109 protein-coding genes, 1 tRNA gene and 1 riboswitch (2 of these 111 only partly in view) are annotated in these 111,807 nt (G+C 62.1%); of the genes, 41 read left to right on the plus strand and 69 right to left on the minus strand.

Annotation, left to right across the window (positions count from 1 at the left end; translation table 11 throughout):
- From FD715_RS04990 to FD715_RS05015, 6 genes are all read right to left on the minus strand, one after another.
- A protein-coding gene (locus tag FD715_RS04990) for an AMP-binding protein (protein ID WP_147106105.1) crosses the window boundary here: on the minus strand, positions 1-998 show its 5' portion. 469 nt of this gene lie to the left of the window's left edge; the window shows 998 of its 1,467 coding nt (coding positions 1-998); it begins with the start codon at positions 996-998; its stop codon lies beyond the left edge, outside the window.
- Positions 995-1,270 (minus strand): hypothetical protein, encoded by a 276-nt coding sequence (locus tag FD715_RS04995; protein ID WP_147106108.1) that lies wholly within the window; start codon positions 1,268-1,270, stop codon positions 995-997. Before FD715_RS04995 ends, FD715_RS04990 begins: the two co-directional genes overlap by 4 nt.
- Entirely contained in the window at positions 1,270-2,433 is a 1,164-nt protein-coding gene (locus tag FD715_RS05000; protein ID WP_147106110.1) for an isovaleryl-CoA dehydrogenase, read from the minus strand. The genes FD715_RS04995 and FD715_RS05000 overlap by 1 nt, the downstream gene beginning before the upstream one ends.
- A gap of 79 nt (positions 2,434-2,512) precedes the next feature.
- A complete protein-coding gene (locus FD715_RS05005; RefSeq protein WP_147106113.1) occupies positions 2,513-3,241 on the minus strand; it encodes an EF-hand domain-containing protein in 729 nt (242 codons plus the stop codon).
- A gap of 131 nt (positions 3,242-3,372) precedes the next feature.
- A complete protein-coding gene (locus FD715_RS05010) occupies positions 3,373-4,572 on the minus strand; it encodes a DegT/DnrJ/EryC1/StrS aminotransferase family protein (RefSeq protein ID WP_147106116.1) in 1,200 nt (399 codons plus the stop codon).
- A gap of 78 nt (positions 4,573-4,650) precedes the next feature.
- Positions 4,651-5,316 carry an HAD-IA family hydrolase gene (locus tag FD715_RS05015; RefSeq protein WP_147106118.1) on the minus strand — a complete coding sequence of 222 codons (666 nt, stop codon included), beginning with the start codon at positions 5,314-5,316 and terminating at the stop codon, positions 4,651-4,653.
- Positions 5,317-5,442: 126 nt separating this feature from the next.
- Between FD715_RS05015 and glmU the strand changes: the two genes are divergently transcribed.
- Genes glmU through FD715_RS05030 form a run of 3 tightly spaced genes read left to right on the plus strand, consistent with a single transcriptional unit; the run spans position 5,443 to position 9,290 of the window.
- On the plus strand, positions 5,443-6,798 hold the full coding sequence (glmU, locus tag FD715_RS05020) for a bifunctional UDP-N-acetylglucosamine diphosphorylase/glucosamine-1-phosphate N-acetyltransferase GlmU (RefSeq protein ID WP_147106121.1): 1,356 nt from the start codon (positions 5,443-5,445) through the stop codon (positions 6,796-6,798).
- Positions 6,799-8,619 (plus strand): glutamine--fructose-6-phosphate transaminase (isomerizing), encoded by a 1,821-nt coding sequence (gene glmS, locus FD715_RS05025; protein ID WP_147106124.1) that lies wholly within the window; start codon positions 6,799-6,801, stop codon positions 8,617-8,619.
- Positions 8,616-9,290, plus strand: coding sequence for a DNA alkylation repair protein (locus tag FD715_RS05030; protein WP_147106127.1), 675 nt, complete (start codon positions 8,616-8,618; stop codon positions 9,288-9,290). Before glmS ends, FD715_RS05030 begins: the two co-directional genes overlap by 4 nt.
- 100 nt (positions 9,291-9,390) lie before the next feature.
- Here the strand turns inward: FD715_RS05030 and FD715_RS05035 are convergent, their stop codons facing one another.
- Positions 9,391-9,825, minus strand: a complete 435-nt coding sequence (locus FD715_RS05035) for a hypothetical protein (RefSeq protein ID WP_147106129.1) — start codon at positions 9,823-9,825, stop codon at positions 9,391-9,393.
- 77 nt (positions 9,826-9,902) lie between these two features.
- On the opposite strand from FD715_RS05035, the gene moaA reads away from it, so the two are divergent.
- The 3 genes from moaA to FD715_RS05050 are packed head-to-tail and all read left to right on the plus strand — an operon-like array spanning position 9,903 to position 13,255.
- On the plus strand, positions 9,903-10,910 hold the full coding sequence (gene moaA / locus FD715_RS05040; protein WP_147106132.1) for a GTP 3',8-cyclase MoaA: 1,008 nt from the start codon (positions 9,903-9,905) through the stop codon (positions 10,908-10,910).
- A gap of 7 nt (positions 10,911-10,917) precedes the next feature.
- The gene (locus FD715_RS05045) at positions 10,918-12,213 is read left to right on the plus strand and encodes a 3-deoxy-D-manno-octulosonic acid transferase (RefSeq protein ID WP_147106135.1); all 1,296 of its coding nucleotides are present in this window, start codon (positions 10,918-10,920) and stop codon (positions 12,211-12,213) included.
- Positions 12,206-13,255, plus strand: coding sequence for a glycosyltransferase family 4 protein (locus FD715_RS05050; protein ID WP_147106138.1), 1,050 nt, complete (start codon positions 12,206-12,208; stop codon positions 13,253-13,255). The genes FD715_RS05045 and FD715_RS05050 overlap by 8 nt, the downstream gene beginning before the upstream one ends.
- A 50-nt stretch (positions 13,256-13,305) precedes the next feature.
- On the opposite strand, the gene FD715_RS05055 is transcribed toward FD715_RS05050, so the two are convergent.
- The 4 genes from FD715_RS05055 to argE form a co-directional block, all read right to left on the minus strand.
- Positions 13,306-14,472, minus strand: a complete 1,167-nt coding sequence (locus FD715_RS05055; RefSeq protein WP_147106140.1) for a M20 aminoacylase family protein — start codon at positions 14,470-14,472, stop codon at positions 13,306-13,308.
- Between the two features lie 15 nt (positions 14,473-14,487).
- Positions 14,488-15,654, minus strand: coding sequence for a M20 aminoacylase family protein (locus FD715_RS05060; protein WP_147106143.1), 1,167 nt, complete (start codon positions 15,652-15,654; stop codon positions 14,488-14,490).
- Positions 15,655-15,667: 13 nt separating this feature from the next.
- A complete protein-coding gene (locus tag FD715_RS05065) occupies positions 15,668-17,014 on the minus strand; it encodes an FAD-binding oxidoreductase (protein WP_147106146.1) in 1,347 nt (448 codons plus the stop codon).
- A gap of 102 nt (positions 17,015-17,116) precedes the next feature.
- Positions 17,117-18,271 carry an acetylornithine deacetylase gene (gene argE / locus FD715_RS05070; protein ID WP_147106149.1) on the minus strand — a complete coding sequence of 385 codons (1,155 nt, stop codon included), beginning with the start codon at positions 18,269-18,271 and terminating at the stop codon, positions 17,117-17,119.
- 77 nt (positions 18,272-18,348) lie between these two features.
- Here argE and FD715_RS05075 point away from each other — a divergent pair, with 77 nt between their 5' ends.
- Positions 18,349-18,798 carry an HIT family protein gene (locus FD715_RS05075; protein ID WP_147106152.1) on the plus strand — a complete coding sequence of 150 codons (450 nt, stop codon included), beginning with the start codon at positions 18,349-18,351 and terminating at the stop codon, positions 18,796-18,798.
- Here FD715_RS05075 and FD715_RS05080 read toward each other — a convergent pair.
- The gene (locus tag FD715_RS05080; RefSeq protein WP_147106155.1) at positions 18,792-20,624 is read right to left on the minus strand and encodes an ABC transporter ATP-binding protein; all 1,833 of its coding nucleotides are present in this window, start codon (positions 20,622-20,624) and stop codon (positions 18,792-18,794) included. The genes FD715_RS05075 and FD715_RS05080 overlap by 7 nt on opposite strands.
- A gap of 292 nt (positions 20,625-20,916) precedes the next feature.
- Here FD715_RS05080 and FD715_RS05085 point away from each other — a divergent pair, with 292 nt between their 5' ends.
- From FD715_RS05085 to FD715_RS05095, 3 genes are all read left to right on the plus strand, one after another.
- Positions 20,917-22,614 (plus strand): peptide ABC transporter substrate-binding protein, encoded by a 1,698-nt coding sequence (locus tag FD715_RS05085; protein ID WP_147106157.1) that lies wholly within the window; start codon positions 20,917-20,919, stop codon positions 22,612-22,614.
- A 78-nt stretch (positions 22,615-22,692) separates the two neighbouring features.
- On the plus strand, positions 22,693-23,700 hold the full coding sequence (locus FD715_RS05090; RefSeq protein ID WP_147106160.1) for an ABC transporter permease: 1,008 nt from the start codon (positions 22,693-22,695) through the stop codon (positions 23,698-23,700).
- Positions 23,693-24,688, plus strand: a complete 996-nt coding sequence (locus FD715_RS05095) for an ABC transporter permease (RefSeq protein ID WP_147106163.1) — start codon at positions 23,693-23,695, stop codon at positions 24,686-24,688. The genes FD715_RS05090 and FD715_RS05095 overlap by 8 nt, the downstream gene beginning before the upstream one ends.
- Before the next feature lie 21 nt (positions 24,689-24,709).
- Here the strand turns inward: FD715_RS05095 and FD715_RS05100 are convergent, their stop codons facing one another.
- The 6 genes from FD715_RS05100 to FD715_RS05125 all read right to left on the minus strand — a co-directional run bounded on the left by FD715_RS05100 (position 24,710) and on the right by FD715_RS05125 (position 31,814).
- Positions 24,710-25,414: a hypothetical protein gene (locus FD715_RS05100; RefSeq protein ID WP_147106166.1), complete on the minus strand. Its 705-nt coding sequence runs from the start codon at positions 25,412-25,414 to the stop codon at positions 24,710-24,712.
- Between the two features lie 251 nt (positions 25,415-25,665).
- The gene (locus FD715_RS05105) at positions 25,666-26,949 is read right to left on the minus strand and encodes a DUF3422 family protein (protein WP_147106169.1); all 1,284 of its coding nucleotides are present in this window, start codon (positions 26,947-26,949) and stop codon (positions 25,666-25,668) included.
- Between the two features lie 149 nt (positions 26,950-27,098).
- The gene (locus FD715_RS05110; RefSeq protein WP_147106171.1) at positions 27,099-28,013 is read right to left on the minus strand and encodes a hypothetical protein; all 915 of its coding nucleotides are present in this window, start codon (positions 28,011-28,013) and stop codon (positions 27,099-27,101) included.
- A 115-nt stretch (positions 28,014-28,128) separates the two neighbouring features.
- On the minus strand, positions 28,129-29,625 hold the full coding sequence (locus tag FD715_RS05115) for an NAD(P)(+) transhydrogenase (Re/Si-specific) subunit beta (protein ID WP_147106174.1): 1,497 nt from the start codon (positions 29,623-29,625) through the stop codon (positions 28,129-28,131).
- A gap of 15 nt (positions 29,626-29,640) precedes the next feature.
- Positions 29,641-31,215: a Re/Si-specific NAD(P)(+) transhydrogenase subunit alpha gene (locus tag FD715_RS05120; protein ID WP_147106177.1), complete on the minus strand. Its 1,575-nt coding sequence runs from the start codon at positions 31,213-31,215 to the stop codon at positions 29,641-29,643.
- 146 nt (positions 31,216-31,361) lie between these two features.
- Positions 31,362-31,814: an isoprenylcysteine carboxylmethyltransferase family protein gene (locus FD715_RS05125; RefSeq protein ID WP_147106180.1), complete on the minus strand. Its 453-nt coding sequence runs from the start codon at positions 31,812-31,814 to the stop codon at positions 31,362-31,364.
- Between the two features lie 174 nt (positions 31,815-31,988).
- Between FD715_RS05125 and FD715_RS05130 the strand changes: the two genes are divergently transcribed.
- Positions 31,989-32,756 carry an SDR family NAD(P)-dependent oxidoreductase gene (locus FD715_RS05130; RefSeq protein WP_147106183.1) on the plus strand — a complete coding sequence of 256 codons (768 nt, stop codon included), beginning with the start codon at positions 31,989-31,991 and terminating at the stop codon, positions 32,754-32,756.
- A 34-nt stretch (positions 32,757-32,790) separates the two neighbouring features.
- On the opposite strand, the gene FD715_RS05135 is transcribed toward FD715_RS05130, so the two are convergent.
- The 8 genes from FD715_RS05135 to FD715_RS05170 all read right to left on the minus strand — a co-directional run bounded on the left by FD715_RS05135 (position 32,791) and on the right by FD715_RS05170 (position 40,312).
- Positions 32,791-33,357, minus strand: a complete 567-nt coding sequence (locus FD715_RS05135) for a transposase (RefSeq protein WP_147106186.1) — start codon at positions 33,355-33,357, stop codon at positions 32,791-32,793.
- Between the two features lie 35 nt (positions 33,358-33,392).
- Positions 33,393-34,172, minus strand: a complete 780-nt coding sequence (locus tag FD715_RS05140; protein WP_147106189.1) for a gamma-glutamyl-gamma-aminobutyrate hydrolase family protein — start codon at positions 34,170-34,172, stop codon at positions 33,393-33,395.
- 111 nt (positions 34,173-34,283) lie between these two features.
- On the minus strand, positions 34,284-34,709 hold the full coding sequence (locus tag FD715_RS05145) for a heme-binding protein (RefSeq protein ID WP_147106192.1): 426 nt from the start codon (positions 34,707-34,709) through the stop codon (positions 34,284-34,286).
- A gap of 105 nt (positions 34,710-34,814) precedes the next feature.
- A complete protein-coding gene (locus FD715_RS05150) occupies positions 34,815-36,956 on the minus strand; it encodes a malate synthase G (RefSeq protein ID WP_147106195.1) in 2,142 nt (713 codons plus the stop codon).
- Between the two features lie 168 nt (positions 36,957-37,124).
- Positions 37,125-38,180, minus strand: coding sequence for an iron ABC transporter permease (locus FD715_RS05155; RefSeq protein ID WP_147106198.1), 1,056 nt, complete (start codon positions 38,178-38,180; stop codon positions 37,125-37,127).
- Positions 38,181-38,184: 4 nt separating this feature from the next.
- A complete protein-coding gene (locus tag FD715_RS05160) occupies positions 38,185-39,120 on the minus strand; it encodes an ABC transporter substrate-binding protein (RefSeq protein ID WP_147106201.1) in 936 nt (311 codons plus the stop codon).
- Complete coding sequence (locus tag FD715_RS05165) at positions 39,117-39,920, minus strand: ABC transporter ATP-binding protein (protein ID WP_147106204.1); 804 nt, start codon at positions 39,918-39,920, stop codon at positions 39,117-39,119. Before FD715_RS05165 ends, FD715_RS05160 begins: the two co-directional genes overlap by 4 nt.
- Positions 39,917-40,312 (minus strand): DUF1636 domain-containing protein, encoded by a 396-nt coding sequence (locus FD715_RS05170; protein ID WP_147106207.1) that lies wholly within the window; start codon positions 40,310-40,312, stop codon positions 39,917-39,919. Before FD715_RS05170 ends, FD715_RS05165 begins: the two co-directional genes overlap by 4 nt.
- A 121-nt stretch (positions 40,313-40,433) precedes the next feature.
- Positions 40,434-40,651, minus strand: a riboswitch (cobalamin riboswitch).
- 188 nt (positions 40,652-40,839) lie between these two features.
- On the opposite strand from FD715_RS05170, the gene FD715_RS05175 reads away from it, so the two are divergent.
- Complete coding sequence (locus FD715_RS05175; protein WP_147106209.1) at positions 40,840-41,580, plus strand: FkbM family methyltransferase; 741 nt, start codon at positions 40,840-40,842, stop codon at positions 41,578-41,580.
- Positions 41,581-41,589: 9 nt separating this feature from the next.
- Here FD715_RS05175 and FD715_RS05180 read toward each other — a convergent pair whose 3' ends face one another.
- The 4 genes from FD715_RS05180 to FD715_RS05195 form a co-directional block, all read right to left on the minus strand.
- A complete protein-coding gene (locus FD715_RS05180; protein ID WP_147106213.1) occupies positions 41,590-42,399 on the minus strand; it encodes a glycosyltransferase in 810 nt (269 codons plus the stop codon).
- A 410-nt stretch (positions 42,400-42,809) separates the two neighbouring features.
- Positions 42,810-42,962, minus strand: a complete 153-nt coding sequence (locus tag FD715_RS05185; protein WP_189799407.1) for a DUF2256 domain-containing protein — start codon at positions 42,960-42,962, stop codon at positions 42,810-42,812.
- Positions 42,962-44,491 carry a cryptochrome/deoxyribodipyrimidine photo-lyase family protein gene (locus FD715_RS05190; RefSeq protein WP_147106219.1) on the minus strand — a complete coding sequence of 510 codons (1,530 nt, stop codon included), beginning with the start codon at positions 44,489-44,491 and terminating at the stop codon, positions 42,962-42,964. The genes FD715_RS05185 and FD715_RS05190 overlap by 1 nt, the downstream gene beginning before the upstream one ends.
- Positions 44,492-44,544: 53 nt before the next feature.
- Positions 44,545-44,925 (minus strand): GFA family protein, encoded by a 381-nt coding sequence (locus FD715_RS05195; RefSeq protein WP_147106222.1) that lies wholly within the window; start codon positions 44,923-44,925, stop codon positions 44,545-44,547.
- Positions 44,926-45,086: 161 nt separating this feature from the next.
- Between FD715_RS05195 and pepN the strand changes: the two genes are divergently transcribed.
- From pepN to FD715_RS05220, 5 genes are all read left to right on the plus strand, one after another.
- On the plus strand, positions 45,087-47,630 hold the full coding sequence (gene pepN, locus FD715_RS05200) for an aminopeptidase N (RefSeq protein ID WP_147106225.1): 2,544 nt from the start codon (positions 45,087-45,089) through the stop codon (positions 47,628-47,630).
- A 75-nt stretch (positions 47,631-47,705) separates the two neighbouring features.
- Positions 47,706-48,221, plus strand: a complete 516-nt coding sequence (locus tag FD715_RS05205) for a DUF1993 family protein (RefSeq protein WP_147106228.1) — start codon at positions 47,706-47,708, stop codon at positions 48,219-48,221.
- A gap of 21 nt (positions 48,222-48,242) precedes the next feature.
- Entirely contained in the window at positions 48,243-48,986 is a 744-nt protein-coding gene (locus FD715_RS05210) for an SDR family oxidoreductase (RefSeq protein ID WP_147106231.1), read from the plus strand.
- Positions 48,983-49,414 (plus strand): hypothetical protein, encoded by a 432-nt coding sequence (locus FD715_RS05215; RefSeq protein ID WP_147106233.1) that lies wholly within the window; start codon positions 48,983-48,985, stop codon positions 49,412-49,414. Before FD715_RS05210 ends, FD715_RS05215 begins: the two co-directional genes overlap by 4 nt.
- Positions 49,411-50,295 (plus strand): alpha/beta fold hydrolase, encoded by an 885-nt coding sequence (locus FD715_RS05220; protein WP_147106236.1) that lies wholly within the window; start codon positions 49,411-49,413, stop codon positions 50,293-50,295. The genes FD715_RS05215 and FD715_RS05220 overlap by 4 nt, the downstream gene beginning before the upstream one ends.
- Before the next feature lie 110 nt (positions 50,296-50,405).
- Here the strand turns inward: FD715_RS05220 and FD715_RS05225 are convergent, their stop codons facing one another.
- Positions 50,406-51,074 carry a transglycosylase SLT domain-containing protein gene (locus FD715_RS05225; protein ID WP_147106239.1) on the minus strand — a complete coding sequence of 223 codons (669 nt, stop codon included), beginning with the start codon at positions 51,072-51,074 and terminating at the stop codon, positions 50,406-50,408.
- 402 nt (positions 51,075-51,476) lie between these two features.
- On the opposite strand from FD715_RS05225, the gene FD715_RS05230 reads away from it, so the two are divergent.
- Entirely contained in the window at positions 51,477-52,643 is a 1,167-nt protein-coding gene (locus tag FD715_RS05230) for a hypothetical protein (protein WP_223274740.1), read from the plus strand.
- On the opposite strand, the gene FD715_RS05235 is transcribed toward FD715_RS05230, so the two are convergent.
- The gene (locus FD715_RS05235; protein ID WP_147106242.1) at positions 52,631-53,119 is read right to left on the minus strand and encodes a hypothetical protein; all 489 of its coding nucleotides are present in this window, start codon (positions 53,117-53,119) and stop codon (positions 52,631-52,633) included. The genes FD715_RS05230 and FD715_RS05235 overlap by 13 nt on opposite strands.
- A 119-nt stretch (positions 53,120-53,238) precedes the next feature.
- Here FD715_RS05235 and gatB point away from each other — a divergent pair, with 119 nt between their 5' ends.
- Entirely contained in the window at positions 53,239-54,753 is a 1,515-nt protein-coding gene (gene gatB, locus FD715_RS05240; RefSeq protein WP_147106245.1) for an Asp-tRNA(Asn)/Glu-tRNA(Gln) amidotransferase subunit GatB, read from the plus strand.
- 60 nt (positions 54,754-54,813) lie between these two features.
- Here the strand turns inward: gatB and FD715_RS05245 are convergent, their stop codons facing one another.
- Positions 54,814-55,992: a bifunctional 2-polyprenyl-6-hydroxyphenol methylase/3-demethylubiquinol 3-O-methyltransferase UbiG gene (locus tag FD715_RS05245; protein WP_147106248.1), complete on the minus strand. Its 1,179-nt coding sequence runs from the start codon at positions 55,990-55,992 to the stop codon at positions 54,814-54,816.
- A gap of 84 nt (positions 55,993-56,076) precedes the next feature.
- On the opposite strand from FD715_RS05245, the gene FD715_RS05250 reads away from it, so the two are divergent.
- Together FD715_RS05250 and FD715_RS05255 are read left to right on the plus strand one after the other, a co-directional pair.
- A complete protein-coding gene (locus FD715_RS05250; RefSeq protein WP_147106251.1) occupies positions 56,077-56,550 on the plus strand; it encodes a thioesterase family protein in 474 nt (157 codons plus the stop codon).
- 66 nt (positions 56,551-56,616) lie between these two features.
- Entirely contained in the window at positions 56,617-57,093 is a 477-nt protein-coding gene (locus tag FD715_RS05255) for a DUF4177 domain-containing protein (protein WP_147106254.1), read from the plus strand.
- Positions 57,094-57,099: 6 nt separating this feature from the next.
- Here FD715_RS05255 and FD715_RS05260 read toward each other — a convergent pair whose 3' ends face one another.
- Positions 57,100-57,357, minus strand: a complete 258-nt coding sequence (locus FD715_RS05260; RefSeq protein ID WP_147106257.1) for a BolA family transcriptional regulator — start codon at positions 57,355-57,357, stop codon at positions 57,100-57,102.
- 87 nt (positions 57,358-57,444) lie between these two features.
- On the opposite strand from FD715_RS05260, the gene FD715_RS05265 reads away from it, so the two are divergent.
- Complete coding sequence (locus FD715_RS05265) at positions 57,445-58,071, plus strand: J domain-containing protein (RefSeq protein ID WP_147106260.1); 627 nt, start codon at positions 57,445-57,447, stop codon at positions 58,069-58,071.
- Here FD715_RS05265 and FD715_RS05270 read toward each other — a convergent pair.
- On the minus strand, positions 58,064-58,417 hold the full coding sequence (locus FD715_RS05270; RefSeq protein ID WP_147106263.1) for a hypothetical protein: 354 nt from the start codon (positions 58,415-58,417) through the stop codon (positions 58,064-58,066). The genes FD715_RS05265 and FD715_RS05270 overlap by 8 nt on opposite strands.
- Positions 58,418-58,739: 322 nt before the next feature.
- On the opposite strand from FD715_RS05270, the gene cobS reads away from it, so the two are divergent.
- From cobS to FD715_RS05295, 5 genes are all read left to right on the plus strand, one after another.
- Positions 58,740-59,726 carry a cobaltochelatase subunit CobS gene (gene cobS / locus FD715_RS05275; protein WP_147106266.1) on the plus strand — a complete coding sequence of 329 codons (987 nt, stop codon included), beginning with the start codon at positions 58,740-58,742 and terminating at the stop codon, positions 59,724-59,726.
- A 15-nt stretch (positions 59,727-59,741) separates the two neighbouring features.
- Complete coding sequence (locus tag FD715_RS05280; protein ID WP_147106269.1) at positions 59,742-60,443, plus strand: aspartate/glutamate racemase family protein; 702 nt, start codon at positions 59,742-59,744, stop codon at positions 60,441-60,443.
- Positions 60,440-62,317, plus strand: coding sequence for a cobaltochelatase subunit CobT (cobT, locus tag FD715_RS05285; protein WP_147106272.1), 1,878 nt, complete (start codon positions 60,440-60,442; stop codon positions 62,315-62,317). Before FD715_RS05280 ends, cobT begins: the two co-directional genes overlap by 4 nt.
- Before the next feature lie 46 nt (positions 62,318-62,363).
- Positions 62,364-64,154 carry an aminopeptidase P family protein gene (locus FD715_RS05290; protein WP_147106275.1) on the plus strand — a complete coding sequence of 597 codons (1,791 nt, stop codon included), beginning with the start codon at positions 62,364-62,366 and terminating at the stop codon, positions 64,152-64,154.
- A gap of 76 nt (positions 64,155-64,230) precedes the next feature.
- Positions 64,231-64,575, plus strand: coding sequence for a DUF427 domain-containing protein (locus tag FD715_RS05295; protein ID WP_147106278.1), 345 nt, complete (start codon positions 64,231-64,233; stop codon positions 64,573-64,575).
- Here FD715_RS05295 and FD715_RS05300 read toward each other — a convergent pair.
- From FD715_RS05300 to FD715_RS05380, 17 genes are all read right to left on the minus strand, one after another.
- The gene (locus FD715_RS05300) at positions 64,572-66,260 is read right to left on the minus strand and encodes a chloride channel protein (RefSeq protein ID WP_147106281.1); all 1,689 of its coding nucleotides are present in this window, start codon (positions 66,258-66,260) and stop codon (positions 64,572-64,574) included. The genes FD715_RS05295 and FD715_RS05300 overlap by 4 nt on opposite strands.
- 97 nt (positions 66,261-66,357) lie before the next feature.
- Positions 66,358-68,007, minus strand: coding sequence for a DNA repair protein RecN (recN, locus tag FD715_RS05305; protein ID WP_147106284.1), 1,650 nt, complete (start codon positions 68,005-68,007; stop codon positions 66,358-66,360).
- A 40-nt stretch (positions 68,008-68,047) separates the two neighbouring features.
- Complete coding sequence (locus FD715_RS05310; protein ID WP_147106286.1) at positions 68,048-68,917, minus strand: outer membrane protein assembly factor BamD; 870 nt, start codon at positions 68,915-68,917, stop codon at positions 68,048-68,050.
- A 107-nt stretch (positions 68,918-69,024) separates the two neighbouring features.
- The gene (gene lpxC, locus FD715_RS05315; RefSeq protein ID WP_147106289.1) at positions 69,025-69,948 is read right to left on the minus strand and encodes a UDP-3-O-acyl-N-acetylglucosamine deacetylase; all 924 of its coding nucleotides are present in this window, start codon (positions 69,946-69,948) and stop codon (positions 69,025-69,027) included.
- A gap of 195 nt (positions 69,949-70,143) precedes the next feature.
- Positions 70,144-71,775, minus strand: coding sequence for a cell division protein FtsZ (gene ftsZ, locus FD715_RS05320; protein ID WP_147106291.1), 1,632 nt, complete (start codon positions 71,773-71,775; stop codon positions 70,144-70,146).
- Between the two features lie 172 nt (positions 71,776-71,947).
- Entirely contained in the window at positions 71,948-73,282 is a 1,335-nt protein-coding gene (ftsA, locus tag FD715_RS05325; RefSeq protein ID WP_147106294.1) for a cell division protein FtsA, read from the minus strand.
- A 5-nt stretch (positions 73,283-73,287) separates the two neighbouring features.
- On the minus strand, positions 73,288-74,175 hold the full coding sequence (locus tag FD715_RS05330; RefSeq protein WP_370455358.1) for a cell division protein FtsQ/DivIB: 888 nt from the start codon (positions 74,173-74,175) through the stop codon (positions 73,288-73,290).
- On the minus strand, positions 74,142-75,062 hold the full coding sequence (locus FD715_RS05335) for a D-alanine--D-alanine ligase (protein WP_147106297.1): 921 nt from the start codon (positions 75,060-75,062) through the stop codon (positions 74,142-74,144). The genes FD715_RS05330 and FD715_RS05335 overlap by 34 nt, the downstream gene beginning before the upstream one ends.
- A 76-nt stretch (positions 75,063-75,138) precedes the next feature.
- The gene (gene murB / locus FD715_RS05340) at positions 75,139-76,062 is read right to left on the minus strand and encodes a UDP-N-acetylmuramate dehydrogenase (protein WP_147106299.1); all 924 of its coding nucleotides are present in this window, start codon (positions 76,060-76,062) and stop codon (positions 75,139-75,141) included.
- Positions 76,063-76,094: 32 nt separating this feature from the next.
- The gene (locus tag FD715_RS05345; protein ID WP_147106302.1) at positions 76,095-76,367 is read right to left on the minus strand and encodes a hypothetical protein; all 273 of its coding nucleotides are present in this window, start codon (positions 76,365-76,367) and stop codon (positions 76,095-76,097) included.
- On the minus strand, positions 76,364-76,612 hold the full coding sequence (locus FD715_RS05350; protein WP_147106305.1) for a DUF2484 family protein: 249 nt from the start codon (positions 76,610-76,612) through the stop codon (positions 76,364-76,366). The genes FD715_RS05345 and FD715_RS05350 overlap by 4 nt, the downstream gene beginning before the upstream one ends.
- A complete protein-coding gene (locus FD715_RS05355; RefSeq protein WP_189799408.1) occupies positions 76,609-76,869 on the minus strand; it encodes a DUF2484 family protein in 261 nt (86 codons plus the stop codon). Before FD715_RS05355 ends, FD715_RS05350 begins: the two co-directional genes overlap by 4 nt.
- Complete coding sequence (locus FD715_RS05360; protein ID WP_147106311.1) at positions 76,869-77,099, minus strand: hypothetical protein; 231 nt, start codon at positions 77,097-77,099, stop codon at positions 76,869-76,871. Before FD715_RS05360 ends, FD715_RS05355 begins: the two co-directional genes overlap by 1 nt.
- Complete coding sequence (gene murC / locus FD715_RS05365; protein ID WP_147106315.1) at positions 77,096-78,502, minus strand: UDP-N-acetylmuramate--L-alanine ligase; 1,407 nt, start codon at positions 78,500-78,502, stop codon at positions 77,096-77,098. Before murC ends, FD715_RS05360 begins: the two co-directional genes overlap by 4 nt.
- Positions 78,499-79,602, minus strand: a complete 1,104-nt coding sequence (locus tag FD715_RS05370) for a UDP-N-acetylglucosamine--N-acetylmuramyl-(pentapeptide) pyrophosphoryl-undecaprenol N-acetylglucosamine transferase (protein WP_147106318.1) — start codon at positions 79,600-79,602, stop codon at positions 78,499-78,501. The genes murC and FD715_RS05370 overlap by 4 nt, the downstream gene beginning before the upstream one ends.
- Positions 79,599-80,762: a putative lipid II flippase FtsW gene (gene ftsW / locus FD715_RS05375; protein ID WP_147106321.1), complete on the minus strand. Its 1,164-nt coding sequence runs from the start codon at positions 80,760-80,762 to the stop codon at positions 79,599-79,601. The genes FD715_RS05370 and ftsW overlap by 4 nt, the downstream gene beginning before the upstream one ends.
- Positions 80,763-80,884: 122 nt before the next feature.
- Positions 80,885-81,412 carry a redoxin domain-containing protein gene (locus FD715_RS05380; protein WP_147106324.1) on the minus strand — a complete coding sequence of 176 codons (528 nt, stop codon included), beginning with the start codon at positions 81,410-81,412 and terminating at the stop codon, positions 80,885-80,887.
- Positions 81,413-81,518: 106 nt separating this feature from the next.
- Between FD715_RS05380 and FD715_RS05385 the strand changes: the two genes are divergently transcribed.
- On the plus strand, positions 81,519-82,691 hold the full coding sequence (locus FD715_RS05385; protein ID WP_147106327.1) for an NAD(P)/FAD-dependent oxidoreductase: 1,173 nt from the start codon (positions 81,519-81,521) through the stop codon (positions 82,689-82,691).
- Between the two features lie 346 nt (positions 82,692-83,037).
- Here FD715_RS05385 and murD read toward each other — a convergent pair whose 3' ends face one another.
- The 9 genes from murD to mraZ form a co-directional block, all read right to left on the minus strand.
- Positions 83,038-84,432: a UDP-N-acetylmuramoyl-L-alanine--D-glutamate ligase gene (gene murD / locus FD715_RS05390; protein ID WP_147106330.1), complete on the minus strand. Its 1,395-nt coding sequence runs from the start codon at positions 84,430-84,432 to the stop codon at positions 83,038-83,040.
- 64 nt (positions 84,433-84,496) lie between these two features.
- Positions 84,497-85,153, minus strand: coding sequence for an SDR family NAD(P)-dependent oxidoreductase (locus FD715_RS05395; RefSeq protein WP_223274741.1), 657 nt, complete (start codon positions 85,151-85,153; stop codon positions 84,497-84,499).
- Entirely contained in the window at positions 85,153-86,235 is a 1,083-nt protein-coding gene (gene mraY, locus FD715_RS05400) for a phospho-N-acetylmuramoyl-pentapeptide-transferase (RefSeq protein ID WP_147106333.1), read from the minus strand. Before mraY ends, FD715_RS05395 begins: the two co-directional genes overlap by 1 nt.
- Before the next feature lie 32 nt (positions 86,236-86,267).
- Positions 86,268-87,710, minus strand: a complete 1,443-nt coding sequence (murF, locus tag FD715_RS05405; RefSeq protein WP_147106336.1) for a UDP-N-acetylmuramoyl-tripeptide--D-alanyl-D-alanine ligase — start codon at positions 87,708-87,710, stop codon at positions 86,268-86,270.
- Positions 87,707-89,200, minus strand: a complete 1,494-nt coding sequence (locus FD715_RS05410; protein ID WP_147106338.1) for a UDP-N-acetylmuramoyl-L-alanyl-D-glutamate--2,6-diaminopimelate ligase — start codon at positions 89,198-89,200, stop codon at positions 87,707-87,709. The genes murF and FD715_RS05410 overlap by 4 nt, the downstream gene beginning before the upstream one ends.
- A gap of 35 nt (positions 89,201-89,235) precedes the next feature.
- Positions 89,236-91,023 carry a penicillin-binding protein 2 gene (locus tag FD715_RS05415; RefSeq protein ID WP_147106339.1) on the minus strand — a complete coding sequence of 596 codons (1,788 nt, stop codon included), beginning with the start codon at positions 91,021-91,023 and terminating at the stop codon, positions 89,236-89,238.
- Entirely contained in the window at positions 91,020-91,367 is a 348-nt protein-coding gene (locus FD715_RS05420) for a cell division protein FtsL (RefSeq protein WP_039686188.1), read from the minus strand. Before FD715_RS05420 ends, FD715_RS05415 begins: the two co-directional genes overlap by 4 nt.
- Positions 91,367-92,329 (minus strand): 16S rRNA (cytosine(1402)-N(4))-methyltransferase RsmH, encoded by a 963-nt coding sequence (rsmH, locus tag FD715_RS05425; RefSeq protein WP_147106341.1) that lies wholly within the window; start codon positions 92,327-92,329, stop codon positions 91,367-91,369. The genes FD715_RS05420 and rsmH overlap by 1 nt, the downstream gene beginning before the upstream one ends.
- A gap of 3 nt (positions 92,330-92,332) precedes the next feature.
- The gene (gene mraZ / locus FD715_RS05430) at positions 92,333-92,824 is read right to left on the minus strand and encodes a division/cell wall cluster transcriptional repressor MraZ (RefSeq protein ID WP_147106344.1); all 492 of its coding nucleotides are present in this window, start codon (positions 92,822-92,824) and stop codon (positions 92,333-92,335) included.
- Positions 92,825-93,544: 720 nt separating this feature from the next.
- Between mraZ and FD715_RS05435 the strand changes: the two genes are divergently transcribed.
- Entirely contained in the window at positions 93,545-94,318 is a 774-nt protein-coding gene (locus tag FD715_RS05435; RefSeq protein WP_223274742.1) for a hypothetical protein, read from the plus strand.
- On the opposite strand, the gene FD715_RS05440 is transcribed toward FD715_RS05435, so the two are convergent.
- Positions 94,315-95,385 (minus strand): Mrp/NBP35 family ATP-binding protein, encoded by a 1,071-nt coding sequence (locus FD715_RS05440; RefSeq protein WP_147106349.1) that lies wholly within the window; start codon positions 95,383-95,385, stop codon positions 94,315-94,317. The genes FD715_RS05435 and FD715_RS05440 overlap by 4 nt on opposite strands.
- Before the next feature lie 271 nt (positions 95,386-95,656).
- Between FD715_RS05440 and FD715_RS05445 the strand changes: the two genes are divergently transcribed.
- From FD715_RS05445 to FD715_RS05455, 3 genes are all read left to right on the plus strand, one after another.
- Entirely contained in the window at positions 95,657-95,839 is a 183-nt protein-coding gene (locus tag FD715_RS05445) for a DUF1127 domain-containing protein (RefSeq protein ID WP_223274754.1), read from the plus strand.
- A gap of 493 nt (positions 95,840-96,332) precedes the next feature.
- A complete protein-coding gene (locus tag FD715_RS05450) occupies positions 96,333-96,881 on the plus strand; it encodes a hypothetical protein (protein ID WP_223274743.1) in 549 nt (182 codons plus the stop codon).
- Entirely contained in the window at positions 96,878-97,813 is a 936-nt protein-coding gene (locus tag FD715_RS05455; RefSeq protein ID WP_147106355.1) for a sigma-70 family RNA polymerase sigma factor, read from the plus strand. Before FD715_RS05450 ends, FD715_RS05455 begins: the two co-directional genes overlap by 4 nt.
- 234 nt (positions 97,814-98,047) lie before the next feature.
- On the opposite strand, the gene FD715_RS05460 is transcribed toward FD715_RS05455, so the two are convergent.
- Both FD715_RS05460 and FD715_RS05465 read right to left on the minus strand, forming a co-directional pair.
- Entirely contained in the window at positions 98,048-100,477 is a 2,430-nt protein-coding gene (locus FD715_RS05460; protein ID WP_147106358.1) for an ATP-dependent helicase, read from the minus strand.
- Between the two features lie 75 nt (positions 100,478-100,552).
- Entirely contained in the window at positions 100,553-101,035 is a 483-nt protein-coding gene (locus FD715_RS05465; protein WP_147106361.1) for a hypothetical protein, read from the minus strand.
- Between the two features lie 138 nt (positions 101,036-101,173).
- Here FD715_RS05465 and FD715_RS05470 point away from each other — a divergent pair, with 138 nt between their 5' ends.
- The 5 genes from FD715_RS05470 (at position 101,174) to FD715_RS05490 (ending at position 107,509) form a co-directional block, all read left to right on the plus strand.
- Entirely contained in the window at positions 101,174-102,313 is a 1,140-nt protein-coding gene (locus FD715_RS05470) for an alpha-hydroxy acid oxidase (protein WP_147106746.1), read from the plus strand.
- Between the two features lie 145 nt (positions 102,314-102,458).
- Entirely contained in the window at positions 102,459-105,905 is a 3,447-nt protein-coding gene (locus FD715_RS05475) for a pyruvate carboxylase (RefSeq protein ID WP_147106363.1), read from the plus strand.
- Positions 105,902-106,624: a phosphotransferase gene (locus FD715_RS05480; RefSeq protein WP_147106365.1), complete on the plus strand. Its 723-nt coding sequence runs from the start codon at positions 105,902-105,904 to the stop codon at positions 106,622-106,624. Before FD715_RS05475 ends, FD715_RS05480 begins: the two co-directional genes overlap by 4 nt.
- A 28-nt stretch (positions 106,625-106,652) precedes the next feature.
- Complete coding sequence (locus FD715_RS05485; RefSeq protein WP_147106368.1) at positions 106,653-107,126, plus strand: YqhA family protein; 474 nt, start codon at positions 106,653-106,655, stop codon at positions 107,124-107,126.
- Entirely contained in the window at positions 107,123-107,509 is a 387-nt protein-coding gene (locus FD715_RS05490; protein ID WP_189799409.1) for a VOC family protein, read from the plus strand. Before FD715_RS05485 ends, FD715_RS05490 begins: the two co-directional genes overlap by 4 nt.
- 186 nt (positions 107,510-107,695) lie before the next feature.
- Here FD715_RS05490 and FD715_RS05495 read toward each other — a convergent pair whose 3' ends face one another.
- Both FD715_RS05495 and FD715_RS05500 read right to left on the minus strand, forming a co-directional pair.
- Entirely contained in the window at positions 107,696-107,875 is a 180-nt protein-coding gene (locus tag FD715_RS05495; RefSeq protein WP_147106371.1) for a hypothetical protein, read from the minus strand.
- A 29-nt stretch (positions 107,876-107,904) separates the two neighbouring features.
- Entirely contained in the window at positions 107,905-108,267 is a 363-nt protein-coding gene (locus FD715_RS05500; RefSeq protein ID WP_147106374.1) for a hypothetical protein, read from the minus strand.
- Positions 108,268-108,387: 120 nt separating this feature from the next.
- Here FD715_RS05500 and FD715_RS05505 point away from each other — a divergent pair.
- Positions 108,388-108,462, plus strand: a tRNA-Gly gene (locus FD715_RS05505).
- A 214-nt stretch (positions 108,463-108,676) separates the two neighbouring features.
- Positions 108,677-109,387, plus strand: a complete 711-nt coding sequence (locus tag FD715_RS05510; RefSeq protein ID WP_147106376.1) for a porin — start codon at positions 108,677-108,679, stop codon at positions 109,385-109,387.
- A 63-nt stretch (positions 109,388-109,450) separates the two neighbouring features.
- Here FD715_RS05510 and FD715_RS05515 read toward each other — a convergent pair whose 3' ends face one another.
- Positions 109,451-109,690, minus strand: a complete 240-nt coding sequence (locus FD715_RS05515; protein ID WP_147106378.1) for an Lrp/AsnC family transcriptional regulator — start codon at positions 109,688-109,690, stop codon at positions 109,451-109,453.
- Positions 109,691-109,830: 140 nt separating this feature from the next.
- On the opposite strand from FD715_RS05515, the gene hisB reads away from it, so the two are divergent.
- A complete protein-coding gene (hisB, locus tag FD715_RS05520; RefSeq protein WP_147106381.1) occupies positions 109,831-110,418 on the plus strand; it encodes an imidazoleglycerol-phosphate dehydratase HisB in 588 nt (195 codons plus the stop codon).
- Entirely contained in the window at positions 110,415-111,053 is a 639-nt protein-coding gene (hisH, locus tag FD715_RS05525) for an imidazole glycerol phosphate synthase subunit HisH (protein ID WP_147106384.1), read from the plus strand. Before hisB ends, hisH begins: the two co-directional genes overlap by 4 nt.
- Before the next feature lie 260 nt (positions 111,054-111,313).
- Here hisH and FD715_RS05530 read toward each other — a convergent pair whose 3' ends face one another.
- Together FD715_RS05530 and hisF are read right to left on the minus strand one after the other, a co-directional pair.
- Positions 111,314-111,628, minus strand: coding sequence for a phosphoribosyl-ATP diphosphatase (locus FD715_RS05530; protein ID WP_147106387.1), 315 nt, complete (start codon positions 111,626-111,628; stop codon positions 111,314-111,316).
- A protein-coding gene (gene hisF / locus FD715_RS05535) for an imidazole glycerol phosphate synthase subunit HisF (RefSeq protein ID WP_147106390.1) crosses the window boundary here: on the minus strand, positions 111,625-111,807 show its 3' portion. Its footprint extends 579 nt past the window's final position; 183 of the gene's 762 nt are visible here — the last part of the coding sequence; the start codon falls outside the window, past its right edge; it ends in the stop codon at positions 111,625-111,627. Before hisF ends, FD715_RS05530 begins: the two co-directional genes overlap by 4 nt.

Genomic DNA, 111,807 nt, shown 5'->3' on the forward strand with positions numbered 1-111,807 from the left:
TCGCCCTCTCCGTCCGTTATGTTGCCATCGGCATCAATGACGGCAACGTCGAACCCCGGCACGGCGCGCCCCATGCAGCCCGGTTTTGTCTGGTAGCGGGCGGCGCAAGAGGTCACCACCATGTTGCATTCAGTCTGCCCGTAAAATTCGTTGATCGTCACGCCAAGCGCGTCGCGTCCCCAAGCGAGCATTTCCGCACCCAGAGGCTCGCCACCGCTCGCGACCGAGCGCAGGCCGGCGATGTCGGCACCTTCCGCTTTGAGCATCCTCAGTGCGGTTGGTGGAAAAAATACGTTTTTGACACAGGCCTGCGCGACGATCTTGATGCATTCATCGACGTTAAACCGGCGCATCCGCGACGCAACGACTGGCACGCCCATGGTGAGTCCCGGCATCAGCACGTCAAAAAGCCCGCCGATCCAGGCCCAGTCTGCTGGCGTCCAAAGGCAATCACCGGGTTGGCCCAGATCGTCGTGGCTGAGCCGCACGCCCGGCAGATGCCCGTCCAGCACGCCATGCCCATGCAACGCGCCCTTGGGTGCGCCGGTGGTGCCGGATGTGTAGATCAGCACGGCAGGCGTGTCCGCTGTGACAGGCGCGAAGGGCATCGGATTACCGGGGATACCGGCCTCATCTGTGATCCAGCATGTTGCGAGATCGCCGACCAATGCAGTACCCTCTGCGTCGGTCAGCACCAGTGCTGCGCCTGCGTCTTCAATGCGTGTTCGCAGGGCGTCTTTCTTGAACAACTTGAACAAAGGCACTGAAATCGCGCCGATTTTCCAGATCGCGAGATGAGCTGCCGCGCACCACGGCGTCTGCGACAACAGCACGCCCACACGGTCGCCGGACTGAACCTGCGCCTGCAGCGCGCGAGCGAGGTCATCCACCATGTCGGTCAGATCACCGAAGGTGACATTCGCAGGCGCGTCACCCGACAGATCAATGATTGCGACCTTGTCTGACAGATGGTCGAGGCATTGGGCAGCCATGTTCATATGCCGCCCTCCTGATCCACGACGGACAGGCTGCCCCAGCGGTCGACGGCGTAGAGTATTCCGGCACAGCGCACATAGAACACGGCCCCGTCTTCACCCGGCCAGCCGACGCACTGACTGCGGTCGCCACCGTGCTGGGCCACATGGGCGTCGGCCACGGATTCGATCACGCCGCTCGCGTCGAGGGTGACTTGCCGCTGGCCCAGCCAGAACCCGCCAAGGGCCGCCAGAACAACAAGCACAGCCGTGGTGATGACGACCTGCCGCGGCATCACAACATGGCCGAAACCAGTTCGCGGCCCACAAGCATGCGTCGGATCTCGGACGTGCCGGCACCGATCTCCATCAGCTTGGCGTCGCGGAAGATGCGGGCGACGGGTGCATCATTCAGGAACCCTGCACCGCCCATGGCCTGCACCGCCTGGTGCGCCTGCTTCATCGCCTCTTCAGAGGCGTAGAGGCAGCAGGCTGCCGCGTCCTGGCGTGTCACCTCGCCCCGGTCGCAGGCTTTCGCCACTTCATAGACATAGGCGCGAGCTGAATTCATGGCCGTATACATGTCCGCGATCTTGCCTTGCATCAGCTGGAAGTTCCCGATGGGCTGGCCGAACTGTTTGCGCTCGCTGACGTATGGCATGACCTCATCCAAACAAGCCGCCATGATGCCGAGGCCAATGCCCGCCAGCACGACCCGCTCGTAATCGAGCCCGGACATGAGCACGGCCACGCCGCGCCCCTCTTCGCCCAGGATGTTTTCAAACGGGACTTCGACGTCTTCAAAAATCAACTCGCCCGTGTTCGACCCGCGCATCCCCAGCTTGTCGAAATGCGGCGAGGTGGAAAAGCCTTTCATCTCTTTTTCGATCAGAAAGGCGGTCATGCCGCGCGGTCCGGCCTCGGGATCCGTCTTGGCGTACACAACCAGCGTGTCGGCGTCGGGGCCGTTGGTGATCCAGTATTTGGTGCCGTTCAGAATGAAGCGGTCGTTGCGCTTTTCGGCCTGCAGCTTCATCGACACGACGTCAGAGCCTGCGCCCGCCTCGGACATGGCAAGGGCACCGACATGCTGGCCGCTCACAAGCCCCGGCAGGTACTTTGCCTTCTGCTCTGGCGTTGCATTCAGCTTGATCTGATTCACGCAGAGGTTCGAATGCGCACCGTAGCTGAGCGAGACCGACGCACTGGCGCGCGCGATCTCTTCGATGGCGACGGTGTGGGCGAGGTATCCCATTCCTGCCCCGCCATCCTCTTCATCGACGGTGATGCCGAGTAAGCCCAATTCGCCCATCTCGGGCCACAACTCAGACGGAAAGTCGTTTTCACTGTCGATCTTGGCCGCCATCGGCTTGACACGGTCCTGCGCCCAGCGATGGACCATCTCGCGCAGAGCGCCGACGTCTTCGTTCAGATCGAATGCCATGGATGCGTGGAACATGGGCCCTCCCCCGATATTCACCCGTAAATTGAACGCTTGTTCATAAATAGCGGGAGAGGGTTGATATGTCGAGTCCCGGTCAGTGATCCATGAATTCGCGCATACTGACTTTGCCATCCTTGTCAGTGTCGAGAAATTCGATGATCTCGGGAACAGTCTCGGACCCGTGCATGCCGATGGCCGCGCGGCATTCGGTATGTATCTTTACCTCATCCACTTGGTATGCGGCGACCATTTCCTGGGCGTCCATATATCCGCTGCCGTCGGCGTCAGCTTCGGTGAACTCGGCGCCGCGTTTCGCTTCATAGGCGGAGATGTATTCGCTGAGCGTGGCCACGCCGTCGCCGTTGCCGTCGTAAAACTCCATATGGCCGTCCGCCAGCATCTCGGGCGTGGCGTTCCAGCGCTCTTCCCACTGCGTGCCTTTGCAAACGGGCGGCACATCGACTTCGGCGATGCGGTGGGCCATGACGGCGATCAGTTCCTCACGATCAAGGACGCCGTCGCGGTTGGCGTCCTTTCCGCGGAAATTACCTTTGAAGTCGGTGCGCGTGTCCGCCTCTGCACCGACAAGCGATACGGTGGCGAGGATCAATATGGTCAGCACGACAGGCGCGCTGGCAAAGGCTAGTCTGGTTCTCATGGGGGCCTCCTTGGGTACAAGTTGAGGCACGGCATCTTCGGCAATCATTCGGCGCAGGGCAGCACTCATGGATTCACCGCGCGCTGCCGCACGGGCGGCAAAGGCGGATTTTTCACTGAGGCTGACCCGGACTTCGAGCGTTTCGGATTTCTTTTCTTGGCGCATGATCGATGACTTGATGAAATGACGTGCTGCCTGACACAGGCCGCATGTGGTGCATCAATTTCTACCATCGCCATGCCCGGACGCACGGGATTTCGTGTCCGGACACGAGATTTCAGCGGAAATGCGTTGGGTTAGGCGAGGCTACGGTTGTGGGCGCGCGACACTTCATCCCGAATGATCCGGGCGATCAGCGCGCAGTCTTCGAGGCTGAAGGTGAGCGGCACGCGCAGATCGACGATGCCCGCCAGAACCCGGTCGCTTGCGGCCATGGGTTTTGACGGCGCATAGCGCCAGCTGTCATAGCGGCTGGTGAAGGCGACGGGTTCGGCTGCGCCAAACCATTTCAGTTCGACCCCCCGCGCCGCGCACTTGGCCACCACATCACGAACGGCGGACGCGGCCCAATCGAGCAGGAGGAACTGGAAGGAGGAGCCGACGATGGTCTCCGCTTCGGGCCGGTCAATGACTGTCAGACCGGGCGTGTCGCGCAGGCCGTTTTCCAGTGCATAGTAGCGGTCGTTCCAGCGCTGGCATTGCGTCGCAAGATCGGCCACTTGCGGGCGCAGGATAGCGGCACGCAGGTTGTCCATGCGGCCCGAGATGTTGGGTGTGTGGTACTTGATGTCGTCAAACGCCTCTTTGGGCGGGGCGGCGAGGTGGCGTTCGTAGAGCATGTAGCTGCCGGACAGCATCACCGCCTTGGCCGCGAGGTGCGGATCGTCGGTGACAAGGAACCCGCCCTCACCCGAGTTGACGTGTTTGTAGGTCTGGCAGGAATAGCAGCCGATGGCACCGTGCCGCCCCGAAGGCGTGCCGTTCCACGCCGCGCCCATGGTATGCGCGCAATCCTCGATCACTGTCACACCTGCTGCATCGCACATTGCCATCAGGCGGTCCATATCGCAGATATGCCCGCGCATATGGCTCAAAAGGAGGACACGAGCCTCGCCCAGTTTTGCCTCAAGGTCGTCCAGGTCGATGGTCAGGCTTTCGGTGACGCCGACAAAAACTGGGATTGCGCCAAGTGACGCGATGGCCCCCGGCACAGGTGCCAACGTGAAGGCGTTGGACAGCACCTTGTCGCCTGGCTTGACCCCAACCGCACGCAAGGCGGTGGCCATCGCGTATCCGCCAGAGGCGACAGCGAGGCAGTATTGCGATCCAACGGTCGCCGCGAATTCCTGTTCCAGAAGCGCGGTTTCGGACAGCTCGTCCGGGCCGGTGTTGTAACGATGCAGGCGGCCATGCCGCATGACGGCGACGGCGGCTTCGATCCCGGCTTCGGGGATCGGTTCCTGCTGGGTGAAATTGCCTGTGAAACGCTCTGTCATGGTCTGTTTGTGAAATGCGGCGCGGGTCCCGTCAAGGTACGGGTGCCCGATTTCGGAAACTGAAACCGCAACTGATGGTTATCCCAGCGGACGCAGCGCTGCGACCACCGCGGGCAGCGCGGCGAAGTCATCCAGCAGCGCTTCTGGCTCAAGCGCCGCCATGTCCTCTCCGGACGGGCCGAAGGTGACAAGGATCGACGGCACGCCTGCAGCGCGCGCCGTGTTGCGGTCGGTGTCACTGTCGCCGACCAGCAGGCAGGCGTTTGGATCGACTCCCAGCCGCCGCGTCGCCTCAAACAGTGGCTCGGGATCGGGTTTGCGCACGGGTAAGGTGTCGGCCCCCACCAGACTGCCAAAGGCATCGCGCACGCCGAGATCCTGCATCAATTGTTCCGCCAGCCCCTCGGGTTTGTTGGTGCAAATGCCGATGGCGTAGCCGTGATCCTTGAGCACAGCGATACTGTCCATCACGCCGGGATAGAGTGTGGTGCGGCTGGAAATGTCGGCGGCATAGGCTTCGAGCAGGACGGGGTAATAGCGATCCACTACTGCGTCATCCATCCGGTCCATACGCGCCAGCCCGGTGCGCAGCATCATCCGCCCGCCGCGCAGGGCCACGCCCGCGTCCTCTGGCCCTAGCACATCGCCCAGCCCCATGTCGCGAAAGCAGTGGTTGGCGGCAGCCAGCAGATCGCCGCTTGTATCCGCCAAGGTCCCGTCAAGGTCGAAAATCACTGCCGCCATACCCGCCTTTCCGGCGGATGACCGCCCTTTTCTGTTGCAGGCCGAAACCATGTTTGATGGCCCGCCCGCTTGCGCCTTTGCCCCCAGCGGATAAACAGGGCCAAACAAAAACACAAAGAGAAAGCCATGAGCGTCGCACTCATCATCCTGGCCGCAGGCAAAGGCACGAGGATGAAATCGGACCTGCCCAAGGTCCTCCACCCCATTGCCGGTGCGCCCATGCTGCACCACGCCCTGCAAACGAGCGCGGCCCTTGATCCTGCGCGGACAATCGTTGTGGCGGGTCACGGCGCAGAGCAGGTGCAAGCTGCCGCTCTCGCATATGACCCCTCGATTGAGGTCGTGATCCAGAAAGAACAGCTTGGCACGGGCCACGCCGTGGATCAGGCGCGTGGCGCGCTGGACGGATTCGACGGCGATGTGGTGGTTCTGTTTGGAGACACACCCTTTCTACAGCCTGAGACACTTTCGCGTATGGTGGAGGCCCGGCAAACCCATGACATCGTGGTCTTGGGCTTTGACATTGCAGAAGTGCAGCCGCGCTATGGGCGTCTGGTCATGGACGGCGACCGGCTGGTCAAGATCGTTGAGTACAAGGATGCGACGGAAGAAGAGCGCACCATACGCTTCACCAATAGCGGGCTGATTGCGTGCAACGCAAAGGTCATGTTCGACATGCTGTCGGAGGTCACCAACGACAACGCCTCGGGCGAGTATTACCTGACCGCCGTGCCGGAACTGGCGAACGCAAAAGGGCTCAGCGTCACAGCCATCAAATGTGACGAAGCAGAGACACTGGGCGTCGACAGCCGCACCGACCTGGCGGGAGCCGACGCAATCTTTCAGGCACGCGCGCGGGCCACTTTGCTGGATGGCGGCGTGACATTGATGGCGCCTGAAACTGTTTACCTGTCCTTTGACACGGTGATCGGGCGCGATGCGCTGATTGAGCCGAATGTGGTATTTGGACCTGGTGTGACGGTCGAAAGCGGCGCAACCATTCGCGCCTTTTCGCATCTGGAAGGGTGCCACGTGTCGCGCCGCGCGATCGTGGGACCATATGCGCGACTGCGCCCCGGTGCGGAGTTGGCCGAGGGCGTGCGTATCGGCAATTTCGTCGAGGTGAAGAACGCCACACTGGCAACCGGTGCCAAGGTCAATCACCTCTCCTATATCGGCGACGCATCGGTGGGCGAGGCCAGCAATATTGGCGCGGGCACCATCACCTGCAACTACGATGGCGTGATGAAGCACCGGACCGAGATTGGCGCGCGCGCCTTTATCGGGTCGAACACGATGCTGGTTGCACCCGTTTCTGTGGGCGATGAGGCAATGACCGGCTCCGGCTCGGTCATTACATCCGACGTGGATGATGGCGCATTGGCCATCGCGCGCGCCCCTCAGGTCGAGAAACCGGGCATGGCCCGCAAATTGTTTGAGATATTGAAGGCCAAAAAGGCCCGTCAGAGCAGAGGCAGCTAAATGTGCGGAATTGTAGGCGTTCTGGGCAACCATGAGGTCGCGCCCATCTTGGTCGAGGCGCTGAAGCGGTTGGAGTATCGCGGCTACGACAGCTCTGGCATCGCCACGATCAACGGCGGCACGCTGGATCGCCGCCGTGCCGTCGGCAAGCTGGTGAACCTTAGCGACAAGCTGGTGCATGACCCCCTGCCCGGCAAGGCCGGCATAGGTCACACCCGCTGGGCCACGCACGGGGGACCATCCGAAGGCAATGCCCACCCCCACCGCGCAGGTGCGGTGGCTGTCGTGCACAACGGAATTGTCGAAAACTTCCGCGAGTTGCGAGCCGAGCTGGCCAAGGCCGGGATCGGGTTCGAAACCGAAACGGACACGGAAACCGTCGCGCTGCTGACGCATCACCACATGCAGCAAGGGATGGAGCCCGTCGCGGCCGCTTTTAAGACCGTAGACCGGCTGGAGGGCGCTTTCGCCCTCGCCTTTCTCTTTGACGGGCAGGACAACCTGATCGTCGCCGCGCGCAAGGGCTCTCCGCTGGCTATCGGGTATGGAGAGGGCGAGATGTTCGTGGGTTCGGATGCCATCGCGCTTGCGCCGCTGACCGACCGCATCACGTATCTTGAGGAAGGCGACCGCGCCGTCGTGACACGTCAGGGCGTCGAGATTCGCGACGCCAACGGAACGCTCGCCAACCGCGCCGTCCGCCAAATCCAGATCGATGCGGCGCGTATCGACAAGGCCGGACACAAGCATTTCATGGCCAAGGAAATCGCCGAGCAACCTGCCGTGCTGAACAACACGCTCGCCAACTATCTGGGCACGGATGGGGAGATCACCCTGCCCGATCCCGGCATCGACTTCACAGCCATTGATCGGCTGACAATGGTGGCCTGCGGGACCGCATATTACGCCTGCCTGACCGCGAAGTACTGGTTTGAACAAGTGGCGCGCTTGCCAGTCGAGGTCGATGTCGCATCGGAATTCCGGTACCGCGAGCCGCCCGTTCCGGGCCGGACGCTGGCGCTGTTCGTCAGCCAGTCGGGCGAAACGGCGGACACGCTCGCCGCCCTGCGCTATTGCGAGGGCAAGGCGGACAAGATCGTGTCGGTGATCAACGTCCCCGAAAGCTCGATTGCGCGCGAAAGCGATCTGGCCCTGCCGATCCACGCTGGGGTCGAGGTCGGTGTGGCCTCGACAAAGGCCTTCACCTGCCAGCTTACCGTCCTGCTGATGCTCGCCCTGCGCGCGGCCAAAGATCGGGGCGCGATTGATGCAGAGACCTTTGCCGATCACGTATCGACACTGCGCAGCCTTCCGGCCCTGATGACGCATGGCATCGAGCGCAGCAGTGTCATGCAGGCGACAGCCCGCAAGCTGGCCGAAGCGCGCGATATTCTTTTCCTGGGGCGTGGCGTCATGTATCCTCTCGCGCTTGAAGGTGCGCTGAAGCTCAAGGAGATCAGCTATATACATGCCGAAGCTTACGCATCAGGTGAGCTGAAACACGGCCCCATCGCGCTGATCGACAAGCATGTTCCGGTTGTGGTCATGGCTCCGAAAGATGGCCTCTTCGACAAGACCGTCTCGAACATGCAGGAAGTCATGGCGCGCAAGGGCAAGGTCGTGCTGGTATCGAACGCTGCCGGGATTGCCGAGGCTGGTGACGGCGTGTGGGCCGAGATCGCGATGCCCGACTGTCCGGACATCGTGGCCCCTATCCTCTATGCTCTGCCCGCGCAACTTCTAGCGTATCACACTGCCGTTGCAAAGGGCACGGATGTGGACCAGCCCCGGAACCTGGCCAAGTCCGTGACCGTGGAATGACACCCAAGGAGGCAATGGCGGAGATCTCCGCCCACGCCGACGCGGAGCGGGCGAAGGGGGCTAAAGCCTATCACAAGTCGGACCGCCTGCATCTGGGGGTGCCGAACCCAGTTTTGAATGATCTGACAAAATCTTGGCGTCAAAGTCTGGACGTGCCGGATCGCGTGGCACTTGCGGATGCCCTTTGGCAAACCGACGTCTACGAGGCGCGGGTGACTGCCGCGAAACTGCTGACGCAAGCACGGATACGACCGGATGAGGCGGTCTGGGATCTGATCACGTCCTGGGTGCCCGATTTCGACAGTTGGGCCATTGCCGATCACGCCTGTATGGCAGGTCAGAAGCGGCTGGTGGCCGACCCTGCCCGCGTCGATCAGGTCGCGTTGTGGACCAGTTCCGATCACATGTGGACGCGGCGCGCGGCCCTTGTCATCACCCTGCCGTGGACCAAGCAGAACAACCCCAAACCACAGGACATCGCCATCCGGGAACAAGTCCTGGAGTGGGCAGCCGGTTACGTGCCCGACCACACCTGGTTCATTCAAAAGGCCATTGCGTGGTGGCTGCGTGAACTGTCAAAGCACGATGTTCCGCGCGCGACAGCGTTCCTAAACAAACATGGCGACGCGATGAAACCCTTCGCGCGGAAAGAGGCTGGGAAGTACCTCTAGGCGGAGTTCGACGCGAACTCCGTGGGCTTTCCCAGGCGGCAAGCAGGTACCGCGCTGGAAACCGCGCCGGTTTCCACGGGTTTTCTGTGTCAGAAAACCGTTACGCGCCAAACACATCCACCTCAGGCAGCCCGGTGAGCGGCGCACCCAGCGCTTGCATGGCCGCCAGCGACAACCGGCTGCCAGCCGTGGCGGGCCCATCAATCGGGATCAAGGTCACATCCACAGTTGTGTTTGTAGCATCATAGTACACACGCCCGGACTGTTCGACCGACACGAGCGGGGTTTTCAACCACAGCCCCGGCTCCGCCGCGTTGCCAAGAGACGCCACCGTACGGCCCAGCGTGCCGATGGAGACTTCGGCCACGGGTGTCTCCTCTGTCACCTCGTCCGCAGGTTCGACCGCACAATCGGGGCTCTCTGACACGGCATCATCCGCCACAACCGCTGCAGGCCGCGTCCCGCCTGCCCATTGCGGGACGACGTCACAGGCCGAAAGTGCCAGACCACATACCCCCAACATCATCCATCGCATCGCTTCCACCTCGACTTTGGTCCCTTATTCGGCAATCCCCCCTTGCGAGAGGGACGCGCCATGCCTACCACTATCTTATGACCGCCCCATTGATCGACCCCTTCCAGCGCGCGATTACCTACCTGCGTGTATCCGTCACCGACCGGTGCGATTTCCGCTGCGTCTATTGCATGTCGGAAAACATGACCTTCCTGCCGAAAAAAGAGCTTTTGACGCTCGAAGAGCTGGATCGCATGTGTTCGACCTTTGTTGGTCTCGGCGTTGAAAAACTGCGGATCACCGGCGGCGAACCGCTGGTCCGTCGCGATATCATGACGTTCTTCAACAGCATGGGTCGCCATCTGGAAGCCGGCACGCTCAAGGAGTTGACGCTGACCACCAATGGCAGTCAGCTCGAACGCTTTGCCAAGGACCTTTACGCTGCGGGCGTCCGCCGCGTGAACGTGTCGCTCGACACGCTGGATGAACAGAAATTCTCGGACATAACACGCTGGGGCCGCTTGCCCCAAGTGCTGCGCGGCATTGATGCGGCGCAAGCCGCAGGCCTGCGGGTGAAACTGAACGCTGTGGCGCTCAAAGGGTTCAATGAAGACGAGTTGCCGAAGATCACCCAATGGTGCGCTGAGCGTGACATGGACCTGACCTGGATCGAGGTTATGCCGATGGGCGACATCGGCAACGAGGACCGTCTTGGCCAATACTGGTCACTCAAGGACGTGCGCGCCCGTTATGCCGAGCACTACACAGTCACCGACCTCGCCGAACGCACGGGCGGTCCCGCGCGATATGTAAGGCTGGAGGAAACGGGGCAAAAGATCGGCTTTATCACACCGTTGAGCCACAATTTCTGCGAAAGCTGCAACCGCGTGCGGATCACGTGCACGGGAGAGATCTATATGTGCCTTGGCCAGGAAGACATGGCCGACCTGCGTGCGCCCCTGCGGGACTTCCCCAACGACGACCGCGCTTTGGAAGAAGCCATCCGAGCCGCCATCGCTCTCAAGCCCAAGGGGCATGATTTCGACTATTCCCGCCAACGGCTGGACGGGCAGATGCCACGCCACATGAGCCACACGGGCGGCTAACCTTACAATGCGGCCCACGGCCCTTTACCGGCTTTACCGCGCGCTCAGCGCGGTCGCTTTGCCCTTTGCTGCGCGCTCTGCCGTAGGAAAGCTGCGGCGCTCAGGCGTGCCTGTACACCGTGCCCATGAACGGCTGGGACATGCCACGCTCGAGCGACCGCTGGGGCCGCTGATCTGGTTTCACGGCGCGTCGGTGGGCGAGGCGAAGTCGGTCCTCCCCCTACTGGCCCGCATCCGCGATGTCGCGCCCGGCACACAGATCCTGCTGACCTCCGGCACTGCAACATCGGCAGAAGCGGTTGCCCCCCGGTTACCCGAAACCGCCATGCATCAGTTCAGCCCGCTGGATGGGATCGGCCCCCTCACCCGCTTTCTGGCACACTGGCGTCCGGACCTATGCGTTCTTGTGGAATCCGAGCTTTGGCCAAACCTTCTGAACCTGTGTGCAGAACGGGACCTGCCGGTCGCACTTCTCAACGCCCGCCTGTCCGATCGCAGTGCCGCCGGATGGAAGAAGTACCCCGGCACTGCTGCCTATGTGCTGCGCGGCATTGTCTGGGCCCATTGCCAGGACCGCCGCAGCCGGGATCATTTGCGCGACATGGGACTGGATGCAGCCGAGCAAGGCACCAATCTGAAATCCATCCTCGGCGCCCCGCGCGTGACATCGCAGGCGCTGGATTCTGCCCACAACGGGCTTGCCGGTCGCCCCGTCTGGGTCGCCGCCTCGACCCATCCGGGCGAGGAAGAACACGTGCTCGCCGCGCACAAGACGCTGCTGCGGGCGCACGCCAACCTGTGCCTGATCCTCGTGCCGCGCCACCCCGAAAGGGCCGATGACATTCTGGCCCTCATCAAAAAGGCGGGGCTGAGCGTCGCGCAGCGCAGTGCGGGCAGTGATCTGGACGCGGACTCCCAGGTCTATCTGGCAGACACAATGGGGGAGACGGACTTGTGGTACGCGCTCAGCCCCATGGTGTTTCTTGGCGGGTCATTTTCCGATGTTGGCGGGCACACGCCCTTCGAACCCGCCGCCGCGCATACGGCCATTCTGCACGGGCCGCACTACGCCAACTTTGCCGAAGCCTATGCCGCATTCCGGATGAAGGACGCGAGTGTGGAAGTCCGCGACGGTACAGCGCTGGCGGCAGAGGTCGAAACGCTGCTGACCCATCCCAGCCGCGCCGCACAGCTTGCCAACAACGCCCGCCCCCTCGCCCCGACAGGCACCGAGGCGCTGGATCAGATTGCTGGGCGGCTCTTTTCGCTGATGGACGACCACGCTATTGAGCCGCATGCCTGAACTTGCCCACATCGACATCATCGCGCCCAATTTCAAACGGCGTCTGTCGGGCGTGACAGCCACCGTGGCGCGGCTTGTGCCGCTGCAGGCGCAGTCCATCGCCATCACCGCCTGCGCACCCGAGATGCCGGACGAGGTTCCGAATGTGCATTGGTCCCGGCTGATCGGCATGTCGCGCAAGGGCCCCTCTGGCCCGCGCGTCTGGCATGCCCGCCGCAATGTCGAAATGATTGTGGGCCTCGCCCTGCGCGGGCTTCTCGGCAAACGGCTCAAGCTGCTTTTTACCTCAGCCAGCCAGCGCCAGCATACCGGGCTGACCAAGGCTCTGATCCGGCGCATGGATGCTGTCATCGCCACTTCGGCAAAGACCGCGGAGTATCTGGAACGGCCAGCAACCGTGATCCATCACGGCATCGACACGGACACGTTTTCGCCCCACCCGGACAAGACGGCGCTGCGGGCTGAACTGGGTCTGCCGGCCGGACCGCTCTTGGGTTGCTTTGGCCGCATCCGGGCGCAGAAGGGTACGGATGTCTTCGTCGATGCCATGATCCGCGTTCTTGCCGATCACCCGGATGCCGCCGCCATCGTCATGGGTCGTGCCGTGGATAAGGATCAGGCGTTTCTCGACGATCTCAAAGCGCGGGTCCAAAGCGCTGGCCTCGGCGACCGCTTGCTGTTTCTGCCCGAAGTGCCGGTGTGGGAGACACCGCGCTTTTACCAGGCGCTCGACATCTACGTCGCCCCGCAGCGGTGGGAAGGGTTCGGCCTCACCCCACTTGAGGCCATGGCATGTGGCGCGCCCGCCATCGCGACCCGCGTGGGCGCGTTCGAGGAATTGGTGAAAGATGGCCAGACCGGAACGCTGATTGACGCAGGTGACGTCGACCAGATGGTCGAGGCGGCCCAAGCACTTTTGTCAGATCCGGTCAAACGCGCCCAATGGTCCGAACAGGCGCGCGCGCATATGATCGACCACTTCCAACTCAAGCAGGAAGCAGACGCCATCATCGCGATCTACAAAAACCTTCTGAGCGACTGACGGGACGGTGGGTGGGGCGATCTGCCACCCGCAGGAGCGTCACCCGACCGTCACGACGCCAGTGGAAGCCTCTGTTCAACGATCTCGGCCCACCACGAGCAGCCCGCCGGGATAGCCTCGTCATTGAAGTTGTATTCGGGGTGATGGACCATAGCCGTGTCGCCGTTGCCCACGAGGATGTATGCGCCTGGCCGTTCTTCCAGCATGAAGGCGAAATCTTCGCCGCCCATCACTAGTGGTGCCTCGTCACACTGTCCCGACACTGACCGCGCAACCTCGGCCGCGAACTCGGTCTGGGCGTCATGGTTTACCATCACAGGATAGTTCCTGTTGTAGTTGACCCGCGCCACACCGCCAAAGGTGCGTGCGACGCCCTCGCAAATCTCGGTCACCCGCTTTTCGGCCAGGTCGCGCACCTCGGCGCTCATAGTGCGGACCGTGCCCATGATCTGCACCGTCTGCGGGATCACGTTGAACGCATTTGACGATGTCTGGAACGAGGTGATCGACACCACGATGCGATCAATCGGATCGGCGTTCCGGCTCGCGATGGACTGCAGCATCGTGACCGCATGAGAGGCCATGAGGGTCGTGTCAATTGTATCCTGCGGTTTTGCGGCATGGCCGCCCAGCCCCTCGAACTCGATCTCCAGCAGATCGGTTGCGGCAAAGAACGGTCCGGAGCGGATCGCAAACTCGCCCACAGGGCGTCCGGGCCAGTTGTGCATGCCATACACTTCCTGGATGCCCCAACGGTCCATCATCCCGTCATCGCACATCTCGCGACCACCACCGCCGCCCTCTTCTGCTGGCTGAAAGATGACCACGACCGTGCCATCGAAATTCCGCGTCTCTGACAGGTATTGCGCGGCCCCTAGCAGCATCGCCGTGTGTCCGTCATGGCCGCAGGCGTGCATGGCGTTGGGCGTTTGCGAGGCATACTCGACCCCGGTCTGCTCATGGATCGGCAGCGCATCCATATCGGCGCGCAGTCCAATCACCTTACCCGAGCCATCCGTCTTGCCCTTGATCACACCCACAACCCCTGTGCGGCCAATGCCCTCGACCACCTCGTCGCAACCGAAGGCGCGCAGCTTTTCGGCGACCAGTGCGCTGGTGCGGTGGGTGTCGAACAGAATCTCTGGATGCTGGTGGATGTCGCGCCGCCACGCGGTGATGTCGGCATGCATTTCGGCAAAACGGTTCTTGATGGGCATTCGTAAATCCTGTGACTACTGCGCGGGCATCCGTTGTTCGACCAGTTCGACAAACCAGCTGGCCCCGGCAGGGATCGCGTCGTCATCGAACTGGTATTCTGGGTGGTGGACCATCGGCCCGTCCCCATTACCCAACATGATGTAGGCCCCCGGACAGGCATTCAACATGAACGAGAAGTCCTCGGCGGCCATGATCGGCGGAATATCGGTGATCACATCACCCGCAACAGCGCGCGCGGCAGCGGCGGCGTATTCGGTGTGCTCTTCGTGATTGATGGTCGCGGGGTAGCCGACGGTATAGTCAACGTCGATCTCGCATTGGTGGGCCTGTGCCGTTGCCCTGGCAATCTCTTTCACCCGTGCCTCCACAAAGTCGCGCACGTCGGGGTCGAGGGCGCGCACCGTACCGGTCATGCGGGTGACGTGGGGGATGATGTTGTGTGTGTCGATATCGGAATGCAGCGCGCACACTGACACCACGGCAGAGGCGAGCGGGTCAACGTTCCGGCTCGTGATGCTTTGCAGGCCGAGGATGATATGTGCCGCAGCCACATTGGGGTCGATGGCCTGATGCGGCGCGGCTGCGTGCCCGCCCTTCCCGGTGACGGTCAGCTTGAACTCATCGGCTGCGGCAAGAAGTGCCCCGGACCGGATGGCAAACTGCCCTGTCGGCAGGCCGGGCATGTTGTGCAGGCCGTACACCTCCTGAATGCCCCAGCGCTCGATCAGCCCGTCATTGACCATCTCACGGCCACCCCCGCCGCCTTCTTCGGCGGGTTGAAAGGCCAACACCACAGTGCCATCGAAATTGCGTGTCTCGGCCAGGTACTGTGCGGCGCCCAGCAGGATCGAGGTATGCCCGTCATGGCCGCAAGCGTGCATCTTGCCGGGATGCTTCGAGGCATAGTCGAGCCCGGTTGCCTCCTCGATTGGCAGCGCATCCATGTCGGCGCGCAGTCCGACGACGCGGCCTTTCGTGTCGGTCTTGCCATTGATCACGGCAACCACGCCGGTCTTACCAACCCCCGTTGTGATGTCGTCGACGCCAAACTCGCGCAGCCGTTCGACCACGAATGCAGCCGTTTCATGCACGTCGAAATCAAGTTCGGGATGGGCGTGCAGGTGGCGGCGCCAACCAATGATCTCGGCATGGGTTTCTGCGAGGCGGTTCTTGATGGGCATGGGGCAGATCCTGTCAGACAGAGGGGCCGAGGCGCATCTTGCTGCCATCGGAGAAACGGCTCAGGCGGAACCGTGTCAGATCATGGCCCGGATCGTTGCCCATGACCAGAGCGGCCAGCACCTTTCCCATGCCTGGGCCAATGCCAAAGCCGTGCCCGCTCATCCCCGTTCCGATCGTCAGACCAGGCAGCGCATCAACCCGGTCCACGACAGGGACGACATCGGGCATGGTGTCGATCATCCCTGCCCACGCCGTCTTGATCCTAACGGGCCCGAGACCGGGCAGGACTTCGTGGAAGTCACGGGTCAGTTGTGACACTTTGCGCGCATTTGGCGCGGGGTTGAGGATGCGCATCGCCTCGAACGGGCTGGGGCCGTCGGCGTCCCATTTCCGCGGCGTGGACCAGGCATCGGGATAGCCTTTGGGTGCCTTGGCAAAGAAACGGGTGCCAAACGGATCGGCACGCAATTGCGCCACATACTTGGGCAGGGCACGGAACGCGTCCGGCCCGATGAACAATTCATGGAAGCCACCCGCCGCAAGGGAGTAGCCGCCGTCGGCCCGAGGGCGAAACGCGATGCGGTCATCGGTGGCCCCACCGGGATAGACCATTGGCATCGGTTCAGTCGCGGCCACGGTGGCACGAACGGACAGCTGCGGGATCGACACGCCATGGCGGCGCAAAAACAGCGCAGACCAGGCGCCGCCCGCCATGACCACCTGCGACGTCCTTATCCGCCCCGCCTCGGTCATCACGCCCGCAACGCGGCCCGCCTCGATGTCCAGCGTACGGACGGCACAGGCCTCAATGATCGTTGCACCGGCGCGTGCGGCCACACCCGCCAGCGCGGGCACAGCCACCCAAGGCTCAGCCCGCATGTCCGACGCCGTGTAAAGCGCACCGGTATAAGGCCGCGCCATGCCGGGGATCAGTTCCGCAACTTGCTTCTTGGTCAGAAGGCGGCTGTCGACACCATGCGCTTGCGCATGGGGCAGCCAATCGCCGTAGCGCGCCAGATCATCTTCGGTTTTGGCAAGGTACGTCACACCGCCTTGGGTCAGGCCGATATCCAGATTTGTCCGCTGTGCCAAATCACGCCAAAGGGCATTCGCCTCGACCATGATCGGCAACTCGTCCGGATCCCGGCCCTGTTGACGAATCCAGCCCCAATTGCGGCTGGACTGTTCGCCCGCGATCCGGCCCTTTTCCAGAAGCACAACAGACTGTCCCGCCTCGGCCAGATAAAGCGCCGTGCAGACCCCAATGACCCCACCACCGATCACAACCACATCCGCTGCCGCAGGTGGCGGGCCTGGCCACGTCACCGGTGTGGCATCACGGATGGGAAACCCGGTCACCGCAAACCGGCGCGGTTTGCGTCAGCTTTCCGACACGGAAAACTGCGCCTTGCTGGAAACCGTGCCGATTTCCAGAGGTTTTGTGCGTCACAAAACGGCCCGCTATGCAACGCGCGCCACCAGATCACGCATGAAGGCATGGCCTGCCTCGAACTGAGCCACGGTGATGAATTCGTTGGGCTGATGCGCCTGTGCAATATCGCCTGGCCCGCAGACAACGGCGGAGTATCCCGCGGCCTGAAATTGCCCGGCTTCGGTCCCGTAACTGACCACATGCGTGCCATTGTCGCCGGTGATGGCCCGCACCAGACCCTCCGCGACGCCCTCTTGCTCGGGTGTCAAGGGCGGCACCTCGAACCTGACATCAATCTCGACCCGTGTGTCGGGATGGACGGCCTGCATGCCCTTCTCGATCTCGGCCACATGGGCGAGGTAAGTGTCTTTCAGCGCGACCACGTCGTCGCCCGGCACGGCCCGGAAATCCATGGAGAACCGGCAATCCTTGGCCGTGATATTATGCGCAGTGCCGCCCGCGACCTGCCCCACGTGCCAAGTGGTGAACGGCGGGTCGAACATCGCCGCCAGCTCGGACGGCTTGGCCGCCATATTCTCGGCATTTCGGTGGTTTGCGAAGTCGATGATCTTCGCCCCCTCCAGGATCGCGCTCACCCCTTGCGGCAGCAGCGACGAATGCACCTCAAACCCGATCACATGGGTGTCAAAACCTTGCCCGCCCTTGTGGCCAGTGACGACCTTCATCATCGACGGCTCACCCACAATAACGGGGCCACCCTTGGGCACGACACCCTGCATCGCGGCAATCATGGGCGGCGCGCCAAGGCAGCCGATCTCTTCGTCGAAACTCAGCGCAATTTGCATGGGCTTGCCCGCATGATGCGCCTCGACCAACGCCCACAGGGCCAGGGCATCGAACCCTTTCATATCGCAGGTGCCGCGCCCAAAATACTTGCCGTCGCGCTCGGTCACGACAAACGGGTCCGTATCCCACGGCTGACCATCAACAGGCACCACGTCGGTGTGGCCGGACAAGACCACCGCACCTTCAACCTCCGGCCCCACATGGGCAAAAAGCGCGGCCTTCGGCTGATCCGGATGATAACACCGATGAACCCGGATGCCGTGATCGTCCAGATACCCCTCGACCCAATCCACCAGGGGCAGGTTCGTGTCCCGGCTCACGGTCGGAAAGCTGATGAGCTTTGTCATCAGCTCAAGCGGCGTCATCTTGCGTGTCATATGGATCCCGTTTGAAACGCCTTCAGCCTACGCATAGTCAGGCGCCACCTCCAGCAGAAAGCCAAGGAAGCGGCAGGATGAAGCATACCAATGCCCAATGCGTGTTCTGCGCAATCGTGGCCGGCACGTCCCCGGCCAGCGTTGTGCACCGCGATGCGCAGTGCATGGCGTTCATGAACCTGCGACCGCTGCACCGGGGCGAGTGCATGGTGATTCCCCTGGTCCACATTGACCACTTCACTGATATGCCCGACGATTTGGCTGCGCACATCATGGTGGTCGGGCGAAGGTTGGGGCGACGGATGATGCGGGCCTTTGCGCCGAAACGTGTGGGTTACGTCGTGCACGGATTCGGTGTGCCACATGCGCATCTGAACGTGGTACCCCTGCATGACAGCAGCGACATCGTATCGGCCAAACACATCGTCAGCACGGACAGCGGGCTACGCATTGCACATGATGCGGTGCCGTTACGGACACGCGCCGATCTTGACGCGGATGCGGCTGTTTTGCGGGGCGATCAATAACCGCTGTCGGTCGTCAGCACCAGGTGCCCGGGTTCGACTTCCCGGTATTCCGACGGCGCAGGCTCGTAGTCGACGGGATGGATCGGCGACGGGATCGGCTTGAAATTCAGGTCCTTCTCGGCCTTGCGGCGGCGCGGATCAGCGATGGGCACCGCCTTCATCAGTGCCTGGGTATAAGGGTGCTGCGGGTTCTCAAATACGCGCGCCCGCGGCCCCATCTCGACGATGCGGCCCAGATACATGACGCCCACATGGTGACTGACACGCTCTACAACGGCCATGTCGTGAGAGATGAACAGGAACGACAGACCCATCTCTGCCTGCAGCTCCATCATCAGGTTCAGCACCTGCGCCTGCACCGACACATCCAGGGCTGACACCGCCTCGTCCGCGATGATCAGCTTGGGGTTCAGGGCCAGCGCGCGGGCAATGGCGACGCGCTGACGTTGACCGCCCGATAACTCATGCGGATAGCGGCGCATGAAGCTGCGCGGCAACTCCACCCGGTCGAACAGCATCTCGACACGCTTCTTGCCCTCGTCGCCTTTGAACATGCCGTAATTCTGCATCGGCTCGGCAACCTGGTCCGACAATTGCATCTGCGGGTTCAGCGACGCGAACGGGTCCTGAAAGATCATCTGCATGTCTTGGCGCGCGTCGCGCAGGTCACGTTCGTTCAAAGCCATGATGTCGCGACCATCCAGCACAATCTCGCCCGACTGCGGCTCGACCAGCCGCAGAATGGACCGCCCGGCCGAAGACTTTCCGCACCCCGACTCGCCCACAAGGCTCAGGGTCTGGCCCTTATTCAGTGTAAAAGACACATCCTCGACCGCGTGAACATTGGCGACCGTGCGACGGAAGAACCCGCCCTTGACCGGAAAGCGCGTGGTCAGGTTGCGCACCTCCAGCAGCGTCTCCTCGGTTCCAGGGATCGGCGCAATCTCGGCCTGGTCGCGGCCAAGCAGCTTCATCGGTTCGGGATATGCCTTCCCGCGCATCTCGCCCAGTTTGGGCACAGCGGCCAAAAGCGCCTTGGTATAGGGATGCTGCGGGTTTTCGAAGATGTCGGCAACGGGCCCCTCTTCGACCTTGTTGCCGCGGAACATGACGACAACCCGGTCCGCCATCTGCGCCACGACGGCCATGTCGTGCGTGATGAACATCACCGCGGTGCCGGTTTCGCGCTTCAGCCGATCCATAAGAGCCAGAATCTCGGCCTGAATGGTCACGTCGAGAGCAGTCGTCGGCTCGTCTGCGATCAACAGCCGGGGCTCACAGGCAAGCGCCATGGCGATCACAACACGTTGCCGCATCCCGCCCGACAATTCGTGCGGATACTGCTTGAGGCGGCGCTGCGGTTCAGGGATGCGGACCTGCTGCAAGAGTGCGAGCGCACGTTCCTCGGCTTGGGCCTTGCTCAGCTTCTTGTGCAAGCGCAAGCCTTCGGTCAGTTGGCGGCCCACGGTAAAAACCGGGTTGAGGGCAGTCATCGGCTCTTGAAAGATCATGCCGATCTCGTTGCCGCGAATGGTGCGCATCAGGTCCTGATCGGTGCTGGCCAGGTCGATGGCGTCCTTTGCCTTTCGATCAAACAACAGGCGGCCGCCCGCGATTTCGCCCCCTCCAAACTCGACAAGGCGCATCAGTGACAGCGACGACACCGACTTGCCGGAGCCCGACTCGCCAACGATGCAGACCGTTTCTCCGGCACTGACGGTAAAGGATACATCCTCCACCCCGACGACGGGCCCGTCCTTGGTCTGGAATTCAACCCGCAGATTCTGGATATTCGCAATCGGTGCCGTATCGGTCTGATCAAGCATTTGTATCCCCGCGATTGAGCCTTTTTGGCTCGGCTTTTGCAAACAGTGGGCGAAGGGACAGGCACTGTCAAACATTGACCTACGAAATTCCTCGTTGACTGCACGCAACGCTTGCATTTTCGACAAAAGCTGTTTCGATATTAACGCACGCTTGGGGGGCCAAGAGTAAAAATCACGGGGAAACCGTGGGTTACATGGTTGTCTACACCTCCCTGGGCTGGACCTTTACCGCGCGCCATGCGGTGCGAAACTGACGCGCAGGACAAACCTGCGGTCCAACAAGGAGTATGACATGTCCCTGAAATCCATTCTGATGGGTGCCGTGGCCACCACCGCGCTGGCCCCCGCCGCCTTCGCCGAGCGCGGCTCGGACGGGCAGGTGAACATCATCTACTGGCAAGCACCATCCACCATGAACGTCTTTCTATCCGGCGGCACAAAAGAAGTCGAAGCGTCGTCTATGGTGATCGAACCGCTGATCCGGTTCGACGAAAATGGCGAAATCCAGCCCTGGCTCGTCACCGAAATTCCCAGCGTGGCAAATGGCGGCATCTCCGAAGACCTGAAGACAATCACGTGGACGCTCACCGAAGGTATCCTGTGGTCAGATGGCACCCCCTTCACATCCGAGGATGTGAAATTCACCTATGAGTACTGCACGCACCCCGAAGGCGGTTGTGCACAGATCACCAAGTTCGAGGGCATCGAAAGCATCGAGACGCCTGACGCGCAGACAGTTGTCATCAACTTTACCAGCCCAACGCCTTATCCGTTTGCCGCCTTCGGTGGCGCCGAAAGCCCCGTCATTCAAAAGGCGCAGTTCGAGCAGTGCGTGGGCGCAGCAGCCCCCACCTGCACCGAAGAGAACTTTAACCCCATTGGTACCGGACCGTTCGTGGTGGAAGACTTCCGCCCCAATGACGTGATTACGCTGACGGCCAACCCCAACTACCGCGACCCGGCCAAGCCCGCCTTTGCACGGATCAATTTCAAGGGGGGTGGCGACGCGGTGGGTGCCGCGCGTACCGTTCTGGAAACGGGCGAGTTTGACTACGCGTGGAACCTCCAAGTGGCGCCTGACGTACTGGCCACGATGGAAAGCGTGGGCAATGGTGAGCTGATGACCAGCTTTGGCCCCTCGGTCGAGCGGATCATGCTGAACAACACAAACCCCGACCCCGCCCTTGGCCCGGATGAGCGTGCGGTGATCCGGCCCCACCCGTTCCTGTCGGACCCGGTCGTTTACAATGCGATGTCGCTGGCGATTGACCGTGTGCTCTTGGCCGAGATCGGCTATGGCGCCGGTGGTCAGGTGACCTGCAACTGGGTGCCCGCCCCCGCGGCCTATAACTCCGACACGCTGACCTGCGACACGCAGGACATTGATGCCGCAAACGCCATGCTGGATGAGGCGGGCATCGTCGACACCAACGGCGACGGCATTCGCGAGAAAGACGGCGTGCCGCTCTCGATCCTGTACCAGACCTCGACAAACTCGATCCGCCAGGACTACCAGGCGCTGATCAAGGACTGGTGGAGCCAGATTGGCATCGAAACCGAGCTGCGCAATATCGACGCATCCGTGTTCTTCGGTGGTGATGCGGGCAGCCCGGATACGTTCCAGCGCTTCTATGCCGACGTCGAGATGTACACCAACACGTTCTCGGGCACTGACCCGCAGGCGTATCTGGCCAACATGCTTTGCGACAAGGCACCGAGCCCGGCAACCCAATGGCAGGGTGAGAACATCTCGCGCTTCTGCATGGAAGAGTATGACGCGCTCTGGAACACGCTGGCCCAAACCTCGGACCTGGACGAGCGGGCCCGTATCGGCCGTGAGTTGAACGATATGGCGGTGACCAACGGCGCCATGATCCCGCTGACGCACCGCGGTGACATCTCCGCCCGCTCCAACACATTGGGCGGTGTGCGCATGAACTCGTGGGACAGCGAGCTGTGGAACATTGCGGACTGGCATCGCACCGAGTGATCTGAAACACAGGGGTGGGCAGGTCTGCCCACCCCAAACCGCCACAACAATAAGACCCCGAAAAGAGGCCTGTGTGTCATGCTGACCTACACCATCCGCAGACTGCTCTTGTCGATCCCGACGCTGCTGTTCATCAGCCTCGTTATCTTTGGGCTACTGCAACTTGCGCCAGGCGATCCCATGGCACAGGTACCCCTGACCGTCCCGCCCGAGGTGAAGGAAAAGATGCGCCAGGCGCTGGGTCTGGGCGAGGCGTGGTACATCCAGTACTGGAAATGGCTGGTCCAGTTCTTCTGGATCGAACCACAAGTGCTGATCGACCACTGGTTCGGCACATCGTTCTCCGAAGGGAAGCAGCGCGTGATTTCATGGCAGACGCGTTCACCCGTCATGGACATCGTTGTGCAGCGGCTCCCGCAGACGCTGTGGGTCGTGGGGCTGGCTTACGTGGTGGGCATCCTGATCGCCCTGCCGATCGGCATCTATTCGGCCTACCGGCACTACTCGATCTTTGATCAGACCGGCACGTTCATCACGATGATCGGCTTTTCGATCCCGCCCTTCTTTACTGGTCCGCTGCTGATCGTCATCTTTTCGGTGTCGCTGGGCTGGCTGCCCTCAATCTATGACACCACCCATGTGGTCAATGATTGGGCCAGCTTTAAAATCCAATTCCAACAAATGATCATGCCCGTCATGGTGCTTGCCCTCCAGACCACGGCACAGATCTCGCGCTACATGCGCGGCGCCATGCTCGACAACCTCAACCAGGACTACGTGCGCACGGCGCGCGCCAAAGGGCTGAAAGAAAGCGTCGTGGTCATGGTCCATGTGGTGCGCAACTCGATGATCCCGGTGGTGACCGTGATTGCATTGGGTGTGCCTGCCATCTTCGGCGGCGCAATCATCACCGAAAACGTGTTCAAGGTGAACGGCATTGGCCAGCTTCTGCTCACATGGCTTTATGCGAATGACCTGCCCGGTGTGATGACGCTGACATTCATTTTCGCCATCCTGATCGTCCTGTTCAACCTGATCGCTGACGTGCTTTACGGCGTGCTCGACCCGAGGATCCGCTATGACTGACCCCGTCCCCTCCGGTCCCGAGGCCGACGCAGAATTCATCACTGCCCTGCAGGACAAGACGGTCACGGCCGCTCCGTCTAGCCAGTGGCGCGACGTCTGGCACCAGTTCCGCCGCCACAAGGGCGCGATGTTCGGCGGTGCGTTCCTGATGTTTGTCACTTTAGGCGTTCTGTTCGGCCCCTACATTTGGACCATCGACGCCCAGGCGCTGGACATCCGCAACCGCGACATGCGGCCCATCTGGGTGGCGCTGTGGGACAGCACGGCCAAGACGGGCTGGCATCGCCCGCTGGGCACCGACAACCTGGGGCGCGACATCCTCGCCACGATCATTGCGGGCGGACGGGTGTCCATGGCTGTGGGCTGGGCGGCGATGCTTCTGGCACTTGTGATCGGCACACTGATCGGGGTTCTGTCGGGCTATTTCCGGCGGCTCGACTTCTGGCTCATGCGCTTTACCGATCTGGTCCTGTCCCTGCCGATCCTGCCGCTGGTTCTGCTGGCAGTGACCTTGTTCCGCCAGCCACTGACCAGCACGTTCGGCGGGCCAGAGGCAGGCATGTTCGTTCTGATCGTGGGTGTCATCGGCCTGACCAACTGGATGCCCACCGCCCGGATCGTGCGCGGCGACATCCTGGCGCTGAAAGAGCGCGAGTTCATTCTGGCCGCACGCTCCATCGGCACATCGTCGGGCGCGATCATCCGGCGGCACCTGCTGCCCAATGTCATCTCGCCTGTGGTGGTATCGGCCACGTTGGGGCTGGCCACGGCCATCATCACCGAAAGCGCGCTGTCCTTCCTTGGCGTCGGCTTTCCGTCGGATTTCCCCACCTGGGGCAAGCTCTTGTCAGATGCGGTTCCAAGGATGCAGGACTATCCTGAACGGGTGATGCTGCCGGGCATCATGATCTCGCTAACGGTGCTGAGCGTGAACTATCTGGGCGACGGCCTGCGCGACGCGCTCGATCCGCGCATTCGGGGACGCTGAGGCGGTCATAGTGGTCAACGGTTACGGCGTGGCAGATTCCTGCAAGCCGTAGCCAGCAATTTTTTCGGCCCATACGGACGACCCGGCGATGCCTGGAACGGTGTTCTCGAGAAAGGTGTGAACGGCCTGCAGTTGTGGCTGCACGAGGATGAAGCGCTGATACGTCGAATGCGCCTGTTCGGCGACATGAACGGCGTCGCCCAAGCCAAGCTCGTTTACAAAATACCGAACGGCGGAGTCTGCGACGATCGCCACCCGTCCCCGGCTGCTGGCAATGAATTGCACCAGACTGCGCTCGGACCGCATATCAACCCGTTCAACGAGACCCGCGCGCACTAAACTGTCGACACCCGGATATCGGTGGCCCCGCACCCCGACCATGGTCATACCGGTCAGCGATTTTGGACCGTCATACTCAAACGCCTCTTCCGCCGGTGAGATGACGACGTTGCGGTCTCTCAGAACCGGGTCTGTCCACAAGAACGTTGTCCGCCCGGTGTCTCCAAACCATGCCGGGTTTGCCCACATCACCAGGCCGGGCATATCGCCTTGAAGCCGTTGGTTAAGCCGTTGTCGCGGCAGCACCATCACGTTGAACTGAAAGGCGCCATCCGATGCGTCAGTCAAGAGCCGGGCCAGATCGTAGCTCAGCCCCCGCTCCTCCGCGATGTCCACGATGAACGGGGGATAGTTGTGATAGACCCAGACGGAAACATCCTCTGCCAAGGCCCGCGACACCCCCGACAGAACCACCAACGCCGCCACAAAAAGGCTGCGGATGTGCGACAGTGAGTATGTATGCGCAGATCGCCTGATGCTTGATCCTCCTCATCCCCCCGTGCAGCGGGTGCTGCACAGGTCGCGCTGATCGTGGCGTTCGCAGCGTTAAGAAATCGTTTCAACCCCACATGTTCCACACGCGATCACTCGGCGTATGACACACCATCTGGGCCTGCCCACGGCGGCTGCAATACGCCCTACTTCTCCACGGCCTTGCGCAAACGCCGGATCAAACCCCAGACAAGCAAGACCACCGGCACGGTCACCAACGCAGTCAGGAACCCTTTCGACAGCCCTGTCGGCTCTTCCAGCGGATAGAGGATGTATCCCGCCAAAGACACGGCGTAATAGCTGATCGCCACCACCGAAAGCCCTTCGACCGTACGCTGCAGGCGCAATTGCAGGTCCGATCGCTTGTCCATGCTTTCCAGCAGTGCCTGGTTCTGTGCGGACCGCTCCACATCAACGCGTGTGCGCAGCAGGTTGGCCGCACGCACGCCACGATGCGACATCGCGGCAAGGCGCTCTTCGGCGGACCGCACGGTGCGCATGGCGGGTTGATAGCGGCGCATCATGAACTCGCCAAAGGTCTGGCGCCCCTCATACCGGTCCTCGCGCAGCGCCTCGATCCGTTCGTTCACGATGGCCTCATACGCCCAGGTCGCACCAAAGCGGAAGGACGATTGCGCCGCGAACGTCTCCAGCTCGGCCGAAATCTCCAACAGCGCCTTCAGCGTCGCTTCGGCCTCGGACCGTTCACCCGACATGGTTTCAACGAGTTCTATCAGCCGCGTGTCCAGCGCCGTCAGTTGCGCGCCCATCGACCGCACTCGGGCAAAGCCCAACATCGACATCGACTTGTATGTTTCGATCTCGCACAAGCGCTGCACAATCCGACCGACGCGGCGTTGCCCCGTTCCCTCAGAGGTGAAGACAGCAAATCGCATGTGGCCATTCTGGTCGATCCGGAAATCACCAGCCACCACGGCGGCGGCATCCAGAACCGAACTGACCGCCAGACTTTCGGGCACAAACCACTCGCCCAGACACTCGCGGATCTCATCGTCTGTCCGGCGCTTTTCCACTCGGATCAAAACAGAGGTCACGCGCTGCCCCGGCGCATCCTCCAGCCAGTCTTGCGGAAAGGGATCGAAGGCGCGTGGGTCAAACGGACGGTCCTCCACCCCTTCGGAAAAGATCGTGTAGGTCACGAACTCGGTATGCTGTTCCCACTTCAGCCAATGCCGCCCGATCTGACCGTAGTAATGCGTGGCCCCCGGCTGCGGGTGCGGCGCGCCATGGCGATCCAGCAGCGCCTGCAAATGGGCCAGATCCAGCGACCGATCACGATTGGCTGCCATCTCGGGCTGCTTGAACGCCACATAGGCTGCAGCACAGGGCGCACGCATCGACGGGAAGGGCCGCGCATGCAGCTCATTCGCCAGCTTGTAGCGCAAGGGGTGGTCTTCGATGGGGGCCATATCTGCTCCGGCGTCTCGTTTGTGGCCCATGTAACGCGAAACGCAGACATTGCAAACGCATTTCTGTTGAATTTCAGTGTGTTAACAGAATGCAATTGTATACGCGGGCAGTGAGGCGCACCACGAACAGCCTGGGAAAGCCCGCCTTTTCAGCGGTTTGCACTCTTGTCGCCGTCCGGGTACAGTGCATGACGCGCAGCCATGCGCAGCATCGGAAAGTCCCAGTCGGGATGGCTCGACCGCAGGCGCCGCAGCGTTTGCAAAACAAGGGCCGGATGCCCCCGCTCCAACCCGGCGCGCAGGCTCAGGCGCGCGCCCATGCCCGACCGCCCTGCCCCACGCACGACCCGACGAAACCCTTGCGCATCCAGGCGTCCCGCAAACGCAGCCTCAAGCACCTGCGCCAGCATTCCTGTCCGGCGCAGAACCGGACCCGCCTGATGGGTCGACCACGGCAGTCGCATCGGCACCAGGTTGGCTGGATCAAGCCGTGCTACGTGCTGCGCGTCCGGCGCGAAATAGGGATCGTACAGCACATAGACCGTCGCAGCGGCGCGCGCCCCGTCGACCCCATCAAGGTAACGTCCCCACCACCGTCCCCGCGCGCGCTCCTCGGCATAGCGCGTCTCAAACGGTACAACGGCAGGGTCCAGTTGCGTTTGCGGAACAAAGGCCACGACCCGGCAGCCCGGTGCAGCCCGCGCAAAGGTCAACGCGCCATAGCCACCCATGGAACTGCCGTAGAAAATCACCTCGGCAAAGCGGGAAAAGAACCGATCATCCTGTAGGATGTCAAAGAAATCCATGACATCCTCGTGCCGAAACCAGTCTTCCGGCCCGGACGTCACCAGCCCCAGATGGGACGCCCCGATCTGCTGAACGTAGGAATAGGCCCACGGATAATGCAGCAACGCGGCGTTGCGGCTGATGAGGTTGTCGAAGGTCACGACCAGACGCGCAGGCCCTCGATCAAAGAACATCGCCGCATGATTGCGCATCACGTGGCAAAAGCCTTCGCGCTCGGCCAGGGCGCCCGCTTCGCGATGTCTTTTTTCCAGTTTCATCCCTGCATGTCGTCCCGAACGCGCGCTAAAATCAATGCCCCTTGAAACGGAGAAAGGCGGGGCTGACCCCGCCTTTTCCTATCCTCGTAAGGCGGATCTAGATCCGCCCAGTCGATCAGTCGATCATCGGCAACAGCGTGTCGATGGACGCCTTCGCATCGCCGTAGAACATGCGCGTGTTCTCCTTGAAGAACAGCGGGTTCTCGATGCCGGAATAGCCCGTGCCCTGCCCGCGCTTGGACACAAACACCTGTTTGGCCTTCCAGCACTCCAGCACCGGCATACCCGCAATGGGGCTGTTCGGATCATCCTGTGCGGCCGGGTTCACGATATCGTTCGACCCGATCACGATGGCCACATCTGTGTCCGGGAAGTCCTCGTTGATCTCGTCCATCTCCAGCACGATGTCGTAGGGCACCTTGGCCTCGGCCAAAAGCACGTTCATGTGCCCTGGAAGACGACCCGCCACGGGGTGGATGGCAAAGCGCACCTCTTTCCCAGCGGCACGCAGCTTGCGGGTCAGCTCGGCCACGCCCTGCTGAGCCTGCGCCACAGCCATACCGTAGCCCGGGATGATGATGACGCTGTCGGCCTCGTTCAGCGCCGTTGCAACGCCGTCCGCCTCGATGGCGATCTGTTCACCCTCAACCGCCATCTGCTCGCCCGCAGGGCCACCAAAGCCGCCCAGGATCACGCTGATAAAGGACCGGTTCATGGCCTTACACATGATGTAGGACAGGATCGCACCGGAGGAGCCCACAAGCGCACCCACAACGATCAACAGGTCATTGCCGAGCGAGAAGCCGATGGCCGCAGCGGCCCAGCCGGAATAGCTGTTCAGCATCGACACCACGACCGGCATGTCGGCGCCGCCGATGCCCATGATCAGGTGCCAGCCGATGAACAGCGCCAGCAGCGTCAGCAGAACCAGCGGGATCAGACCACCAGAGGCAAAGTAGATGATGGCGAGGATCAGCGATGCACCCGCTGCCGCGGCGTTCAGCATATGCCCGCCCGGCAGCTTGGTGGCTGCGCTGTCGACCTTGCCCGACAGCTTGCCCCAGGCCACGTAGGACCCGGTGAACGTCACCGCACCGATCCAGATGCCTAGCACCAGCTCGATCTTGAGGATCGTGATCTCGACCGTCGTCTTCTTGGCGATCAGTTGACCAAAGGCCGACAGGGGTTCCAGCACCGATTTCTCAACCGATTGCACCCAATTACCATCGACCAAAGCACCACCCAGAACGGCTCCGTTCTCGGCCAGATGATTGTCAACATAGCCGATCATGATGTGCGCGTTGAACCCGATGAAGACGGCTGCCAGCCCCACAAGGGCGTGCATCCCGGCCACAAGCTCCGGCATTTGCGTCATTTCGACCTTGGTCGCCAGTTGGTAGCCGACAACGGCACCGCCCGCGATCAGGACCAGCGACAGCAGCCACAGGCCCGCGCCGGGACCCACAAGCGTGGCCACAACCGCAATGAACATGCCCACGATTCCATACCAGACGGCCCGTTTGGCGCTTTCCTGACCCGACAGACCGCCCAGCGACAGGATGAAAAGAACAGCCGCAACAGCGTATGCGGCAGTCGTAAATCCGAGTTCCATAGTTCCCGCCCCTACTTACGATTTCTGGAACATGGCGAGCATGCGCCGTGTCACGAGGAAGCCACCGAAAATGTTGATGGCCGCCATGAAGACCGCGAATATCGACAGGAAGGTGATGACCCCCGAAGACGATCCGATCTGGATAAGTGCGCCAAGGATCACGATGGACGAGATGGCGTTTGTCACCGCCATGAGCGGTGTGTGCAGGCTGTGCGCGACGCCCCAGATCACCTGGAAGCCGATGAACACGCTCAGCACAAAGACGATGAAATGCTGCATGAAGCTGGCCGGGGTATAAAGACCCGCGAGCAGCACCAGCGCACCACCGATGGCCAGCAGCGTGACCTGTTGTTTGGTCTGCGCCTTGAAGTCGGCCAGTTCCTTGGCCTTCTTCTCTTCGGCGGTCAGCTCCTTCGGTGCGTCCTTCTTGGGTGCTGCCGCAATGGCTGCGACCTTGGGCGGCGGCGGTGGGAAGGTGACCTCTTGCGCATGCGCAATGGTCGCGCCCCGGATCACGTCATCTTCCATGTCATGGTTGATGACACCGTCTTTTTCCGGCGTCAGGTCCGCCATCAGGTGGCGAATGTTTGTGGCATAAAGGCTCGACGATTGCGTCGCCATCCGGCTGGGGAAGTCGGTGTAGCCGATGATGGTCACGCCATTGTCGGTCACGATCTTCTCGTCAGCCACGGTCAGCTTGCAGTTGCCGCCCTTCTCAGCCGCAAGGTCCACGATGACGGAGCCGGGCTTCATGGCTTTCACCATGTCCTCGGTCCACAGCTCCGGCGCCTCGCGGTTCGGGATCAGGGCGGTCGTGATGACGATGTCCATCTCGGGCGCCAATTCACGGAACTTTGCAAGCTGCGCTTCGCGGAATTCCGGTGACGACACGGACGCATATCCGCCAGACGACGCGCCGTCCTGCTGCTCTTCCTCGAAATCAAGATAGACGAACTCGGCGCCCATCGATTCAACCTGCTCCGCCACTTCGGGCCGCACGTCGAAGGCGTATGTGATGGCCCCCAAGGAAGTAGATGTGCCGATCGCGGCAAGACCCGCCACGCCTGCACCGACAACCAGCACCTTGGCCGGCGGCACCTTACCCGCCGCGGTGATCTGACCGGTAAAGAAACGGCCAAAGTTGTTGCCAGCCTCAATGACAGCCCGGTAGCCTGCGATATTCGCCATGGACGACAGCGCGTCCATCTTCTGCGCACGGCTGATCCGGGGGATCATCTCCATCGCGATGACAGTCGCGCCTTTCTTGGCGGCCGCCTGCATCTTGTCTTCGTCTGCCACGGGGCTGAAGAACGAAATCAGCGTCTGGTCTTCCCGCAGCCGCTTCATCTCGGTCGCGTCGGGCACGCGCACCTTGGCGACCACATCAGCCGCTTTCCACAGGGCCGCAGCGGTCTTGACCACCTCGACGCCTGCCGCCTTGTAGTCCCCATCGGCAAAGCCCGCCTCGGCCCCTGCGCCCGTCTCGACCACACACTCATGGCCCAGCTTTTGCAGGGCAGCAGCGCTTTCGGGCGTCATGGCAACGCGGCGCTCTCCCTCAAATATCTCTTTTGGTGTTCCGATCTTCATTCGAAGAACCCCCGTCCGTTCGTGGCAGTCAATTTCGGGCAAGACCCAAAGGCTATGTGGCGCAGCGCCTGAGGGTGTCCACTACCCAACACGTATGGAAGTTACAAGAAGTGCTCCAACGTCACGGCAGTAATATTTGCAAAAATTTAGACCCAACGACGCACTTTTTGTTCGTAGCGCGCAAATTCGGCCCTGAAGGTGCGGCGCATCCGGTCCTCCTCAGGGACAATGAACTGACGCTCGATCCACCAGACAAAAATCGGGACCAGCACCAGCGACGGCACCGCATCAAACCGCAGGGTCAGTCCCGCCAGCAACAGCGCATCGCCCAGATAGATGGGGTTGCGTGTACGCGCAAAAATGCCGTCGGTGATCAACCGCTCCGGTGTCTGGTGCGGAATAACGGTGGTCTTGTTGCGCCAGAACGCCAGCAGTGCCGCCATGATCAGCAACAGACCGGCACCAATCATCAAACCGGCCATTGCATGTGTCACCGGATGGTCCACGCTCATACCCAGGGGCAAATAGCGACCCTGGCACCACGCGAGGAACACGCAGATCACAAGCCAAACCGGTGGTATGTGCAACAGATTGGTCATTTCAAAAGTGGGTTGCCCGAGTGTGATTGGATAGAAAAGTGCCCGTATCCAAAGTGTCAACGACACTTGGTGAGACCGCGACCAAAGGCCACCGCAAACGGAAAATTGTGATTGATCCTTCGGCATCGGCGCCTCAGTCTGATGCAAACGGAACATGCCAGAGGACGCGACCCCATGACCGATCAATCGACGCTTGCGGGCAAGCACGCACTGGTCACAGGGGGTGGCACGGGCATCGGGCTTGCCATTGCGCGCGCGCTCGCAGACCGCGGCGCACAAGTGACCATAACCGGGCGGCGGCAGGCGGTGCTCGACGACGTCTCGGGCGCGGGGATCCACGGCGTGGGGATGGACGTGCGTGACGAGGCCTCCGTTCAGGATGCAGTTTCAACCGCCATCGCAGCGCGCGGTCCGGTGCAGATCTGCGTGCCCAACGCTGGCATCGCAGAAGGGCGCACCGTGCCCAAGACCGACCTGGCATTCTGGCAGAACATCATGGCCACAAATCTGGACGGCGCGTTCCTGACCATCAAGGCCTGCCTGCCGGGTATGCTGGAGACAGATTGGGGCCGCGTGATCGCTGTGTCCTCCATCGCAGGTCTGCGTGGCCTGCCGGGCGCAGCCGCGTATTCCGCATCGAAACACGGCCTTATTGGCCTGATCCGGTCGCTGAGCGAAGAGTACATGGGGAAGCCATACACCTTTAATGCGCTGTGTCCCGGCTATGTCGATACGCCCATTGTCGACCGGAACCAGGAGGCGATCGCGCAACGTACCGGAATGAGCGCCGAAGCCGCACGCCAGTTGATGATCGACGCAAACCGCCACAAGCGCCTCATCGACGCCGATGAGGTCGCCGCCGCTGCGCTCTGGCTGGTTGGCCCGGGATCACAGAGCATCAATGGCCAAACCATTCAGATCGCGGGTGGGCAAACCGCGTAGGGCGAAGCAGGATCCGCCTTACGACTGCCGGCCCCTAGCGCGTCTCGACACCGGCATAGTAAGGCGCACGTGTCGTGCGCCCGCCCAAGGGCATGTAAGCGCGACCGACAGGGCCACCGGGTTTGAACTGACCTTGGGAAATGGCACGGTGGATTGACGAATGCGCCCACTGCTCGGGCCGGTTCACCAGCCCCGCCTGCACCGGCGCTGTCCAGATCATATGTCGATGTGCTGCCAGGTCGTCGGCATCCCGGATCGCATGTTCCCAGAACCGCCGCTGCCACAGCCCCTTTTCGCCCGGACACAGGCGCTGTCCGCTCACATCGCCCGGCGCGTCAACGCTGCGCGAAAACAGGCTTTTAACCATGCGCCAACGGGTTGAAAAATCAGCGTCATCCGGCGGCAGCCGCCATAGCGTGTGCATCACGTCGCCCAGAACAACGATCTCGGAAATCTCGAACGGGTACTGATCCTTGGCCTTGCGCATTGCCCCGCGCAGCGGATCAATCTCGCGCAGGAACAGGTCGGTGCCACGGCGCGCGGCACGGACAGTGAAGAAACAGATGACATCGGGGCGGTCAGAGCGAATGTCGCGGGGCATGGGTCTACCCTGCCCGCACTGTGGTTAACGGCCGCTTAAGCTGACCGCAGTACCGGCCGCGCCCGACCTCCGTCGGCCCAGTCCCGGCACGCCGCACCAAAGGCTTCGAACAGCGGGCGAGATACCGGATCGCATTTCGCGTTCCATTCAGGGTGCCACTGCACCGACAGGGTAAAGCCCGGCGCGCCGTCGATATAGATGGCCTCTGCCGTGCCATCCGGCGCATGGCCATCCACCACCACCCGCGGACCGGGATGCTTGATGCCCTGTCCGTGCAGCGTGTTCGTGGGCACCGACTGCCGTCCCATCAACTGGTGGAAAACCCCATTCTCGGAAAAGGTCACCTCATGGCGCAGCGCAAATTTTTCTTCCAACGTCCCTTCGGGCGGCATCCGGTGATTGTCGCGCCCCGGCAGATCCCGGATTTCGGGATATAGCGAGCCGCCCATGGCGACGTTCACTTCCTGAAAGCCGCGGCAAATCCCAAGGATCGGCTGGCCACGCTCCACACAGGCGCGGATCAACGGCAGCGTGATGGCATCACGGTTGCGGTCAAAGTCACCATGTGCCTCGGTCGGCGCTTCGCCGTATTCCTCAGGATGCACATTGGCGCGCCCGCCGGTAAAGACGAAGCCCGCGCAATGTTCCAGCAGGTCCGAGACACGCACACTGGCAGGTTCGGACGGAATGATCATGGGCACACCTTCCGCCACATCTGCCACCGCCGAGATATTGATCAGGCCTGTCGCCTGCACCTCATAGCTGTCGTGAATGACGTGATGGTTCGAAAAGATGCCGATGATGGGACGGGCCATATGGTCCTCTGCGCCGCTGCGTTTTTACGGGTATAGCCCACGCCAGCGCGCCCGGACCAGACAAACGGACGCGCAAGCCCCTGTGCAAAAAGCCGCAGGTCGCGGACATGCCTAAATTTCCGCCGCCAATGCCGCAGCCTCGATCCCGGCCACGGCTGCTGCGGCATCATTGTCGGAGGTATCGCCGGTGACGCCCACTGCGCCGATGACCGCGCCTTTCTTGTCGCGCACCAGCACACCGCCTGGCACCGGCACCACCTGCCCGCCATACACCCCGTTCACCGCCGTCATGAAATACGCCTGCTGTTCGGCACGCGCCATCTGCGCCGTGCCCGCCATGCCCAGCATCACCGCGCCATAGGCTTTGCCCTGCGCAATCGCGAACCGACCGGGTGCTGCCCCATCCTCGCGCTCGCAGGCCTGCACATGCCCGCCCGCATCCAGCACGACGACGGTCAGCGGTTTTAACTCCATCTCCCTGCCTTTCTCCAAAGCCTTGCGAATGATGGTCCGCGCCTTGCGCAATGAAATTGCCATGTGTCTTCTCCTGACAGACCGGAACCCGGTCTTCTTCCCTGTTTCAAAAAAATCCCGGGGAGTGTGAGGGGCTGGCCCCTCACACTCGCACTCTCAACCGGTGGCTCAGGCTGCCTTGAACTCCAGACGGCGCGCATGCAGCACCGGCTCGGTATAGCCCGAGGGCTGCGCACGCCCCTGCAACACCAGCTCGCAGGCCGCCTGAAACGCCACGCCGTCAAATCCGGGCGCCATCGGGATATAGTCCGCATCCCCAGAGTTCTGCCGATCCACGACCGCGGCCATCTTCTTCATGGCGGCCATCACCTGATCCTCGTTCACAACACCGTGGTGCAGCCAGTTCGCCATGGCCTGCGCCGAAATCCGGCAGGTCGCACGGTCCTCCATCAGACCCACATCGTTGATGTCCGGCACCTTGGAACAGCCCACGCCCGCATCAACCCAGCGCACGACATAGCCCAGAATGCCTTGCGCGTTGTTCTCCAGCTCACGCGTGATCTCCGTGTCCGAGAAGTTGCGGCCTGTTGCCACAGGAATGCTCAGGAGATCCTCAAGCGTTCCCCGCGCGCCGCCCTCTTTCAGCACATCCTGACGGGCCATCACATCAACCTTGTGATAATGCGTAGCGTGCAGCGTCGCAGCGGTCGGCGATGGTACCCAAGCACAAGTGGCGCCGGACTGTGGATGGCCGATCTTGGCCTCCAGCATCTCGGCCATACGGTCAGGCATCGCCCACATCCCCTTGCCGATCTGCGCCTTCCCCTTCAGCCCACAAGCCAGCCCAATGTCCACATTGCGATCCTCGTAGGCGCCGATCCAGGCCGCGCCCTTCATCTCGCCCTTGGGCACCATCGGCCCCGCTTCCATGGATGTGTGGATCTCATCCCCGGTCCGGTCAAGGAAACCAGTGTTGATAAAGGCAACCCGCGCCTTGGCCGCGCGGATGCACTCCTTGAGGTTCGCGCTCGTCCGGCGCTCCTCGTCCATAATACCCAGCTTGACCGTGTTGGCCGGCAGCCCCAACACCTTCTCCACGCGGGTAAACAACTCGTCGGCAAAGGCGACCTCATCCGGCCCGTGCATCTTCGGCTTCACCACATAGACCGAGCCGCAGACCGAGTTGCGCAGCCCCTCAGACTTCTTCAGGTCATGCATCGCGATCAGGGTGGTGATCATGGCGTCCATCAGCCCCTCGCCCACCTCATTGCCGTCCTTGTCGTGGATGGCGGGATTGGTCATCAGGTGGCCCACGTTCCGGACCAGCATCAGGCTGCGGCCCTTCACGGTCAGGGGCGAGCCATCAGGCGCGGTGTAGCTGCGGTCGCCAGCCATCCGTCGCGTGATGACCTTGCCGCCCTTCTCAAAGCTCTCTTCCAGATCGCCCTTCATCAGGCCTAGCCAATTGCCATAGGCGAGCACCTTGTCCTCGGCATCGACAGCGGCCACGCTATCCTCGCAATCCATGATCGTGGACAGCGCGGATTCGAGGTTCACCGCCGCAATGCCTGCCGGATCATCGCCGCCAATCACATCATTGCGGTCGACGACAATCTCGATGGCGAGGTGGTTGTTGCGGAAAAGATAGGTCTGCGCCTCCTCATCCCCGCCGTAGCCAACAAATTGCGACGCATCCGCCAGCGTTGCCCCCTGCAGCACCAGAGCACCATCAACAACGGAAAGCGCCGTTACATTGGCCCAGCTCCCGCCGGACAGCGGCAGAGCGTCGTCCAGGAACGCCTTGGCCCACGCAATCACGCGCGCCCCACGCGCCGGATCATACCCGCCCGCCTTCGGCAAATCGCCCAGCGCGTCCGTGCCGTAGAGCGCGTCATACAAGTTGCCCCACCGCGCATTGGCCGCATTCAGGGCAAAGCGCGCGTTCATGATCGGCACGACAAGCTGCGCGCCGGGGGTCCTGGCAATCTCGGGGTCAACATTGGCCGTCTCAATCTCGAAATCTGGGCCCTCGGGTACAAGATAGCCGATCTCTTCCAGAAACGCCCGATAAGCGGCGGGATCATGATCGCTGCTGCGGTTGGCGATGTGCCAGGCGTCAATCTGCGCCTGAATGTCCGCGCGCTTCTGCAACAACGCGCGGTTCCTCGGCCCCAGATCATGTACCAGCGCAGAAAACCCGGCCCAGAAGTCCGCCGACGGGACGCCTGTGCCCGGCAGGGCTTCGGTCTCGATGAACTGTGCAAGGCTGTCTGCGACCTTCAGATTGCTGCGGTCTACGTAAGCGGTCATTGGGCTCTCCGGGTCTGGGAAACACATGTTTCGGCAAGGCTTAGAGAATTTGTTTCCTATCGTAAACATCACTGGTCAAAGAATTTTACCAAAATAGGTGGGCGATCAAAAACAAGCCGGAACATGCCGCTGATACAGCCCGCAAAAGCAGCAAAGATGCCAGCTTTGTCAGGCGGTGCGTTTGCGCGCCAGAAGCCAGATGAACCCGACGCCGCCCACCAGCCCGGTCACAATGCCAATCGGCATATCCTCGGGCGCCATGACGGTCCGTGCCGCGATGTCGGCCCACAGCAGCAGGATGGCCCCCACCAGCGCGGAGCCGGGCAGCACACGCCGGTAATCCCCGCCAACGATCATGCGCACCACATGCGGCACCATCAGTCCGACAAATCCAATGATCCCGGAAAAAGCGACCATGACCCCGGTGATCAACGCGCCCACCACAAAGACGATCAGGCGAAACCGCGCCACCGGAATCCCCAGGGTCGACGCCGTCTCGTCCCCCACGGTCATGGCGTTCAGCACCGTCGAACGGGACACAAGCCACGCCCCGCACACAACCAGAATGACCAGCGGATAGATCAGCTGGTCCCATTGCGCGAGCCCAAGCCCACCCAGCATCCAGAACACAACCGTGTGGGTGGCGCGCGGATCGCCCAGAAAGATCAGCACATTGGCCGCAGCCATCACGATGAACGACACGGCCACCCCTGCCAGAACCAACCGGTCCGCGCTTGTCGCATCAGCAAAACGCGACACGGCCAGTACAATTGCCGTCGCACCCAGCGCCCCCGCAAAGGCCAAAAGCGGGACCGTCAGCAGCCCCAGAAACAGCCCCGTGTGCAACAGCGCCAGAATGGCGCCAAAGGCGCCACCCGACGAGATGCCCAATAGGTGCGGATCAGCCAGCGGATTGCGGGTCACGGCCTGCAAGCTGGCCCCCACCAGCGCCAGCCCTGCGCCTACCATCATCGCCAGCAGCGCGCGAGGAAAGCGGATGTCCCAGACAATCGCCTCCCGCCCCTGCGACCAGGTCTGCTCGACAAACCCCAGCGACAGCCGGTTCAGAAACACGCCCCAGACAGTGCCCGCGGGCACCGCAACGGCCCCTACGGAAATCGCAACAGACAGCGACGCGAGCAAAAGGGTCATACCGCAAAGGACAAAGGCGACTGTGCCGCCCCTACGCCGCGTCCGAACCGGAGTGCCCACGTCCGCCGTCATGGGCTCACTCACCCCAGAAGGCGTCAGCCAGTGTCTTGATGGCCTTAATGTTGCGCGGCCCCGGTGTCGCCTCGACATATTCCAGCGTCACGAACCGGTCGTTCTTGACCGCATCCAGATCGGCAAAGGCCGGGTTCGACATCATGAAATCGCGCTTCTGCTCCGCCGTCACCTCGCCGTAATTGACGATGACGATCACCTCGGGGTTGCGTTCCACCACCTCTTCCCACGTCACGGTCGCCCAGCTTTTCTCGAAATCATCCATGATGTTCACACCACCCGCCGCCTCGATCAGCGCCGTGGGCATCGCATAGCGACCAGCGGTAAAGGGCGTGTCCTCTCCACTGTCATAGACAAAGACGCGCAGCGGCGACCCGGTGCCCAGCTCCTCGGTGAATGCGGCAAGCTCCGCCCTGTAGCCATCAACCAGCGCAACCGCCCGGTCCTCGACGTCAAAGATTCGGCCAAGGTTCATGAGGTCGGCATACATGTCCTCGATACTGGCCTTGTCCTTCTCCATGATGTGAATGCAGCTTTCGGTGAGTTCATAGACGTTGATGCCAAAGGGCTCCAACGTCTCCGGCGTCACCTCGCCGCCGACCTTCATGCCGTAGTTCCACCCGGCAAAGAAGAAATCGGCGTCGGCGCCAACCAGCACTTCCTTCGACGGATACTTCTCGGACAACTCCGGCAATTCCTCGACACCCGCGCGCATCTCTTCATCCAGCGTTTTCCAGCCGGAAATGCCAGTGTAACCCACCATCCGGTCGGCCAGGTCCAGCACCAGCATCATCTCGGTCAGGTTGACGTCATTGGAAATCGCCCGCTCCGGCGGCGCGTCGAACGTGACGGTTCGGTCGCAGCTTTGCACTGTGGTTTCGGCCGCAGCAACAGACGCCAGGCAGGCCACGGCGGCGGATGCCAAAAGAACGGTTTTCATAGATGGGTTTCCTTGTGTGAGAGGTGAAAGGTCAGATGGTCAGCATTGCTGGGCGCCAGACGCTCGCGCCGCGCATCCACGCGGAACACGCCGGACAGTGCCGCCTCAGTCAGCACGTCGCTGGGCGGCCCGAAGCCGATGCAGGCCCCGGCGTCCAAAAGCAGCACATCGTCGCAAACGCCCGCAGCCAGGTTCAGATCATGCAGTGACGTCACAATGGTCAGCGGCAGGGTACGGATCAGGTCCAGCACCTCCAGCTGATGGCGAATGTCCAGATGGTTCGTCGGCTCATCCAGGATCAACAGCCGCGGCTCCTGCGCCAGTGCACGCGCAACCATGACGCGCTGCCGCTCACCGCCCGACAAGGTGCCCAGATGCCGGTGCGCTAAACGGTGCAAATCAAGCTGGGCCAGCGCAGCATGGATGACGTCGCGGTCCCGCGCCCCCGCCGACCCGCCAAACCCGCGGCGATGCGGCGTCCTGCCCAGCGCGACGATCTCGGCCACGGTCAGGGCAAAATCGCTCGGGTGCTCCTGTAAGACAGCAGCCACCCGCTGCGCAACGGCGCGGGCCGACAGGTGCCAAATGTCATCGCCGCCAATCGACACCGTCCCCGTACGCGGCTTGTGAAAGCGGTAGAGCAAGCGCAGCAAGGTCGTCTTGCCCGCCCCGTTGGGCCCCACGACGCCCAGCACGCGTCCCGCCCGCAATTCAAACGATGTCGGATGCAGCAGCGGCGTGCCGCCACGCGCGGGCGCCCAGGACAGATCCCGCACCGACAGGTCCGCTGCCGTGCTCACGACGCGCGCACCGCAGTCTCTTCGATGGCCACGATGGCGGCGGGGACACGGGCCAGCGTGGTCTGGCGCAGCTTTCCGGGCCGATCCACGGACGAACACCACCCGTCCTCTAACACCGCGTACTGCCGGGCAAAGGCCAAAAGATCGTCAATATCCGTCTCGGGATCAATGTCACCAAACAGATACGTCGCCTTGCGCGTCCCATGATAGGCGACAGTGCACGGCCTATCGCAGCCCGCCATGCAGGCCACGCCGGAAATCTCGAAATCATCCGCCACCAAATCGCCTGCATCAGCGATCGCGGCGCGCAAGCGTTCGATCAGCTCATATCCGGGCCGACACTGTGTGCCCTTGTGCTTGCACGATGTGCAGATTGTAATGCGATGGTCCATTAGTCCCTCCGACTATGGGAGGGGCCGAGGAAACAGAACCATGTCGTGGCGGCAAGAACCGCTGTGCCATCTTGTGCTCCTGACCAGGCGCCCCGCCTGCATCGAGTTGAGTTGCCGACACACACCATGCGCCGGTGATGGCAGGTCTCCTGACTTGCGGGTCACGGCTTCCCCGAACCTTCCCGGACGCTGCGGCATCCAGTGGTCCGTGTCGGGGTCGCTCTCCGCTCACAGTTGCGGGGGCAGTCGCGGATTTGGCACCAAAACAGCACCGCACCGCGTTCCCTTTTCATCTCGTCCGGCATAAGCCGTCCAAGAACCATCTTCTCCACGTGACCCAAATGACATGAGCAGGTCAATGCAAAATCATGCACCTTGGGCGCAATCACGACCAAGGTGCACATTTCCCTGCCCTTTTTATTGCGCACCTGTCAGAACCGGGCATTGCATGTCCTGCGGCGCAACGCCTTCTGGTCACGGCATGAATGGTGTAAGTCCATCTCACACCCAATAGGCCCGCGCCACACATGACACCGGACATCACCCGCCTCCACAAGCGCCTGCGCCTGGGCCGCCCCGTCCAGGCCGAAAACGTGCAGCTGACGCACACCCGGTTCCGCGACCGTCGAATCGTCTTCTGCACAGACATGGAAAACGACCCGATCCAGCGCCATCACCGCAAGGGGGTCTTCTACGAGCTTTCCGAATTGAAAGAGATCGAGGCCGTGTTCCCCGAGGGCGGCACCTTTGTAGACATCGGCGCAAATGTCGGGAACCATACGCTCTTTGTTGCCGCCTTCCTGGGGGCTGCACGGGTCATCCCGATCGAGCCGAACCCGGCCGCCTATCGCCTGCTGATCCAGAACGTCCTGCTCAACGGGCTGGATGACATGGTCGACCTGTCGCATCTGGGCATCGGCCTGTCCGACAGCGCGGACAGCGGCTATGCCGTTCAAAAGCGGACCCGGAACCTGGGCGCTGCGCGGCTGCAAAAAACCGGTAAAGGCGGACTGACCGTTTTGCCCGCGGACGATGTGCTAAAGAACGAAACACCGGCCTTTGTAAAAATCGACGTCGAGGGCATGGAGATGAAAGTGCTCGACGGGTTGCAGGATACCGCCGCGCGCTGCAAGCCGCACTTCATGGTCGAGGTCGATCTCGAAAACGATGACGCCTTTCACGCCTGGTGCAAGGCGACGGGCTATGACGTCCTCTCGTGCACGCAACGCTACAAGAAGAACCGGAACTACCTGCTGAAACCGAGCTGAAGCGCTGGATCACTCAGCCGCAAGGGCGATCGGCGCATGATCCGCCAACAGCGCATTAAGCATCGGAAAGCGCGCGGTCACATCTGCCATCTCGTCGGGCTGCACGAGATCATCGCCAAACATGGTCCGGCTGTCGTTCAGATCGTGAACCGCGCGGATGAAATACGGCACCCGGCCATAGATCGCCCGTGCCGGATGGCGCTGCCCGATCCGCTTGTGTGCCGTAAAGAATGGATTGCGCTGTGTCTGTGTCCGAGCCACCAACATCAGACCCTGCGTATTGAACGGCACGGTGCGGTGCAGAAGCTTACAGGTGCCGTTGTCAAACACCGCCGACAGACCCTGTGCCTGCGACAGGTAGCAATAGTCGTCTTCGGCCCGGAAGAGCGACGTCATCGCCAGCGCCTCGCGCCGCATGACATCCACGAAATCGGATGACACCGCATCGTCGTCATCCAGAACGATCTGCGCTGTATAGTCCTCGGTGTTCAGCGTCTCGTGCTGGTGCTTGCGAAAACATCGCCCGGCCTTTTGCGGCGGGCGGAAGATCACGTGCGTGCGATGCGCGCCAAGCGTGTCGTTACAGATCTCGGTGAGATACGTCTTGTGCTGTTCCGGCAATCCGGCCGAGGACAGCAAGACCAGTTTGAAATCCTCGTCCTGCTGTGATGCCAGGCTGGCCAGCGCGATCTTTTCAAAGAAGTAGGCTCGCTTTTTCAGCCGCTCTTCACTGAACAGCCGCGCAGGGTCACGGCTCGCCCGAGAGCGCCAGCCAGACTTGCCGAAATACGAATAGCGCATTTGGAACACGACCTGCATGACCCATTAATAAATCATTAACCAAAGGTTGAAAATGGCGCAGGGCGTTCTGTGGCTATTTTTGGGAGATACCCTCGACAATCGGCGGATCTGCGCAACACAAGCGATAACCCTGTCGCGCTGCACGCCTGTCCGTCACACCAATTGGGACGCCTGCGCACAACTGATCCACACAACGCCGCCCGGCACTGGCAAGATGGATATAGGCACTGTTCAAAGCCTACGCGCGCATCACCGTGCCGACCGCCTGGCTTCGGTCAGCAGCATGTGCGCGCCGTGGTTAAAATCCGGCAAATACGCCGCGCGCAGGGTCAAAGGCCTGATACGGAACGGCTTTCACAAATGGATAAAAATACCGTGCCCGCACCGAACAGCCTGTCCCCGCGGGGACAAATCCCGTACTCGCCAAGTTAGCCGCGTTTTTTCGCTTCTATCCGGCACCGGTCCGAGCAGTATTTGACCTCCTCCCAGACCTTCTCCCACTTCTTGCGCCAGGTGAACGGACGATCGCAGACCGGACACATCTTCTCTGGCAAGTCTGCCTTTTTCCGCATCCGCCCCATCAGAACTCAAACCCCATCTGGCGCGTGTCCTTGGCCGCGGATGTTGCCCCTTTCCGCGCCTTGCGCGGATTGCGATCATCCACGAAATGTCCCTGTGGATCCTTGCGGCTGGCGTGTTTGTGAACAACTCGCTTGGCCTCTTCCCTGAACGCCCCGCCGCGACGCACCGCCCACACTTTCTCCCGCGCCTCCCGCGCGGCCTGCAGCACGTCAATCACCGGCGCAGGATAGGTCTTGCCCAGCACCGTATCCGCCGCCTCCCACGTCCAAGGTTCCTGCAAAAACGCGTCCGGAACCGCCGCCAGTTCAGGGCACCAGCGGCGGGTGAAAACGCCCGTTGGATCCTGATCCTTGCCCTGTTTCACCGGGTTATAGATCCGCACGGTGTTCATCCCGGTCGTGCCCGATTGCATTTGGCTCTGCGGCCAGTGAATGCCAGGCTCGAAATCAGTGAACTGCCGTGCCAGATGCAGCCCCGTCACCCGCCAGTCGAGCCACAGGTGATAGGAGGCCACAGCCATCAGCATCGACCGCATGCGAAAGTTCATCCACCCCGTCGCCGCAAGGTAACGCATGCACGCATCGACAAAGGGCAGCCCCGTCTCGCCCTTCTCCCACGCCGCGAGGCGTTCTGCATCCGCCACCTTCGGGCGCATATCCTCATAAGCGGAATGCAGGCAGCGTTGCTCCAAGGCCGGTTCATCCTCAAGCTTCTGCATAAAGTGATCGCGCCACGCGAGGCGCGCTTGAAAGGATTTCAGCGACGCGCCCCACCCTTCACGCGTGCCCTTCACCTCGCGCTGGCGCGCTGCGGCGGCCTGGCTCGCCTCACGGCCCGACAGACAACCGAAAGCGAGGTAGGGAGACAGGCGCGAACACGACCACTCGCCCGTGACCGGAGACGACATGTCCTTGCGGTAGCTTTGCCCCCGCTCGGTCAGAAACGATCCCAGCAACGACAGCGCCATCTCCCGCCCACCGCGCTGCCGCTCCGGGCAATGATCTTCGGCCACAAGGCGCGGCACCTGATCCGACGGCAGCGCCGGACCGGTTATCCCCGCGGGGACATCGACTTGGGGCTGGCGCAGAAAAGCGTTGCGCTGTTTGGCCCAGCCGTCCCGACCGTTGAGGCGCCGCACCACACCGGACTGCGCCAATTCGGTCCATACGATACCGTTTGCACTGCACCAGGCAGCGACATCAAGATCGCGGGCGTAGGTCCATGCGTTCCCCGTTTCTTCATGGCTGACCAAGGCGGAAAAACCTGCACTTTCATGCAGATCCGTCAGCACATCCACAACGCGCCCGACCCGCACCACCAGCGGCACACCCAGTGCCGCCAGTTCATCAGCCAGCGCGGTCACGCTTTCGCACAAAAAGTCGAACTGGCGCCCCGAGACGTCGGGCTGAGCCCAATACTCGGGCTCGAACACATACAACGGCAGCGCAGCGCCACGCGCGGCGGCCTGCGCCAAGGCGGGATGATCCGTCACCCGCAGATCCCGTTTGAACCACACAACTGTCGTCATGCGCTGGCAGTTAGGTCGTTGGCGCGTGGCGCCAAGATCACAAGGTGCCGCACTCAGTCGGAGTCACGGTCGCGGATATGGCAGAGCGTGCCATCGAAGGCGGGCAGCCACGCCTCGCGGCGCTCGGTCCACAATTCATACTGAGGGACAAACTGATCTGGCGCATCAAAGGCACCGAGATGAACTTCAATTTCGCCCTCACTGCGGGCAAAGACTGAGCTGCCGCAATGGGGGCAAAAGGCGCGGCCCTCATATTCGGAGAACGTTCCGGTGATGTGCACGGCAGTTTCCGGGAAAATGGCGGCCGCGTAGAACAAGGCGCCGTGATGCTTGCGACAATCGAGGCAATGGCAGATGCCCACCCGGTCCGGTGCGCCAGTGGCGACAAGGCGCACTTGCCCGCACAGACAGCCGCCGGTGTATCTAAGTTCCATGACCGCGCTCCTATCGCCAACCGAAGCTGTGGCATGGCATGGGCAAGACAGGCGCGCAACCGGCCCCGGATCGCCGAAGCCAGCCGCGGGCCGTCAACAGCCATTGAAGTCCCCCGGACCCGGACCTACCGTTGCGACAGACCCCTGATTGAGAGTGCCCCATGCGCGACGCGTCCCCCCAGACCATCTACCTCAAGGATTACGCACCGTTCGGCTACGTCGTCGAAGAAGTGCACCTGACCTTTGACCTGGCCCCGTCGGCGACGCGGGTAATGTCCCGCATCCGCTTTGCGCCGAACCCGGACGCCAAGGACACCGCCTTCTTTCTACATGGCGAAAACCTGTCGTTGATCTCAGCCAAGATCGACGGTGACGCGGTCAAACCAACGCTGACGGACACCGGCCTGACCTGCGACGTTCCGAACGTGCCGTTTACCTGGGAAGCAGAGGTGCAAATCGACCCGGCGGCCAACACCGCACTTGAGGGGCTGTACCAATCAAACGGCATGTATTGCACACAGTGCGAGGCCGAAGGGTTTCGCAAGATCACGTACTACCCTGATCGCCCCGACGTGATGTCGGTCTTTACTGTCCGCATCAACGGCCCGCATCCGGTGCTGCTGTCGAACGGGAACCCGGTGGCGTCGGGCGATGGCTGGGCCGAATGGCACGATCCGTGGCCCAAGCCCGCTTACCTGTTCGCGCTGGTTGCGGGCGAGCTTGTCGCCCATCGCGACAGCTTCACCACAATGGAGGGCCGCGATGTCGATCTCGCCCTATACGTCCGTCCCGGGGACGAGGGCAAATGCGCCTTTGGCATGCAGGCGCTGAAGGATTCGATGAAATGGGACGAGGACGTCTATGGCCGCGCCTACGATTTGGACGTGTTCAACATCGTGGCCGTGGACGATTTCAACATGGGCGCGATGGAGAACAAGGGCCTGAACATCTTCAACGCCTCTGCCGTGCTCGCCTCGCCCGAAACCTCGACAGACAGCAATTTCGAGCGGATCGAGGCGATCATCGCGCATGAGTATTTCCACAACTGGACCGGCAACCGGATCACCTGCCGGGACTGGTTCCAACTGTGTTTGAAAGAGGGGCTGACCGTGTTCCGTGACAGCCAGTTCACTGCCGACATGCGGTCGGAACCAGTGAAGCGGATTTCGGACGTCATCGTGCTGCGCGCGCATCAGTTCCCCGAGGATCAGGGGCCATTGGCCCACCCGGTGCGGCCTGAAAGCTTTCAGGAAATCAATAACTTCTACACGGCAACCGTCTATGAAAAGGGCGCAGAAGTCATTCGGATGCTCAAGACGCTTGTGGGCGATGCAGGCTACAAAAAAGCGTTGGACCTGTATTTTGACCGTCATGACGGCGATGCGGCCACGATCGAGGACTGGCTGCAGGTGTTCGAGGATGCCACGGGACGCGATCTGACCCAGTTCAAGCGCTGGTATTCTCAGGCGGGCACGCCGCGTGTCGCTGTCACCGACAGTTTCGAGGATGGCACGTATACTTTGCATTTCGCGCAACACACGCCGCCCTCTGCCGCATCACCCAAGCCGCAGGCGCAGGTGATCCCGATTGCCGTGGGCCTGCTTGGTCCAGACGGGGACGAGGTGCTGCCGACACACGTGCTGGAGCTGACCGACGACAGCCAGAGCTTCAGCTTTCCCGGGCTTGCAGCAAAGCCGGTGCCGTCGATCCTGCGTGGCTTTTCCGCGCCCGTTGTGCTGGATCACACGCCGGACCACGCCTTTTTGCTGGCCCACGATACCGATCCGTTCAACCGGTGGGAGGCCGCGCGGAACCTGGCCAAAGCGTCGCTTCTGGGCACGATCATGCAGGGCACGGCCCCGGATACGGCATGGCTCGATGGGGTTGCGGGGCTTTTGACCGATGATGCGCTCGATCCGGCCTATCGTGGCTATGTCTTTGCGATGCCTGGCCAATCTCAACTGGCTGCAGACCTGCATGAGGCGGGCACGACACCGGACCCGGATGCAATCTGGGCGTCTGCCGAGGCGCATCGTAAAGCGCTTGCCGGGCATATGGCAGATGCGTTGCCCGACCTCTACGCCCGCCATCAGGTTGATGCGCCCTATGCCCCTGACGCCGGACAGGCCGGACAGCGCGCGTTGGGTAATACGGTGTTGTCCCTGCTGACGCTTCTGGATGGTGGTGAGGCCGCGCAAGCGCAGTTCGACAGCGCCACCAACATGACGCAGCAGCTGGCGGCCCTAGCCTGTCTGATCCGCGCCGGGCGCGGGGACGCTGCGCTGGCACAGTTCGAAGCGCAGTGGAAGCACGACCGGCTGGTCATGGACAAGTGGTTCGGCCTGCAGGTGATCGAAGCAGACCCTGACGACGCCGCAGACACTGCAAAGGCGCTGACCCAGCACCCGGATTTCAACTGGAAAAACCCCAACCGGTTCCGCGCCACGCTTGGTACGTTCTCCGCGCACCACGCGGGCTTTCACGCCAAGGACGGATCGGGCTACACCCTGCTCGCCGACTGGCTGATCAAGCTGGATCCCGTGAACCCGCAGACCACGGCCCGCATGTGTTCGGCCTTCCAGACCTGGCGGCGCTATGATGCGATCCGCCAGTCCATGATCGGCAAGGAGCTGGAACGCATCGCCTCCACCCCGAACCTCAGCCGGGACACGACCGAAATGATCACGCGCATCCGCGAAGCCTGATGTTTCTTCTGACTGAAAATACGACGGGGGTCCGGGGGTAGAACCCCCGGTCCTACCCGTGCCACAAGACCGACCATGGACCTCTACGACGCCACGATCCCGCCTCTCAAACGCCTGACCGACGCTGTGCAACGCCTGCTGGCATGCCTCGACGATCCGGCGCAGCTTGAGGCGCGGCTTGCCGCCGACAGCTTTTCCGCAGCCGAGCATTTCTGCGTGGCGCTTGGATATGTCGCCCGCACGGTAATGCCTCTGACGGGTGACGAGGTGCCGGAGATGCCGATGGACACCGACCCCGGTGCGATCCTCGCCCTTGCCCATGACATGCGCTTTCTGCTCGACCAGCTTGACCGCACTGCACTCAACGGTGCCGATACTCTCGAGATCACCCACGTGGCAGGAGAAGCCGAACTGACCCAACCGGGCTGCGACTATGCGCTACTCTACGCGCTGCCGAATGCGCAATTCCACCTGACGCTCGCCTATGCGACGGTGCGCATGGCGGGGGCGAAGGTCGGCAAAGGACACCTCGACGGGTTTCATGTCTACAGCCCAGGCACATCCTTCGTGTCCGATACGCCCCTGAACTAGTTGAAATTGAAAGGCCACTCCATGTCCCAACGCCCCGTTTGCCTGATCACAGGCGCCTCTGCCGGGATCGGCGCCGCCTGCGCCCGGCTCGGTGCTGCCGACTACGATTTCGTGCTGGCCTACCGCAGTGATGTGGATGGCGCCAATGCGGCCAAGGCCGCCGTCGAGGCCGAAGGTGCCACAGCCGTCACCGTTCAGGGCGACGTCGCCAATCCGGACGACATCGCGCAGATTTTCAGGGCCGCAGATGACGCCTTTGGCCGCCTCAACGTGCTGATCAACAACGCGGGGATCGTGGACCAAACAGCCAAGCTGACCGAGATCACCCACGCTCGCCTGACCCGCATGATGAACGTGAACGTCATCGGCGCTATGCTCGTCGCAAAAGAGGCGGTGATCCGTATGCAGGCCCAAGGCACGGGCGGGGCCATCATCAACATTTCGTCGGCCGCTGCACGCATAGGCTCTGGCAATCAATACGTGGATTACGCGGCATCCAAGGCCGCCATCGACACCTTTACCAAGGGGCTGTCGGACGAGGTTGCCCCAGACGGCATCCGTGTCATGTCCGTGCGCCCCGGCCTGATCGATACCGAGCTGCACGCCAAGGGCGGCGAGCCCGGCCGGGCCCAGAAGCTCGCCCATATGGTACCCATGCGGCGCGAAGGATCGGCGGAGGAAGTGGCCAAGGCGATCCTTTGGCTGGCCTCGGATGATGCAAGCTATGTCACCGGCTCGGCGCTGGAGGTGACAGGCGGTCGATGACGCCCTACCGGTTCGAAACAACCGGCCGGAACCGCCGGACCCTTGTGGCGTTGATCTTGGTCTGGGCGCTCATCCTCGGGGCCATCGCTCTGCTTGATGCCTCGCCCATTCTGATGGGCCTCATTGCCCTTTGCACGGCGCCTGCGCTCTACGACCTGATGTCGGGGCGCATATCGGGGCTGACGCTGGGACCAGAGGGCCTCGGCTGGTTCGCAGGCCGCCGCACCGGAGAGATCGCGTGGAGCAAGATCGACCATATCCGCCTCGACACACGGCTCGACTTTTCGGTCAGGGCAAGCGCAGTGCTCGTCTCGGGGCGCAAGGTGCGCCTCCCACTCGAGGCAACACCGCCCGCCGACACGTTCGAAGAGGTGCTGACCAAACGCGGCGTGACGGTGAAACGGCACCATTTCTCGCTTCTGGGATGAGGTGGCTCTGCGCCCTTGCTGCGGCCCTGTGGCTGGCCGGCTGTGCCGTGCCGGAAGCCAGCGCGCCGAGCGATCCACTGATCTACGATGCCAAAGCGATGGCGCGTGCCGACAGCGCGGTGCTGGCCATTCCTGGAGCCATGACCTCCATCCGCGTGCTGACCCCGATCGAGCGTTTTGCACGACCAAACCGCGCGATTGCCTATTTCCGTCTGCCCGGCTTTGATGGCCGTCCGAGCGCGGAAAGCGTGGATCTTGACCGCGCCGCCGCGCGCATCGCGCGCCTCGTGCAGACTTACAAGCTGAAGCGCATCGACCTCGTCGGTCATTCCACCGGCGCCGTCATCGCACTGGAAGCGGCAAAGGACATTCGCATGCTCAGCCCGGACACGGATGTGCGGGTGAGCGGCATCTCCACCGCCCTGCCCGCACCTCAACCTATCCTCGCGGGCCTGCGAGGCGCGGCAGGCACGGCCGCGGCAGCGGCCCGGACGCGCAGCCTGAACCCGCGGAAGGTCTGGCTCGAATACTACCGGCGCCTGGCCTACGGTCCGAATGTCGAAGAGGCACCAGAGACGGCGCGCGCCGCCGATGCGCTGGTCGCGGCCAACAATGACCGGATCGAACTGCCGGAAAACGGGCTTTACCGCAGGCATACCCGTGATCTGCGCCGCTGGACAAACCCCGATCCTGAAGCGCTAAGCGGGACGAGGATCATGTTCTATCACGGTGCGGTTGACCCGGTCTTCCCGCCAAAACCGACACAACGCTTTGTTAACACCTTACCGGGTGCCGGCATCACCTTCATCGACGGGCACGGCCACCTGATCCTGCTGACCTATCCAAAGGTCTGGGATCAGATTGGCGCCACGCTGGACTAGTTTTTCTTCTGGCTGAAAGTACTTCGAAGCGCGAGGCAGCGCCTCGCATCTCCGCATCTGGCGGAGCCAGATGCAAAACATCGTGCGCGCCCCTCTCGGGGGCGCCCCATTCAGTCGACGGCAGGCAGCGTGGCAGGGCGAGACACGGGGCGGACGTTGTCCAGCGGCGCGCAATAGCGCTGCTGCCTTAACCAGCCCGCCATATCAGCCCGCTTTAACGCCGACCGCAGCGGGCCCCAGTCGGCGGCCACGCCCTTGCCGCCGCGGCCATAGATCACCCCGTCACGCGGCACTGTCACCGCCATGATCCGAATCGCACAACTGAGGTTCGCGGCACCATTCTTCAACGCCTCGCCAGTGCCAACGTTGCAGCCATATCCGCGGGCGGTGGCAGGCAGGATCTGCAGCAGGCCGTACCACTTGCCGCCTCCACCCACAGCGCGCGGCTTATAGGTGCTTTCGTGCTTGGCCAGCGCGGACAGGAACCCCACCCAGAAGGCGCGGCGCTGTGCGTCGGTCCCATGCGGATACCGCGGGCACCAGTCCGCGATATCGGCAGGCACAAGATCGACAAGTGGTTGCCCATGGCCCTTGAGCGCCGAAAGGGCCGCCCGGTTCCACAGGATATGGTCGGGTTGATGCGTCCAGCGCGTGCGTGGCACGTCGCCCGAGCGCGCAGGCGGTCGCAACCCGTCATACGGGTCCGGCTGATCCTCGGCAGAGACCACGGGCGCGATCAGGCACAAAACGGCGAATAGCAACAAGCGGAAGCCAGACATGAAGCGCAGTATGCAAATCACAGCACCCCGCTGTCCACCCGAAGGACCGGCGGGATTCCGCAGCGCAACGCCCCTATGTGCGCCTACGTGCACGCAGTGCATGAATCGTTAAAACCCAAGCGAGAAAAACGGAAAATCATCTGACACTCGGCCCGAACATGTCCCGGCCTTGCCGCTTTTGTGTCCCAATTCCACGCCATTTTAGTCCCCGTAAACAGTATTGGATTGGTAACGATGGCTTTTGCAGAGCGCTTGATGGCCCCGTTGGTGCAGTTGCGCGGCAGGTTCGCACGACCGCAATTGAAATTGGCGCAGGATGGCGTTCTGCAGGTGCCGCCCCCGGGGCGCCACCCACATACCTTACATGACACAGACTTCGGCCAAAGCGAGGGGCAGTGCCCCGTGCCGGCACCACGGCGCGGTCACGTCTCGATCCCCAGCCCGGATCCCACAGCCGAAGACCGGGCCTGCGATACGCACCGCGCCCGTGGCCTCAAACTGGCGCGGCTGGATGATTGGGCGCGGTTGAGCGCGGAAATCAGCCGCACGAGCCGGGCGCGGCAGAAAACGCTGGGCGGCACGCCGGTGGCTGAGCTTCTGGCCTTTGGCGCGCGGGCCGATGTGGTGGGTGCCGCAGAACATGCGCTGTTGTCGGGGCGGCCTGATCCCAAGGCGCCGCTTCTCGACGGGATCGAGGCGCTGGAACAGGTTCTGGTGGAATATCCTGAGGATCCAGTGATAGCGGCAATCGTGGCTCATGCCCACATGGACATCGCCTGGGCCTGGCGCGGCACCGGCTGGGAGGTCGAGGTTCCGGTGCGCAACCGCGAAGCCTTTGCCGCTCATTTCGACCGGGCTGGTGACATCCTGATGCCGTTTGACGCCAAGGGCACGGATTGCCCCCTGCTGGCGGCCGCCTTTTGCGCACTGATCACGGGCCGGGGCGGATCCCCGCGCGAGGTCGTGTCGCGATACGAGACATGGATGGAGTTGGACCCCAGAAACCCGCGCGCGTACCGCGCGATGGGCATGCATCTGCTGCCCCGATGGCACGGCAGCTATGACCGGCTTGAGCTGGAAGCGCGCCGGGCGGCGGGGCGCAGCTATGATCTTTGGGGCACGGGTGCCTACACATGGGTCATGTTCGACGCGATTGCGCAGGACAGCGAAGCCTGCGCAAGGCTTGATCTGGACTTCTTCCTCGAGGGTCTCAGCGACATTCTGAAGCGCACCCATGATCAGCACACCGTCAACCTGCTGGCAGCATATTGCGCGAGCACGATGGGCGCCACACCCACGGGCCATGACGAGACCGACTATATCCGGATCCAGATTGCTGCGGCCGCCGACGGGATCGTGCGCGACCACCTGAGCGAACTGCACCCGATGTTGTGGGCCCATGCTGCGCGCGGTTTTGACAACGGATTGCGCGTGCGCTGCCCAGACATGTTTGCCGCATCAGGGCAGGCCGATGCGTTGCGATACATGAACCAGGTGTTTCGGCGCGAGCTGGCGACCGGCAAGAGCGTGGTGTTCACCGAGGATGGGCCGGAGCTTCAATCCGCCTGAACCCGCCGCGCGGCACCGGACAAAAGTGCGCGCGAGTAGACCTTGTGCGCCGAAAGCAGGCTGTGAAAGACGGGCCCGAGCGTCAACTTGCCCGATTTCGTGCGCTGCGGCACCACGACAGAGCCGAAGCGCAGGTGCTGTGCATCCACCATCAGCCAGGACATGGTGCGCCCCGACCTGTCGGCCATCAGGAGTTCGTGGTCCGTCCGCCCCGACACCGACCAGACGGCAAACCCGTCGGTCTGCCCATCCGCAAGCGCCTGCGCCTCTGCATCCGTTGACGGCTGCCGCGCGGCGAGGCGCAGCACCACGCGCTCGGCCTGAAACAGCGGCTGGGTGTAGAAGGCGTGGATGTAGGCGCACAGGGACACGGGCGCCGATACGGGCGTTTCGAAACAGTCGGTGTAGTGCGCCTCTTTCGCGGCAAAAGGTGCAATGAGGGTGCCCGGTGGCACGGAAGTTTCGTCGATCTTCATGGGTTCAGTTTGCACGGGCGGCACGTTCGGCAAAGACGCCGGATCGTCGCGCCCTCTTGCGAGCGAAGCGGTGGCGCATTACACGGCAAAAAGCCCCATGATCCTGATCCGGTGAGACCATGCTTGACCTGACCTACGACCTGCCCACCCCCAAAACCATTGCCGGTGCCAAGCACGACTGGGAACTGGTGATCGGGATGGAGGTGCACGCACAGGTGTCGTCCAACGCCAAGCTGTTTTCCGGCGCCTCGACCCAATTCGGGGCAGAGCCGAATTCCAACGTCGCTTTCGTGGACGCGGCCATGCCGGGGATGCTGCCCGTCATCAACGAATACTGCGTCGAACAGGCGGTGCGTACCGGGCTTGGGCTGAAAGCGGAGATCAATCTGAACTCCGCCTTTGACCGCAAGAACTATTTCTACCCCGACCTGCCGCAGGGCTATCAGATTTCACAGCTCTACCACCCCATCGTCGGTGAGGGCGAAGTGCTGGTCGAACTGGGCGACGGCACGGCCCGTCTGGTGCGCATCGAGCGCATCCACATGGAACAGGACGCGGGCAAGTCGATCCACGACATGGACCCGAACATGTCCTTCGTGGACCTGAACCGCACGGGCGTATGCCTGATGGAGATTGTCTCGCGCCCCGACATTCGTGGGCCGGAAGAAGCGGCCGCCTATATCGCCAAGCTGCGCCAGATCATGCGCTATCTGGGCACCTGCGACGGCAACATGCAGAACGGCAACCTGCGTGCGGATGTGAACGTGTCGATCTGTCGGCCCGGCGACTACGAGAAGTATCAGGAAACGCAGGACTTTTCGCATCTGGGCACGCGTTGCGAGATCAAGAACATGAACTCCATGCGCTTTATCCAGCAGGCCATCGACGTTGAAGCGCGCCGTCAGATCGCGATCGTCGAAGCGGGTGGATCAGTGGATCAGGAAACACGCCTCTATGATCCCGACAAAGGCGAGACCCGGTCGATGCGGTCGAAGGAAGAGGCGCATGACTACCGCTATTTCCCCGATCCCGACCTGCTGCCGCTTGAGATCGAACAGGCGTGGGTGGATGACATCGCAGCCTCCCTGCCCGAGTTGCCGGACGCCAAGAAGGCGCGCTTTATCGGAGATTTCGGACTGACCGATTATGACGCATCCGTGCTTACTGCGGATGTGGATACCGCCGCCTATTTCGAGGCTGTGGCCGATGGCCGTGATGGAAAGCAGGCGGCAAACTGGACGATCAACGAGCTGTTTGGCCGTTTGAAGCGCGATGACGACAAGGGCATCACCGAAAGCCCTGTGTCCCCCGCACAGCTTGGTGGCATCATCGACCTCATCGGCAAGGGCGACATCTCGGGCAAGATCGGCAAGGACCTGTTCGAGATCATCTATACCGAAGGCGGCGATCCGGCCGAGGTGGTCGAATCCCGCGGCATGAAGCAGGTGACGGACACCGGCGCGATTGAAAAGGCTGTGGACGAGGTCATTGCGGCCAATCCTGCGCAGGTCGAAAAGGCCAAGGAGAACCCGAAACTCGCGGGTTGGTTTGTCGGTCAGGTGATGAAGGCGACGGGTGGGAAAGCAAACCCCAAGGCGGTCAATGAAATCGTGGCCAAGAAGCTGAACGGATGACGTAGGGTGGGCAATCTGCCCACCATTCTTTGACCTTGTTCGGTGGGCAGATTGCCCGCCCTACGCCAGAAGTCGCGAATAGTGCATCATGCCCGCGTTGCAGAATGCGGTTTCGACCTGAGACCAGACCTGTTGATCGGCGTCTGACGGTGCGATATCACGTAGACGCCGTTTGCCATCAACACGTTCTATCAACGGCGCGGCCCGAGCCGGGATCTCAAAGCTGAAAGCCTCACCCGCAGTGTCAATCGTGACACCCTTGCCCTTCGCAAGATGGTCTGCCAGCGCTTTGACCTCAACATTGCGCAGGTGGGGAATGGCTTCCGGCTGGCCCAGCGGCGGAGAGATGACCTGCCCCCTGGGTCGGGCATAGACGACGTGGGTTTTGAATGTGCCGCGCAAATCTTCGGCCAATTGCATGCGCGCGGTCTGGTCCATAGCTGGTGGGGTGTCGAGAAGCGGTGTTGGATCGTAAAGCATAGCCTCGGGTGACCCGGCATAATCCAGTCCTGCCGCATTCAACGCCCCAATCAGTTCAGTGATCGTGAAGGTCCGGTCCTGGCTGTGCAGCAGCAGATCGTAGAACCCCGCATCGCCGTTCTTGTGATCGACCAGCCGCGCGTTGCGCTTGAACGGGTGGGCATCGGGCACGCGGTCAAAGATGCGCTTGGCCGCCTTGAGTTGCTTGTCCGGTGTCAGGTCACCAAGCAGCGCATTGAACGCGGACTGCAACGGATAGACCCCTGACCGTCCATGCGGGGCGTAGACCATGAGCCCGATGCCGCCATCCGGTGTCAGTGCGCCAGCCAGCGCATCAAACCCGGCCTGCGGATCGGGCAGATGGTGCAACACACCGCAACAGTCGATGTAGTCGAACGGACCATACTTACTCGCATGCAAGAGGGATGCGGTAATGAACGTGATGCCAGAGAGCTTGCGCACCTCGGCGCGCTTTTCCGCAATCCTGCGCGACGCCTCCGACAGATCGAGATAGGTGATGTCGTAAGGGCGCCCAGCATCTGTCAGCTGTTGTGCCAGCTGGATCAGCGCGTCACCGGTGCCGCCCCCGGCCACAAGCGCCTTCAAAGGTTGCGACCAATCGCGTGCGCCGCCCCACAGCCAATGATCCATCTCAACCGGAAGCGAGGGCGATCCGGTGATCATCCGTTTGCGTTCGTCCGTGGGCTTACGCTCGGGGTAGGGAAACGCCTCGTATTGGGCGCGCACGGTGTCGGTCATATTCTATCCGTTAAAAGAATGGTTTGACCTTTACCAGCCCTGCCCCCGCATGCAATCGGGGAGGTGACGTAAGAGGAGTGCGGGATGCAGGCGCCGTTTCAATCGACGGAGATGACCGTCAAGCCGGAGTGGATTGATTTCAACGGTCACCTCAACATGGCCTATTACGGGGTGCTGTTTGATCTCGGTGCAGACCAGATGTTCGAGCATTTCGGCTTTGGTCCCGATTATCAGGCGCGGACGGGCAACACGACCTATGCTGCCGAATTCCACGTGCGCTATGTGCGGGAATTGCACGTGAATGACCCGATTTTCGTGACCTATCACCTGGTGGATCATGACGAGAAACGTCTGCATTCGTTCCAGGAGTTGCGCCACGCAGAAGGATGGCTGGCCGCGACGGGCGAGACGATGACGTTGCATGTGGACCAGTCCGGGCCGCGCGTTGCTCCGATGCCTGGGGACGTACTGGACCGGGTGGCCGCGGTGGCGCGGGCCCATTCAGCACTGCCCAAACCCGATGCGGTGCATGCGCGCATCGGTATCCGGCGGCGGTAGGAACGGCCCTTTTCTTGGGCCGATGCGGGCGATATACGCGCCAAACGACAGACAAGGGAACGCGACATGCCGGGTTGGGAATACAAGGTCGTGCCCGCCCCCACCAAGGGGCAGAAGGGCAAGGGCATCAAGGGGGCCGAGGCCCGCTTTGCTCATGCGCTCGAGACGCTGATGAACGACATGGGCCGCGACGGATGGGAGTTTCAGCGTGCCGAAACGCTGCCGTCGGTTGAGCGGTCTGGCCTGACCGGCAGCACGACCGAATGGCGCAACATGCTGGTGTTCAGACGATCTGTCAGCGTCCCGCTTGACGATTTCAAGCCGGAGTTGCTGCCCTCCCCGGATGACACCCCAAACGTCGAAACGGACCCCGGCGCACCCGAGCAGGAGACTGCACCCGCGGACGATGAATTCGTGCCCGGTCCTGGCCCCACGCAGATGGCGCAGGACAACGGTGTGGAAGAGACAAGCCCGGTATCCGGAATGACGGCGTCGCTCAAGAAGCTGGCAGACTACCGCAAGGGTGCTGACACCAAGGACTAGGGCGTCTCAAACGTCTAGATCAAGCGCGAGGGCATGGATCCGGCCGATCAGGTCGGGACCCAGGGCAGCGTGTACAGCGCGATGGCGCGCTATCCGGTTTTTTCCTTCAAATTCAGGACTGCGCAGCATGACGTTGAAGTGACTTTGGCCGGCTGCCGGGGCACCTGCGTGGCCCGCATGGCTGGCGCTGTCGTCCACCACCTCGATGTCGCGCGCTTGAAACGCTGCGCGCAGCTTGTCTTCGATTTCTTGCCGAACGGTCATTTCACCTGACATTTTTTTCGCCCACCCTCTTCAATCTCTGGCACCAGACTCTAAACTTGTGGGCCTGAGTCGGAAAGGACCCCTTCCATGCCCAAGCCTGATCCCTTCGGTTTCGATATGTCCGTGTCGTCGGCCAAGAAGAAAAATCCGCGTGGACGCAGGGGTATGTCGGGGGCGTCGGAGACGTCGACCCGCATCTGCGATCATGAGGGCTGCAACGAGCCGGGCAAGTTCCGCGCACCCAAGGCACCGGACGTGCTGGACGACTATTACTGGTTCTGCCAGCAGCACGTACGCGAATATAATACCAAGTGGAATTTCTTTGACGGCACGACGGAGGCCGAGATCAACGCCCAGCAGTCCAAGGACAAGGTGTGGGAACGCCAGACCAAACCGTTGGGCGACCCCGAAGCGCGCGCCTGGGCTCGTCTGGGCATCGAGGACCCGCATCAGGTGCTCGGCAAGAACGCGACCCAGAACCCTGGTCGTGGTGGATCAGCGGCAGCACGTCGCCTGCCCCCGACCGAAAAGCGGGCCATCGAGATTCTTGAGGCCAAGGCGGACGACAGCAAGGCCGATGTGCGCAAGGCTTACAAGAAGCTGATTAAGGTGCTGCACCCCGACATGAACGGGGGCGATCGGAGTCAAGAAGAACAGCTGCAAGAGGTCGTCTGGGCCTGGGATCAGATCAAGGACAGCCGGAATTTCAAATAGATGCCGCGCTTGTGGCGCGGCCTCCGTGCCGCACACGCAGCAACCACATCTGCACAGCCGCCATTGATAGCGCCCAGGTGACGGCGACAGGTACGCTGTTGGTCAGCCCATCCAGGATCGCAACGAAGCCAAAGAGCGGCACTATTTCCAGCGCTTCGATCACTGTTGCATTTGGGACTGTGGCCGCCGCTACAGACAATGCGATGGCAGAGCCCACCAGCGCGCCCATCACAGTTGCCGCAATCGCGGACACAAGGCCGAGCACCTGCCCCCGCCAGCGCGCCCGGCCGAACCCGTCTGCAAGAAAAACCCCAGCAAAACCAGCGCCTGCGGCGGCCGAAAGCATAAAAAGCGGCGCTTCAGGCAATTGCCTTGTCAATTCTCCGCCCGCGGTTTTCATGGCACATGCGACACACAGACCAGCCGCCATGACGGCAAAGGTGCAAACGGATCGGGCCGAACGTAAAACTGGCATCACTATTTCCCCGTTTTGGACTGATGCCGATCCTGCACTTGCCTGTGTGCAGATGCCGTGCAGCACTTGTCGGGGAATTGCGCAAATAGCCTGCGATTGAAGCTCCCCTTCCCCTTGCCCTTTCCCGCCATATGTTGCACCACGACCCACGCGCCCATCCGGGGCGCGTTTTCTACGTTGAAGGACAGTTGAGATGGCGGACGGCGCGATGGACATCAATGCAAAACCAACCGAGGAAATCTCGGTCCGTGAGGTGTTTGGCATCGACACCAACATGGTGGTCAAGGGCTTTGCAGACCGTTCGGACCGCGTGCCGGAGCTGGACAGCACCTACAAGTTCGACCCCGATACAACGCTGGCGATCCTCGCAGGCTTTTCCCACAACCGCCGCGTGATGATCCAAGGCTATCACGGCACGGGCAAATCGACCCACATCGAACAGGTCGCCGCGCGCCTGAACTGGCCCGCCGTGCGCGTGAACCTCGACAGCCACATTTCCCGGATCGACCTGATCGGCAAGGATGCGATCAAGTTGAAGGATGGCAAGCAAGTCACTGATTTTCAGGAAGGTATCCTGCCTTGGGCCTTGCGCAACCCCACAGCCATTGTGTTCGACGAATACGACGCGGGCCGGGCAGACGTGATGTTTGTGATCCAGCGCGTGCTTGAAGTGGATGGCAAGCTGACCCTTCTGGACCAGAACCAGGTGATCAACCCGCACCCCTATTTCCGCATTTTCGCGACGGCAAACACTGTAGGTTTGGGTGACACGACGGGCCTCTATCACGGGACGCAACAGATCAACCAAGGGCAAATGGACCGCTGGTCGCTCGTGGCGACACTGAACTACCTGTCGATTGATGCCGAAACGGCGATCGTGCTGGCAAAGAACCCTCATTACAACACGGCGGAGGGTCGCAAGACCGTCAAGCAGATGGTGACCGTCGCAGACTTGACGCGGACGGCGTTTATGAATGGTGATCTTTCCACCGTGATGTCCCCACGGACGGTGATCGCGTGGGCGCAGAATGCCGAGATTTTCCGCAATGTGGGCTATGCCTTCCGCCTGTCCTTTCTGAACAAGTGCGACGAGCTTGAGCGCCAGACGGTGGCGGAGTTCTATCAGCGTCTGTTTGACGAAGAGCTGCCGGAAAGTGCCGCCAGTGTGAGCCTGGGATAAGCCAAAGGAGGCACGATGCATATCGGCCTGATTGGCGGCATTGGTCCTGCAGCAACGATTTCGTACTACAAGCGCCTGACCGATGCGATGCGGTCGCTGGGCGCGCCATTGGAGTTGACCATCGTCAACACCGAGGCGTCCACCCTGCTTGCTAACAACAAGGCCGGGAACAAAGAGGCACAGGCGCGGATTTACGCGAACCTTGTTGGCCGGTTGAAGGCGGCAGGCGCCGAGTGCGTCGCCATCACATCGTTGGGTGGGCACTTTTGCTTTGAGGAGACTGTGCCGCTGTCGTCCCTGCCTTTGGTCAGCGCGGTGAGCCCGCTTGACGCGTTTTTTGTGGCCCAAGGGTTAGACACCGTGGGTTTGCTTGGAACGGGTGTCGTCATGCGGACGCAGCTTTATGGCCAGCTTGAACACACAGCCGCTGTTGTTCCGCAAGACATCGACGGTGTCGGCACGGCCTACACCGACATGGCGCTCGCAGGCACATGCACTGACGCGCAACGCGCCTTTTTCATCGAAGAAGGGTGCAAGCTGATTGACGCAGGCGCGCAGGCCGTTGTTTTGGCGGGGACCGATTTGAACCTCGCCTTTGATGGGCGCGACGTGGGCTATGAAGTCATCGACGCGCTTGATATCCATGTGGATGTGCTGGTTGCCCTGGCGACCGGGCGCGCCACCCTGTCTGACCATTCTGTAGGCGGTTCTGCATGAGCACCCAAAACGACAACCCCGCCGATCCCTTCAAAAAGGCGCTCGCCGAGGCCACCAAGGTCATGGCGAATGACCCTGAACTGAGCGTATCCTACTCCGTTGACCCGGCGGGTGTGTCAGGCGACTCCATGCGCCTGCCGCAAGTGTCCCGCCGTATGACACGCGAGGAAGTGCTGCTGGCCCGGGGTACCGCCGACGCGCTGGCTCTGCATCGACGCTATCACAACGGGCAGACCCATGCGCGCTACTCCCCGCAGGGCGAGATGGCGCGGGATCTCTACGAGGCCATGGAAACGGCCCGTTGCGAGGCGATGGGCGCGCGCGACATGCCGGGCACCGCAGGCAATATCGACGCCAAGATCGCCAATGAGGCGATGCGCAAGGGTTATGACCAGTGCAAGCAGGCATCGGACGTGCCTTTGGCGGCGGCGGCGGGCTACCTGGTGCGCCATTTGGCGACCGGCCGCGATCTGCCCTCCGGGGCCGAGAACGCTATGGAGCTGTGGCGCGGGTTCATTGAGGATCAGGCGGGCGGGACGCTAGAGAACCTGAGTGACATTCTGGATGACCAGGCGGCCTTCGCCAAGTTCGCGCGGCAGGTGATCACCGATCTGGGCTATGGCGATCAGTTGGGCGATGACCCCGATCAGCTTGACGACGACATGGAAGACGAGGCCGAGGAAGGCCAGGAAGAGGATCAGGAGCCCGACAGCACCGGGCAGGACGACCAGGACGAGGAAAACGCCGAAGGTACGCCCGAAAGTTCGCAGGACGATACGCAGGATTCGTCGGAAGCCCAGGTCTCCATGGACGACATGGCGGATCAGGAGCTGGGCGAAGAGGCGGAGATGCCGGAGGGTGAGGCGCCGCTTGAACCCCCTGCCCCGCAACCGGTGTCCGAGGCTGATCCGGATTACCAAGTCTATCTGGATGCGCATGACGAGGAAATCGGGGCCGAAGATCTGGCCGAGCCGGTCGAGTTGGAACGTTTGCGCGCCTATCTGGATCAGCAGTTGGAGCCGTTGAAGGGGGCTGTTAGCCGTCTGGCCAACAAGTTGCAGCGCCGCTTGCAAGCGCAGCAGAACCGGTCGTGGGAGTTCGACCGCGAGGAAGGGATGCTGGATGCGGGCCGTTTGGCGCGTGTGGTGGCGAACCCGACGACGCCTTTGTCGTTCAAGGTCGAGAAGGACACGGAGTTCCGCGATACCGTCGTGACGCTGCTCCTCGACAATTCCGGATCGATGCGTGGACGTCCGATTTCCATCGCCGCCATCTGTGCCGACGTTCTGGCCCGCACGCTGGAGCGCTGCAATGTGAAGGTCGAAATCCTCGGCTTCACAACGCGCGCCTGGAAAGGCGGTCTTGCCCGTGAGGCATGGTTGAACGATGGCCGGCCAAGCCAGCCGGGGCGTTTGAACGATCTGCGCCACATCATCTACAAGTCTGCTGACGCCCCCTGGCGTCGGACGCGGCCCAATCTGGGGCTGATGATGAAGGAAGGCTTGCTCAAGGAGAACATCGACGGTGAAGCGCTGGAATGGGCGCATCGCCGCATGATCGCACGCCCCGAGGCCCGCAAGATCCTAATGGTGATCTCTGACGGCGCCCCCGTCGATGACAGCACCTTATCGGTGAACCCAGCGAACTACCTCGAAAAGCACCTGCGCGACGTGATCGCGATGGTCGAACGCAGGCGCGCTGTTGAGCTGCTGGCCATCGGGATTGGGCATGACGTGACACGCTATTACGACCGCGCCGTGACCATCACAGACGTGGAGCAATTGGCGGGCGCCATGACCGAGCAATTGGCGGCGCTGTTTGATAGTGATCCGCGGGCGCGGGCGCGTGTCATGGGGATGAAGCGCGCGAGTTGAGAGCGGCCCTCCGGGGGCGGTTTATTTGGCGAAATGAAGGTGGATCATGTTCCAGAGCTTTGAGGTCACTGCACGTCCGGAGCAAGGTCCACCGCGATTGAAGGCGTTGCGCACTGAGCTTAAGGCAGCGGGGTTGGATGGGTTCCTCGTGCCGCGAGCGGATGCGCATCAGGGTGAGTATGTCTCGGCCCGCGATGAAAGGCTGGCGTGGTTGACCGGGTTTACAGGATCCGCCGGATTCTGTGCGGCTTTGCTGAACGTAGCCGGAGTGTTCATCGACGGGCGTTACCGCACGCAGGTCAAGGCGCAGGTGGCGTCTGACTATACGCCTGTGCCTTGGCCTGAAACATCGCTGGCCGATTGGTTGAAAGAGCAGTTGCCGGAGGGGGGCAAGGTTGGCTTTGATCCTTGGCTGCACACGCCCGGCCAGATTGCGCAGGCCGAGGACGGATTGAAGGGCACCGGGATCACGCTGGTGCAATGCGAGAACCTCGTGGACCGCGTCTGGGAGGATCAGCCGGGGCCAGCCGCCGAGATGGCCAAGGTCCATCCCTTGGAGTTTGCCGGGGAAAGCCACGAGGACAAGCGCGCACGTTTGGCGAAGACATTGACCGAGGCCGGGGCGGCGTCCGCCGTGATCACCCTGCCCGACAGCCTGTGCTGGCTTTTGAACATTCGCGGATCGGACATCCCGCGCAATCCGATCGTGCAGGGCTTTGCCATCCTTCACGCCTCGGACACGGTTGACCTGTTTGTGGACGCGGCCAAGCTGGTCGAGGTGCGCGATCATCTTGGCGACGATGTGACGTGCTATGCGCCTGACGCCTTCCTTAGCGCGCTTGCTGAACTTGAAGGGCCCGTGCGTCTCGAAAAGTCTTCAGTCCCGGTGATTGTCGCCGATGCCATCGGAGACCGCGTGCAATGGGGCGATGACCCTTGTGCGCTGCCCAAGGCCTGCAAAAACGAAGCCGAGATCGCAGGCAGCGCCGAGGCGCATCTGCGCGACGGCGCAGCGGTGGTGGAACTGCTGGCCTGGCTCGATGCGCAAGCCCCCGGCAGCCTGCGCGAAACGCAAGTTGTCACGCAGCTCGAAACATACCGCCGCCGCGACAACGCTTTGCAGGACATCAGCTTCGAGACCATCGCAGGCACCGGCCCCAACGGTGCCATCATGCACTACCGCGTGACCGAGGAAACCGACAGCACACTCGAAGACGGGCACCTGATCGTTCTGGACAGCGGTGGTCAGTATCTGGACGGAACAACCGACATCACTCGCACGATCCCCATCGGCACGCCGCCCGAGGAAGCGCGCGCTGCATTTACCCTTGTGCTCATGGGCATGATCGGCATGTCACGCCTGATCTGGCCCAAAGGGCTCGCCGGTCGCGACATCGAAGCCATTGGCCGCGCGCCGCTCTGGTATGCACATCAGGATTTTGACCACGGGCTCGGCCATGGCGTCGGCGCTTACCTGTCGGTGCATGAAGGACCGCAGCGCCTGAGCCGGGTCAGCACAGTGCCGTTCCAACCCGGCATGATCCTGTCGAATGAACCGGGCTACTACCGCGAAGGTGGCTTCGGCATCCGGATCGAGAACCTGATTGTCGTGGAAAAGGCGGAATGCCCACCCGGTGGCGACGCTCACCGCGAGATGCTGTCCTGGCGCACGCTGACCTTTGCGCCCATCGACCGACGTCTGATTGTGGTGGACATGCTAGATGCGCCTTCGCGCGCGTGGCTGAATGCCTACCATTCTGAAACGCTTGAGAAAATCGGCCCCCGCGTCTCGGACGACGCGCGCGCTTGGCTAGAGCAGGCCTGCGCCCCACTCTAGCGCTGGCCGGGATGTCATTTCTCTGTTACACCTGCGCTTCATCACGATGGAAATGCAATGAGAAGGAGGCTCGGGCATGGCTGATCACATCAGGATCCGCAAAGCACCCGGCACATGGACTGTGCGCGCGGGTGGGGCTGTTCTGGGCGAAAGCAGCGATGCGCTCGAGCTGAGCGAGGGCGATTATCCTGCGGTCATCTACTTCCCCCGCGATGACATTGCGATGGCATTCCTGGACCGCACCGACAAGACGACGCATTGCCCTCACAAGGGCGATGCCAACTACTATTCGGTGGTCACCAAGTCGCAAACCTTGTCCAATGCCGTCTGGACCTATGAAGACCCGAAAGAAGACGTGGCCCGGATCAAGGATCACCTCGCCTTTTTCACGTCGAACGGCGTTACGGTCGAAGAGATCTAGCTGTGTTCTTCGGCTGCCGTGGCAGCCAGTGCGCGGTTGTAGGCTTTTAGCGCATCGACGTGGAACAGCGCGCCCTGCAGTTCGGGCGCGGCGTGTTCACCGGTGAGCGTCACCACCGGAATGAACCGGACCATGGTGCGGTCAAAGATCGGCATCGCGGCCTCAAGCGTGGCGCCCATATCGACATAAATTCCCTCGCCGATCATCTCCCAGCAGCGCGCCTCGTCGGCGGCGCGCGGGTCATCGGGTTTGCGCATGACAGAGCCGACGCGGAACATGGCCAGCAGGTAGGCTTGCGGCCCGGCCGCGAGGTGGACACCGCGCCGCTCAAGCTGCGTGAGAAAGAAGGATCTATCGACAAGGCGCGAGGACAATGCAGTGGACATGGAGACAGCGACCATGACCGCAAGGCCTGTCTGCCAGTCGCCCGTCAGTTCAAAGACAATCAAGGTGGTCGAAATCGGTGCGCCCAGCACAGCGGCCGCCACGGCCCCCATCCCAGCCAGCGCGTAGAGCGTGACCGACCCTGAGACATCGGGGAAAATGCCCGTTGCGACCAGCCCGAAGCCTAGCCCCGTCAGCGCCCCGATCATCAGCGAAGGCGAGAATACCCCACCGCCCATGCGCCCCGCCATGGTGATGGCGACGGCGGCGGTCTTCATCACGATGAACACCATTACCTCGTTCAGCGCCAACTGCCCTGTTAGGGCAAGCGATGTCGTTTCGTACCCGACGCCGATGATATGGGGATAGAAGATCGCCATGGCCCCCAGAAGCGCGCCCGCCACCGCAGGGCGCAGCCAGCGCGGCATGCCCGTACGGGCCTGGAAGGCAGAGCCCATGTCGTCGGTCCAGAAAATGGCCCGCATCAGCACGACAGCGACCAGCCCACAGAGAAGCCCCAGCAGCAGGAAGGCAGGTAATTCTTGGTAAAACACCAACTCGTTGGTTTCCGGCGCCATGAATTCGGTCACATCGCCAAATTCGAGCCGGTTGATGACTGTCCCTGCAACACTGGCGATGACGATGGGGGCAAAGGCGTGAACGGCAAAGTGGCGAAGCACGACCTCGAGCGCGAAGAGCGCGCCAGCTATGGGCGCGTTGAAGCTGGCCGATACGGCGGCGGCCACAGCACAGCCCAGCAGGTCGCGGCCTGTGACGCCATCCGCCTTGATCCAGCGGCAGACCTTGGTCGAGATGACGGCGGCCATGTGGACCACAGGTCCCTCGCGTCCGGTTGAGCCGCCGGTCGACAATGTGATGAAACTAGCAAAGGCCGAGGCGACGCCAGCGCGCGTGCCCACCTGTCCATCGCGCAACGCCGCCCCCTCGATCACATCCGCAACACTGCGGGCGACGCCGTCTTTGGTGAAGTTGTGCAGGATCAGACCCGTCACCAACCCGCCGACAATGGGGATGACCAGGATCCAATACCACGGCAGGGATGACGCGACGGTGTGCAGATATTGCACATCTTCGGTCCCGTAGAGAAACGCTTGCAGCGCCTCGATCCCCTTGCGGAAAAACAGTGCGGCAAAGCCCGCCGCGATCCCGATGGCAAGCGCGATGAACCAGAACTGCACCTGACTGGGCCCGCGATGGCGCAGCACCTGCCAGCCGCCCTTGCACGCGGTGACCGCGAGGTCGAGTTGCTGGGACAGGATGGATCGGTCGGGGGCGGACATGGGGACCGGGCTGCAAAAAACTGTGGCTGTCCAAGGGTTACGCCGATTGCCGCGGTCGCGAAAGCCCCCGTGGTGTCACAGAGCCGCGATTGTGGCCCTAACCGCTCAAAAGCGCGCGTGCAGCGCCGCGCGCCTCATCAGTGATGGTATCACCGGCCAGCATCCGCGCGATTTCATCGACGCGGTCAGGGTCGGCCAGTGGCACGACTTGCGAAGTGGTCATTCCTTTCGTCACTTTCTTTTCTACCCGCCAATGGTGCGCGCCAAGGGCGGCCACCTGGGGCGAGTGCGTGACGACCAGAACCTGCCCGGACGCGGCGATCTGGCTGAGGCGACGGCCAACTGCGTCAGCCGTGGCCCCACCAACACCTCTGTCGATCTCGTCAAAGATCATGGTCAGGCCCGTCTGTTCCCGCGTCAGGCACACCTTCAGGGCCAGCAAAAAGCGGCTGAGTTCGCCTCCGGAGGCGATCTTGTTCAACTGGCCCGCCGGCGCGCCGGGGTTCGTGGCGACCGTGAAGGCAACCGCATCACGGCCATCTGGGCCAGGGTCGTCATCGGTGATCTGGGTCTCGAACACCGCCCGCTCCATCTTGAGCGGGGCCAGTTCGGCCATCACGGCCTTGTCGAGCGTCTTGGCCGATTTACGCCGCGCCGCACTCAGCTTGTCGGCAGCGGTGTCATATGCGCTTTGGGCTGCTTTCAACTCCGACCGCAAGCGCCCGAGGTCGGCGTCGCCTGCGTCAAGCGCCGAAAGTTTGCTTCGCAGATCCTCAGCAAAGGCGGCCAATTCGTCAGGGGCAACATCATGCTTGCGGGCAAGGCCGCGAATGGCAAACAGCCGTTCTTCGGTATCCTCAAGTTCCGACGGGTTGAAGGTCAGGGTCTCGAGTGCCGAAACGATGCCATCAGTCGCCTCGTCCAACTCGACCATCGCGCGGGACAAGGCAGCCAACGGTGCGTCAAGCTGGCCCTCGGCGCTGTCAGCCACGCCGTCCAACCAGCGGATCGCATCACTTACCGCCCCTTCGGCACCGTCGTGACCAAGCACCTGGTGGGCGCGCTGCACATCCTCGCGGATCCGCTCCGCCCCCTGCATCAGACGGCGCTTGGTATCGAGCTCCGCGTCCTCACCCGGCTGGGGATCCAAAGCGTCGAGCTCAGCCACCGCGTGGCGCAGAAATTCTTCCTCTTCGCGAATGGCCGCCATCGCAGCTTCTGCTGCGGCCAATGCCTTTTTAGCCTGCCCAACGGCGCGCCATGTCTTGCGCGTCTTGTCACGGGCAGCGTCAAGTCCGGCAAAATCGTCAAGGATCGCGCGGTGCCCGCGCGGGTTCAATAGACCCCGGTCATCGTGCTGGCCGTGCAATTCGATCAGCGTATCGGACAGCGCACGCAGCACCTCGCCCGAACAGCGACGGTCATTCACCCAAGCCGTCTTGCGTCCATCGGCGGTGTTCACGCGGCGCAGGATCAGCTCGTCATCTGCAGGCAGGCCCGCCGCATCCAACACGGCACGCGCTGGATGGTCATCGGTGAGGTCGAACCACGCCGTCACCTCGCCCTGTGCCGCGCCCTGCCGCACCAGATCGGCCCGCCCGCGCCAACCAAGAACAAAGCCCAGACTGTCCAGAAGGATCGACTTGCCCGCACCCGTTTCGCCGGTCAGCACGTGGAGACCAGGCTGGAATTGAAGCTCCAACCGGTCGATGATCAGCATGTCGGATATGTCCAACCCGCGCAGCATCAGCAGACCCCAGTGGCGCGCGGCGGACCGCGCCGGTTGATCAGAGCCACCGGCCCCGGATCATCTGACGGTAAATCTCGGACAGCCAGTTGTTGCCGCGTGGGTTGGGTTCAAGCCCCTGTCCGGTCAGCAGATTGAAGCTGTCCTGATACCACTCCGTCGACTGGTAGTTATACCCCAGAATGGCACCAGCGGTCTGCGCCTCGTCGGTCAGGCCAAGCGACAGGTAGGATTCGACCAAACGGTGCAGCGCCTCGGGTGTGTGCGTGGTGGTCTGGAAATCCTCGACCACGACCCGGAACCGGTTGATCGCAGCGGCGAAGTTGTCGCGACGCAGGTAAAAGCGCCCGATCTCCATTTCCTTGCCAGCGAGGTGATCGAAGGCGAGGTCAAACTTCAGAATGGAGGACTTGGCGTATTCGCTGTCGGGATAGCGCTCGATCACCTCGCGCAGGGATTGCAGCGCCTGAAAGGTCAGGCCCTGGTCGCGGCCAACCTCGTCGATCTGATCATAGTAGCTGAGCGCAAGCAGGTACTGAGCGTAGGCGGCATCGTCATCATCGGGGTAAAAGTCGATAAACCGTTGCGCCGAAGACCGGCTGTTGGGGTAGTCCCGATCCCGGTGATAGGCAAAGGCCTGCATGATCAATGCACGGCGGGCCCAGTCGGAATAGGGATAAAGCCGCTCAATCTCTCCAAAATAAAAGGCGGCGTCGGTCAGGTCGCCCTGCTCTAGCTCGAACTCACCACGCTCAAAGATCTGTTCGGCAGAAAACGTCTCAAGCGGGACGTCCTGGCGGTTAAAGAAGCCGCCTGTGGTTGGACGCCCGTCATTGCCGCCGCACGCCGCCAAAAACGCCGTTGTGGTTATCACTGCTGCAAGACGCGCGATGGAGTTTCCGCGGATCATCCCTTGCCACCCCTAAATGCTTTGGCACCGCCCATTTCGGGCTGTTTGCTCGTCTCTAGCACAAAGTTTTCGTGGGGTGAAATGACGATTTACCGCTCAGGCGCCGTTCAGGCGACTTCGGGAATTTCGTCCCAGACCAGGCCCGCGCCAGGCAGGCGCGCCGTCATCTCGGGATCGCATGTGACCATGCGAACCGCATCAGGCGTGGCGAAAAGTTCGCGCAGCAACTGGTTGGTCATGGTGTGGCCTGCACGGATGCCGGTGTAGTGCCCGATCAGGGGCGCACCGGCGAGCGCCAGATCGCCCAAGGCATCAAGCATCTTGTGGCGCACAGGCTCGTCCGCGTGACGCAAGCCGCCAGGGCTGGACACGCGGTCGCCATCAAACACAACGGCGTTCACGCCGGGTGCGCCGCCCAAAGCCAGGCCGTTGGCCTGCATGTTTTTGACATCGTCCTTGCGGCAGAATGTCCGGCTGTCGCTCAACTCACGCGCAAAGCTGCCGTTTGCCATGTTCAGCGACTTCGACTGGCGCCCGATAGCCGGGTCAGCAAAGTCGATGTGGAAGTCGATACGCATCTCTTTCGCAGGTGCGATGCTGGCAGACGCATCATCTTGTGTAACAGTCACCGTCTTGAGCACCTCAAGCGCGCGCACACGGGCTGGCAAACGGCGCAAGCCGCGCTGCATGATACCCCGCACGAATGGCAGGGCAGACCCGTCGACAATCGGAACCTCCGGGCCGTCGATCTCGATCAGCGCGTTGTGCACGCCGCAGCCCGCGATGGCTGCCATGATATGTTCAACGGTGCCCACAGACACGCCAGCGTCGTTGACAAGCGTCGTGCACAGTGGCGACTGATGGACGGCATCGTAGCGCGCCGGGATCAGCGCATCGCGATCAGTGATGTCAGTGCGGCGGAACCAGATGCCATGTTCGGCCATGGCGGGGCGGATCGTCAGACGCGCAGACTTGCCGGAATGCAGTCCGCATCCGGTAAACACCACAGATCCTTTGACAGTTGTTTGCACGGGCCCCACCCATATTGTTGTTGTGTCATCACAGCTAAGGGTGCGCAGGGCAACACACAACTCACTCTTTGCAACGGTCTGAAACATCATTGTAACAGATGCGCAGCAAGACGCTCGACCGCCCGTAAGCCTCTGTTATATAGAAATAAAAGAGGCCGCTCAAAGGCGGCCTCCGCGCTGGTTTGTGACCAGAATTCAGTTCGCTTGACGTCTCAGGAAGGCTGGGATTTCAATCCGCTCCTGATCGGGGTCGGCCACGTCCGCCGGACGCGGGGCCGGTGCGGGCGCTGGTGCGGCACCACGGGTCTGGACTGGAGGTTGCTGACGCGCGGGGCGTTCGGCAGCAGGCGCACCTTCGTTGGTGCCGGTCATCCGATTGATCAGCGAGTTGATGCCAAAGCGCGGCTTCTCGGCGGACGCTGCCGGTGCGGCCTGCTGCGGTGCAGGTGCTGCGGCAGGCGCGGCCTTTTGTGTCGCGGCGCGAAGACGGGCCAACGCCTCGGGCGATGGTGTCCCTGGTGCAGGTGCACGCGGCGCAACGAACTCTTCTGCGGCGGGCAATTCCGGCTCCGGGCGCGGCTCAAACGCGGCCACTTGCGGCTGGTAAGCGGGCGGCGGCAGGTCATCGTCTGCAACGGCGGGCGCCTCATCGGCAAACATATCATCCGAGGTATCATGCGTCGCGGCGGGTGCTTCCATCTCCTGGAAAAGCGACGGCTCTTCTGCGGCGGCAGCGACCGGCGCAGGTGCTGGTTCCGGCATGGGCTCAGGCGCAGCGGTGGCAGGTGCCTCAGTCGCAGTGCTTTGCGGCAGCGGCGCGGCCATGGAGCGGCGCGGCACCGGAATGTCGGTCTGCACGTCCGTGGCGTCGATCCCGGTGGCAACGACGCTCACGCGCATCATGCCTTCCATCGCGGTATCCAAGGTCGATCCGACGATGATGTTTGCATCCGGGTCAACCTCCTCGCGGATGCGGTTGGCGGCCTCGTCCAGTTCGAACAGGGTCAGGTCGTGCGCGCCTGTGATGTTGATCAGCACACCCTTGGCGCCGCGCAGGGAAATCTCGTCCAGCAGCGGGTTGGCAATGGCCTTCTCGGCCGCCTGGATCGCGCGATCTTCACCGTCCGCCTCGCCCGTGCCCATCATGGCCTTGCCCATCTCATCCATCACGGCACGCACGTCCGCAAAGTCGAGGTTGATCAGACCCGGGCGGACCATCAGGTCGGTGACGCCTTTGACGCCCTGATACAGCACGTCGTCGGCCATCGAGAACGCCTCGGTAAAGGTCGTCTTTTCGTTGGCAAGGCGGAACAGGTTCTGGTTCGGGATGATGATCAGCGTATCGACCATCTTTTGTAGGCTGTCGACACCGTCTTCGGCCTGACGCATCCGCTTGGCGCCTTCGAACTGGAAGGGCTTGGTTACAACACCAACGGTCAGAACCCCCAACTCACGCGCGGCTTGTGCGATAATTGGCGCAGCGCCTGTGCCAGTGCCGCCGCCCATACCGGCGGTGATGAAGCACATGTGAGCACCAGCAAGGTGGTCCACGATCTGTTCGATTGATTCTTCGGCTGCAGCGGCACCGACACTGGCCCGTGCACCGGCGCCAAGTCCTTCGGTCACCTTGATGCCCAACTGGACCCGGTTCGTCGCAGCGGACTGTTGCAGCGCCTGAGCATCCGTGTTGGCGACGACGAAATCGACGCCATCCAGTTGTTTTTCAATCATGTTATTGACGGCATTGCCCCCTGCGCCACCAACACCAAACACGGTGATGCGCGGTTTCAGCTCGTCATGTCCGGGCATGGAGAGGTTCAAGGTCATAGTCAGGTCCGCCTGTCTGTTGCCGCATTCGCGGGTGTTTTTGTGCCTAAATTTTTCCAACCGTAGCGTTTCAGGGGTCAAACGTCACCCATTAATCGCAAAAACACCGCAAAATATGGGCGAATTCTCGCTGTTTTTTACCGGATGTCCGCATCGACACCAGATGTCGCTACTACCAGTTGTCGCGGAACCATTTGACCGCGCGGCGCAGGCTGCGTGCTGGATACCGGTCCATCGGAATGTCGAAATCCCACCATTCGTCCTGCGGATGCGCTGCAAACAAGGCGAGGCCTACGGCAGAGGCAAAACCAGGACCCGTCGCCGCCTGCGGCAAGCCATGCACGCGCAGCGGACGGCCCAAACGCACCTGTTGGCCAAGGATCTTGGACGCCAGCCCATCAAGGCCCGGGATCTGGCTGCCCCCGCCCGTCAGCACAATCTGCTGGCTCGGCAGGTGATCAAAGCCCGCCGCATCCAGACGGGCGCGTACTTCTTCCAAGATCTCTTCCACACGTGGGCGCATGATGCCGATCAGTTCGGCCCGACTTGCTGTGCGGCGATCATGCTCGTAATCGCCCGTATCGCCGCCGATCTCGATCATCTCGCGGTCATCCATGCCGGTGGCATGTACCCCGCCATAGAACGTCTTGATCCGCTCGGCATTGGTCATGGGCACCTGCAAACCCATGGAGATGTCGCTGGTCACGTGATCGCCGCCCATGCGCACCGCATCGCCGTAAATCATATGTTTTTTTATAAAGATCGACACGCCGGTCGATCCACCGCCCAGATCAATACAGGCCGCGCCCAGCTCCTGCTCGTCCTCGACCAACGCCGCAATCCCCGAAGCATAGGCAGAGGACGCAATGCCCGCCAGCTCCAGATCGCACCGTTTGATGCAATGGGCCAGATGCTGCACGGCCTGCGCATCAACGGTCAGCATATGCAGATCCACCGCCAACGCGTTGCCAATCTGACCGCGCGGGTCCGACAGACCCGACCGATGGTCAAGGGCAAAGTTTACCGGCTGGGCATGTAGCACTTCGCGCCCCTGCCCGTAGTCGGGCACATCGCAGCGGGACAATACACGCGCAACATCCTGTTCGGTGACAACGTCATTTTCCAGATCAATCCGCGCGTCCAGCCCATAGCTGCGCGGTTCGGCCCCGGCAAAGCAGGCAATCACATGATCGACGCGAATGCCCGCCATCTTCTGGGCCGCCTGCAAAGCCGTACGTATCGCGCGCTCGGTTTCCTGCATGGCGCAAATCTCGCCAAAGCGGACCCCGCGCGAGCGTGTAGTCGCTGCTCCGATGACACGGAAACCCGACTGCCCGGCAAGTGAGCCGATCTCGCCCTCCTCGCCCAGCGTGGTCGTTCCGTCAAACCGCAATACGAGGCAAGCGATCTTGGAACTGCCCACGTCGAGAATAGCCACCACACCCCGCTGCATCGCGATCTTGCGCATGTTCCGCATGCTGCGTTGGCTGGCGTATAGGTCGGTCATCACTGTCACTCGGTCCCGGAATTCAACTGTCGGATGCGCCACCATTCTTCGGTGGAGTAGTCTGTCATGCGCACGGTGGGGCGGTCGGTCAGGCGCAGGTCAATGCGGGCAATGTCCCGTTTGAGAACCTCGTCAACACCGTCAAGGGCGATCACACGTTCCAGCGCCTGTACGGCGCCTTCAGTCGGGAGCATGATGCGTTGATTGCGGTCCAAGACCACGTCCCAACGCCGGTCGCCCAAACGGACCAGACCGCGCAAACGGTCGCCAAGCGGTGCTCCCGCAGCGATCAGCTTCATGGCCTCGCCCACGTGAGATGCAGCGCCCTCACCCGCGATCACAGGCAGGTCGGGGCGGATGTTTCTGCGCGGGATCGGGCGCACATGTGCCCCGCTGGCATCAATCAGGGTCAGTCCCTCGGGTCTGCGCCAGATTGCGACCGGCACCCGGGGCGTCACATCGACCTGCAGCACGCCGCCCGGACGGATACGTACGGACGCCTCCTTGACCGGTGACATCTCAAGCACCGTCTCGCGGATGGCCGCGGGGTCGATGTCGAATGACGACATCGGGAAATCGAGCGGCACAGCCACCCGGATCGCCTCGGCCAGTTCGGTGTCGGCCCCGTCGATGGCCATCAGGTTCACCCGGAACTCCGGCCGCTCCTCGATGCTGGCGCGTGCCTCGGCCACGGTGGCCTGAATGGCGGCCTGCGTGTCGGGGTCCGACAACCACCAGCTGGCGCCGCCAAAGCACACGGCAAAGGGAATGCCCGCCCGCAAGAGCAACCGCACGCCCGGTGTCAGCATCAGGCGCTGCATGCGCCAGGACCAGCGCGACGGGGCGGGATCGGGGCGCTTCACCTGTTGCACGAGGCGTCCTCCACCATCCATGCGCACAGCTCGCCAAAACTCATGCCCGCCGCCTGCGCCTGTTCCGGCGTCAGCGATGTGGGCGTCATGCCGGGTTGGGTGTTGGTCTCCAGCAGGATCAGGCCCGCAGCGCCCTTGCTCTCATCCCAGCGAAAATCCGTGCGGCTCACACCACGGCAACCAAGCGCCTCATGAGCGCGCAGCGCATACTCAAGGCAGAGGTCGGAAATCTCCTTCGGCACATTGGCCGGGATCTCGTGCCGCGATCCACCGGGCTTGTACTTGGCATCGTAATCGTACCAACCATCGGTGATGATGTCGGTCACGCCAAGGGCACGATCCCCCATCACGGTCGTGGTCAATTCGCGACCATGGGCGAACGCCTCAACCATAACATGATCGGGCATCTGGTCATCCAGCTTCGGTGGACCGTTCGCGCCATCGTGGACGAGGTAGACACCCACGCTCGACCCTTCATTGTTGGGTTTGACCACATAGGGCGGCGCCATCACATGGTTCGCCGTCACATCGGCCTTGGGACAAATCACGCTGTCCACAACCGGCAGGCCAACCGTGCGATACACGTCCTTGCTGCGCTGCTTGTCCATGGCAAGGGCCGAGGCCAAAACACCGGAATGCGAATAGGGAATGCCCAGCCATTCAAGGATGCCCTGCACGCAGCCATCCTCGCCCCAACGGCCATGCAGGCAGTTGAGAACGGCATCGGGCGCAACGTCCTGCAAAACCGACGGAAGGTCGAGGCCTGCATCGACCTCGACCACTTCATAACCCATGTCCCTCAGCGCGGCTGCGCAGGCCTGTCCCGTTGACAACGACACCTCGCGCTCAGCCGAGGGGCCACCCAATAACACCGCCACTTTGGAACGTCTGCTCGACTGCCCCGCCATGTGCCTCTAAGTCCCGGGGTCCTTTTGCGGACCCTCGATTTTTCGCCGATTTTCGGCCTGCCGTGCGCCCGCGATCCTAAGCCGGATCACCGATGCGCATAATTTCCCATTCTAGCGTGATGCCGCTGGAATCGTAAACCTTTTTTCGCACGTCTTCGCCCAATCCTTCGAGATCGGCGGCGGTTGCCTGCCCGGTATTGATCAGGAAGTTCGAGTGCTTCGCGCTCATCTGCGCCCCACCCCGACGCGCGCCGCGCATGCCTGCATCATCTATGACCTTCCAGGCCTTCAGATCATGGACATCATCGTCCCGCCCGGTCGAGGAAAAGCCCGCCGGATTGCGAAAGGTCGACCCCGCGCTGCGGTCCTTGGTCGGCTGGGTCGCGTCGCGTTTATCGAGTTGGTCCGCCATGCGCGCGTGCAGCGCATCCGGCTCCGCATTTGACCCGCGCAGGGTCACATGGGTCAGGACGGCGCCCTCGGGCAAGTCACTCTGGCGATATTGAAAGTTCAGATCCTCAGCGTGCAGCGTCGTCACGGTGCCATCCCGCAGCACCGCCTGCGCCTCGACAAACACGTCCGCCGTATAGCTGCCATAACACCCGGCATTCATGCGCACCGCCCCGCCGATGGCACCTGGAATCGTGCGCAAGAAGGTCAGGTCAATGCCCGCATCCGCCGCCTTGCGGGCCACATGGGCATCCAGCGCCGCCGCACCGACCGTCACCGTGTCCTCGCCTACCTCAATCCCGTTAAAGCCGCGCCCCAACCGGATCACAACAGCGCGCAGCCCACCGTCCCGTACAATCAGATTGCTGCCAACGCCCATGGGAAAGACCTGCACCGACGGATCAAGGGCCGCCAGAAAATCGCTCAGATCCTCGACATCGGCGGGCTGAAACAGCCAATCCGCGGGCCCGCCCACACGCAACCACGTCAGGCCGGACAAGTCCTTGTTCGGGGTCAGAGTGCCGCGCACAGGCGGAAGATCATAGGTCATGACGCTGGCAATGCCGCCGTGGGCCACCAAGGTCAAGACGCTGCACGGCTCCTGCGGAACAACCACGACATGATCGCGCCACCAACCATGCCAGCCGCCATGGGCAAGCCCACGAGATATGTCGCCACAACCACAGCAAACCCATCGCCGGGCAAGCTGTCGGGCGACATGCCCACCCACACAACAGCGGCCACCAGCAAAAGGAACACGCGAACCATGCGCCGCAGCACAAAGCGTGACGCCATGCTCCAACCAGCGGCAATGCCCAGCCCCAGCGCTGCAAATGAAATGACATACATCGTCATCGGATCAGCCTCCCCTTGATCCAGCGGCTCAGATAGATAACGGGCCAGCGCAAGATGCTCATGCCCGCCACCATCACCGCAATTCCGACCCACGGCCCGTGCTGCCAGGTGACATATCCGATGATCGGAATGCCCACAGTGATCAGGCCATAGGCGTTGGTCCAGTGATTGTCCCGGCTCGGCATCATCGCCATCACGTTGGCGGCAACAGCCCAAAGGCAGGCAAGGATCAGAGACACACTCATGAACGCAACTCCGGCGGAAGTTGGAGGTTTTGACCACGGGCCTTGGCCCAGAAATAGCGGAGCGGATTGCGGAACATCGAAACGAACGCGGCAACGGCCAGCAGACCCGCCCACCAGGCCACAGCCACGCTGATCCACACGATCAGGACGGGTGCCGCGATGAGCAAAGCAACACCCGGCACATATTGCCGCCGCATCGGAAGCATCGCGACGCACGTTGCCGCGAGCACCCACCCGATACACAGCCACAAGAGCATCACCCGCGCCCCCCGATCCGACCGCCAACGGTCCAGCCCAGCATCAACGCCAGCGCCGCAGGTCCTGCAAAAAACAGAGGCGATCCCGGCCCACCGGCAAACAGGTGATACAGGCTCAGAACCACGCACAGAATGACAAGCACGCCCAACACTTTCACCAAGTTACGCATACGCAGCAGGATGCCGATCGGCAGCATCAACAGCGCGAATATGATGGCGAGGGTGGTCACGCAGCCCCCTTGTGCAACCGCGCGGGCAACCCGTTGGCCCAGGCGCTGATCGACCCGGCCCCAAGGCACACAACCATATCACCGGGGCGGGCCTGCTCGCGCACCAGACGCTCCAGATCGTTCTCGTCCACGACCGCACGGGCGTGACGATGACCGTGGCGGATCAGGCCAGCAACCAGATCATCGCGGCTTGCGCCCTCAATCGGGTCTTCACCAGCGGCAAATACATCGCCAATCCCCACGACATCCGCATCATTGAAGCAGGAGCAAAACTCCTCAAAATGGTGATGCAGCCGCGTGTAGCGGTGCGGCTGATGGACCGCGATCACGCGGCCTGTCGTGGCTTGGCGCGCAGCTTTCAACACGGCGGCAATCTCGGTTGGGTGGTGGCCGTAATCGTCGATGATCGTGATACCCTCAACCTCGCCCACACGGGTAAAGCGCCGGTTAACGCCCCCGAAATTGGCCAGGGCCGTCCGAATTTCATCGCCCTTCATGCCCAGATGCCGGGCCACAGCCACCGCACTCAAAGCGTTCGACACGTTGTGATCCCCCGGCATCGGCAGGCTGCACCCCTCGATCACCACGTCCTCCGCCTGCAACGCAATATCAAAATGCGCCACACCATTCTCATAGGTCAGGTTCATCGCCCGCACATCGGCCTGCGCGTTGAAGCCATAGGTCACAACCCGACGATCCGTGATCTTGCCGACAAGGCTCTGCACATCCGAATCATCGGTGCAGCACACCGCCAGCCCATAGAACGGAATGTTCGACACAAACTCGTAAAAGCCCTTGTGCAGCGCCTCTTCCGTCCCCCAATGCTCCATATGCTCAGGGTCGATATTGGTCACGATGGCAATGGTCGCGGGCAAGCGGTTGAAGGTGCCGTCGCTCTCGTCGGCCTCGACCACCATCCACTCGCCGTCACCCTTGCGCGCGTTCGAGCCATAGGCGTGGATGATCCCGCCATTTACGACAGTCGGATCAAACTTGCCCTCATCCAGCAACGCCGCAACCATGGTCGTCGTCGTCGTCTTCCCATGCGTACCCGCAACGGCAATGTTCGACCGCAACCGCATAAGTTCCGCCAGCATCTCGGCCCGCCGCACGATGGGCAGGCCGCGCGCCCGCGCCGCGTCCAGCTCCGCATTGCCCGGCTTAATGGCGGACGAGATGACCACAACCTCCGCCTCTTCGATATTCTTCGCGTTCTGGCCCACGAACACCCGCGCGCCCAGTTCTTCCAACCGCTCGGTTATGGCCGTGCGCTTCAGGTCAGAACCCTGCACCACGTAACCATGGTTCAACAGCACCTCGGCAATGCCTGACATGCCAATCCCGCCGATGCCGACGAAATGAATGGGACCCACGTCTCCGGGCAATTTGGTGGCTGCATTCATTGGGCATTCCCTTTCTGGCTGAGGGTTTCGACCATGTGTACAAGGTTTTCGGTGGCGTCAGGCTTGCCTGCAGTCAGCGCTGCGAGGGCCATCTGCAACGCACCGTCGGGATTGTCCAGCACCGCGTTGATCTGTTCGGCCACACTCTCGACACTCAGCTGACTTTCGGGGATCAGAATGGCGGCACCGACGTCGACCAATCCGCGCGCATTTGCGGTCTGGTGATCGGACGCGGCCGCAGCATAAGGGATCAGGATCGACGGACGCCCCACAACCGAAATGTCGGCCACCGACGACGCGCCCGACCGCGAGATGATCAACTGCGCCTCAGACATCCGGCGCGGCACGTCGTGGAAGAACGGCTGTACATCCGCGTTGATCCCGTTTTCAGCATAGAAGGCGCGCACACGCTCTTCATCCTCGCCTCGGGCCTGATGGCTTACACGCAGATTGCGCAGGCGGTCCATGGACAGGCTGGCAATGGCGGGCGGGATGACATCGGACAGGATCCGCGCACCCTGGCTGCCGCCGATCACCAGTATCTCCATCGGGTAGTCGCCAGGCGCGATATAGCCAGCCCCTGCCCGCTCCAACACGGCATGGCGCACCGGATTCCCGACATAGGTGCCCTCAACCCCCTCGGGCAATTCCGTGGGCCATGTCCCGCAGGCGACCGCATCAACACGCTTGGCAAACAGCTGGTTCACGCGGCCCAGAACACCGTTCTGTTCGTGTATCATGCGCGGCACGCGCAGAATGGTCGCCGCAGCTAACGCCGGTATAGTGGGATAGCCACCAAAGCCCACCACGGCGGCAGGCCGATCCCGCAACATCTTGATCTTTGCCGCAGCAATGCCGCCCGCGATGCGCAAGGGCACCATCGCCTTGGCCAGCGGCCCGCCGCGCGCGAAAGTGGCGGACGACACCTGCTCAATCTCGGTCGTATGCGGAAAGCCGCCGGTATAGAGCGCACCGCGCGCATCCGTGCTCAACTTCACCCGCCAGCCGCGCGCCAACATCGCCTCGGCCAGCGCCTGAGCGGGGAACATATGCCCGCCCGTGCCACCCGCAGCCATGAGGAGAAGCGGCTGTTTCGTCATCGGCGACGCCCCAAAAGATCAGAAATCTCGCCCTGCGGACGGCTCCGGGTAAAGGCCAGAAGCATACCCACGGCGATACCCGACGCAATCACCGACGACCCGCCATAGCTGACAAAGGGCAAGGTCATGCCTTTGGCAGGCAGCAGTCGCACGGCAACGCCCATGTTGATCATCGCCTGCACGCCGAACATGCAGGCAAGCCCGGTACCAGCGAGCCGAATGAACGGATCCCGCTCGCGCATCAGACGCAGCAGCGACCGCACGACGATCCCCGTGTAAAGCGCAATGATGCACAGAACGAGGATCAGGCCATATTCCTCCGCCGCCACGGCGATAATGAAGTCCGTATGCGCATCCGGCAGCGACCATTTCACCTGCCCCTCGCCGACACCCACGCCGAACAGACCACCCTCTTGGATGGCGTTGGTGGCATAGCCCAACTGCGTGCGCGGATCGACATCGGGGCTCAGGAACCCGTCAATCCGGCGGGCAAAGTGCTCCGAATTCGAATAGGCAATCGTACCGCCAAAGACGACCAGCCCAGCCATGCCCACCAGCAGGATCATCGGCGCACCCGCCACGAAATACATCACGCCCCAGCCAAACAGGACAAGGCAGGCTTGGCCAAAGTCAGGCTGCAGCGCCAGCATCAGCACGATGGAGATACACAAGGCAAAGGACCACGTCCGCCCCGGCGGGCCATTCAAATCCTGGCTCGCCGCCAGCATCCACGCGGCAGCGACAACAAAACCGGGCTTCAGAAATTCCGATGGCTGGATCGCGGCAAAGCCAAGCGAATACCACCGCACGGCGCCCTTACCGAAATCAGTGCCAAAGAAGGGCAGCATCGCAAGCGCCACGAAAGACACAAGGAACCCTAGCACAGCCAAACGCCGCACCACAATCGGCGACATCATCGACGTGACAATCATCACCATCAACGCCAACACGCCAAACAGCGCCTGCCGCGTCACATAGTGAAAGGGAGGAAATCCGTTCTTCTCCGCCAGCGGCACCGACGCTGCGAGCCCCAGAAGCAGGCCAATCGCAAAGAGGAACAGCACACAACTCAACGACCACTTGTCGACCGTGCGCCACCACTTGGGAAGAATGGGTTCGCCGTCCCGCACGGGGACCGCGCCATAGACCATCTCAGTCATGATCTGCCGCCTTGCTGCCTGTCTCTGCCTCACGCCGCGGGTTGATCCCGCGTACGTTAGCGTCGATCATAGCGGCAAAAGAACGCGCGGGCCAGCCTTAGTTTACTGGCCCGCAGGCAAGGTTACGCCGCCTTATGCGTGCCCCGGATCGGATAGTCATTGGCGCGGATGAACTTGATGCCGTTCAGCACCGCTTGCAGATCGGGACGCAGGAAGGGCGCATTCGACACATCGACCATCCGGATCGCCCCGTCCCCGTTCACGACAAACAGACCGGGTTCCGGAAACGGACGATCCGTCTCCTGCGGGCTGCGCGGATCGGACACGTACACACCCAGCTCCACCATCTGCGCAACGCTCAGACCATAGCCCATCGCCAGCGACAGCTCTTTTTCATCCACCATCGCTTGCGCCTTGTCTTCGGGATCGCCAGAGACGGCAACAACATCGACACCTTCAGCATTGAACGCGCTTTCCAACTCCTGCAACTGCGCCAGATACTTCTTGCACAGCGGGCAATGCAGCCCGCGATAAACGACGACGAGCTGCCAGTCGTGGTCCCCACGCGGCGCACCCAGCGTCAATGTCCCGCCGCCCAACTGCGCGACGTCAAGTTTCGGAAAGTCAGAGCCAGCGGCCAAAGCAGTCATATGCGGTATCCCGTAAAATGTTTCACTCCCTGTCAGGTAAGCGAGCGACATTTGCGCACAACCCCGCCTGCTTGACCCTTTCTGTGCAATGCTGCACGGGGACGTCATGGATTTTGATACGCTGATCATCGGCGCCGGAGCGGCGGGCATGATGTGCGCGGCCCACGCAGGCGGGCGCGTGCTGCTGGTCGATCATGCCAAGGCGCCCGGGGAAAAGATCCGCATCTCCGGCGGCGGGCGCTGCAACTTCACGAACCTCTACTGCGGTCCGCAGGCCTTCATCAGCGAGAACCCCCACTTCGCCAAATCCGCCCTCGCCCGCTACTCCCAATGGGATTTCATCGACCTCGTCGACCGGCATGGCATCGCCTGGCACGAGAAAACCCTGGGCCAGCTTTTCTGTGACAATTCGGCCAAGGACATCATCGCCATGCTGCGCGGCCTCATGCAATCCGCCGGGGTCGAGCTGCATTTGCAAACCGAGGTCACGGAATTTGCAAAGAGTAACGAAGGGTTCACCTTCACCCTCAACGGCACCCGCACGCTCACGGCCCGCAACGGCGTCATCGCCACGGGCGGCAAATCCATACCAAAAATGGGCGCCACCGGCTTCGCCTACGACATCGCCCGCCAATTCGGCCACCGGGTCACCACCACCGAACCGGCCCTTGTCCCCTTCACCTTCCCCGACCGCCGCTTCGCCGACATCTCCGGCGTCTCCTGCCCCGCGCGCGTCACGGCAAACGGCACCAGCTTTGACGAAGGGATGCTCTTCACCCACCGCGGCATGTCGGGCCCCGCAATCCTGCAAGCCTCCAGCTACTGGGATGCAGGCGACGCGATCACCATCCACCTCGCCCCCGAAACCAACCTCGCCGCCAGCTTACGCGACAAACGCACCAGCGACGGCAAGAAGGCCCTGACAACGGAACTCTCCCGCCACTTGCCAGCCCGCCTCGTGGACCACCTCAGCACCCAAATGGACCTCTCAGGCCGCCTAGGAGACCTCTCCGACGCGCGCATCGACGCACTTACCCACGACCTGACCCAATGGCAGCTCACCCCTGGCGGCACCGAAGGCTACCGCACGGCCGAAGTGACACGCGGCGGCGTCGCCACCGACCAGATCAGCTCCAAAACCATGGAATCCCAAACCACCCCGGGTCTCTATTTCATCGGCGAAGCGCTCGATGTGACCGGCTGGCTGGGTGGCTACAATTTCCAATGGGCCTGGTCCTCGGCCGTGGCCACGGCGCGGCATCTGTCGGAACAGGTTTGAACTCGGCCAAGAGTTGCCGGCACCCAGTTTCTCCACGGGGTGGCCGACAGCTTTTGCAAGCAAATGCTGTCCTTGCCACTGATTGCGCCTGCCTTCGCAGTCGCAATCTCTTTGTTTGGGAGCCGCCCTCGCTTGATCTTCGAGAGACGGGGCCGACGGGCTTTGACAAGCAAAATCGCCGAGGGGCCCCGCCCAGCGGGGATACGGCTATTTTGTTTGGGAAAGGCGGTCGGGGCTGTCACGCCAAAGATCATGCGTAGGGCGGATCAGAGACAAAGACTTCGTTTTGGTGGGTCCGAAGCCGGAACCAAAAAATGTCGTGCGCGTGCACGAGCGCTCCGCTGGATCACAAGCGCTTGTTCACTTCCGCCACGAAATCCTCACCGCGCCGCTCGAAACTGTCATACTGATCGAAACTCGCCGCCGCGGGCGCAAGCAGAACAACATCACCCTCTTCCGCCTCAGCCATCGCGGCCTCAACGGCAGTCTCCATCGTCCCGCACACCTGCGCATCCACGTCAATCTGCATGGCAAACTGCACCGCCTCGCGCCCGATGACATAGGCTTTCTTAACCTTGCCCAAGGATGATGCGAGGCCCTCCAGCCCGCCCTCTTTCTGCAAACCGCCGCAAATCCACCGGATGTTGTCAAAGGCGGCCAACGCCTTGGCCGCGCTGTCGACATTGGTGGCCTTGCTGTCGTTGACATAGCGCACGCCAGCAGCTTCTGCGATGGTCTGGCTGCGATGCGGCAGACCGGCAAAGCTGTGAAACGCCTGTTCGATCACCTTGGGTGCCACACCAACCGCACGCGCCGCAGCATAGGCAGCACAGGCGTTTTGATGGTTATGCGCGCCCGGCAGACCGGCCACGCTGCGCAAGTCAACGGACGCCACCTGCCGCCCCTTCCGGTACTCCGACAGAAACCCTTTCTTCGCAAAGACCTGCCAACCGGGGCCGGTTAGCTTCTCAGCAACGGACACCCGGATCACCCGGTCATCCGTCGGCCCTTCGGACAGCTGCCCCGCCAGAAAACGGCCCTCATCCTCGTCCACGCCGATCACGGCCCGGTCCGGCCCGCCCTCGGCAAAGAGCCGACGCTTGGCCGCGAAATAGCCACCCATGCCCGCGTGACGGTCGAGGTGATCGGGTGAAAGGTTGGTGAACACCGCCACATCCGGCGTCAGGCTGCGCGCCAGATCGGTCTGATAGCTGGAGAGCTCCAAGACCACAACCTCGCCATCATGGGGCGGGTCGATGTCCAGCACGCCGCGCCCGATATTGCCAGCCAATTGGCTGGGCCACCCAGCCACCTCCATGATATGGTGAAGCAGCGCGCAGGTCGTGGACTTGCCGTTGGATCCAGTAACGGCAATGACGCGCGGCGCGGTATCAAAACGATGCCAGTCCGAGGTGGCAAAGGATTGGAAGAACAGTCCAATGTCATTGTCCACCGGCACACCGGCCGCCAAGGCCGCCGCAATGACAGGGTTCGGCGACGGGTAAAGATGCGGAATACCCGGGCTGACAATCAGCCGCGCAATGTCATCGAACGCACCGTGTTTTTTGAGGTTGAGGCAAGTGAACCCCTCCGCCTCGGCCCGTGCCTGCGCCTCCGGGTTGTCGTCCCAGCACACCGGCGTTGCACCTCCGGCAGCCAGCGCACGGGCCGCCGACAGGCCAGACCGGCCCAGGCCAAGCACCGCGACGCGCGCGCCGGTCAGACCTTGCACCGGTATCATAGCGTGGCGCCCTGGGGGCTCTGCCCCCAAACCCCAGAAGTATTTCCAGACAGAAGAAAGATCATCACCACGCCTTTTCCTCTCGGTCGCGAAAGAACTTGCCTGTCAGATATGGGGGTGCATCGAGCGCCAGCCAGATGGCCGTGTCGGACCCTTCCTCCGGCGTGCGCGGCGCGGCCTGACCGCCCATGCGCGTATGCACCCAGCCGGGGCACATCGCGTTGATGCTGACGCCTTTCGGCAGATCCCGCGGAAGGGCATTGGACAGCGCGTTCAGCGCGGCCTTGGCGACGCCATAGCCCCCGGGGCCTTCCAACCCTTCGTCAAAGGCACCCCAGCCGGAGCTGACATTGATGATCCGCCCCTGCCCGGCTTTCGCCATATGCGGCAGGCACAGTAGGATCAGTTCAAAGGGCGCATGGAACATGACCTGCATCGACCGGCGTAACCCGTCGGGATGCGTGATCATGCTGTCTTCGATCAGGATGCCCGCATTGTTGATCAGGATGTCGATTTCGCCTACGTCCGCGATGGCCGGGACAAAACTCTCGGGCGCCTCAAGATCCAGATGCACCCAATCGCACCCAATGGCGGCGGCTGCCGCAGCGCCTGCCTGTGCATCCCGCACCCCGATGACCACGTCCACGCCTCGCGCGCACAGCCCCTCGGCCATCGCATACCCGATGCCGCGATTGCCGCCCGTGACCAGCGCGCGCGGCACTAGCGCACCTTGAGCGTGGCAAGGCCAATCATCGCCAGGATCAGCGAGATGATCCAGAACCGGATCACGATCTGCGGCTCGGCCCAGCCCTTCTTTTCATAGTGGTGGTGAATGGGCGCCATCAGAAACACCCGCTTGCCCGTGCGCTTAAAATAGAGGACCTGCACGATCACAGACAGCGCCTCAACCACGAAAAGACCGCCCACGATAGCCAGCACCAATTCGTGTTTGGTCGCGACGGCAATAGCCCCCAAGGCACCGCCCAGGGCCAACGACCCGGTATCGCCCATAAACACTGCCGCCGGCGGCGCATTGTACCACAAAAACCCGAGCCCGCCGCCAAACAGGCCCGCAGCAAAGATCAACAGCTCACCCGTGCCGGGCACATAGTGCACGTCGAGATACTCGGTGAAGTCGACCCGACCCACGGCATAGGCAATGATGCCCAGCGTTCCGCCTGCAATCATCACCGGCATGATGGCCAGCCCATCCAGCCCATCGGTCAGGTTCACCGCGTTGGCCGAGCCCACAATCACGATGATCGAGAACGGGATGAACAGAAAGCCCATGTTGATCAGCAGATCCTTGAACACCGGCACCGCCAGCTGGTTCTGCAGCAATTCAGGGTGGTTAAGCGTCGCAAAAAACGCCGCGACGCCCGCAATGAGAAAGCCCAACAGCAGGCGCACCTTGCCCGGCACACCCGCGGTCGTCTGCTTGGACACCTTGGCGTAGTCATCGGCAAAACCGATCAACGCAAAGGAGAGCGTAACCCCGAGCACAATCCACATAAACGGATTGTCCCACCGCGCCCACAACAAGGTCGAGGTCGCGAGCGCGCCCACAATCAGCAAACCTCCCATCGTCGGCGTGCCCGCCTTGGCGAAATGCCCCTCGGGCCCGTCGTCGCGAATGGGCTGCCCCTTGCCCTGCTTCTTGCGCAGCACCGCAATCAGTGGCCTCCCAAACAGAAACCCGAACACGAGCGCCGTCATGAACGCTCCACCCGCGCGGAAAGTGATGTAGCGGAACAGGTTGAAAAAGTCCCCGCCATCCGAAAGTGCCGTCAACCAATAGAGCATACCTGCCTGTCCCTAGTTATTACTTTTGGGCCTTATCTTTGTGGGTCTTCGCCCTTGGCTACCGGATGGCCCATTTTGCGGATCGCGTCAACGACGCGGGCCAGTTTCATGCTGAGGGATCCCTTGACCAAGACCACGTCGCCACTGTCCAACCGACGGGCGACCTGTGCCGCCATCTCTTCGGACGTCTCGGTCCAAAGTCCCTTTTTCTCGACCGGAAGCGTGTCGTGCAAGTGCTTCATCAAAGGGCCGATGCAATGCAGCGTGTCGATGGGCAGTATGGCCTTCAGCTGCGCCAAATTGGCATGCATGGCCGGGCCGTCCGGGCCCAACTCCTTCATGTCGCCCAGAAAAGCGATCCGCCGCCCCTTGCTGACGCGCCCGATGTCGTGTGTGACTTCCGCTGCGGCCAAAACGGTCAGAGCCGCGGCCATCGAAGTCGGGTTCGCATTGTAGCTGTCGTCGATAAGCTCCAGTGTCATCTCGGTCTCAATGGCATCAAGTGCGATGACTTCACGCGCGCCCCGGCCCTCGTAAGGCGACCAGCGTCCGAGCGACTGCGCCGCCAAAGCGAGGTCAGCGCCCAACGCCTCTGCCGCCGCGAGGGCACCCAGCCCGTTCATGGCATAGTGCTGGCCTGCGGCACCGATCTTGAACAGCAGTGGTGCCTCGTGCGCTTCGGCCTGCACGATCGTCGCGTCGCGTTGCAAGTCCACCGATTTCAGTTTGAAATCAAAGCCATGTTCGCCAAAGCCAATGTCGCGACGCTTCATGTCAAGGGCCTTGGCCTGCAGGATGGCAGCTGTCGAACAGTCGTTGTTCAGGACTGCCGCGCCGCCGTGTTCCAGCCCTTCGAGGATTGATGCCTTTTCAACCGCGATCCCCTCGATGCTTTCGAAGGCTTCGAGATGGGCCGCCGCGACGGTCGTGATCATCGCCACATGCGGGCGGGCCATCTTGGCAAGCGGCGCAATCTCACCGGGGTTGCTCATCCCGATTTCGATCACGGCATATTCGGTGTCCGCAGGCATCCGCGCCAGCGTCAGGGGCACACCCCAATGGTTGTTATAGCTGGCGACGCTGGCATGTGTACGGCCCTGATCGGACAGCACCGCGCGCAACATTTCCTTGGTCGAGGTCTTGCCGACCGACCCGGTGATCGCCACCACTCGGGCCTTTGTACGGGCACGGGCTGCGATGCCAAGCGCCTCCAACCCCTCCAGGACATCCGTCACAATCAACAGCGGCGCATCCTCTGCCACGCCTTCGGGCACATGGGATACCAGCGCTGCTGCCGCCCCCTTCTCCAACGCTTGCGCAACGAATTCATGCCCATCGCGCGCCGCCTTCAAGGCAACAAATAAGTCCCCCGGCTTAAGTGTCCGCGTGTCAATCGACACACCCGTTGCCGCCCAATCACAGGTCGCGCGGCCACCCGTGGCCGCCGCAGCCTCGGCTGATGTCCAAAGCGTCATGTCAACCGTCCTTCCAGCGCCGCCACGGCCACGCTCGCCTGCTCGGCATCATCAAAGGGCAGCACATCATCGCCCACGATCTGCCCCGTCTCATGACCCTTGCCCGCAATCAGCAGCGCATCGCCGGGGCCAAGCGCATCGACCCCGCGCAGGATCGCTTCGGCACGGTCGCCCACGTCGGTCACGCTGGCGGACCCGCCAACACCCAGCGCACCTTCCATAACTGCGGCCCGGATCAGGGCCGGGTCTTCGCTGCGCGGATTGTCATCGGTGATAAAGACAATATCGGCATTCTCCGCCGCCGCCTGCCCCATCAGGGGCCGCTTACCCACATCGCGGTCGCCACCCGCGCCCACAACCGTGATCAATCTGCCCATCACGTGCGGTCGCATCGCCTTAAGCGCGGTGGCCACCGCATCTGGCGTGTGGGAGTAATCTACAAACACTGCCGCCCCGTTCTCGCGCGTTGCCGCCAATTGCATACGCCCCCGCACAGTGCCCAGATGGGGCAACGTTTCAAACACACGCGCAGGCTCGGCGCCGCAGGCGATGACCAGACCACAGGCCAACATCACGTTGTCCGCCTGAAATCCGCCAATCAGCGGCAGACGGGCCGTGTAAGCCTTGCCGTCGTACTCGAACCGCACATCCTGTCCGGTTGCATCAAAGCGCTGCGCGGTCAGACGTAAATCACCGCCATCCCGGCCCACGGCCAGCACAGTCTGACCCCGCGCCCGCGCGATTGCAGCCATGTCAACGCCACGGGCATCATCAAGATTGATGACCGCAATGCCGTCCTCGGGCAGTACGCGGGAAAAGAGCCCTGCCTTGGCGTCGAAATAGGCTTCGAATGTCTTGTGATAATCCAGGTGATCTTGGCTGAAGTTGGTAAATCCGGCAGCCTTGAGCGTTACGCCGTCCAAGCGGCGCTGGTCGAGCCCATGGGATGACGCCTCCATGGCCGCATGGGTGATGCCGTTGCCCTGAGCTTCGGCAAGGGTGCGGTGCAGCGTGATCGGCTCCGGCGTGGTGTGCGCAAGCGGCGCGGTCCATGCGCCCTCGACCCCGGTCGTGCCCAGATTGACAGCCGGCACCTCCATCTCGATCCAGATCTGGCGGACGAACGTGCTGACGGATGTTTTGCCGTTTGTGCCAGTCACGGCGACCATCACTTCGGGCTGTCCGCCAAACCACAGGGCTGCGGTTCTGCTCAACACCTCTCGCGGGGCATCTGTCACGACGACGGCGACATCGCGCAGCCAGTCTGCGGCGATCTCGACGCCTTCTGCATCTGTCAGAACAGCCGAAGCGCCCATGCGCACCGCATATTGAATGAACTCCGCCCCATGCACCCGGCTGCCGGGCATGGCCGCGAACAGGAACCCGCCCTTTACCTCGCGGCTGTCTACGGCGATGCCTGTGATATCGGGATTGGCTCCACCCTGGGCCGTCAGGCCCAGCGATGAGAGTGATCGTGCCTGCGCGCCCATGTTGTCGGCCCTATGGTTCTGCTGCGATGCGCAGCTCAGTTGCTGCTGGTCAGCGTTATATCAGCGAGCGAGACAGGTTCAACGCTTGGCCGCAGGCCCAACAGCGGCGCGACACGGCCAATGATTTCGGCAGCCACGGGCACCGCCGTCCAACCAGCCGTCCGGCGCGGCTTATCCCCGCTTGTTTCAACCGGTTCATCCAACGTGACCACGAGCACGTATTTCGGATCATGCGCCGGAAACATCGTGGCAAAGGTCGCGATGACCTTGTCATCATAGTAACCGCCGCGCGGCTTGGGCTTGTCGGCCGTGCCGGTCTTGCCGCCCACGGAATAACCCGGCACCTCGGCCATGCTGGCCGTCCCATCGGTCACGACCTTGCGTAGCATCTCGCGCGCTGCCCGTGCCGCACCCTCGCTCATCACCCGTTCGCCCAAGCGCGGGCCGTCCTGCTTGAGGATCGTAGGCTTTACGACGCGCCCGCCATTGGCGATGGCGGCGTAGCCTGCCGCAAGGTGCATGGGCGACGACGACAACCCATGACCATAGCTCACCGTCACCGCGCTGAGGTCGGTCCAGCGCCGCGGCAACAGCGGCTTGCCGGTGCGCGCCTCCACAATTTCGAAATCGGTCGCTTCAAAGAAGCCAAGCGACTTGAGGAACTCCTGCTGCCGCTCCTTCCCGATCTGCAGAACCAGCCGCCCGGTGCCCCGGTTTGACGAATGCACTATAATGTCCGCGACACTGATCTTGCCGTAGTTCTTGTTGCGGAATTCTCCGATGCGGAAACCGCCCACACGCATCGGCCCAGCCGTGTTGATGATGGTCGAGGGCGTCACAATGCCCAGATCAACCGCCTGCGCGGCCGTGAAGATTTTGAAGGCCGAGCCCAGTTCATAAACACCCTGCACCGACCGGTTGAACAGCGGGCTGTCACTTTGGTCGCCAGTCGTGGCGGGGCGCGGGCGGTTGTTCGGATCAAAATGCGGCAGGGACACGACCGAGATCACCTCGCCCGTTTGCACATCCATCAGCACCGACGTCGCGCCTTTGGCGTTCATCAGGCGCATGCCACCGTACAGCACACGTTCAGCCGCGGCCTGCACGGTCAGGTCCAAAGATAATTGTAGGGGCTTTTGCCCGTTGGCGGGATCGCGCAGATACTCATCGAACTGTTTTTCGACGCCCGCCACACCGATCACCTCGGCGGCACTCACGCCCTCTTTACCAAAACTGGCCCCGCCCAACACATGTGCCGCCAGAGACCCATTGGGATAAAGGCGCATGTCGCGCGGCCCAAACAGAAGACCGGGATCGCCGATCTCATGCACCGCCTGCATCTGTTCCGGGCTGATCTTGCGCCGGACCCACAAGAATTTCCGCTTGCCGGTAAAGTCCTTGAGCAGCTTCTTCTCATCCAGATCCGGGAAAATCTCCGCCAGCTTCCTGGCCGACGCCTCAGGATCAATCATATGCGGCGGCTGCGCATAGAGCGCATGCGTCTCAAAGTTCGTGGCCAAGAGCCGCCCATGCCGGTCCACAATATCCGCGCGGGCCGCAGAAATAACGGCTCCCTGCGCACTGGCACGCGGCTCCACCGGCTCGGACGTCGCCAGCATCCCCATGCGGACACCCACGGTCGCAAAAGCGCAGAAAAAGAAGAGGCCCAGCACCAGCAACCGCCCCTCGGCGCGCTGGCGCGCACGATCGCGCATCTCCTCATGGCGGTTGCGCAGGTTCTCGCGCTCAATCGCCTCGGTGCTTTCACCGGCGGCACGGGCGGGCAGGATACGGGCCAGCGGGCGCAGCGGGGTACGGGTCATGGCTGCTGCTCCAACTCGCCGGACACTTCAACGGCATTGTCGATCACAAGGGTCCGCTGCGCCGGATAGGCCACCTCATCCACGTGCCCGAACTGATCGGGGCGAAACGGCAACAGGCCCAGACTGTCGAAATTGATGTCGGCCAGATCGCGCAACCGGTCGGGCCGGTTCAGATAGGCCCACTCCGCCTTCAACACCGCCAGCCGCGCATGCGCCTCGCGAATGTCGCGGTGCAGGCGGTCCGTCTTGGCCAGCGCATCCTGCGTTGCGTAATTCTCGCGATACGCCCAGAAGGCGAGGCCAATCACAGCCATCGTCGTCAAAATATACAAAACCGTGCGCATCAGATGGCCCCCCTGACCTGCGGCATCCCAATACTCTTTGCGTCAATCTCACCGGCGGACGCGTCAGTGCGCACCGCCACCCGCAGCTTGGCCGACCGGCTGCGCGGGTTCATCTCCAACTCGCCCCTATCCGGGCCAATCGCCTTGCGGGTCCGCAACTCGAACTGCGCGGGGGCAGCCTCCACCTCCGGCGCATAGCGGCTCGGATTGGACTGCCGTCCGCCACGAGCGGTCATGAAGCGCTTCACCATCCGGTCCTCGACCGAATGAAAGGTCACAACGGCCAGCTGCCCACCGGGTTTCAACGCGCGCTCAGCCGCCATAAGCCCCTGATACAGCTCATCATATTCATTGTTCACCGCAATCCGCAGCGCCTGAAAGCTGCGGGTCGCGGGATGCGACTGACCGGGCTTCGGACGGGGCAAGCACTTCTCAATGACCCCCACCAATTCCAGCGTCGTGGTGATCGGCCGCGCCGTGATGATCGCGCGGGCAATGCGACGCGACGCCCGCTCTTCCCCGTACTGAAACAGAATGTCCGCCAGCACGCCCTCGTCAGCCTCATTCACGATGTCAGCGGCAGAGGGCCCATCCTGCGACATGCGCATATCCAGCGGCCCGTCTTGCATGAAGGAGAACCCGCGCTCCGCCCGGTCCAGCTGCATCGACGACACGCCCAGATCTAGCACAACGCCATCAAGGCCCGCGCCATATTCATCCAGCTTCGAAAACACACCCGGCTGCATCACGATCCGGTCGCCATACGCCGCGGCCCATTCCCCAGCCAATTCAAAAGCCAACGGATCACGATCCACCGCAATCACGGTCTCAGCCCCGGCCTCCAGCAAAGCGCGGGTATACCCACCCGCACCAAAGGTGCCATCCAACCATGTGCCGTGAACAGGTGCGCATTCCCGCAGGATTGCGTCGATCAGAACCGGAATATGAGGCCCCCCAGCCATTCCCTACTCTATGTCCCCATCAAGGTAAGCTGATGGGTCCAGATCAGGATCGAACCCATCATCATCCAGAGCGGCGATACTCTCGTCATAAGCGTCAGGCTGCCAAATCTCGAACGTGTCACCCGAGGACACGAACCGCGCCATGCCATCCAGACCGATCTTCTCGCGCAGCTTCGCGGGCAATACGATACGGCCCGTGTCATCCACAACCGTCTCGATGGATTGCGCACTATACAGCCGCTCCATCGCCTTCCGCTTGGCCGAGCCACGCGGGAATTTGGAAATCTTCTCGTCCACCTCGTCCATGGCCTCGACCGTGAAGCCCTCGAGGTAGTCGCGGGTAGCACCCCCATAGACGATGATGATGCGGGGCGGCAGGCCCTCGGTCCAATCGGGGTCGCAGGCTTCGATCACACGACGAAACGAGGCCGGGATAGACACCCGCCCCTTTGCGTCCACCTTGTGGTCGCTTTCGCCTCTGAACCTGCGTGCCACCGTTTTGGCCCGTCCCTATGTCTTTTCCGCGCCCCCGCGCATTTCTCTTTCCCCAGTCAGTTGCCCTCTTGGCGGGGCTTGAAATGGAAACGGCGGGTTGATCTGCTGCCACTGATCAACCCGCCGCCCTCGTCCCGCCTCGCGGGATGTCCAGCTGCGCGCGCCACCTGGGGGGATGTCTGCTCGCTCGCGCGCCGGATCTCTGGTCTGATGAAAGCGAGGTGCCTGTATGAAACCTGCTAGAGTTTTGTTGTTTGCTTGGGGTCGTTTTGTGCCCCGTGCTCGTTCTCATCTGATGTCATTAGGTATGACGTGGGAAAACATGGGACGCAATGGTTTTTTGAGGGCGCGACACACTATAGCTTGTCTTTGCAGGCGCTGAAAAACAACATATTGTGGCAAAATCAGCCACTCAAGCGGATTATGATGTTACATACGCGGACATATGCACAATATATTGTGCCACCACTTCAAGCCGCATCGTATCCCACAAATTCCCAAGAAATGCGCAAACATCTGCACATGGGCAGAAATGTTCTGCCTATGTTCCACACACATCATGTCAAAATGCAAGAAATTGATTCGAATCACATCTGTTTTCGGCATGTTTGCCCATGATTTCCCATGGCTGATCCCATATCGGACCATCCGTCCCATGAAATCCCTTGCGCACCCGGCGCAGACGCGGCAACAGCACGGCAAGACCAGACAGGAGCCGACATGTCCTACGCCGTCCGCATCTTCACCCATGCCGTCTCCATGGTGTTCCGCGACTTCTCCGCCACCGTGCGGGCCACATGGGCTGGCCTGGCCGTACTCGCCATCGGATCGGCGATCCTCTTCGTGGTCGAACCCGGCCTCGCCACCGGCATGACAACTCTGGAAGACCCCTTTACAGATTCAAGCATCGAGGTGAGGGATATAAACTTCGGGCTCCTCTTCCCCGCCGCCCTCATGCTGATCGTCGGCTACATCATGATGATCGCCGCCTGGCACCGCTTCGTCCTGCTGCCACCCGACCGGCGGCACGAGGGGTTCACGCCAAGCGCAGGCATCGTGCTGGGCTATCTGGGCCGCAGCCTTCTTCTGGGCATTGTCATCATGCTGCTCGCCATCCCGATCTTCATCCCGGTCGGCCTTGCTGCAGCAGGTGCAGGCGACGTGATCGCCAGCCTCGTGGCCATACCCGCCTTTGCCGTGCTGGGCTGGATTTTCTTCCGGTGGAGCCTGATCCTCCCCGCCTGCACCATCGGGCACAAGATGAGCTTCAGCGACAGCTGGCAAGCCACCAAGCCACTCGCCGCCACGATCTTCGGGATCATGATCATATTGGCCGTGGTCGATTTCCTTCTGAACCTCGCAGGCGACGCCATCCTGACGGACAACATCGTCAGCGGGCTCATCTCGGTCATTGTGTCCCTGCTCTACGCGCTCATCAGCGCGAGCATCCTGACAACACTCTACGGCATCGCGGTCGAGGGGCGCGCGGTCTAGGCCATCCCACCCTTGATCAAACCCTCGGCAATACGCGCATAGGCCTGCGCCATCGCCCCATCGCCAACAGCAACAGGCGTGCCGCCATCGCCCGCCAGCCGGGTCTCAAGATCAATCGGCAAGGCCCCGAGCAGCGGCACACCCAGCTTGTCAGCCTCAGCCGCCACACCACCCTGACCAAAGATCTGATGCTCCGACCCGCAGTCGGGGCAAACAAACAGCGACATATTCTCGATCAACCCCAGCACCGGCGTCTTCAACGTCGCAAACATGTCCAGCGCCTTGCGCGCATCGATCAACGCCACGTCCTGCGGCGTCGACACCACGATGGCTCCCGACAGCTCTGACTTCGTACACAGGGTCAGCTGCACATCCCCCGTCCCCGGTGGCAGATCGACCAGCAGCACATCCAGCTCGCCCCACTCCACCTGCCCCAGCATCTGCTGCAACGCGCCCATCAGCATCGGCCCACGCCAGACCACGGCCTTCCCCTCCTCCAGCATGAAACCGATGGACATCAGGGTCACACCATGAGCGTGCAGGGGAATGATGGTCTTGCCATCAGGTGACGCGGGGCGCTTGTTCACGCCCATCATGCGGGGCTGGGAGGGACCGTATATATCTGCATCCAGCAACCCGACCTTCCGGCCCTGCTTGGCCAGCGCTACGGCCAGGTTCGACGACACGGTCGACTTGCCCACACCACCCTTGCCCGATCCAATCGCCAGAATGCGCTGCACGCCCACAGGCTTCGTCGGACCCTCCTGAGGTTTCGGATGTCCCCCGATCTTCAGGCTGGGGGCCGGCGGCTTCTTGGCCGGACCATGGGCAGTCAGCGCCACACGCACGTCCCCCACACCCGCCAGCCCGCGCACGGCAGCCTCGGCGGCTGCGCGCACAGGTTCCATCTTTGCCGCCAACTCCGGCGTCGGTGCCTCGATCACAAACTGAACCGCATCCCCCTGAATCTGCACGGCACGAATCAAGTCGCGACTGATCAGGTCTCCGCCATCCGGCATGCCGATCCGGGCCAGCGCTTCCATGACGTGATCCTTGGGTATCGACATGCTCATTCTCTCCGCTTTGTGATGCAAGAGATGGCAGTTATTTCACCAGTGGCAAGGGGCCGCCGATCAAACCCAGGCAAACGCCGCATTGGTGTGCGCACTGCCGCTCAATTCAACTTCAGGTCTATGCAATTGCTGCATGGCAGCATTGATCTGGTATGTATTGTGCAGATGCAGCATGGGCCTATATAACCGTCAACGAAACGAGCAAGAGGCAAAAAACATGGCCTATTACAATGACGTAGCGCAGCGCAGCGATCTGGTCGAACGTATGTTCGGCACCGCTGCACGTGTCTTTGAAGCTGCTGCAGAGCGCCGCGCAAAACAGCGCGTGTACCGCACAACGCTGAACGAATTGAACGCCCTTTCGAACCGTGAACTGGCAGATCTTGGCCTGCACCGGTCCGAACTCAAACGGGTGGCTTGGGAATCTGCGCAAGACGCGGCAGCCTGAGACTGAACACACGAGATCAGATCGCCCTCTCCTCCTCCCTGAGGGCATCTGAAATTGGCGGCGGCGCCCTCCTCCTCCCTGGCGCCGCCGCACTTTGAACAAGAGCGATACATCGCACCCCGGTCCTCCTCCTCCCTGACCGACGCGATGTTGCAAGAGCGGCGGCATTCACCTCCTCCCGGATGTCGCCGCACGAATACGGCACCAAGTGGTGCACCAGATGTGTCCGATCCGGTCCTCCTCCTCCCTGACCGGCGGGCATCAAGACGGCGGCGATCCCCTCCTCCTCCCTGGGATCGCCGCTTTTTCTTTTTCGGCCCCCAAAAATTGTTGCCCGTGATGTCACATCCACGGGCCGCGCTGCGTCACAGGTTCCAACAGCAACAGGAATCAGGACTGGCCACATGCCGCACATCTCCCCCCGACACACCCCGCCTCCGGTCTGGACAAGCCGTACCTTCGCCCCCTCAATGGACCCCAAGGAGCAGACCCAATGATCCGCGCATTTCTCCATGCCAGTACCCGCCGCTTTGCCCGCGCGTTCAACTACAACGCCCAATACCAGCACGACATGATCGACACGGACCCGCGCGCCGGTGTCCGCCTCGCACTGTTCCAGATGGTCAGCAACTACGCAGGCCCCGCCAGCGCACATCATGTCCGCATGGGGGCGATGGTCGGCTCAGCCTTCGAAGGCGACTGCGGGCCCTGCGCCCAACTCACCGTCGATATGGCGCTAGCCTTCGGCGCAAGGGCGGCAGACATTCAGGCCTGCCTCAACGGCCAAGCCAACGCGGCAGGCGATTTCGGCCTCGGCTACCAGTTCGCATGGGCCGCCATCCGCGGTGACGACAATCTCGACGCCCTGCGCGCACAGATCGAAGGCGCCCATGGCCCCCGCGCCATCATCGCCGCCTCCTTCGCCGCCGCCTTCACCCGCACCTACCCCGTGCTCAAACGCGGCATGGGCCACGGCAAGCTCTGCCAACGGCTCGACGTCGGCGGCACGCCCGTCACCCTTACGGACCCGACACCCGCATGAACTGGACCCAACAGTTCGAAGCACAGCGGCCCATGCTCACGGCCCTGTGCTACCGGATGCTGGGCGAACGCGCACTGGCCGAGGATGCGGTGCAGGACACATGGCTCAAATGGTCCACCGCCGATCACGCCGCCATCCTCACCCCCGCCGCATGGCTGCGCACCGCCGCCACCCGCGTCGCCATCGACAGCCTGCGCCGGGCCAAGGCGCGGCGCGAGAGCTATGTCGGCCCGTGGCTGCCCGAACCGCTGCTCGTGGATGACAACACCGCCGAAGACAGCTTTGCCTTGGCGCAAGACTGCGAACTGGCACTACTGTGGATGATGGACACACTGCCAAGCAGCGAACGTGCCGCTTTTGTCCTGCGCGAAGCCTTCGATGCCTCCTATGCCGACATCGCCGAAACCCTCGGCAAATCCGAAGCCGCCTGCCGCCAACTCGTCAGCCGCGCCCACCGCCGCGTGGCACAATCCGCCCCGGACCTCAGCCAACCGGTCGGCAAACGCGCCGCTCAGATCAGCGGCTTTCTGGCCGCCATCGCCACCGGCGACGTCGATGCGGCCAAGGCGTACCTGTCAGACGACGCAATCTCAATCTCCGACGGCGGGGCCAAGGCGCGCGCTGCACGCCGCCCGCTCATCGGCCCGGACGACATCGTGCTGGTCTCGCACGCGGTCACACTGAAACACGCAAGCGGCCTGACGCCCGTCCCGGTCACCGCCAATGGCCATCCCGCCCTGTTGATGGCGGAAAACGGCGTGGCGCATACGCTTTTCACCGCAGCCCTCAACGCGCAAGGTCAAATCTGCTGGATGTACACCTTGCGCAACCCGGACAAGCTTTGGCCCGCGCTCGCACACCGGGTCGGCGGGCGGGCGCCTTTGCGTCAGCAAACAGAGCCGCCCGGCGGCCAAACCCTTCAAAACAGTTAAGCTCGAAACGCAAACGTTAACCGGAGGCCATCCGTAACCGATCCGTTAACGTCAAAGCGCCGTGCACAGCCCTGCAAAACACGCAGTTTCAGCCCCAAAATATGCAGTTTCGCCAAATCACCCGAAAAACATCCCGTCTCACGGGGTCGCAAAATACGCAGTTTCCAGATGAAAATGTGCAGTTTCGCCAGAACCGGCCACCGCACGCCCCGTTAACCAACCGGTCCGCAGGCCTCAAAACGGAATGTCATCCGTCCCCGACACAAAGCGCGAGACAACCTTCTTCAGCCCCGCCTTTTCAAAGTCGACCTCCAGCTTGTCGCCCTCGATCCCGACAATCGCACCATAGCCGAACTTCTGATGAAACACCCGCTCGCCCACGGTAAAGGCCGACACAGCATTGAGATCAATCACCGTATTCCGGCTCTCCTGCGGCTGGCTCAACGGCCGCTCGCCAGCCCGCGCCTGCAGCCGTTTCCAGCCTGGCGAATTGTAGACATTCGCCTCCGCCGCCGCCTGATGCAGCCGCGATTCTGCCCCCATATTTGGTGCAGCCGCCCCAAAACCACCCCCATATAGGCCCGGTGGCGTCAGAACATCCACATGATCCTCAGGCAGCTCATCGACAAAGCGCGACGGCATCGACGACTGCCATTGCCCGAAGACCCGCCGGTTCGAGGCAAAGGAAATCGTGCACACCTCCTCCGCCCGTGTGATGCCGACATAGGCCAGCCGCCGCTCCTCTTCGAGCCCCTTGACCCCGCTCTCATCCATCGACCGCTGCGACGGAAACAGCCCGTCCTCCCACCCCGGCAAAAAGACTTGCGGAAACTCCAACCCCTTCGCCGCATGCAGCGTCATGATCGAAACCTTCGCCTCATCATCCTCTGATGCGTTGTCCATCACCAGCGAAACGTGCTCAAGAAATCCTTGCAAATTCTCAAAGGATTCAAGGGCTTTCACCAGCTCCTTCAAGTTCTCCAACCGCCCCGGCGCTTCCGGAGTTTTGTCGTTCTGCCAATGCGCCGTGTAGCCGGACTCATCCAGAATGATCTCCGCCAACTCAATATGACCCACCGGCGGCGGCCCATACTCAACCCGCAGCGGCCCTTCGCCATCATCCAGAACGCTGTCGTCCTCAGCCACCTCGATCCGCGGCCCGCGCAGCTTCGAATGCCACCGCGCAATCCCATCAACAAGGGCGCGTAGCTCATTGCCGCCCTTGCCTTTTATCAATCCCTGCTCAACCGCCAGCCGCGCCCCTTCGACCAGCGGCAACCCATTCGCCCGCGCAGTGATCTGAATGGTCTGCTGTGCCTTGTCACCCAGCCCCCGCTTCGGCGTGTTCACAATCCGCTCAAACGCCAGATCATCATCGGGCGATACGACTACCCGGAAGTAAGCCATCGCATCGCGGATCTCCATCCGCTCATAGAAGCGCGGCCCACCTATCACGCGATAGGGCAACCCAATGGTCAGAAACCGATCCTCAAACGCGCGCATCTGATGCGACGCGCGTACCAAAATTGCCATATCTTCCAGAGACATAGAGCGCACACCTCGTGTGCCCTTCTGGGACGCCTCGATCTCTTCCCCGATCCAGCGCGCCTCTTCCTCGCCGTCCCAATGGCCGATCAGGCGCACCTTCTCGCCATCGTTCTTGTCGGTCCAAAGCGTCTTGCCCAGCCGGTTCTCATTCCCGTCAATGACACCGGATGCGGTCGCGAGAATGTGGGGCGTCGACCGATAATTCTGCTCCAGCCGCACCACATGCGCGCCCGGAAAATCCTTTTCAAACCGCAGGATGTTGCCCACTTCGGCCCCGCGCCACCCATAGATCGATTGATCGTCATCGCCCACACAGCAGATGTTCTTGTGCCCCTGCGCAAGCAGCCTAAGCCACAGATATTGCGCGACATTCGTGTCCTGATACTCGTCCACGAGGATGAAGGCGAACCAGCGCTGATATTGCGCCAACACATCCTGATGCGTCTGAAAGACGGTGACCATGTGCAAAAGCAGATCGCCGAAGTCGCAGGCATTCAGCTCCTTCAACCGCGCCTGATACTGGGCATAGAGATCAACACCCTTGTGATTGTACGCCCCCGCATCCGCAGCGGGCACCTTGTCCGGGGTCAGCGCCCGGTTCTTCCACCCGTCGATGATCGACGCCAACTGCCGCGCTGGCCACCGCTTGTCGTCGATATTGGCGGCGGAAATCAACTGCTTGAGCAACCGGATCTGGTCGTCCGTATCCAGAATGGTGAAGTTGCTCTTCAACCCAACCAACTCCGCATGACGGCGCAACAGCTTCACGCAGATCGCATGAAACGTGCCCAGCCAAGGCATCCCCTCGATCTGCTGACCCAGCATCTGGCCCACGCGGTTCTTCATCTCGCGCGCAGCCTTGTTGGTGAAAGTCACGGCCAGGATCTCGTTGGGTCGCGCGCGTCCAGTGTTCAGCAAATGCACGATCCGCGCCGTAAGGGCACGCGTCTTGCCCGTGCCTGCCCCTGCCAGCATAAGCACCGGGCCGTCCAGCTTCTCAACCGCCTCACGTTGTGCGGGGTTCAAGCCGTCCAGATAGGGCTGCGGGCGCGCCTGCATGGCGCGCGCCGACAACGAAGCCCCTTCGAATGCGTCAAATTCGTCATAACTGCTCATGGGCCAAACATAGCGCGGCCCATGGCAAAGCGAAAGCTGTTCTTGATCTGTTCCGATGCCGTTTTGGCGGCGCGGTCAGACGGCCTCGGCAAAAATATTGTCGACGTCACGGGTGCGGGCCGCGTAGGCCGCGCGCGCCGCCTCAAGATTAGGTTTGTTCACCCGCACCGCCCGCGCCGGCATCACAGAGCGTGTCGCCTGCGCCCGCAGCGACGCAAGACCCAGCTTAATCGCCACCTCATTCGACACCTCTTGCCCTACGATGCAGTGCAGGGACGGGAAGTGCGGAGACAGGGCATCTTGATCCTCGCCGACATCCGGCGTGCGCAGGATCGACACAAGATGGCTGTTGCGGTCCTCTGCCATGCCCAACGTGTCGCCCAGCGCATCCCCGATGGTCGACTTCTCGATCACAAGCAGATCAACACCAAGGCGCTGAATACACGTTTCGGCCACCAGCAGGCTGCCGGTGCCGGTGACCTGGATGCCCGCGTTCATGAGGGCAATTTGGCTTTCGTCCAAACGGTCCGCTTGCCGGTCGATGATCAGTGCTTGCATGGTAACTTCCTTCCCAGGGGTGTGTGATGAGCGACGAATCCACTTTTGCGAAAATGTCCTTAAAAAATGATTTAACTCAGCCACTGATCTGCTTGGTTTGCTGGACATCCCCGCATGGCGCTCGTCATAAACGCGCGCATGGACCTGAACACCCGATTTCCCGCCCTCAGCGATCTGCGCACACGCGCACGCACTCGCATCCCGAAATTCGTCTGGGAGTATCTCGACAGCGGCACGGGCGACGAGGCGACGCGCAGGCGCAACCGCGCAGCACTCGACCGGGTGGGCCTCATGCCCTCGATCCTGCATGGCGAGTTTGACCCGGACCTCTCCACCTCTTTTCTGGGCCGCGACCGCCCACTTCCTTTTGGCATCGCACCAGTGGGCATGTCCGGCTTGATGTGGCCGGATGCGGAACGTCACCTGGCGCGTGGCGCCGCGCGGCTTGGGGTCCCCTACACGCTTTCCACCGTCGCCGCAGCATCGCCCGAAGACCTCGCGCCCGTGCTTGGTGACGATGCCTGGTTTCAGATGTACCCACCCCGCGATGAAGGCATACGGCGCGATATGCTGCATCGCGCGCGCTCTGCCGGGTTCAAAACCCTGGTGCTGACGGTCGATGTGCCGGTGGCCTCGCGGCGCGAACGGCAAACGCGGTCGGGCCTGACAAACCCGCCCCGCCTGACGCCACGCCTACTGGCGCAGGTCGCCATCCGCCCGGCCTGGGCGGTGGCGATGGCGCGCAAGGGCATGCCACACATGCGGATGCTGGACGCCTACACCACCACTGCAACGGAAAACCTGCCCGTTACGGCGCATGTGGGCTATCTGCTGCGCACCTCGCCGGACTGGGACTATGTCTCGTGGCTGCGCGACGCCTGGGATGGGCCGTTCGTGGTCAAGGGCGTGATGCGCGGCACGGATGCGGGGCAGCTGGAAGAGTTGGGCGTGGATGCGATCTGGGTGTCGAACCACGCGGGGCGACAGTTTGATGCGGCGCCCGGCACGATCGAGGTGCTGCCTGCGATCCGCCGCGCCACCAAGCTGCCGATCATTTTCGACAGCGGGGTCGAGGGGGGCCTCGATATCCTGCGCGCCATGGCCTCGGGCGCGGATTTCGTGATGCTTGGCCGGGCCTGGCACTATGCACTTGCGGCCCTTGGACCAGATGGGATCGACCACCTCGCCCACATCCTGCGCGAGGATCTGAAGGCCAATATGGGCCAGCTGGGTGCGCGCACCTTGCGTGACCTGCCCAAGCCCTTCCAACACGTCTGACGGGCGGATGACGCATCCGCCTGACGGAGTAACGCGCATCCCGATGCGCCCCTCTCCGCCATACCCATAACCACGTATTGTTTGCGTCACGTAAACGTCATAGAGAATGCCGCAACTGCAAAATACGGCCCCGGGGGGGAACGACATGCCCGATTTCAAGAAGATTCTCATCGCAAACAGAGGTGAGATCGCAATCCGCATCATGCGTGCGGCCAACGAAATGGGGAAGAAAACGGTCGCCGTCTTTGCAGAGGAGGACAAGCTGGGCCTGCACCGGTTCAAGGCCGACGAGGCATACCGTATCGGTGAGGGTCTGGGTCCCGTCGCCGCCTACCTGAGCATTGATGAGATGATCCGCGTCGCCCGCGAAAGCGGTGCGGATGCGATCCACCCGGGCTATGGCCTGCTGTCCGAGAACCCGGAATTCGTAGACGCCTGCGAAAAGAACGGTATCACCTTCATCGGCCCGAAATCCGAAACCATGCGCGCCCTTGGTGACAAGGCCAGCGCCCGCAAGGTGGCGATCGCTGCAGGCGTGCCCGTCATCCCCGCCACCGAAGTGCTGGGCGACGACATGAATGCGATCCGCAAGGAAGCCAAGGAGATCGGGTATCCCCTGATGCTCAAAGCCTCTTGGGGCGGCGGTGGTCGCGGCATGCGTCCGATCTTTGGCGAGGCTGAGGTCGAGGAGAAGGTGCTCGAAGGCCGCCGCGAGGCCGAAGCCGCGTTCGGCAACGGCGAGGGGTATCTGGAAAAGATGATCACCCGCGCCCGCCACGTGGAGGTACAAATCCTCGGCGACAAGCACGGCGGGATGTACCACCTGTTCGAACGCGACTGTTCAGTCCAGCGCCGCAACCAGAAGGTCGTGGAGCGCGCCCCTGCGCCTTACCTGAGCGATGAGCAACGCGAAGAGATCTGCGACCTGGGCTACAAGATCTGCAAGCACGTGAACTACGAATGTGCCGGCACGGTCGAGTTCCTGATGGATATGGAGACCGGCAAGTTCTACTTCATTGAGGTGAACCCCCGTGTGCAGGTCGAACACACCGTGACCGAGGAAGTCACCGGCATCGACATCGTCCGTGCCCAGATTCTGATTGCAGAAGGCAAGCCGATTGACGAAGCCACCGGCATGGCTTCGCAGAAAGACATCAAACTGATGGGCCACGCGCTGCAAACCCGCGTGACGACCGAGGACCCGCAGAACAACTTTATCCCGGATTATGGCCGCATCACCGCCTACCGCTCAGCCACCGGGCTTGGCATCCGCCTCGATGGCGGCACGGCCTATGCAGGCGGTGTGATCACCCGCTACTACGACAGCCTGCTGACCAAGGTGACGTCCAAAGGTCCCACGCCCGAGATCGCCATCGCACGCATGGACCGCGCCCTGCGTGAATTCCGCATCCGGGGCGTGTCGACCAACATCGCCTTTGTCGAAAACCTGCTGAAGCACCCGACCTTCCTGTCGAACGAATACACCACCAAGTTCATCGACGAGACGCCAGAACTCTTCCAATTCCCCCGCCGCCGCGACCGTGGCACAAAGGTGCTGACCTATATCGCCGACATCACCGTGAACGGGCATCCGGAGGTCAAAGACCGCCCCAAACCCCGCGCCGACATCAAAGACCCCAAGCCGCCCTCGCTGCAGGCCGACCCCTCCCACCAGATGGGCACCCGCAACCTTTTGGAACAAAAAGGCCCGCAAGCCGTCGCCGACTGGATGAAAGCGCAGCAACAACTGCTAATCACCGACACCACCATGCGCGACGGGCACCAGTCGCTGCTCGCCACCCGCATGCGCAGCTATGACATGATCAAGGTTGCGCCAGCTTACGCTGCCAACCTGCCGCAGCTTTTCAGCATGGAATGCTGGGGCGGTGCGACCTTCGACGTGGCCTACCGCTTCCTGCAGGAATGCCCCTGGCAGCGCCTGCGCGACCTGCGCGAACGCATGCCCAACCTGATGACGCAGATGCTGCTGCGCGGGGCCAACGGGGTTGGCTACACCAACTACCCCGACAACGTGGTGCAGGAATTCGTGCGCGTTGCCGCCACCACGGGCATTGACGTGTTCCGCGTCTTCGACAGCCTCAACTGGGTCGAAAACATGCGCGTCGCCATGGATGCGGTGCAAGAGCAGAACAAGATCTGCGAAGGCACGATCTGTTATACCGGCGACATCATGGACCCGGACCGGGCCAAGTATGACGTGAAATACTACGTGGATATGGGCAACCAACTGAAAGACGCGGGCGCCCATGTGCTCGGCCTCAAGGACATGGCGGGCCTGCTGAAACCTGCAGCCGCCACGCAATTGATCCGTGCGCTCAAGCAAGAGGTCGGCCTGCCCATCCACTTCCACACTCACGATACCGCCGGGTCGGCAGTTGCGACGATCCTTGCCGCGTCGGAGGCGGGCGTGGATGCCGTCGATTGCGCCATGGACGCGCTGTCAGGCAACACCTCCCAGGCCACCCTCGGCACCGTGGTTCAAGCACTGCAGCACACCGACCGTGACACAGGCCTCGATATCGACGCGGTCCGCGACATTTCCGACTACTGGGATGCGGTTCGCGCACATTACGCGGCTTTCGAGTCGGGCATGCAGGCCCCCTCGTCCGAGGTCTACCTACACGAAATGCCCGGTGGCCAATTCACAAATCTCAAAGCGCAAGCGCGCTCGCTCGGGCTTGAGGAACGCTGGCCAGAAGTCGCCCGCACCTATGCGGACGTGAATCAGATGTTCGGCGACATCGTCAAAGTGACGCCGTCCTCGAAAGTCGTGGGCGACATGGCCTTGATGATGGTCTCGCAAGGGCTCACTCGCGACGAGGTCGAGGACCCCAGCAAAGAGGTCGCCTTCCCCGACTCGGTCGTGGACATGATGCGCGGCAATCTCGGCCAACCTCCCGGTGGCTTCCCGCATGGCATCCAGCAAAAGGTCCTCAAAGGCGAGGAGCCTAACACCAAGCGCCCCGGTGCCGATGTGCCGCCTGTCGATCTGGAAGCAACCCGCTCTGATCTGTCCGGCCAGCTTGAAGGCAAGTCCGTCGATGATGAGGACCTGTCGGGCTACCTGATGTATCCCAAGGTGTTCCTCGACTACATGGGCCGACACCGCACGTACGGCCCCGTCCGGGCGCTGCCGACGCATACCTTCTTTTACGGCATGAAACCGGGCCAGGAAATCACGGCCGAAATCGACCCTGGTAAGACGCTCGAAATCCGCCTGCAAGCCGTGGGAGAGACCAACGAAGACGGCGAAGTGCGCGTTTTCTTTGAACTCAACGGCCAGCCCCGGACCATCCGTGTGCCGAACCGGCTCGTGAAGTCACAGACCGTCTCGCGGCCCAAGGCCGAAGATGGCAACGCGGGCCACGTGGGCGCCCCCATGCCGGGCGTCGTTGCCAGCGTAGGGGTTACGGCTGGCCAGGAGGTCTGCGAAGGCGATCTCTTGCTCACCATCGAAGCCATGAAGATGGAAACCGGCATCCACGCCGAACGCGACGCGGTAGTCAAGGCGGTGCACGTTGTACCGGGCGGACAGATCGACGCCAAGGACCTGCTGGTCGAGTTGGAGTGAACCCGCCGCTGGGCGCATGGGGGCTGACGGGCACGCCCGTTCCCCTGCCCGGCGGACATCGCAACACAGTGCTGCGGGTGGGCGATCATGTCCTGAAAACCACGCGCCGGTCCGAAGCAGCCATGTCATGGCTTCTGCCGGTTATCGACGGGCTTGAGCGGGTTGGCCTGTCTGCACCCCGTCCGATCCGCAGCCTGCGCGGCACCCTGATCGTGGATGGATGGACTTGCGAGCCTTTCTTCAACGGCGCACGCTGCGATCCATCCTACCTGAAGCAGGTATGGCCCCGTTTTGCGCATGAGACACGAGGCATCCAACAACGGCAGGCCTTTGCGTCTGCGACCGCTCTCTTACACCTCCCCCGCGGCGGCGACATCAATCTGACCCATCTTCCGCCGCCACTGACCCGCGCAATCCGAGCGGCTTGGTGGGCGCTCGACCGCAAACCGCCTTGCGTCACGCACGGGGACCTGAACGCTTCCAATCTGATCCGGGCCGACGACCGCGTCATCGTCATTGACTGGGATGAAGCACGCGTCGATCACCCCGGCTTCGACCGCGTGGCACTTGATCAGGGGACTCCCGCAGAAAAACACGCAGCCACCGCCTGGGAAATCGCCTGCTCTTGGCGGATCGAACCCGACCATGCCCGCACGTTGGTCAAACCGTTCCTCGCGCATCACACGCGGACCAGAAATGCCAACCACCCCTCTTGTTGAGCCGCACCATTCCGCGCAAGAAACAGGCATGTCTAGCAAAACCCTTGGCGCCAGTCGCGACCTGATTGTCATGGCCGTTCTCGGTTCCCTCCTCGCAGCGACGAGTTTGCTCGTCTATGGCCTGTTGGAAACCGCGCAATTCATCTGGATCACCATCGAGCCTGGCGAGGTCCCACGCAAAGGCGCCAAGGCGCTGGGGCTTGAGTTCATCGAAATCGTGGACCTTTTCCTGCTGGGCACCGTTTTCTACATCATTGCACTTGGGCTGTATGACCTGTTCACCAGCTCCGATATCAACGTGCCCCGCTGGGTGACGATCACGGCGCTAGATGGCCGAAAAAACAAGCTGATCGCCGTGGGTATCGTGATCCTCGGCGTACTGTTCCTTTGGCAGTTCGCCGGCTGGAATGGCGAAACGGACCTTTTGGGCTACGGCATCGCCTACGCACTGGTAATCGCTGCGACGACGTATTTCCTGTCGACCACGAGGGGGTCAGAGTGAGCACGTGTCTGGGATCTGTGTCGCTGATTGTGCCCGATTATGACGGCGCCATAGCGTTCTATTGCGATCAGATGGGATTCACTCTGATGGCCGACATCGACCAGGGGCGCAAACGCTGGGTCGAAGTGCGCCCGCCAGCAGGCGGACCGACCTTTGTGCTCGCCCGCGCAGACAATGACGCTCAGACAGCCGCCATCGGCAACCAGGGCGCAGGTCGCGTTTGGCTGTTCTTGCACACGGACGACTTCGCCCGGGACCACGCGCGTCTCAGCGCAGCCGAGGGCATCACATTCGAGGAAGAACCGCGTGCCGAACCCTACGGCACGGTGGCCGTTTTCAGAGATCTCTTTGGCAACCGCTGGGACCTGATCCAAAAGAGCTGACGCAACGTGCCCAGGGTGACGGCGTGCATAGCCTTGCGAGACCCGCACCTGCAATTGGATCGAAGGGCAAAGCATTTGTAGCTGGTCCAGAGAGACTTCGCCACTCAGTAAGTTTGTTTCATATGCCCTCACCGCGCAGCGACCAGGCAGCCTGCACGAAGTGCTCAAGAGAGCGTCAACTGTGGTCTATTTCCGAACCGCCTCGAAAGAAGCCGGGATGCTTTCAAGGGCACCTGAATGCACGTCCTCGCTCCCCTTAGCCAGTGGGCTAGGAAAGAGCGGCTGCGCGTCGCCCGAGGCGACACAACCCAGGGCGATGGCCAAGGCAAGGATCATGGATTTGGCTGTGGAAAGGCTGAGCGGCATGATCTGGTCCTTCCTGTTGTGGGGTGTTTTCATTGGAAGACCTGCTCTGGAGCAACGGCCCGGACATCCGCTGCCAGAGTGAAAAGGCCGGGCTGCGTATCATCAACGGCGGCGGCAACGGCCAAACCGGCGTTCTGTGCAAATCGAGATGACTGAGGCCACCGGACGCGAACCAGCACCCAAAGAATTGCCGTGAATTCGAAATCAGGTAGACCCAGCCAGACCATCGTCACTTCACGCGCAGGCTTGTGCCCCGGCACGTTGGCCCACTCGACAAGGGCCATCATGCCGGGGCGATGCGATCCATCATGCGCCGCAACCGGGGGGAAGATCGAAACGCAGGTCCATATCGGGATCGGGACCGCACATATGCGCCGTGAGTGGTTGGTCATGGCAGTTCAACGGCATGGGTCCGGCATTCCGTCGCGGCAGCAGAACTTTTTTGCCGGCTCGGCACATTTTCCCCTTGCAGGCGCGGCGCGCTGTAAGTATCTCACGCCTCACCCAAGGAAGCGGGCGTAGCTCAGGGGTAGAGCATAACCTTGCCAAGGTTAGGGTCGGGCGTTCGAATCGCCTCGCCCGCTCCAACATCCTCCCAAACGGGAGTGAAAAGCAGGTCACCTTCGGGTGGCCTTTTTCATTTTTCACAAGGCAAATGTTGCATCGGAATCACGGTGCACAACCCTCCATTTCCTCTCCGTAGACACTCAATGTGAAGCGCATTAGCGTCAGCCCATGCGGGCATGCCTGCATCAAAACAGACGCCCGAAACGGGCTGGAAATGGACAGAGCAGGTTAAACATGAACAAAATGATCAGCGCCGTGCTGGGCGTGACCCTTCCTCTTGCGGGTACCGCACAAGCCGTTGAAATCACCGGCGGTTCGGTACAGCTGAAATACTCCGCCTTCACGGAAGAAACGGACCTTGACCGCATCAATCTCGAAGGATCGATGGAGATCGGTTTTAACCGGTCGTTCAGCACTCAAATCGATATCGGGCACAACAATTTTGGTGAAACGGACCTTGATGGCACCAATCTGGGTCTGCACGGCATTTACCACCTGAACGACACGACATCGCTGGGTGCCTTCTACACACGCGAAGACGTCGAGAATGTGGACATTGACATCTACGGTGTCGAGGCCGGGTTCGAAACCGGAGCATTTGCCATCGAGGGCTTCCTTGGCCAAGCGGATGCCGAGAACGAGGATGAAACGATTTTCGGGTTTGAAGGGCGCTATGCATTCAATTCGGGCATCGGGCTGTCCCTTGGCTACGAGGATATCGGCAGCGGCTCTACTGTGAACGTCGCGACCACAACGATCCGGGTTGACCGGGATGTCACGAGCAACCTGAACCTGTTTGCGGAAATCGGCCAGACCAGCTTTGACACCGCTATCGGTGACCTGGACGAGACATTTGTCGGGATCGGCGGTCGCATTGTTTTCGGCGCGGAGCGCGGTGCGACGTTCAACCAGCGTGGGTTGCTGCGCATCCTGCCCGGCGGCTAAACAGGAACATGGCGCGACCTCGGTCTGATGGGCCGGGGTCGCACGCTGGTGTGATGCGATCGGTCAGAAGACCTTGAATGTCATCGTTGTCAGCGACCGTTCTATTCCTTCGATGTCGAGCAACTCATCATTGATGTATTTGCCAACGTCCTGACCTTCGGGGATGTAAACCTTCATCAACAGATCGTAGTCGCCGGAGGTCGAGTACAGTTCTGAGTGGATTTCACGTAGGGCGATCTCTTCGGCGACCTTGTAGGTCGAACCGGGGCGGCAGCGGATCTGGATGAAGACGCAGGTGGTCATGAATGTGGCCTTTGATCAGGTGGGCTTGGGACCGTAGTGGCACGTCTGCACAGGTCCCCGCAAGCATCGCTGCCCGCCCCTTGGCGGCGCTGGCTGGCACGCCTATAGAGGCGCGTGACGAATTTGGCAGGAGGCGCGCAATGCGCAAAAGCACCCTCACCCGCACCACGGCCGAAACGGACATCTCGGTCACGCTCGATCTGGATGGCACCGGCCGCTACGACAATGAAACGGGTGTGGGGTTCTTTGACCACATGCTAGACCAGTTGGCGCGTCACGCGCTCATCGACATGACCGTGCGGTGCAAGGGCGACCTGCACATCGACGACCACCACACGGTCGAGGATGTGGGCATTGCCATCGGGCAAGCGCTGAGCCAAGCCGTTGGAAACAAGAAGGGAATCCAGCGCTACGGATCCTGCCTGTTGCCCATGGATGACGCGCTTGTGCGGGCGGCGCTGGACCTGTCGGGAAGGCCTTTCCTTGTGTGGAACGTGGACCTGCCGACGCCCAAGATCGGGACGTTCGACACCGAGCTGGTGCGTGAGTTTTTTCAGGCTTTGTCCACTCATGGCGGTATCACGCTGCACGTGGACATGCTGCATGGGCTGAACAGTCACCACATTGCCGAAGCGGCGTTCAAGGCGGTTGCGCGGGCGTTGCGGATGGCGCTGGAGGTTGATCCGCGCACGGCCGATGCCATCCCCTCGACCAAGGGCAGCCTATGAGCCTGACGGTTCTGATTGATTACGAGAGCGGCAACCTGCACTCGGCGGAAAAGGCGTTTGAGCGCATGGCGCGCGAGGCGGATGCGGGCACTGTCGTTGTAACCTCGGATGCCGATGTGGTGGCCAAGGCCGACCGGATCGTGCTGCCGGGCGACGGGGCCTTTCCTGCCTGTGCAGCGGCGTTGGCGGCGTCAGGGATGCAGGATGCACTGATCGAAGTCGTTGAGAACAAAGGGAAACCCTTTCTTGGTATCTGTGTTGGCATGCAGCTGATGGCGTCCTGGGGCCGAGAGTATACTGACACGCCCGGTCTGGACTGGGTCGATGGAGAGGTGGTGCATATCGCCCCGTCCGATCCGGCGCTGAAGGTGCCGCATATGGGCTGGAATGATCTGGTTCTGGATGCGGCGCACCCGGTGTTTGACGGCGTTCAGACGGGCGATCACACCTACTTTGTCCACTCCTATCACTTTCAAGTGGCCGACCCCACATTGCGGTTGGCGCATGTGAATTATGGTGGTGATGTCACCGCTGTGGTGGGGCGCGATACGATGCTGGGGATGCAGTTCCACCCGGAGAAAAGCCAGGATGTGGGGCTGCGCATGATCCGCAACTTCCTGACCTGGGCGCCATGACATGCGGGTTTGCCGGACGGGGTGTATCGCGGGCCAGCGTTTACCTTGTTTTCATGGAGATCGACGCCAGAAACAGGGTGTCACCACCCGTGCACAATGCTTGCACAACCTGTGCACCGCGATCGGGCGATGACTGCGGGGGTAACCTCACGTGCGGTGACCCGATGGACGCCTTGCGGCGGCGCGATTCACTCTGACGGATGAGGGGTTCCACCCCTCAAACTCCCCGCCGTGTTTTCAAAGAGAAGAAAACGTTACGGTCAATCCGCCGTGCGGGCGGCCTTTTCGGTCAGGCCGGACGTGCCCTGGCGGCGGCCGAGTTCTTCCATAACGTCTTCCAGCGCGATATCGCGTGCAGCCAGCATCACGAGGAGGTGGTAGAGGACATCCGCCGCCTCTGAGGTCAGGGCGGTCTTGTCATTCTTCACCGCTTCAATAATGGCTTCGACCGCTTCTTCGCCGAATTTCTCGGCGCATTTTTCGGGGCCCTTGGCGAGCAGTTTGGCCGTCCAGGAACTGTCGGGGTCTGCGCCTTTGCGGGCCTCGATGGTGGCGAAGAGGTCGTCCAATGTCATGTCAGCCTCATCGGGATGCCTGCGGCAGCCATGTGGGCCTTGGCTTGCGCAATGGTGTAGTCGCCGAAGTGGAAGATGGAGGCGGCAAGCACGGCGGATGCGCCGCCTTCGGTCACGCCGTCAACGAGGTGGTCGAGCGTTCCGACCCCACCGCTGGCGATCACCGGGATCGGCACAGC

Origin of the sequence: Tateyamaria sp. syn59, assembly GCF_007995245.1 — a bacterium.
Taxonomy (GTDB): Bacteria; Pseudomonadota; Alphaproteobacteria; order Rhodobacterales; family Rhodobacteraceae; genus Tateyamaria.

What these genes read in the sequence shown, in the direction of transcription:
- FD715_RS05150 (WP_147106195.1), bottom strand. Translation starts at nt 36,956, where the DNA reads ATGACCGCTTACGTAGACCGCAGCAATCTGAAGGTCGCAGACAGCCTT.
- ftsW (WP_147106321.1), bottom strand. Translation starts at nt 80,762, where the DNA reads ATGACTGAGATGGTCTATGGCGCGGTCCCCGTGCGGGACGGCGAACCC.
- FD715_RS05475 (WP_147106363.1), top strand. Translation starts at nt 102,459, where the DNA reads ATGCCCGATTTCAAGAAGATTCTCATCGCAAACAGAGGTGAGATCGCA.
- FD715_RS05095 (WP_147106163.1), top strand. Translation starts at nt 23,693, where the DNA reads ATGACTGACCCCGTCCCCTCCGGTCCCGAGGCCGACGCAGAATTCATC.
- FD715_RS05310 (WP_147106286.1), bottom strand. Translation starts at nt 68,917, where the DNA reads ATGATCCGCGGAAACTCCATCGCGCGTCTTGCAGCAGTGATAACCACA.
- glmU (WP_147106121.1), top strand. Translation starts at nt 5,443, where the DNA reads ATGAGCGTCGCACTCATCATCCTGGCCGCAGGCAAAGGCACGAGGATG.
- FD715_RS05495 (WP_147106371.1), bottom strand. Translation starts at nt 107,875, where the DNA reads ATGCCGCTCAGCCTTTCCACAGCCAAATCCATGATCCTTGCCTTGGCC.
- FD715_RS05215 (WP_147106233.1), top strand. Translation starts at nt 48,983, where the DNA reads ATGACGCCCTACCGGTTCGAAACAACCGGCCGGAACCGCCGGACCCTT.
- FD715_RS05055 (WP_147106140.1), bottom strand. Translation starts at nt 14,472, where the DNA reads ATGCCCATCAAGAACCGTTTTGCCGAAATGCATGCCGACATCACCGCG.
- FD715_RS05050 (WP_147106138.1), top strand. Translation starts at nt 12,206, where the DNA reads ATGCCTGAACTTGCCCACATCGACATCATCGCGCCCAATTTCAAACGG.
- FD715_RS05445 (WP_223274754.1), top strand. Translation starts at nt 95,657, where the DNA reads ATGTTCGGCACCGCTGCACGTGTCTTTGAAGCTGCTGCAGAGCGCCGC.
- FD715_RS05455 (WP_147106355.1), top strand. Translation starts at nt 96,878, where the DNA reads ATGAACTGGACCCAACAGTTCGAAGCACAGCGGCCCATGCTCACGGCC.
- recN (WP_147106284.1), bottom strand. Translation starts at nt 68,007, where the DNA reads ATGCTGCGCGGGTTGGACATATCCGACATGCTGATCATCGACCGGTTG.
- FD715_RS05035 (WP_147106129.1), bottom strand. Translation starts at nt 9,825, where the DNA reads ATGCGATGGATGATGTTGGGGGTATGTGGTCTGGCACTTTCGGCCTGT.
- FD715_RS05175 (WP_147106209.1), top strand. Translation starts at nt 40,840, where the DNA reads ATGACACCGGACATCACCCGCCTCCACAAGCGCCTGCGCCTGGGCCGC.
- FD715_RS05155 (WP_147106198.1), bottom strand. Translation starts at nt 38,180, where the DNA reads ATGACGGCGGACGTGGGCACTCCGGTTCGGACGCGGCGTAGGGGCGGC.
- FD715_RS04995 (WP_147106108.1), bottom strand. Translation starts at nt 1,270, where the DNA reads ATGCCGCGGCAGGTCGTCATCACCACGGCTGTGCTTGTTGTTCTGGCG.
- FD715_RS05500 (WP_147106374.1), bottom strand. Translation starts at nt 108,267, where the DNA reads ATGACCAACCACTCACGGCGCATATGTGCGGTCCCGATCCCGATATGG.
- FD715_RS05130 (WP_147106183.1), top strand. Translation starts at nt 31,989, where the DNA reads ATGACCGATCAATCGACGCTTGCGGGCAAGCACGCACTGGTCACAGGG.
- FD715_RS05385 (WP_147106327.1), top strand. Translation starts at nt 81,519, where the DNA reads ATGGATTTTGATACGCTGATCATCGGCGCCGGAGCGGCGGGCATGATG.
- FD715_RS05195 (WP_147106222.1), bottom strand. Translation starts at nt 44,925, where the DNA reads ATGGAACTTAGATACACCGGCGGCTGTCTGTGCGGGCAAGTGCGCCTT.
- FD715_RS05380 (WP_147106324.1), bottom strand. Translation starts at nt 81,412, where the DNA reads ATGACTGCTTTGGCCGCTGGCTCTGACTTTCCGAAACTTGACGTCGCG.
- pepN (WP_147106225.1), top strand. Translation starts at nt 45,087, where the DNA reads ATGCGCGACGCGTCCCCCCAGACCATCTACCTCAAGGATTACGCACCG.
- FD715_RS05170 (WP_147106207.1), bottom strand. Translation starts at nt 40,312, where the DNA reads ATGGACCATCGCATTACAATCTGCACATCGTGCAAGCACAAGGGCACA.
- FD715_RS05410 (WP_147106338.1), bottom strand. Translation starts at nt 89,200, where the DNA reads ATGGGCGCGCAGGCACGATCACTCTCATCGCTGGGCCTGACGGCCCAG.
- FD715_RS05435 (WP_223274742.1), top strand. Translation starts at nt 93,545, where the DNA reads ATGTCCTACGCCGTCCGCATCTTCACCCATGCCGTCTCCATGGTGTTC.
- FD715_RS05415 (WP_147106339.1), bottom strand. Translation starts at nt 91,023, where the DNA reads ATGACCCGTACCCCGCTGCGCCCGCTGGCCCGTATCCTGCCCGCCCGT.
- FD715_RS05110 (WP_147106171.1), bottom strand. Translation starts at nt 28,013, where the DNA reads ATGAAACTGGAAAAAAGACATCGCGAAGCGGGCGCCCTGGCCGAGCGC.
- FD715_RS05245 (WP_147106248.1), bottom strand. Translation starts at nt 55,992, where the DNA reads ATGACCGACACCGTGCGCGCCCAATACGAGGCGTTTCCCTACCCCGAG.
- FD715_RS05135 (WP_147106186.1), bottom strand. Translation starts at nt 33,357, where the DNA reads ATGCCCCGCGACATTCGCTCTGACCGCCCCGATGTCATCTGTTTCTTC.
- FD715_RS05510 (WP_147106376.1), top strand. Translation starts at nt 108,677, where the DNA reads ATGAACAAAATGATCAGCGCCGTGCTGGGCGTGACCCTTCCTCTTGCG.
- FD715_RS05075 (WP_147106152.1), top strand. Translation starts at nt 18,349, where the DNA reads ATGAAGCATACCAATGCCCAATGCGTGTTCTGCGCAATCGTGGCCGGC.
- FD715_RS05145 (WP_147106192.1), bottom strand. Translation starts at nt 34,709, where the DNA reads ATGGCAATTTCATTGCGCAAGGCGCGGACCATCATTCGCAAGGCTTTG.
- FD715_RS05180 (WP_147106213.1), bottom strand. Translation starts at nt 42,399, where the DNA reads ATGCAGGTCGTGTTCCAAATGCGCTATTCGTATTTCGGCAAGTCTGGC.
- FD715_RS05220 (WP_147106236.1), top strand. Translation starts at nt 49,411, where the DNA reads ATGAGGTGGCTCTGCGCCCTTGCTGCGGCCCTGTGGCTGGCCGGCTGT.
- rsmH (WP_147106341.1), bottom strand. Translation starts at nt 92,329, where the DNA reads ATGGCTGGGGGGCCTCATATTCCGGTTCTGATCGACGCAATCCTGCGG.
- murC (WP_147106315.1), bottom strand. Translation starts at nt 78,502, where the DNA reads ATGAATGCAGCCACCAAATTGCCCGGAGACGTGGGTCCCATTCATTTC.
- FD715_RS05080 (WP_147106155.1), bottom strand. Translation starts at nt 20,624, where the DNA reads ATGCTTGATCAGACCGATACGGCACCGATTGCGAATATCCAGAATCTG.
- hisB (WP_147106381.1), top strand. Translation starts at nt 109,831, where the DNA reads ATGCGCAAAAGCACCCTCACCCGCACCACGGCCGAAACGGACATCTCG.
- FD715_RS05205 (WP_147106228.1), top strand. Translation starts at nt 47,706, where the DNA reads ATGGACCTCTACGACGCCACGATCCCGCCTCTCAAACGCCTGACCGAC.
- murF (WP_147106336.1), bottom strand. Translation starts at nt 87,710, where the DNA reads ATGACGCTTTGGACATCAGCCGAGGCTGCGGCGGCCACGGGTGGCCGC.
- FD715_RS05355 (WP_189799408.1), bottom strand. Translation starts at nt 76,869, where the DNA reads ATGCTCTTGTGGCTGTGTATCGGGTGGGTGCTCGCGGCAACGTGCGTC.
- FD715_RS05235 (WP_147106242.1), bottom strand. Translation starts at nt 53,119, where the DNA reads ATGAAGATCGACGAAACTTCCGTGCCACCGGGCACCCTCATTGCACCT.
- FD715_RS05370 (WP_147106318.1), bottom strand. Translation starts at nt 79,602, where the DNA reads ATGACGAAACAGCCGCTTCTCCTCATGGCTGCGGGTGGCACGGGCGGG.
- FD715_RS05270 (WP_147106263.1), bottom strand. Translation starts at nt 58,417, where the DNA reads ATGCTTTCGGCCGCCGCAGGCGCTGGTTTTGCTGGGGTTTTTCTTGCA.
- FD715_RS05105 (WP_147106169.1), bottom strand. Translation starts at nt 26,949, where the DNA reads ATGGCCCCCATCGAAGACCACCCCTTGCGCTACAAGCTGGCGAATGAG.
- FD715_RS05350 (WP_147106305.1), bottom strand. Translation starts at nt 76,612, where the DNA reads ATGAGTGTGTCTCTGATCCTTGCCTGCCTTTGGGCTGTTGCCGCCAAC.
- FD715_RS05090 (WP_147106160.1), top strand. Translation starts at nt 22,693, where the DNA reads ATGCTGACCTACACCATCCGCAGACTGCTCTTGTCGATCCCGACGCTG.
- mraY (WP_147106333.1), bottom strand. Translation starts at nt 86,235, where the DNA reads ATGCTCTATTGGTTGACGGCACTTTCGGATGGCGGGGACTTTTTCAAC.
- FD715_RS05260 (WP_147106257.1), bottom strand. Translation starts at nt 57,357, where the DNA reads ATGACCGTTCGGCAAGAAATCGAAGACAAGCTGCGCGCAGCGTTTCAA.
- cobS (WP_147106266.1), top strand. Translation starts at nt 58,740, where the DNA reads ATGGCGGACGGCGCGATGGACATCAATGCAAAACCAACCGAGGAAATC.
- argE (WP_147106149.1), bottom strand. Translation starts at nt 18,271, where the DNA reads ATGACACGCAAGATGACGCCGCTTGAGCTGATGACAAAGCTCATCAGC.
- FD715_RS05120 (WP_147106177.1), bottom strand. Translation starts at nt 31,215, where the DNA reads ATGAAGATCGGAACACCAAAAGAGATATTTGAGGGAGAGCGCCGCGTT.
- FD715_RS05045 (WP_147106135.1), top strand. Translation starts at nt 10,918, where the DNA reads ATGCGGCCCACGGCCCTTTACCGGCTTTACCGCGCGCTCAGCGCGGTC.
- FD715_RS05125 (WP_147106180.1), bottom strand. Translation starts at nt 31,814, where the DNA reads ATGACCAATCTGTTGCACATACCACCGGTTTGGCTTGTGATCTGCGTG.
- FD715_RS05515 (WP_147106378.1), bottom strand. Translation starts at nt 109,690, where the DNA reads ATGACCACCTGCGTCTTCATCCAGATCCGCTGCCGCCCCGGTTCGACC.
- FD715_RS05290 (WP_147106275.1), top strand. Translation starts at nt 62,364, where the DNA reads ATGTTCCAGAGCTTTGAGGTCACTGCACGTCCGGAGCAAGGTCCACCG.
- FD715_RS05060 (WP_147106143.1), bottom strand. Translation starts at nt 15,654, where the DNA reads ATGCCCATCAAGAACCGCCTCGCAGAAACCCATGCCGAGATCATTGGT.
- FD715_RS05440 (WP_147106349.1), bottom strand. Translation starts at nt 95,385, where the DNA reads ATGTCGATACCCAAGGATCACGTCATGGAAGCGCTGGCCCGGATCGGC.
- cobT (WP_147106272.1), top strand. Translation starts at nt 60,440, where the DNA reads ATGAGCACCCAAAACGACAACCCCGCCGATCCCTTCAAAAAGGCGCTC.
- FD715_RS05140 (WP_147106189.1), bottom strand. Translation starts at nt 34,172, where the DNA reads ATGGCCCGTCCCATCATCGGCATCTTTTCGAACCATCACGTCATTCAC.
- FD715_RS05330 (WP_370455358.1), bottom strand. Translation starts at nt 74,175, where the DNA reads ATGGATGGTGGAGGACGCCTCGTGCAACAGGTGAAGCGCCCCGATCCC.
- FD715_RS05010 (WP_147106116.1), bottom strand. Translation starts at nt 4,572, where the DNA reads ATGACAGAGCGTTTCACAGGCAATTTCACCCAGCAGGAACCGATCCCC.
- FD715_RS05485 (WP_147106368.1), top strand. Translation starts at nt 106,653, where the DNA reads ATGTCTAGCAAAACCCTTGGCGCCAGTCGCGACCTGATTGTCATGGCC.
- FD715_RS05000 (WP_147106110.1), bottom strand. Translation starts at nt 2,433, where the DNA reads ATGTTCCACGCATCCATGGCATTCGATCTGAACGAAGACGTCGGCGCT.
- FD715_RS05085 (WP_147106157.1), top strand. Translation starts at nt 20,917, where the DNA reads ATGTCCCTGAAATCCATTCTGATGGGTGCCGTGGCCACCACCGCGCTG.
- gatB (WP_147106245.1), top strand. Translation starts at nt 53,239, where the DNA reads ATGCTTGACCTGACCTACGACCTGCCCACCCCCAAAACCATTGCCGGT.
- FD715_RS05345 (WP_147106302.1), bottom strand. Translation starts at nt 76,367, where the DNA reads ATGACGATGTATGTCATTTCATTTGCAGCGCTGGGGCTGGGCATTGCC.
- FD715_RS05470 (WP_147106746.1), top strand. Translation starts at nt 101,174, where the DNA reads ATGGACCTGAACACCCGATTTCCCGCCCTCAGCGATCTGCGCACACGC.
- glmS (WP_147106124.1), top strand. Translation starts at nt 6,799, where the DNA reads ATGTGCGGAATTGTAGGCGTTCTGGGCAACCATGAGGTCGCGCCCATC.
- hisH (WP_147106384.1), top strand. Translation starts at nt 110,415, where the DNA reads ATGAGCCTGACGGTTCTGATTGATTACGAGAGCGGCAACCTGCACTCG.
- FD715_RS05115 (WP_147106174.1), bottom strand. Translation starts at nt 29,625, where the DNA reads ATGGAACTCGGATTTACGACTGCCGCATACGCTGTTGCGGCTGTTCTT.
- murB (WP_147106299.1), bottom strand. Translation starts at nt 76,062, where the DNA reads ATGACCTATGATCTTCCGCCTGTGCGCGGCACTCTGACCCCGAACAAG.
- ftsA (WP_147106294.1), bottom strand. Translation starts at nt 73,282, where the DNA reads ATGACCGACCTATACGCCAGCCAACGCAGCATGCGGAACATGCGCAAG.
- FD715_RS05210 (WP_147106231.1), top strand. Translation starts at nt 48,243, where the DNA reads ATGTCCCAACGCCCCGTTTGCCTGATCACAGGCGCCTCTGCCGGGATC.
- FD715_RS05030 (WP_147106127.1), top strand. Translation starts at nt 8,616, where the DNA reads ATGACACCCAAGGAGGCAATGGCGGAGATCTCCGCCCACGCCGACGCG.
- FD715_RS05335 (WP_147106297.1), bottom strand. Translation starts at nt 75,062, where the DNA reads ATGGCGGGGCAGTCGAGCAGACGTTCCAAAGTGGCGGTGTTATTGGGT.
- FD715_RS05460 (WP_147106358.1), bottom strand. Translation starts at nt 100,477, where the DNA reads ATGAGCAGTTATGACGAATTTGACGCATTCGAAGGGGCTTCGTTGTCG.
- moaA (WP_147106132.1), top strand. Translation starts at nt 9,903, where the DNA reads ATGACCGCCCCATTGATCGACCCCTTCCAGCGCGCGATTACCTACCTG.
- FD715_RS05185 (WP_189799407.1), bottom strand. Translation starts at nt 42,962, where the DNA reads ATGGGGCGGATGCGGAAAAAGGCAGACTTGCCAGAGAAGATGTGTCCG.
- FD715_RS05005 (WP_147106113.1), bottom strand. Translation starts at nt 3,241, where the DNA reads ATGCGCCAAGAAAAGAAATCCGAAACGCTCGAAGTCCGGGTCAGCCTC.
- ftsZ (WP_147106291.1), bottom strand. Translation starts at nt 71,775, where the DNA reads ATGACCTTGAACCTCTCCATGCCCGGACATGACGAGCTGAAACCGCGC.
- FD715_RS05530 (WP_147106387.1), bottom strand. Translation starts at nt 111,628, where the DNA reads ATGACATTGGACGACCTCTTCGCCACCATCGAGGCCCGCAAAGGCGCA.
- FD715_RS05300 (WP_147106281.1), bottom strand. Translation starts at nt 66,260, where the DNA reads ATGTCCGCCCCCGACCGATCCATCCTGTCCCAGCAACTCGACCTCGCG.
- FD715_RS05465 (WP_147106361.1), bottom strand. Translation starts at nt 101,035, where the DNA reads ATGCAAGCACTGATCATCGACCGGCAAGCGGACCGTTTGGACGAAAGC.
- murD (WP_147106330.1), bottom strand. Translation starts at nt 84,432, where the DNA reads ATGATACCGGTGCAAGGTCTGACCGGCGCGCGCGTCGCGGTGCTTGGC.
- FD715_RS05450 (WP_223274743.1), top strand. Translation starts at nt 96,333, where the DNA reads ATGATCCGCGCATTTCTCCATGCCAGTACCCGCCGCTTTGCCCGCGCG.
- FD715_RS05255 (WP_147106254.1), top strand. Translation starts at nt 56,617, where the DNA reads ATGCCGGGTTGGGAATACAAGGTCGTGCCCGCCCCCACCAAGGGGCAG.
- FD715_RS05420 (WP_039686188.1), bottom strand. Translation starts at nt 91,367, where the DNA reads ATGCGCACGGTTTTGTATATTTTGACGACGATGGCTGTGATTGGCCTC.
- FD715_RS05160 (WP_147106201.1), bottom strand. Translation starts at nt 39,120, where the DNA reads ATGAAAACCGTTCTTTTGGCATCCGCCGCCGTGGCCTGCCTGGCGTCT.
- FD715_RS05295 (WP_147106278.1), top strand. Translation starts at nt 64,231, where the DNA reads ATGGCTGATCACATCAGGATCCGCAAAGCACCCGGCACATGGACTGTG.
- FD715_RS05190 (WP_147106219.1), bottom strand. Translation starts at nt 44,491, where the DNA reads ATGACGACAGTTGTGTGGTTCAAACGGGATCTGCGGGTGACGGATCAT.
- FD715_RS05250 (WP_147106251.1), top strand. Translation starts at nt 56,077, where the DNA reads ATGCAGGCGCCGTTTCAATCGACGGAGATGACCGTCAAGCCGGAGTGG.
- FD715_RS05015 (WP_147106118.1), bottom strand. Translation starts at nt 5,316, where the DNA reads ATGGCGGCAGTGATTTTCGACCTTGACGGGACCTTGGCGGATACAAGC.
- FD715_RS05280 (WP_147106269.1), top strand. Translation starts at nt 59,742, where the DNA reads ATGCATATCGGCCTGATTGGCGGCATTGGTCCTGCAGCAACGATTTCG.
- FD715_RS05265 (WP_147106260.1), top strand. Translation starts at nt 57,445, where the DNA reads ATGCCCAAGCCTGATCCCTTCGGTTTCGATATGTCCGTGTCGTCGGCC.
- FD715_RS05225 (WP_147106239.1), bottom strand. Translation starts at nt 51,074, where the DNA reads ATGTCTGGCTTCCGCTTGTTGCTATTCGCCGTTTTGTGCCTGATCGCG.